Origin of the sequence: Caballeronia sp. LZ016 (assembly GCF_031450805.1) — a bacterium.
In the GTDB taxonomy this organism is placed as follows: domain Bacteria; phylum Pseudomonadota; class Gammaproteobacteria; order Burkholderiales; family Burkholderiaceae; genus Caballeronia.
The window spans coordinates 631,167-736,427 of sequence record NZ_JARTVY010000004.1 but is presented as its reverse complement, the minus strand read 5'-3'; the positions used below and the strand labels follow the sequence as shown (position 1 = coordinate 736,427).

Genomic DNA, 105,261 nt, shown 5'->3' with positions numbered 1-105,261 from the left:
CGCGCGAGATCGCGCACGGCTTCGGCCACGCGGCGTATCGTCTCGGCGTTCGGATAGCGTCCGCCGAGAAAGAACTGCTGCACCTGCTTGTCCTTCAGTTCGAAAAGCAGGATGCACTTCGCAGCCTCGCCGTCGCGGCCTGCGCGGCCTGCTTCCTGATAGTACGCATCGAGGCTGCCCGGCACCTGCGCGTGCAGCACGAAGCGGATATTCGGCTTGTCGATGCCCATGCCGAACGCGTTCGTCGCCACCATCACGCGCACGTCGTCGGCCATGAAGGCGTCTTGCGCTTCGGAACGCGCGCTTGCGGAAAGCTTGCCGTGATAGCGCTCCGCCGACACATCGGCTTCGACGAGCGCGGCATGCAGCGCCTCGCATTCGGCGACCGTCGCGCAATAGATGATGCCGCTGCCCTCCAGAGTGCGAGCCAGTTCTATTGCACGCGCCCGCTTTTCCTCGGGGTTCGTCAACTGTTCGACGGCGAAGTGCAGGTTGTCGCGATACACGCCCGTATGAATCACATTGGCGCGACGCATCTGCAATTCCCGCACGATGTCGTCGATGACGGATGGCGTGGCCGTCGCCGTAAGCGCAAGAACGGGCGGTCTGCCGAGCGTCCTGATCGCGTGAATCAGTTCGACATAGGCGGGGCGGAAATCGTGGCCCCACTGCGAAATGCAATGCGCTTCGTCGATCACCACGAGCGGCACCGCAGGCATGTCCTTGCCCGTCAGCGTCGCGGTGAACTCGGCGTTCACGAGCCGCTCAGGGGTGACGAAAAGAATGCGGATCTCGCCGGCCGTGACCGCTTCCATGGCCTCGCGCTCTTCGGTGGTCGACAGCGTGCTGTTGATGACCGCCGTCGCGACGCCCGCTTCGACGAGCTTCGCCGCCTGATCGCGCATCAGCGAAATAAGCGGCGATACGACGACCGTCATGCCGTCGAGTTGCAATGCCGGCAATTGATAGCACAGCGACTTCCCCGCGCCTGTCGGCATGACGGCGAGCGTGTCGGCGCCGTCGAGCACGCTGTGTATGACCTTGTCCTGGCCGGGCCGCAGGTGAGGGAAACCGAAGACTTTGCGTAGCGCGTTTTCCAGTTCGCGGTCGAGCGGCTTGCGCGCGCGCGAGGTTACGGTGCGTGAGTTGTCGTTCATATGTCGAGTAGGATGAAGCGCGCCGCGCCGTTCGAGTCGTCGTGGACCGCTCGATAAAGGCGATTCTCGCCATCGAAACGGTTCACATTCGGAAGAGACTTCTTGGTGCCGATGCAGGGTATCAAGCAAGGCTCAGTCCCAGCGAAGGCGTGTGCATAATCAACATCCGCGATGAAAAGATTGCGCGTTGCGGGATGCCGTTTCATCGCGAATGCTGCTGGCCGATGCGGTCGCATGAAAAAAATTGAAAACGCGACGGCCCGCCCAGCGTGTCTCACAGCACGAACGTTTCATTCAGATACATCTTTTGCGTGCTGTTGACAGCCAAATGGTATGAGCCTTGCTCTAATGGTCGCTTCTCGAATTTAGCCGGATGAATCACATGAGAAGCATCGATGCAAGCACCGCCAACGAATTCCGACAGCGACGCCCCGCGCAACTGGCCGAGCGCGAGCTCAAACATCTGGAATCGATCCTGGCGTGCTTCGTTGAAGGCAGCGCCGCACCGGGACGTCTGCCGACGAAGTATTGGGACATGCGCGTCGCGCAACTCGATAACGAATACGAGCTCGTCCCTTCGCAAAGCCACCGCGTCGCTTCGCTTCAGCGCAAGCTCGCCCTTCTCGATGCCGCGCTGAACTCCGCGTCGGCCGCCGCCGATCTGCAGGAACGCCAGAACAGGCGCGTCGCTGCCTGAGTCACATCGAGCGCTTATCCGCTCGAGTCTGCCGGATCACCTTACTTTGCGCGCCGTATCGCGGCATGCGCCACGTTCGCGGCAATGTCGGCGCGAAGCTCGGCCCACTTGCCGAGCAGCGATGGATCGTTGGTGAGGAAATAAGGCGTATCGGTCCATGCGGGCGCTTGCGCATCGGCGCCGGCGATTTCGAATACGCGCATGTCTTCGTCGTCGGATTCACCGATGCGTACAAGTTCGCTGAACGACTGCACGTCCTTCAGGGTCACGTCGTAGATCGCCACGCTGTTGAGCACGGCGATGACCGTCCTGCCGATGCGCGATGCCGCCTCGCGGCTGTCGGCCATGACGAACGCGACGCCTTCCACCGGCGTCGCCAGTGTCACGCGAAAAAGCCGCGATTTGCATTCGTCGCTGAGCTGAGTGGTCATGGGGTAGACGCATGTTCTGTCGAAGAGCGAGGACTCTAGCAAATGACGATCCAACGTCGCAGCCAAAGCGTAGCTATTCGCCTTCGTCAGTTATAGCACCACCGCAACGATAGCGCGTTGTCGAGCCCCGCTCTCGAGACGGCTTCGAGATGAAGTCGCGATTCAGTCGCAGCGCACAGTGGCGGTGTCGCTTCGTTCAACCGTGAGATTGACCGAGCGCGCGCCGAGCGGCCGCGTGCGATGGCGTGTGCCGGCCGGCACGGTCAGAACCTGGCCCGGGTGCAGTTCGACGGCGCCGTCGTCGAAATCGATCAGCAGCGTGCCTTCCACGCCGATGAACGTCTCGTCCGAATCCGGATGGATGTGCCATGCGTAGGGCGCGTGCATCACGCTGATGTGGATGTCGTGATCGTTGATGCGGGAGATCACGCGGTTCATGTAGCCGCCACGGGCCGTGGCGGCGATGGCTTCGGGGGTGATGGGATGAATCATCGCTGGCTCCTCTGAGAGCCCCTAGGCTATTCCAGCTTGCCGCAGGCGGGCAAACGAATGCTTTTGACGTCGATGTGAGGCATGTTCACATTGCGTTCGCCGCGCTCGCGCCTTCGGCCTCACGCACCACCGCGTCTATGTTTCCTACCGCGGGCTGCACATAAACAGGCGGCGGCGCATCGAGCGGCAGCGGCGCAGGGCCGGAATCGGTTGCGCGCGGATAGACCGGCAGCGGGGGTGCGCTCTGTCCGCTCGATGCGACCGGAAACACCGGCCCGCCCACGATACCCACGCCGATGAACGGATGCGCCTGCGCCGCCGTCACGCATCCCATGCTGATCGCCAGCGCCGCTGTCATGTACTTGATCGCCTTCATCTCGCGCTCCTTCGAAGTTGGTTTCCGGTCCGTCGATGGAAGCATTCTGCTTCGCGAGAATGAGCAGAAAATGAGGAGACTCAGAACAATTCCGAGTCGAGCGGAAGAAGGCTCGCCCACTTGACCGCGCTGCGGCGCTCGACGCCGTCGTCGTGAATGGAGCGGATCATCACGCGCTCGCCGCGCGCCTCTCCCAATATTTCGACGATGCGGTTACGATAGCGCGCAAGCGTGCCTCTCGGTGGCTTCTGCGCCTTGCTGCGGCGGGTGAAAACTGCGGGCATGGGGTAACGGCGACGAGAGACGATGAGTGGCGGCGATCGATAACGGCGCCATCATATCGACGGCCGCGCCCGCGCTCAAACATTCATTCTCTCTACTGCGACCCGCCACACCATGCGCCGAACCATTGTCCGCAATTCGCCCGTTCATGGCCGGGGCGTGTTCGCCCTCGCCGATCTGCCCGCAGGCGCGCTGCTTTTCGAATACAAGGGGAAGCGCCTTTCGTGGAAGGAAGCGCAGCGGGTGTACGAGCAATCGAATGCCGAAGACGGCCACACCTTTTTCTTCGGACTCGACGATGGCCGCGTCATCGACGGCGCGCGCGGCGGCAACTCGGCGCGCTGGCTCAATCACAGTTGCGCGCCGAACTGCGAGGCGGAGCAGGAAGGCGAGCGCGTGTTCATCCGCGTCATTCGTCCGGTCAGCAAGGGGCAGGAGTTGTTCATCGACTATCAACTGACGGTCGAGGGGCGGCGCACGGCTGCGCTCAAACGGCTCTATGCGTGCCGGTGCTCGGCCAAGGGATGCCGCGGGACGATGCTTTCCGGCTCGCGCTGAGCGTTCGCATGAGTTCGTTGCGGCATCAACGCTGGACCGCCTGCGCCACGAGCGGCGCGACGCCCGCGCGATACATGCTCGCCAGTTCGCGCGCGCGCCGCATCAGCGCATCGCGGTCAGCGCGGAGCGCATCGTGTATTGCGGATGCGAGTTGCTCGATCTCGACGGCATGCGGCATGCCTTCGTCCTCCCACGTCCTTGCATACGCGGCCTGCTTGCCGGTCCGCACTGCATCGTCGGGATGAAGGATGTTCACGCGCGGCAACGCATACGCCATCGCGACGATGCGTCCGTGCAGGCTGCTGCCCGCGAACCCCGCGCTGTTCGCGACGAGCGCGCAGATGTCCCAGATATCGAGCGAATCGAAGATCGTCACTGAGCGATGACGCATGCGTGCAACGAGCCGCCGATACACCGCGATGTCGTCGTGCCACGGCGCCGCGCCCGCCCGGAACAATGCGATGCCGAGACCGCTGCTCGCGCCGATCGCATCGAACTGACGTGCGAGGCGCGCGAGCGTCGCGTCGTCGCCGAAATCCGCACTGAACTGCACCGCGATGTAGCCGTGAGGGAACGCGTGCAGCACGCGCGCCGGGGCACCGTGGCGCGCGTGGGCGCGAATGCGCGCGTCGAACAGCTCCGCGATGATCGATACCGGATCGGGAATCAGCCGGGCCGCGATGCCGGCGGCTTGCAACGTGGCCTGCGTGTGGACGTCGCGCACGCATAGGAAATCGGCGTCGCGCAGCTTCGTCAGCACTTCGGCGCGCAACGGCGCATCGCGCGACTCGAGCGCGACGCCGCCGATGGCGTTGCAGCCGATCGGCGACGCCCGCCCGAATGTCTCCACGCCGATGACATAGGGCGCGAGCGCATCGGTGCCGAGCGTCGAGCGCGCCCACGTGCGGCGGTCGTCGGTGCGCCCGCCGTATCGTGCGATGCACGCTTGCGTGTGTTCGGGCCGCGTCAGCATCACGGCGGCTTCCCAGGCATCGCAAGTCAGCACTTCGCCGCCCGCGTGGATGAGGCTGACGGGCGCGCCGCGCCAAAGCGTCGCGAGCGAGGCAAGCGCGACGACATCGTGACCGCCATAGCCGCGCATGTCGCGCGCCGCGAGTCCGGCAAAGATCGGCTGCGCGTCCGGACGATGCTCTCGCAGCAAGCCGTCGATCACGTGCGCAAAGAGCATGTCGCCGAAGTTGTGGCGGTCGAATGCGCCGAACACGATGATCGGTCTTTCCGTGTGTGCTTTGGGGAGAGCGTCGAGCAAGTCGCCTCCTCGAAGGACCGGGGGAATCCGCAAACGTTTTGTCGACCAAAAAGCGGAAATATCGGCCGCCTGCACGTACGATCGTTGCGAATATCGTTAGTACAACGCTTACATCGTGCGATTCGTATCCTAAGATTCTTTCACCGTAGGCAGCGGCATGGCACGCGCGCGTCGGCTGGGCCGCCGCAGCTTCGGCGAAAGTCGTGTTGTTCGAGAAAAGCTTCCCTAAGTCGTAATAACCGGAGACAACGAATGAACGCAACGCTCAAGCTTTTGCCGTTGGCCGTCGGCGCGATGCTGGCCTGTCTGCCCGCCGCCCGCGCGGCGCAGGACAACCTCAACGCGCTGTCGAACTTTCGGCCGACGGGCACTTCGCAGCCGGCCGATACCGTTCCGCAGACCGGCCAGACTGCCGACGCGCTGCGCGAGAATCTGAAGCAGATCAAGGTCCCGCCCGGCTTCAAGATCGAGTTGTACGCCGTCGTGCCCGAGGCGCGGCACATGGCGGTCGAGCCGTCGACGGGTGTCGTGTTCGTCGGCACGCGGAAGAATCGCGTGTGGCAGGTGACCGACCGGACCAAGCAACGCGTGGCGAGCGATGTGGTGCAGTTCGCGTCGTCGGTGACGTTCAAGGTGCCGAACGGCGTGTGCTTTTCGCCCGATGGCGTGCTGTATGTCGTCGAGCAGAACCGCGTGCTCGGCTTCCCGGCCGCGCAGTTCTTCGGCGAGGGCGGGCCGGACGTGGCGGCGGCCGTCGTGCTCGCGCAGGGCAAGCTGATTCCGACGCAGTTCGAGAGCTTCAATCACGGTGCGCGTGCGTGCCGCGTCGGGCCGGACAAGAAGCTGTATATCGCGCTCGGGCAGCCGTGGAACGTGCCGCCGAAGGACAAGCTCGCGGACCTCGACCGCAGCGGGCTGGCGGGCATCATCCGTGTCGATCAGGACGGCAAGAACCGCGAAGTCTATGCGCATGGCGTGCGCAATTCGGTAGGCCTCGACTTCAATCCGAAGGACAAGACGCTGTGGTTCACGGATAACCAGGTCGACGGCATGGGCGACGACACGCCGCCCGGCGAACTGAATCGCGCGACGAAGGCGGGCGAGAACTTCGGCTTCCCGTGGTACGGCGGCGGCAAGGTGCGTACGGTCGATTACAAGGAACAGAACCCGCCGGCGGGCGTGGTGCCTCCGCAAGTCGAATTTGCCGCGCACGCAGCGGACCTCGGCATGTCGTTCTATACCGGCAAGAGCTTCCCGCAAAAGTACCAGGGCGGCATCTTCGTGGCCGAGCACGGGTCGTGGAATCGGACGAAGCCGATTGGTGCGCGCGTCATGTTCGTCCCGGTCAAGGACGACGGCACTGCCGGCGAAGCGGAAGTCTTCGCGGAAGGCTGGCTCACGCAAAGCGGCGAGTACATGGGCCGCCCGGTCGATGTCCAGATGCTGCAGGACGGCTCGCTTCTCGTCTCGGATGACTATGCGGGCGCGATCTACCGCATCTCGACCTCGGGGGCGAAATGAAGGGCGCGATGTTGGCGGGTGCGCTGGCGGCCATGCTGACGATGCTGTCGCAGGCATCGCTCGCCGCCGGCGATGTCAAGGCGGGCCGCACGAAGGCTGCGCAGTGTCAGGCGTGCCACGGGCTCGACGGCATGTCGAAGTTGCCGGAAGCGCCGAACCTCGCCGGCCAGACGGAAGAGTATCTCGTGAAGGCGCTGAACGATTTCCGCTCGGGCGCGCGCCAGAACGAAATGATGACGATGATGGCGAAGGGCTTGTCCGATGCGGATGTTGCGAATCTGGCGGCCTATTACCACAGCCTGGGCAAGCAGTGAGGGCCCGTTCGGGCTCGCGGTCAGGCGGCTGAGAATTTTTTCGACATTAACGCTCGATTGCGCTTGACTTGGCGGACTAAGGGTTTATACTAGCTCTTGTCTCCTCCATGTCTCAACCGATGTGGATTCAAGCCCGCTCAATGAGCGGGCTTTTTTTTGGCTATCGCTTGTGCGTCGTACTGTTTCCATGCGGCGCGCGCGCGTTGTCCACAGTTTCCGTGGAAGACCCTGTGGATATCCTGCTCGCGAACCCGGTAACGCGTTGATCGCAAACCACAAACGGGCCCCGCTTCCGCAATCACTTGCCCTCGGCCGTACACGACGCAAACATCGCTTGCGCGCGATGAAACTCCGCACCGATCATCGATTGCGGCGCCGTCACCGCGCTCAACTCATCGGCGGCTGAACGCGGCATCGCAAACGCAATCGTGCCGGCCGCGACCAGCGCCACGATCATCGATAAGAACCAGGAAAAGACGTACATCGCCGGCACCTCGCAGGAAACTCGTCATCTGGATTCGGCGCTCGTCAAGCTCGACGCCTGACCTGCAGAGTAGAGTCCCGCGACGGAACAGACAGCCCCACGGAGGGAGGGACTTGAAGGGGGGACGTCAGCGCATATCGGGCGCAGGCACCGGCGACACACCCTGCGCCCGCGCCGCCGTATCCTGAGCGCGCAACGCGCGGATAAAGCCATCGCGTTGCCGCAGCCGCGACCAGTATCGGGCGGTGGGCTCGGCGAATCGATCGCTCAGACCGAGATGCTCGGCCAGCATCAGCGCATAGCCGACGGATATATCCGCTGCCGTGAAGCGGCCCGCGCACAGATACGCCTGCTGATCCAGAAGCGGCGCAAGCGTGCGCAGCCGCGCGTGGAACCACTTCGCGTAATCCTCGGCGACTTGCGGCTGTCTGCGCCCGGGCGGCTCGAAATGCGTATAACGCAGCACGAGCGTCTGCGGGAACGTGAGCGTCGCTTCCCCGAAATGCAGAAAATTGAGATAGCGTCCGAAATCGGCTTCGTGCGAGGCTACATCGAGCACGCCGGGTGAATGGCGCGCCGCCAGATACTGGCAAATCGCCGCGGATTCCGTCATGAAAAGCGCGTCGTCCTCGAACGCGGGAACGGTGCCGAGCGGATTCGTATCGAGAAAGGCGCGCGCCATCATTCGCGGCGGAAACGGCAGCATCTTCAGCTCGTACGGCACGCCGATTTCCTCCAGCGCCCATAGCGGCCGAAACGACCGCGCGCTGACGCAGTGATGCAGCGTAATCATCTCGTCTCCTCCGGCAATCTGCTCAGCCGAGCCACGACGGCTTGCGCTTCTCGAGGAAACTGCGCACGCCCTCACGCCCTTCGTCCGATGCACGGATGCGCGCGATGCGATCGGCGGTGTCGGAGATGAGCACGTCATCGATGGCGCGCTCCGCCATATCCGCGACCAGCCGCTTGCATTCGCGCACCGCGTTCGGGCTGTTCGCCGCGATGCTGGCCGCAATGCCGTCGACGGTCTGATCGAGCGCATCGCTCGCGACGACTCGATGCACGAATCCGATCCGCAACGCCTCCGCCGCGTCGAAGCGCTCGGCGGTCACGAAATAGCGATGCGCGGCGCGCGCGCCCATCGCGCGGATCACGTACGGAGCGATCGTCGCGGGCATCAGGCCGAGCTTCGCTTCGGACAGGCAGAACTGCGCCGTGTCGACGCTCACCGCGATGTCGCACGCCGCGACGAGGCCCATGCCGCCCGCGTAGGCATCGCCCTGCACGCGCGCGATGACCGGCTTCGCGCTCGTGTAGATCGTGTTGAGCATCGTCGCGAGGCCGAGCGCATCGGCGCGATTCTCGGCCTCGGTAAAGCCGGCCATGCGCTTCATGTAGTTCAAGTCCGCGCCCGCGCAGAACGCCGGTCCGTTCGCGGCGAGGACGATCGCCCGCACGCTGGCGTCGTCGTTGAGCGCGCGAAAGGCGGCGGTCAGTTCGACGATGGCCGCGTCGTCGAACGCGTTGCGCACGTCGGGGCGATCGAGCGTCACCCGGGCGATGGAGCCTTCGACCGCGAGCTTCAGACGTTGCAGCTTCATTGCGTCGCTCATCACTGTCTCTCCGTTGGCGCGCGGCTTGAGCGTCGCTCAATTCATTGCGCGTTGCTGTTCGTATATTGCTGCCTAGTCTGTTCGAAAACACAGCGCGTCGTCAACCCAGGCGCATGAGTCCGACTCACACGATGCGCCGGCATCCATCCTTCAGCATCATGTCACGAAGGCGGCGAGCGCGGACGTCGTATAGTCGGCTATATTACGAACCTCACGCACTCTCGCGCCGTTCATACAAGAGGAATCCAGGTGAAGTCACGACTCAAGCGCACGATGCTCCCCGCCGCGCTCCTGCTCGCGTTCGGCTTCGCGTCCGCGACGGCGTTTGCCGGCGAAGTCCAGGTCGCGGTCGCCGCCAATTTCACCGCGCCGGTAAAGGCTATCGCCGCCGGCTTCGAGAAGGACACGGGCAACAAAGTCGTCGCATCGTATGGCGCGACCGGCCAGTTCTATGCGCAGATCAACAACGGCGCGCCCTTCGAAGTGTTCCTCGCCGCCGACGACACCACGCCCGCCCGGCTCGAAAGCGAAGGCATGACCGTGCCAGGCAGCCGATTCACCTATGCGACGGGCACGCTCGCGCTCTGGTCCGCGAAGGACGGTTACGTCGACGCTCACGGCGACGTGCTCAGGAAGAACGCGTTCGCCCATCTTGCAATCGCTAACCCGAAAGCCGCGCCATACGGACTCGCCGCGACGCAGGCGCTCGACAAGCTCGGCCTGACGCAAGCGGTGTCGTCGAAGATCGTGGAAGGGCAGAACATCTCGCAGGCGCAGCAGTTCGTCGCGACGGGCAACGCGGAACTCGGCTTCGTCGCGTTGTCGCAAATCTACAAGAACGGCAAGATCACGAGCGGCTCGGCGTGGATCGTCCCGGCTTCGCTGCACGAGCCGATCAGACAGGACGCGGTCATCCTGCAGAAGGGCAAGGACAACGCCGTCGCGAAGCAGTTCGCCGATTATCTGAAAGGCCCGAAGGCCGCGGCGATCATCAAGTCGTACGGCTATCAGCTCTGATTGGAACATGCCGATCGACAACGCCGATCTTCAGGCCATTGCGCTCACGCTCGAACTCGCGTCGCTGACGACGGCGCTCCTGCTCGTCATCGGCATGCCGATCGCGTGGTGGCTGGCGCATACCGGGTCGCGGCTGAAGGGCGTCGTCGGCGCGGTGGTGGCGCTGCCGCTCGTGCTGCCGCCGACCGTCATCGGCTTCTATCTGCTCGTGCTCGCGGGGCCGCACGGCGTCGTCGGCAAGCTCACCGAGGCGGCGGGCATCGGCCTGCTGCCGTTCACGTTCGCGGGGCTCGTCGTCGGCTCGGTGATCTATTCACTGCCCTTCGTCGTGCAGCCGCTGCAGAATGCGTTCGAAGCCATGGGCCGCCGTCCGCTCGAAGCCGCCGCCACCTTGCGCGCCGGTCCGTGGGACACGTTCTTCACGGTCGCGCTGCCGCTTGCCCGGCCGGGCATCGTGACGGCGGCGACGCTCGGATTCGCGCACACGGTCGGCGAATTCGGCGTCGTGCTGATGATCGGCGGAAACATTCCGGGCCGCACGCGCGTGGTTTCCGTGCAGATTTACGACCACGTCGAGGCGCTCGAATACGCGCAGGCCCACTGGCTCGCGGGCGGCATGGTGCTGTTCTCGTTCGCGGTTCTGCTGCTGTTGTATTCGACGCGTCGAAAGGCGGCGATTCATGCGTAGCCGCACGCCCGGGAATGACATCGAAGCGCGCTTCGTCGTCGAACACGGCGGCTTCACGCTCGACCTCGATCTCGCGCTGCCGGGGCGCGGCGTGACTGCGATTTTCGGCCACTCCGGTTCCGGCAAGACGACACTTCTGCGCTGCCTCGCGGGTCTCGCGCGGCCAACGCAAGGACGGCTCGTCGTGGATGGCGAAGTCTGGCTCGATACCGCGCGCCGCATCCTCGTGCCGACGCACAGGCGCCCGCTCGGCTACGTCTTTCAGGAAGCGAGCCTGTTCCCGCACCTGAGCGTCCTGAAAAACCTGCGCTTCGGCCTCGATCGCGTGCCTGCCGCGATGCGGCGCGTCGATCTGGCGCACGCGGCGGAATTGCTCGGCATCACGCATCTGCTCGACCGCATGCCTGCCGGATTGTCGGGCGGCGAGCGGCAGCGCGTGGGTATCGCGCGGGCGCTGCTGACAAGCCCGCGTCTGCTGCTGCTCGACGAACCACTCGCTTCTCTCGATCAGAAGCGCAAGCTCGAAATCCTGCCGTATCTCGAACGCCTGCACGACGAGCTCGATATCCCCATGCTCTACGTCAGCCATGCGCCCGAGGAAGTCGCGCGGCTCGCCGATCATCTCGTGCTGCTCGATGCCGGGCGCGCGCTCGCGAGCGGTCCGATCACCGAAACGCTCGCGCGTCTCGACTTGCCGATGGCCCTCGCCGACGATGCGTCCGTGGTGCTCGAAGGCGTCGTCGCCGGCTACGACGCGCGCTACGGGCTGCTGACGCTCGCGCTGCCGGGCGGCCAGGCGTCGCTGACCGTGCTGCACGCATCGGCCGCGACGGGCCAAACGATGCGCGTCGCAGTCAAGGCGCGCGACGTGAGCCTCGTGACCGGCGAGCGCCGCGAAACGCAAACCAGCGTGCTGAACGTGCTCGCGGCGTCCGTCGTTGCGATCGCGGCGGATACGCATCCGTCGCAGGCCGTCGTGCGGCTGGACATCGACGGCTCGCCGCTGCTCGCGCGCGTCACGCGCTATTCGCTCGACCGGCTGCGCATCGCAGTCGGCATGCGCGTGTGGGCGCAGGTCAAGGCCGTGTCGCTGCTTGCCTGAGCGCAAGGTGCTGCAAGAGCATGATCGTCTTGCCGTCGACGATCTCGCCGCGCCGGATCGTCGCCATCGCCTCTTCCAGCGGCAGTTCGAGCACCTCGATTTCCTCGCCCTCATCGGCGATGCCGCCGCCGTCTCCGACGCGCATCGAGCCGTCGTACTCGCCGAGATAGAAGTAGGCGCGTTCGGTGACCGCGCCGGGGCTCATGAACGCCTCGAAGACCTTCTCGACGTGTTCCACGCGATACCCCGTCTCCTCCTCGGCTTCGGCGCGGATGCGCGCTTCCGGCGATGCGTCGTCGAGCAGTCCGGCCGCCGTCTCGATCAACATGCCGTCGTGGCCGTTGACGAACGCGGGCATGCGGAACTGGCGGGTCAGCAGCACTTTGCCTTCGCGCGGGTTGTGCAGAAGGATCGTCGCGCCGTTGCCGCGGTCGTAGGTTTCACGGCTCTGACGCTGCCACACGCCGTCGCGGCGGCGGAAATCGAAGATCACTTTTCGAAGCACGTACCAGTCGTCGGACAGCACGACCGTATCGATGACGCGCACGCGATCCTTCGTCGCAATTTCCTCACTCATTCGGCTCTCCTTTGAGCAGCTTTTCTCGCACAGATTATTACCGGGTAACGGGCCGAAAAAATCATCGGCCTCGCTGTAATTGAGTTTTTGCCACAACTGGCATAGCGTTCAAAAATGCGCCGGACGGGGTCCGCGCGGGAATCGAATGACTTCCTGCCAAGAGGCAACGGCGCACGCAACTTCTGGAGAACGTCGTGATTCGCCTTAAGGCTTTGATAGTGGCGTCGGTGATCGCCACGGCGGGCGTCGCTGTTACCGCTCACGCGGGCGGCCGTGTCGGCGTGTGGTTCGGCGCGCCGCTGTATTACCCGGTCGCGCCCGCGCCGTATTACTACTATCCGCCGCCGCCCGTCGTCGCCGTGCCCGCCGCGCCGACCACTTATGTCGAACAGGGGCAGCCCGTCGCGGCGCCCGCGCAGCCCGCCGGCTCGTGGTACTACTGCGACGGCTCTCGCATGTACTACCCGTATGCGAAGGAATGTCCCGGTGGATGGCGCGAAGTGCCCGCCCAGCCGCCTCCGCCTTCGAACTGAAACCGCAGTCATAGCACAGTCACTTTCATGAACTACCGAAGGCTCGTCATTCTTCTTGCGCTCACCGGGCTGGGCGCATGTACCGTGATGCCGACCGGCCCCAGCGTCATGGCGCTGCCCGGCACCGGCAAGACGTTCGATCAGTTCCGTGCCGACGATGCCTCGTGCAGGCAGTACGCGTACCAGCAAGTCGGCGGCGTCACCGCGGATCAGGCGGCGACGAACAGCGCCGTCGGCAGCGCGGTGGTCGGCACCGCGATCGGCGCGGCGGCGGGCGCGGCGTTCGGCGGCGGATCGGGCGCGGCCATCGGCGCGGGCGCGGGGCTGCTGACGGGCAGCGCGTTCGGCGTCGGTGCGGCGCAGACATCGGGTTATGGCGTGCAGCGTCGCTATGACCACGCGTACCTCCAATGCATGTACGCCGCCGGAGACAAGGTGCCGGTGTACGGCCCGCTGCGCACCGCTCCGCCGAACGGCGCGTCTTACGCGCCGCCGCTGCCGCCGCCGGGCGTTCAGCCGCCTCCGCCGCCGTCGAGCTGAGGCGTCGTCAGCGGCGCGCATCGCTGGCGGGACGCGAACGCGGATGCACCGGGGCGACGAGTCCCGGGGCAACGAGCAGCCCCGTCACCCAGCCGATGTAGAACCGCAGATCGCTCCAGAACTCCGCGTTTTCATAGACGCGGAACGTTTCGACGTGCGCGATCCACAGTGCAATCTGCAGCAGCCCCGTCAGCAGCAGCCACGTCAGCGCGATCACGCCGGTCGCGCGTGCGCAGCGGCCGAATGTCGAGACGTCCCACTGTTGCCGCACGATCATGCAGCCCGCGAGCAGAATCAGCATCGCGGGGATGAAACTCGTGACGAGCACGCGCGCTTCCCACTGGAACACCAGGCCGCATAGCAAGCCGGCGAGCACCGCGGCAATTACCGTTGGCCACGCGCTCCATGCCGGTCCGCGCGCCGCGAGCCATGCAATCGTGATGACGAACGGCAGCGCCGCCCATTGCAGCGCCTGCGCGACCGCTTTCGCGAGGTTTTCGCCGGCCTGCTGGTTCGAATGGCTCGCCGCGACATACACGGTGATCGCCTCGTGCACGCACACCGCGACGAACGCGAAGCTCAATGCCTCGCACGCGGCAAACGCCGGCGACTTGGCGGGACGTTCGGACTCCGTGTCCGACGCGAGTGCGCGCAAGCGTTCGAGCACCGGATCGACGAAGAATGCGAGGATCGCGCCGATCAGCAGCGCGGCGGCGGCGTCGGTGAGGGAGAAATGTCCGAAAAGCGAGAACACGCCTTGCCATAGAAACTCCGGCGCGGCGGCGCAGACGGCCACCCATAGCGCAAAAAAGAAGCCGTTCGATGCACGTCTGAGCGGCATGGCCACCTCGATGCGAAAGAGGACTCAGCTTCCCTCGGGCAAAGCCGATCTCGCGACGCGCGCGGCGACCGCATCGCGCACGCGATCGAACAGGTCGGCGGGAATATCGAAGCACTCGTAAGCGAGCGCCTGCGCGACGGTCACGACTTTCATTTCCTCGTAGCGTCGCCCGCTGCCGATCATCGCTTCGAACGCGTTTGCGCGCTCGTTGATCTCGATGGGATCGGCGTTCACGAGGAGGACCGCGTGAGCGAGCACGGCATAGCGCGGGGTGTGGGGATCGTCGGACGGCTCAGGCGCGCGCCGCCAGTACTGCGCGGTGCCCGCGATCTTGCGCGCATCGCCGCCCGGACCCCATGCGAGATTGAATCGCCCGTCGCAGAACGAGCCTTCGACGGCCTGATGATGCGTGAGGACGCCGAGCGTGTTCAGCGCATCGGCAAGCGTGCCGCACAGATGCAGATAGACGGGCTCGGCGAGCGCGCCCATCGTCCCGCGCACCGGATAGGCGAGGCTCAGATTGAGGATGCCGGGGCCTTGCGGCACGAGCCCGCCGCCCGACAGGCGCAGCCACACGGGACAGCCGCGCTGCGCGAAGGCCGCGCGGGCATCGGCGAGCGGCGCGTAACGCTGATAACTGCGCGGCACGATGAGCGATACCGGCGCGGTCCACAAGTGCGCGACGGCATGGCCCGCGCTGGCGCGCGCGAGAAGCGCTTCTTCGGCGTCGAGCGGATCGCCGGGAAGCGAAGCGGGGTCGAGCAGTTCGAAGGGCATGGGATGGATGAGTGGCCGCGCCGCCATCGACGCTATGCGCATGGTAACGAAGAACGGCGGCGGCGGCCAAACACGCGCGACGCCCGGACTCAGGCCTCGGCGTGCGCCACATGCTCCTTCAGCAACTGATTCACCTCATTCGCCTTCTCCATCTGGCTCATGTGCCCGGCGTCATCGAAAACCCGCACGGTCGCGTCCTGCGAAACGCTTTGCGCATGCGCCGCCGGAATGATGCGATCCTGCGCGCCCCAGATCACGAGCAGCGGCTTGCCCGCCGATGCCGCCGCTGCCCCGGGCTGCGCGCTCTGCTTTCCGCCCGCGAACAGCGCGCCGCCGAGCGCCGTCAACGCTTCGCTTACGCCGTCGAGCCGCTTGTACCTGAGCAGATCGTCGAGCATCTGACGGCTCACGAGTTGCGGATCGGCGAACAGCAGCTCGACAACCGGCTTCAGCTCGCGACGCGACTGCGCGCTGACGAAGCCATCGGTGTACGCGTTGTTGACTTCATCGCCGAAACCGACGGGCGATATCAGCGCCAGCGACAACGCGCGCTGCGGCGCATCGACGGCAAGCTGCGCCGCAATGCCGCCGCCCAGCGAATGGCCGACGAGATGCGCGGCGTCGATGCTCACCGCATCCATGAAGCGCGCGACGAACGCGGCAAGCTCCGGCAGCGTGGTGCCGGCGAGGCGCGGCGTCGATTGCCCGTGCGCCGGCAGATCGAGCGCGAACACGCGATTGCGCTCCGCCAGTGCGTCGAGATTGAACAGCCAGTTGTCGAGATCGCCCCCGAAGCCGTGGATGAACAGCACCGCCGGTCGCTTCGTGTCTTCGCCGCCGCGCGCCGCGTAGCGCACGCGAATGCCGTCGACATCGACGAAGCGATACGCCGACGCCGCCTCGTCGCCCTCGCCTTCCTCATCGGCGGGAGTGACGTACGAAGCCACGTACGCGTCGATATCCGCGTCGCTCACTTCGGCCGGCGCGAGCACGCCGAGCAGCGCCTTCACCGGCAGCGTATCGCCGGCGGACGCCACGCGACGGCGCAACAAGCCCGCATCCGGCGCTTCGACGGCGTTGGCGATCTTGTCGGTTTCGACGTCGAGAATCGGCATGCCCACGGTAATCTGCGCGCCCTCTTGCACGAGCCACTCGTTCACCGTGCCTTCCTTCATCGACAAGCCCCATTTGGGCATCACGATCGGTGTGATTGCGGACATCAGTGCTTGCCTCCTTTCATCGTCTTGCGCGCGGCGTCCGCAATCTGCGCGGCGCTCGGGATATACAGGTCTTCGAGCGTCGGCGAAAACGGCACCGGCGTATGCGGCGGGGTCACCATCTCGATGGCCGCCTTCAGCGCGCCGAACGCCTGCTGCGCGACTTGCGCGGAAATATCCGTGGCGATGTTGCAGCGGGGATTCGCTTCATCGACGACGACGAGCCGCCCCGTGTTCTCCACCGTCTCGAGCACCGTGTCGATGTCGAGCGGCGACAGCGTGCGCAAATCGACTACCTCGGCTTCGATGCCCTCCTTCGCGAGCGTCGCAGCCGCTTCGAGCGCGCGATGCACCATCAGCCCATACGTGACGATCGACACGTCGCGGCCGTCCCGCGCGATGTTCGCTTCGCCGAACGGAATCGCGTACGAGTTCTCCGGCACTTCGCCTTCGAAGCCGTACAGGTTCTTGTGCTCGCAGAAAATGACGGGATCGTTGTCGCGGATCGCCTGAATCAACAGGCCTTTTGTGTCATACGGCGTCGACGGGCACACGACCTTGAGGCCGGGAATGTGCGTGAAAATCGGCGTCAGCATCTGGCTGTGCTGAGCCGCCGCGCGAAAGCCCGCGCCCACCATCGCGCGGATGACGACCGGCGTTTCGGCGCGGCCGCCGAACATGTAGCGGAACTTGGCGGCCTGATTGAAGATCTGGTCGAAGCACACGCCCATGAAGTCGATGAACATCAGCTCCGCGATGGGACGCATGCCGCACGCCGCCGCGCCGATCGCCGCGCCCACATAGGCGGACTCCGATAGCGGCGTGTCGAGCAGCCGGTCGCCGTGCTTCGCGTACAGCCCCTTCGTCACGCCGAGCACGCCGCCCCACGCGTCCTTCTCGCCGTCAGCGCCTGCACCGCCGACGATGTCCTCGCCCAGCACGATCACGCTAGGATCGCGGGTCATTTCCTGATCGATGGCTTCGTTGATCGCCATCTTCATGCTTAGTTTGCGGGCCATGATGACTGTCTCCTTGTCGTCGGCGGTTCAGTAGCTCACGTAGACATCGGTGAGAAGATCGGCGGCGGTGGGCAGCGGCGCGTCCTTCGCTTCCTGCACCGCGCGGTCGATGAGCGCGGCGACTTCACGGTCGATCGCATCGAGCTCGCCGGGAGAGATCACGTCGGCGTTCGTCACTGCGTGCGCGAACTTCTTGAGGCAGTCCTTGTTCGAGCGGATGTCGTCCAGTTCGCCCGGCGCGCGATACGTCTGCGCATCGCCTTCGAAGTGGCCGTAGAAGCGGATCATCTTGCATTCGAGCAGCGCCGGGCCGCCGCCTTCACGCGCGCGCCGGATCACTTCGCCCGCCGCTTCGTGGACCGCGAAGAAGTCGGTGCCATCCACCGTCACGCCGGGAATGCCGAAGCCCGCCGCGCGATCCACGTAGCTGTCCACGGCGGTGCCGTATTCGCGCGCCGTCGATTCCGCATAGCCGTTGTTCTCGATCACGAAGATTACCGGCAGGTTCCACACCGCCGCGAGATTCATGCTTTCGAGGAAGGTGCCCTGGTTGGACGCGCCATCGCCCGTGAAGGTGATGCCCACTTCGCCCTTGCCGCGAAACTTCGCCGCGAGCGCCGCGCCGCAGATCAAAGGCGCGCCCGCGCCGAGAATGCCGTTCGCGCCCATCATCCCTCTGGAGAGATCCGCGATGTGCATCGAGCCGCCCTTTCCGTTGCACGAACCGCCCTTCTTGCCGTAGATCTCCTTCATCATCGCGACGGGATCGACGCCCTTCGCGATGCAGTGTCCGTGGCCGCGATGCGTGCTCGCGATGCGGTCGCCGTCGTTCAGGTGATGCATGATGCCGACGCCGGCCGCCTCCTCGCCCGCGTACAGATGCACGAAGCCGGGAATGTCGCCGCGCCCGAAATCGACGTGCAGGCGCTCCTCGAAATCGCGGATCGTCCGCATCTTGCGATAGACCGACAGCAGCTCGTCCTTCGACAAGGGCAAGCCGCCCGCATGCTGTTGCGACGCTGTCATTGCTGTCTCCTTTCGACTGGTTGAACAACGGGGGTGCTTCGACGCATGAGCCCGGCGCGCGCCGCGTACCGCATGCACGCGGCGACATCGATGCTTCGGAACGCGTTCTCGCGCAGGGTGATGGACACTTCGTCGCCGGGGCCGAACGCGAGCTCGCGTTCGCCATCGAGCGCGACGATGCCCGCGCGCTGCGTCACGCGATGCGGCACGCCATCGGTCAGGCGCTGCCAGCCTGCGATCGGCACCGGCTCGGTAAGCCCCGGCGCGATGGGCGCGTGCAGAGTGAATTCGCCATCGCCCGGCGCGGCCAGTTCGACGGCGAGACCGCCCGGCTCGTGACGCCCGAGCGGTTCGAGAAGCCCTGCGATCGCCGACATGCCGATGGCCTGCGGGTCGGCGTAGGACACGTACACGGCGGCGAGCGTGTCGATCTTCCAGAGCGCCCGCGCGCCGATGAAATGCTCGCGCGAAATGACGGCGTCAACGAGCGCGATGTCGTGGCGCACTTCGCCGTTCCGGTCGCGAATGTCGATGTCGAGCCGCTTGTTCGCCACCAGCGCTTCGCTTGCCGGAATGCGGCCGGTCGCGTAGAGGCCCGCCGCGAGGCCCGAGATGGTCGGTTCTCGCATCTCGGGAAAGGCGTTGTTCGTTCCCGTCGACAAACCCGCGAGCGGCACCGCACCGCATTCGCGAACCACCGCGCGATGCGTGCCGTCGCCGCCCAGCACGATGAGCGCATCGGCGCCGGCGTCGCGCATCATGCGTGCGGCGCAAAAGGTATCGTCGACGCGGGCGGTGACGGGCATGTCGAGGAAGTCGACGCGGGGCAGCGTGGCGTCGGGGCCTTGCCGCCGCGCGAGATGCCGCTGGAGCATGACCTTGAGGCCCTCGCGATCCGGCATCATCACGACGCGCGGCACACCGCATGCCGCAAGCGACGACAGAATGCGCAGCACGATATTCACGCGATCCGCGAGTTGCAGACTGTTCGCGTTCGCGATCACGCGGCGAATATCGCGCGCCGATACGGGATTCGCGATGATGCCGACGAGCGGCGGCCCGGCCTTCGCGCTCTCACGCATGCCTGTGTCTCCTGGGTGTTCTTATGTCGTGGCGCGGATCAAGGCAAGGCGTATGCCAATGCGCCGGAGGCCGTTGCCACGCGGCGAAGCCGGAAAAGGCGGTGCGCTCGCGTGACAGGTGTCACAGCGCAGGTGTATCGCAAAGGTGGACAGGCGTATCGGGCGACGTGTGTTATCGCCCGCTCGCGTCGCGCTGATTCGGTGAACGAATGCCGTAGCGCTCCATCCGCCGATAGAGCGTCATCCGGCTCACGCCGATCTGCCGCGCCACCGCGCTCAGGTTCCAGCTCGCGGCGCGCAGGTACTGCATCAGCAGCATGCCCTCGGGCGGCAGGCGGTGCGCGTCGAAGTCGTCGGCGGCTTGCGGCGCACGCGGATTCGTCGCGGGCGTGGACGCGCCGAAGCCTTCGGGCAAGTCGTCGGCATCGATCGATCCGTGCGAGCACACTGCCCGCGCGTATCGCAGCACATTGCACAGCTCGCGCAGATTCCCCGGCCAGTCGTGCCGATGCAGCCGCTCGCGGGCCGCCGCCGACAACGTGACCGCGCCGTGGGCCGTATCCGCATCGAGAAACTTGCGGATCAGCCAGTCGAGATCGGTTCGCTCCCGCAGCGGCGGCAGCGTGAAGCGCGCGCCGTTGAGCCGGTAATACAGGTCTTCGCGGAAGCGGCCTTCGCGCATCAACGTGTCCAGCGAATGGTGCGTCGCGGAGACCACGCGGACGTCGACGGACACGGGCCGCGACGCGCCGATCGCCAGCACTTCGCCTTCGGCCAGCACACGCAGCAAGCGCGATTGCAATTCGCGCGGCATGTCGCCGATTTCATCGAGAAAAAGCGTGCCGCCATCGGCTTCCTGAATCAGCCCGCGCTTGCCCTTGCCACCCGCGCCGGAGAAACTGTTCGGCAGGTGTCCGAACAATTCGCTCTCGATCAGTGTTTCCGGGATCGCCGCGCAGTTCACGGCGATGAAGGGCCCCGCGCGCCGTGCGCTCGCGCGATGCAGCGCCTTCGCGAAGTATTCCTTGCCGCTGCCGGTTTCGCCATTGACGAGCAGGTTGATCGGGGAATCGACGAGCTTCGCTGCGCGTTCGAGCTGGCGCGTGAGCGTTGCATCGCCGCCCGATAGCGCCGCGAGCGGCGCGGGGAGTTGGGCGGTCGGGCTGGCGCTGTTGCTTGCGCTCGCTGTCGGCGTGAAGCATGGCGCGGGCGGCATCACGCTTATATACAGCAACGCGCCGCTTCTCGTGAGCGGCACCGCGCGTAATTCGCTCGGACGCGAATAGACAAAGCGCCCCAGTTCTTCGATACGCGCATCGAACAGTGTGTCGAAGCGCACGCCGATCAGCGATTGTGCCGGTTCCGTGGGCGATATCGGCCGGTCCAGTTCCGCCGCGAGCATCTCGTGCGCGCGCCGGTTGTGCCCGGCGATGCGCCCCGCTGCATCCAGCGCGATCAGATATTCCGGATCGACATCGACGAATTCGGGCGACGTATGCAGCTTGAGCAACCAGTCCTGCCGATGCGCGCGCAGGAAGTTGGCGTTCTCGATGTGCCTCGCGTAAAGGCGCACGAGGTGCAGCGCAAGGTTCTGGCTGTCGCGCGGCTGCGGCGACGACAGCGCCGAGATGTCGAGGATCGCGGCGAGCGTGCCGCGCGAATCGAAGAGCGGCGCGGCGGTGCAGGTCAGCGGAATATGCGTGGCGTCGAAATGATCGACCTGATGGACGGTCAGCGCCTGGCCCGTCGCGAGCGCGGTGCCGACCGCGCACGTGCCCGCGCCGGTCTCGCTCCACTCCGCGCCGAGATAGAGCCCCGCGCGGCGCAACGCGGCATCGGTATTGGCGTCGCCGATGTAGTCGACCGTGACGCCGAGGGCATCGGTGAGCAGCACGACGTAGCCCATGCCCGCCACCTGCTCGTACAAGGTCTGCAGACCGTGACGCGCGATGCGCGCGAAATCGTCGATGCGCTGTTGATGCTCGCGCAGCCGCGTCTGCGGCAGAATCCGCGCCTCCTGCATCCGCGACGGATCGAGCCCGTACTGATGCACGCAACGCCGCCACGAACTCTGGATGATGCCCTCGTGCGTGCGCGCCGGCGCAAGAACCTGCGCCCGCGTGGTCGCCGCGACGACCGCCTCGATGTGCTCGCGTTGCCGCATGTCCATCGCGCTCTCCTTGAGTGTCTCCTTTCGACGCGCTTTGTGTTTTTCGGATGCGTCGTCATGGCCGCTCGATGTCGGGAAAACACGGGGCCAGCCCGTCCGCGCGCGGCGTCGTTCAGGCCATATGATGCTCGAATCGGCACGAAGCGTCATGCACCGGACTTGCTGCGCTGCGGCACGGCCGTGACGACGATCACGCGATGACACGACAAGGAGACGACCGATGACGAAGATCGCCTATGAAGATTTCGAGCGCCAGGTAGTGCAGCATCACCTCATCAAGGGCAACGTGTACGAGAACGGCGCGGCGCTCGTCGAACGCGCGAACCGGTGGATCGCGGAGCAGCGCATCGACGTGCTGAACGTGGAGAGTCTGTCGACATTCGGCGCCGGCGACGATACCAGTGTCAGCCATTGGTACTCCGGCATTCGCGTCTGGTATCGCACCGAATAGGACGGGCAGCCGGAGAGCGGAAACGCGAAATGCCTAGCCGCGTCCGACGAACGGCATTTTGGTGGCCATCACGGTGTGGAACAGCACGTTCGCTTCGAGCGGCAGATTCGCCATGTAGAGCACCGACTGGCCGACGATCCTGACGTCCATCATCGGCTCGATGGCGATCTCGCCGTTGGCCTGCGGCACGCCGCGTGACATGCGCTCGGACAACTCGGTGAGCGCATTGCCGATGTCGATCTGACCGACCGCGATGTCGTGCTTGCGGCCATCGAGCGAAGCGGACTTCGTCAGGCCGGCGACCGCGTGCTTCGTCGCGGTATAGGCCGCCGAGTTCGGGCGCGGCGCGCTCGCTGAAATCGATCCGTTGTTGATGATGCGCCCGCCCTTCGGCGTCTGCGCGCGCATCGTGCGGAACGCTTGTTGAAGGCAGTAGAACATCCCGTTCAGATTGACGTTGACGACGCCTTGCCATTGCTCCGGCGTCCAGTCTTCGAACGGTCCCGGCGGATTGCTCACGCCCGCGTTGTTGAACAGCAAATCCACGCGGCCGAAGCGCTCGACCGCCGCCGCGAAAAGCCGCTCGACGGATTGCGGATCGGCGACGTCGGTCGGCACGGCGAATCCGCGCTCGCCTGCATCCGCTTCCGCAACCACCGCTTCGAGCGGCGCGGAACGCCGGCCCGCGAGCACGACGGACCAGCCGTCCGCCAGCAGCGCGAGCGCCGCCGCCCGGCCGATGCCGCTACCGGCTCCCGTGACGATTGCGATGCGTGAAGATGTGTTGGTTGCCTCGGGCATGTCTCCGTTCTCCTGTTGGTGTCCGCGCGACTGTGCACGCGGTCGTTATCGCGATCGGGAGAACATTATCGGCGAAATCCCTTGCAACACCGTTTCAGTGACTGCTCGACGCATCCGCCTGAACGGTGCCGGCCGTGTTGCGCAGCGTGCTGCCGTCGCAAAAGACGGCGGTCATCAACATCGGAAGAACTTCATGGACGACGGCCGTGCTGCCCGCCTCACGCACGCGCGCTTCGACCGTGTCCTTCGAGCCGAGCACGACGACGCCGTAAGCGGAATCGTTGATGGGCTGGCCAGCGCCCTGTTTGAACATCGCGTCGCCGTGTTCGTAGCCGAGCACCGCGTAGACGCGAAAGCCATAGGCGGTGAGGTCGCTGCCGTGCGTCGGCTTGAAGGCGTTGACCGAGTTGGCTTCGACGCGCATCGGCGTGGCGTCGATGTATTGCTCGTCGCGCAGCGGCGCGATGAACCGGTGTGCGCTCGACCGGCAGTCGAGCTGGCTTTCGAGCGGGTAAGCGCGGCAAACGCTCGGGATCGCACTACCGAGACCGCCAGCCACGGCAGCCAGCGCGATGAACCTTGCAAGAGGAACGTTTTTCATGGCAGCGGCAACATACGGTTGTCAGGTTTCGGTCGTCAGAGAGGCGGTCATCGACCGGCTCGTAGGCAAAGCACCGCGCACGATGCAATTCGCGAGCCAGCCGCATGCTTGCGCCGGGTGATGAGCCGCTTCGGCACGTTGCGCGGTTCGCCATGTGCGACGGGCACCGTCATTCCTACAAACCGCGTGTCGGCAGGCAAGGCCTTGCTCGGCGGTCCAGCCCCGAAGTGGTTATATTGAGCGATCCATTCAGACAGGATCGACCATGCCCACGCTTTCCGATTTCCCGATCACGCGCAAATGGCCCGCGCAGCATCCCGATCGCATCCAGTTGTATTCGCTGCCGACGCCCAACGGCGTGAAGGCGTCGATCATGCTGGAAGAGACCGGCTTGCCCTACGAGCCGCATCTCGTGCGCTTCGATCAGAACGATCAGACGTCGCCTGAGTTTCTATCGCTCAATCCGAACAACAAGATTCCGGCGCTCATCGATCCGAACGGGCCCGGCGGCGAACCGCTCGGGCTTTTCGAATCGGGCGCGATATTGATCTACCTCGCGGATAAGAGCGGTCAGTTTCTGCCACGCGATCCGGCGCGCCGGTACGAAGCGATTCAGTGGCTGATGTTCCAAATGGGCGGCATCGGCCCGATGTTCGGGCAACTCGGGTTCTTCCACAAGTTCGCGGGCAAGGACTACGAGGACAAACGCCCGCGCGATCGCTACGTCGCGGAATCGAAACGTCTGCTCGGCGTACTCGACGGACGCCTCGGCGGGCGCGAGTGGATCATGGGCGATGAATACGGAATCGCGGACATCGCGGTGTTTCCGTGGGTGCGCAATCTCGTCGGGTTTTATGAAGCGCGCGAGTTGGTCGAGTTCGATCAGTTTGCAAACGTCAAGCGGGTGCTCGATGCGTTCGTCGCGCGCCCGGCCGTGCAGCGTGGGCTGGAGATTCCTCAGCGGGTTTGACGCTGCCAAGGGGTGCGTCTTCGCGATGCCTGATTCATTTCGCATGCGAGCTGAAATGCGTTCTGCTTCAAGGCGTTGCGGTCGCGATGCTCAGGATATCCACATGCTTGTCCAAGATTTCTGTGGACAACGATGCGTTGAAGCTCGCTTCCGCGCGCCGCTTTTCGGCCGGCGCGCCTGGCGCGCCCGAAAGGTTCACAATGTGCGAACGCGCGCGTAAATCGCACGGCGGGTGAAACGCGTTTCGCATCAACGTGTTGGCCCGGCGATGCTCAGGATATCCACATGCTTGTCCAAGATTTCTGTGGACAACGCGATGCCCGAGCGACCTCACAAGCGATGCGGTAACGGACACCGACGCCATGATCGCCCTTCCCTCTTCTCGTCTATCGGCTGCCTTCACGCTGCTCGCGATCGGCGTTTGCGCGCATGCGGAATGTCCGGGCTATGTCGAAACCGATGCCGGCAGTGCGTTCGACATCGCCGCGATCATCAAGGACAGCGGTTCGCCGCAAACGGCGCTCGACAAGGTGCGCGGCGCCGTATCGAAGATCAACGCGGGCGGCGGATGCGCGATCTTCGCAAACAAGCGCGCGTGCGAAGAGACGCTGGCGCTCGCGCGAAAAGCGATCGTCGCGTTGCAGGCGTGCTCGTCGACGGCCTCGCCCAAGGGCGCTGCACGCGGGTGAGCGTTGTCGCGCGCAAAAAAAAGCGTGCCGCCCCGAAGGACGGCACGCTGTTCGATGCGTCAGAAAGCGTCGAGAATTAGCGATCCAGGAACGGACGCAGCTTGTCCGCGCGGCTCGGGTGCATCAGCTTGCGCATCGCCTTGCTTTCGATCTGACGGATACGCTCGCGCGTCACGTCGAACTGCTTGCCCAATTCTTCGAGCGTGTAGTCCGAAGCCGTATCGATACCGAAGCGCATACGCAGAACCTTCGCTTCGCGCGGCGACAGCGCGTTGAGCGCATCGTCGATTGCGGCGCGCATGTTCGCGTGCACGGCGGCATCGGCAGGCGAAGCCGCGCCCTGATCTTCGATCATGTCGCCGAGCGTGGCGTCGGCATCTTCGCCGACCGGCGTTTCCAGCGACACCGGCTGCTTCGCGATCTTCAGAATGCCGCGAATTTTTTCTTCGGGCATTTCCATACGCTCGGCGAGCACCGACGGATGCGCTTCCATGCCGGTCTGCTGCAGGATCTCGCGCGAGATGCGGTTCAGCTTGTTGATCGTCTCGATCATGTGCACCGGCACGCGGATCGTGCGAGCCTGATCGGCCAGCGAGCGCGTCACGGCCTGGCGAACCCACCACGTCGCATACGTCGAGAACTTCCAGCCGCGGCGATATTCGAACTTGTCCACCGCCTTCATCAGACCGATGTTGCCTTCCTGAATCAGGTCGAGGAACTGCATGCCGCGATTGACGTACTTCTTCGCGATCGAGATGACGAGACGCAGGTTCGCTTCGATCATTTCACGCTTCGCCTGGCGCATCTTCAGCTCAGCAGCCGTCATCTGACGATTGATTTGCTTCAGCTGCTGCAGCGGCAACGCAACGACGCCTTCGATGTCGATCAGCTTCTGCTGTTCGGCCTGAATGGCGGGCAAGCTGCGCTCGAGGGACGCACCGTACTGACGCGAAGCCGCCGCGGTCCGTGCCGTCCATTCGAGATCCGTCTCGTGACCCGGGAACGCCTCGACGAACTTGTCGCGCGGCATGCCGCAACGATCCACCGCGATCTGCAGAATGCGACGTTCGATTTCGCGGACGCGAGCGACTTGCTGCTGCACGTCGGCGCACAAGCGGTCGATGGTCTTCGCCGTGAAGCGAATCGAGCCGAGTTCGCGCTGAATTTCGCTGCGCGCACGCTCGACAGCCTTGGTCGCGGTCGAGCCCGTTCCCTTAGGATTGCTTGCTTGTTCCGCCAGCTCGCGCACGCGGGCGAAAATCTCAAGACAGTCGGCCTTCAACTGCTTCAAACGCGCTTCGTTCGATGCACCGGAATCGCCGCCTTCGAGATCGCTGTCTTCCTCGTCGTCGCCGTCGGATTCTTCGGTATCCGCATCAATTTCAGCCGATTCCGTTGTTTCGGGGGCCGAAATTTCTTCCTCTACTGCGTCGTCTTCCTTGAGGCCGTCGACGAGCTCGTCGATCTTGAGTTCACCAGACTCGACGAGCGCGGCGTCTGCCAGAATGGTGCCGACCGTCGACGGGCACGCGGCGATCGCCTGGATCATCTCGTGCAAACCGTCTTCGATGCGCTTCGCAATCGCGATTTCGCCGGCGCGCGTCAGCAGTTCCGTTGCGCCCATTTCGCGCATATACATGCGCACGGGATCGGTCGTGCGGCCGAATTCCGAATCGACGGTTGAAAGCGCGTTTTCCGCTTCCTCTTCCGATTGCTCGTCCGCTACCACGGCCGGGGCGTTATCGCTCAGCAGCAGCGTTTCGGCGTCGGGCGCCTGCTCGTACACCGCCACGCCCATGTCGTTGAACGTGCTGACGATGGTTTCCATCGCCGCGGTCTGTGCGAAGTTGTCCGGCAGGTGATCGTTGATTTCGGCGTGCGTGAGATAGCCACGCTCCTTGCCGAGTTGAATCAACGCGCGCATCTGACGCTGACGCTCTTCGTCCTGCTCCGCCGTCATGACGACATCGGGCTGCATCGTGCCGGCCTGGCCCTTGCTCTTACCCGCCTTGCGTCCCGCTGACCTGCGCGCCGGCGCGACGATATCCAGCTCCGAATCTTCCCGATCAAAACTTGCCATACTTTCTCCTCGACAGGTTTGCTCGGCGATGACAGGTCCCCGGAAGCGAGCGTGAGGCCCGCGTGATATCGACAACAGCTTCGACCACGGACGGCTTGCTGAGAATCGCATCGAGCAAAGCGCGCGAATCCACGCTTCAGGCGTGAATCGCGTAATTACAAGGCGCCATCAAAGACGCAACCTTAGAGTATATCAGCGTTTGCTGCGACGCAGCAGGTTTATTTTCCTGTCGTGCCTACGGGACTCTGCGTGTTGTTCGCACGCTGCATCGCGCGCCTTGCTGCATACCTTTCCCCCACGGCTGTAACGGATGTTGTGACGACGCCCGCTCGTTTCAACCGCAGGAAGTGCCTCAATGCATCCAAGTTGCGCGAGGCATTGTTCTTAGGATTCGACTGTGCTGCAGCGCGGTCAGGCGTTGAAATCGTCGGTGGCGCACGGAAATGAGACGTTTCGCCGGCCTCCCGGACAACGATACGTCCCGTACGCAAAGCTGCGAGAAAGTCGGTAGCCCAAGCGCCTGCATGGACACGAGGGCGAGCCTCGTCGCGGTGTTTAACCGTGACCGAACGCGCATCGTCCGCGACGACGTATTGGCGAAGATGATCGTGGCTGACGAAGGCGCGTCCGGCGAGAGCGTGAATTTCTCGCTCGGTTTGCGCTTGCACGGCGCATACCGTCGCCCGTTCGACAGCTTCCTGTCGTTTCGACCGAACGCGGTGCGCAAAATCGACTGGCGCGCGCAGCAGAGTCCGCAGGTAGCTTATGGGGCGCTTCGCTTGTCGAAGATGATCCCAGGTCGCCTCGACGACGTCCGAAAGGCGCTTCCCGTGGGAGCGCGCTTCGCGCATGAGTTTGAAGACCAGGAAGTCACGAAATCCCAGTTTGCCAAGGCGCTCAAGATCTGGGGGCAGGCGTCCTGGTTGTCTCTTTTGAGTAGAAGGGATTAGATCCTTATATATAGCACCGTCTGCCACGCTGACAGACGGTGTGCTCAAAATGACAGCCGGTGCGGGCTGCACCGCATCCTCCTGCGTCGGCGGGTAGGTTTCTTCCGGCTCGGATTGGATCTCTACCAAGCCGAGCAGTGCGGCTGCCTTGTGTGTGAGATGCAGGTACGCACGGCCGAAGAGCCCACCTCCACCGTATCGACTTTGGGGCGGTCGTGTGATGAATCCGGACGACTCGAGGTCGTCGAGGCTGCGATAGAACGTGCGCATCGATTGGAGCGCGCGCCCGGTCAGCAATTCACGCCGCGCGAAGATGGCGGCAAAGGGGCGCCCCGCGTCCACCGTTCGGGCTAACGCGGCCAGCACTGCGCGAGCGCGGGCGGGAAGGGCGGACAAATGGTTCGCCCTATGCGCGGCTCTGAATATGATCCACGGAAGATTCGAGCGGTCGCAAGCGTACTCATCGAGCGCTTTCTGATCCCCCTGCTCGGGGCGATCGGGTGAGATTTGCGGGCGAAGAACGGCCTCGCCTGCAACGGAAAGTTGCGCGATATGCATGTCAAGTGCATCCATTTCGAAAAATGGAGGACAAACGCTTGACTGCCGATCGCTATCCGCTAAACTTCGAGTTGCGTAGCTCGTGACCCGATTGGCGTCGGGAAGCGGACGGGCAAGCAGCAGTGAAGCCCGAATTCAAAAGCCTTCGGTTGGCGCCGAAGGCTTTTGTCTTTCAAGACCAGTTCGCTACATGACGACCTCGTTGACCTTATTTGGTTAAACCTTGATTTGAAACGAATTTCTAATAGAGCCGACTTCCTAGGTTGTCTTGAAAATCGTTAAACCATTGATTTCAAAGAAAACTCTAGTAGGCATCAATCTGGAGTCGACTCTTCCAACGATTTGTTGATGAAATCAGCAATTCGCTGCCCCCATGCCTCGGCCTCGGCTGCATCTTTCTCGTAGAAGCGAATGCCGACCACGCCGCTTCTGGTCGAAACCTCGCACACCTTTCTTCTTCCTGATCGCACGACTGTCATGCTTGGTGCGGCTGCTCTCGGTTTCTCGGCGGCCAGCGCGACGGCCTTGTCCTGCGTGAAATTGTCGTCATCGATCAATCGACGAATCGCTTCGACTACTTTGTCTGCCTTGCCGGCTTCTGTAAGAGCCGCGAGCTTTTGTGCCGCATTACTTCCTAGACGTTCAGGTTTTAGCGCTAAGGCTTGCTTCGCAGCGTCCGGCAGGGCGTCGAATGAAAAGATCCGCGTTACGTGGCTCTTACTCAGTCCCGCGCTCTCGGATATCTCCGTACGGGACAATCCGCTCAGTTCCTGTAGCCGTTTGAAGTTCCAGTACTTTTCGAAGTCGGTGAGCGACGGCGATAGCAGATTCGAAAAGAACGCTGCGAATTCGATCTCGCCTTCTTCGATTGACGCAACGTTCGCCCGAATCGTTGTGCGACCCAAGTCCCGATAGGCAGCGACACGATTGTGTCCCGCCACAATTTCGTATCGACCTTCAGAGACTGGACGAACGAGAATAGGCGTCGCTAGGGCGTGTTGGGCCAGATTCGACTTGAGCTCCTGGAACTGCTCTGCAGTGAGCTTCCGTCGCCTTCCCTCGACTTCGACGAGCGCATCCAGCGGCACTTCAAACGCCGCTCTTTCTTCGAGCTGCGTCTCCAGTTCCTTGATTCGCGCCTGGGCCGTGTTGATTCGATGCTGCGCATCCATCAACCTGCCCGGTGACGTACGCGGTTCCGAACTGGTTACACGCTGCGTCGGCTCGGTCGGTTTGTTCCCGACATTCGCGGTCTTCGCAAGAAGCCTGTCCCCGATACCCATTTACGCCTCCGCCTGATTCCACGCGCGGACGAACTGCGCGTCGAGATGTTCTGCAAGCCGGTCTAGCGGCTCCTTGAAACGGTTGTAAGCCGCTGTACTGCCGTCCGGCTTCGACAGATCGTAGACCGTGGACAGCTGGGCCGATGCACCCTTAGGCACCGTCGATTCCGGTATTTCGAACGGCAGCACGCGATCGCCGTAAGCCTTTTGTAGCCAACCACGCACCACGCGCGACACGTCGTCCGACTTCGCCTTCGTCAGAATGACGTTGACGAAATCGAATCGTTTCTGCTCCAGCACGCCGGGCAGCTTCTTTGCGATGTCCGCAAACAGATGCCAGAACTGAGTGGAACTGGCAAAGTCGAGCGCTTCAGGCGGGCACGGCAACAGGATGGCGTCCGACGCGAGGAGCGCGTTGATGGTCAGGTAACTGAGCGCGGGCGGGGTATCGATGACAACGGCATCGTATTCGTCGGTCAGGGGCATGAGTCCCTTGCGGACGATCTCCCAAAACTCGAAGGTGCTGTCGTTCAGCACCTTGGCCGGAATTTCAAACTCCGCGTCAAACAGCGACGACGAGGCCGGAATCAAATCAAGGTTGTGCCAGTAGGTTTCTTGTACCGCGTAATGCAATGACGTTTGGTCGCCGTAAATCAACGGCAGCAGCGTTTGATCGTCCGAAATTTCGGCGTCCGGCGCCCATCCGCACAGTTGCGTCGTGGTGCCTTGCGGGTCGCAATCGATGACGAGCACGCGCCGTCCCAGCAGTGTCAGCGCTTGGGCAGCGGATACAGCCGTCGTCGTTTTTGCGACGCCGCCTTTGAAGTTCGCAACGGTCACGATGCGCCCGCGCTTGCCCTCAGGTCGCCGGACGCGCTCCCTGGTCGCGCGAATCCACGTCAGCGCTTCTTCCAGGGTGAATTCCTTGCTTCGGCCCGCGCCCTTCGACGTCCCCGCTGGTAATTCGCCCTTTGTGGTCAGGTACTGAAACCGCTGCTTGTCGATTCCGCAAAGCGATGCGACTTGCGCGCTCGTAAACGTCGGCGCGCTCTTGCGTGGATAGGGCTCCAGCATTGCATCGCGGATCTGGTTGAGGATGTCAGTGGCTTGGGCGGCCACCCCCAAGAGCGTTTCGATCGAAACGGATTGGTCGACTTCGGGAAGCCGAGCGCTGAGCATGGAATTCGCGGTCACTGGCGGGCCTGGGTAAGCAAATAATTCTTCGGTTTGTGGAAAACATACTGCAAACCGAAGAATAAACGGCCAACCGGTAAACCTCAAGTAAACTCTGAAGTCTCTTTGACGCGAGCCCGGGCGATATTACAACGCCACCGCCGAGTAAACGTTGAGATTAAGGCGATTCCGATTCGCTCTCTGACTTGAATGTGCGCCGGATGAACCGTTCTACGCCAAGTAAACGGCTTGCGTCCTCGTGGTCGAGGTACAGCGCGGTCGTCGACACCTGCGCGTGGCCAAGCCCTTTGCTTATGTCGTCGACAGTTGCGCCGTGGGCGAGCGCGTGAACCGAGTGGCTGTGACGAAGCCAATGCGTGCTCGCCCGCGTAAGCCGTTGGCCGGTCCCGGCTGTGCTTGCTTCCAGATCGGCCGCCGCGTTGACGAAGCAATTTTTGATGATACGACCGATGCTATCGGGCGTGACGGCACGCCCCCCGCGGCTCTGAGCCAGTATCGGCGTGCCTTCGGGGCAATCGAGCGGGGACGGAAGTCCACGAAGCGCGAGGTTTTCGACCAGCACGTCGACCACTGCGGGCGGTAAAAGCACCGTTCTGCCCGGGCGGTTGCCGGCGGCCGGCGCGACGCTCAATTGCCACACCGGTACGCTGACACCGCGCAGGCGCCGGACGGAAAGCGAATCGGTCGTGGCGGCAGCGAGTTCGGCTCGTCGCAAGCCGGTCGAATAGGCGAGAAGAAGGGCGAGGCGATCCCGATGTTCGGCGAATGTATATTCTTGTCGCGTCGCGGAGCGGAGTACCGCTTGCCATTGATCGGCATCCAAGGTCCGCGACTTCGCATCGAAAGCCGGCGGAGCGGCCACGCGCTCATGGCCGAGCATCGGGTTCGTCGACAGATAAGCGCTCTCGACGAGCCATTCAAACATTGCGTTGAGAATCGCACGCGCTGTTTCACGGCTGCGGTCGGACAGCGGGCCGGCGAAGGGCTTCCATCCTGGCAGACAGCGTTCGATGGGCTGGCGGGAAACCCATCGCTCAACCGGTTGCGGATCTGTCAGAAAGTCAGCCAGAAACTCGGCGCAGTCGTGCCGTTCGAGAGAAGAGAGCGGTTTTCCTTTCTCGATCAACGCCCAGAGCAAGAGCCTTTCTGCCTCCCGCCGATATGCCCGCCGCGTATGGTCGCTCCCGGAGCGCGCATCGAGCCAGCCGTTGATCGCGGCGATATCGGTGTCGAACCGTGCGCCGGCACTCGTGTTCACCGCTCGGTTCGTACCGCTCGATCCGTCCAGCGGGCGCGGCACACGCAGGGATTCCAGGGGCGCAACGGCGACGGCATCCGACGCAACCGACTGAACAGCTCGATGCTCAGTCCGCCACTGTCGACGCGGCACGAGGGCAAACCCCGAAAGGCTGTGCTGGAGCGGCTCGGCGTGCAGAACGAGCCAATCGACGATACGTTGCGCGCCCTTCGGTCCGAGGCGCGGCACGCACGCATACCAGCGATGCCGCCGACGCTCGATCAGCGCGATGAGGTCTGCGATCGTCGTAATCCCGGCGGCGGCCAGCCGCGCGGTGACGACCGGCTCGAACCATCCGTCGATCGGATGTTCCTGGCTCGGCTCCTGAACAAGGTTTGCCTCCATCCGGGCAAGAGCATTTGCCTGCCGCCGACGCATCCGCGCGTTGCGGGCCGCGCGCCGCTTCGAGGCATCGGACTCGCTGTCCCCGTACTCTTCCTTATAGAGCGCGACAAGTTCGGACTCACCGTAGACGCCGTCAGGATCGACACGCTCCCGATACGCTTCGAGCGTCGGCGCCTCGAGAGAGGGGCTGTCGGAAGAGGATGGAATACTGCCGGGCCGCAACCGGAGCAGATGCGCTGCTTCGACGTCGTGCGCTCGCCGCGCCAACACCGAAAGCGTGTCGCGTAATGCGGCGATGAGTCGCCGGGTGCCGCGAACATCCGAGCCGGCTTCGCCGTAAGAGGCGTGGAGTTGGGCTTCCGAAACGCCGTCCAGGTATCCGCGATAAAGCGCGAAATGCTGGCGCGTGAGTCGCCGTGGCGCGTTCGTTTGCGCCGGACGGTTCTCTTCGATCAAGCTTTTGCCTTATGTATCAATCATTTGGCGCGAGATTATCAAGTACCGGTCCAAATGACAAGGCAAATCGCTATGTCTGATAAGACGGATTATCAGCGTTGACGATGCGACTCTGTAGCCGAATCGCCTGCTTGAATGTTCGTCTCGTCCGGAGCATATTCGATCAACTCATAGGAGCACTCTTAAGGAGGCACGTGCCGATGCGCGACCCCCGACGCCCCGCGTACAAAGAGCCGGGCAACGACGAATTTCGCCCGAGTCTGCCGGAGGTGTACGCGTCGGTGAAGGTGCCCGTCGGCGTCGGATGGCTCCGCCGCTTTCTCGCGTTCGCCGGTCCGGGCTACATGATCTCGGTCGGCTACATGGACCCGGGCAACTGGGCGACCGACATCGCCGGCGGATCCAGATTCGGCTATACGCTGCTCGCCGTCATCCTCTTGTCGAATCTAATGGCGATTCTTCTTCAGGCGCTGGCCGTGAGGCTCGGCGTCGCGACCGGGCGAGACCTCGCGCAGGCGTGCCGCGATCACTACTCGAAGCCAGTCAACTTCGCTCTGTGGATGGCATGCGAGGCGGCCATCGTCGCGTGCGATCTGGCCGAAGTAATCGGCACCGCCATCGCCCTGCAACTGCTCTTTGGTATTCCGCTGATCGCCGGCGCGTTGCTGACCGCGCTCGACGCGTTTCTTCTTCTGCTTCTGGTCAACAAAGGCTTTCGCCTGTTGGAGGCGTTCGTCATTTCCCTACTGATCGTCATCGCGGTGTGCTTCACGCTGCAGATCATCGCGGCGTCGCCGCCGATCGCGCAGGTGCTGCGCGGCTTCGTGCCATCGCCGCAGATCGTCATGAACCGGGAGATGCTCTATGTCGCGATCGGCATTCTCGGCGCGACGGTCATGCCGCACAACCTGTATCTGCACTCGTCGGTTGTCCAGACGCGTGCCTATGGACAGTCGGTCGAGGCGCGGCGCGATGCGATCCGCTGGGCGACGATCGACAGCACCATCGCCCTGACGCTCGCGCTATTCATCAACGCGGCGATTTTGATCGTGGCCGCAGCCGTGTTCCATGCGAGCGGCCACAACGAAGTGGCCGAGATCGGCGATGCGTTCAATTTGCTCTCGCCCTTGCTCGGCCTCGGCATTGCGTCGACGCTCTTCGCCGTCGCGCTGCTCGCGTCGGGCCTGAATTCCACCGTTACCGCTACGCTCGCCGGGCAAATCGTCATGGAAGGCTTTCTGCGACTGCGCTTGCCGAGCTGGGCGCGCCGGCTCATCACGCGAGGCATCGCGATCGTTCCGGTCGTCATCGTCACGGCGATCTACGGCGAGAAGGGCACCGGCCAACTGCTGGTCCTGAGTCAGGTCATCCTGTCGATGCAACTGCCCTTCGCCGTCATCCCGCTGGTGCGCTTCGTGTCGGACCGCCGCAAGATGGGCGTTTTCACGATCAACCGATGGATCGCCGCACTCGCATGGCTCGTGGCGGCTGTGATCGTCGTATTGAACGTGAAGCTGCTTGCCGATACGCTGCTCTCCTGATCCACGATAACGGAGACGCGCGCAATGACCGGCAATTTCATCGACATCGTGCCCCGCGAAGGCGGTGTGGTTCGCGCCTACGTGGCGCGCCCCGCCCAAGGCTCGGGGCCGGGCCTGCTGCTTTTGCATGATGCGTCCGGCTTGGACGCGTTCGTTCGGTCGACGGCCGACCACTTCGCGGAAGAAGGCTATGTCGTGCTTGCGCCCGATCTCGCCGGCCGCGCGCCGAGGCCAGGCGCTGGTTCGATTGAAAACTTCGCCGCCATCGCCGATGCGCTGCGCGCGTTGCCTGAGCAGGCCGGCAAAATCGGCGTGGTCGGCTTCGGCGCGGGCGGGCGCTTCGCGGTGCATGTCGCGGCCAACACGGACATCGATTGCGCCGCCGCCTATTATCCCGACGACGTCGACGGCTGCCTCGCCGATCTCCCGACGATTCGCTGCCCGATGGTTATCCACTTCGCCGACGCGCAGCAGAGCGAAGGCTTCGCGAAGAAGCCGAACATCGAGCGCCACGTTTATCCGGGCTGCCGCGCGGGCTTCGCCGTGCCGGAGAACCCGCAGCACGACAAGCCCGCCGCGCTGATGGCCTACTCGCGCACGCTCGCGTTGCTGCGCAAAGTGCTCGGCCCTGTCTTCGACCTTAACCACCTGTGGGAGCAGCATTGCTACTTCGAGTTCGCCACGCGCGACGTCGATTCCGTGATGCCGACGATGGTCGCCGAGCCGTACGTCAATCACGTGCCGACGATGACCGGCGGCGTCGGCCACGACCAGCTCAAGCGCTTCTACAAATATCACTTCGTCGACTCGAACCCGAGCGACACGAAGCTGATTCCGGTGTCGCGAACGATCGGCGCGGATCGTATCGTCGACGAATTCGTCTTCTGCGCGACGCACGATCGCGAGATCGACTGGCTGCTGCCGGGACTCGCGCCGACGGGCCGCTACTTCGAAGTGCCGATGCTCGCCGTCGTCCGCTTTCGGGGCGACAAGCTCTACAACGAGCATATCTATTGGGATCAGGCGTCGGTGCTGGTGCAGATCGGCGTGCTCGATCCAGCCGGGCTGCCGGTTGCGGGGCGGCAAACGGCGCGCAAGCTCATCGACGAGACTTTGCCCAGCAACGAATTGATGCCGAACTGGGCGTCGAGCGAAGAAAAGCCGATCTGACGCACCCATCTATACATATAAGAGGAGACATGGAATGACCGACGCGGCCCAGTGCCCCTTCCACGCGAGCGCGCCGACCGAAACCGCGGCGCCGAACGGCTGCCCGGTGAGCGCGCGCGCCGCCGGCTTCGACCCGTTCAGCGACGGCTATCAGCAAGACCCGCCCGAATACGTGCGCTGGGCGCGCGAGGAGGAGCCGGTGTTCTACAGTCCGAAGCTCGGCTACTGGGTCGTCACGCGTTACGACGACATCAAGGCTATCTTTCGCGACAACATCACGTTCAGTCCGTCGATCGCGCTCGAGAAGATCACGCCGACCGGTCCGGAGGCGAACGCGGTGCTGGCGTCGTATGGATTTGCGCTGAATCGCACGCTCGTCAACGAGGACGAGCCCGCGCACATGCCGCGCCGCCGCGCGCTGATGGACCCGTTCGCGCCCGAGGCGCTCGCGCATCACGAGCCGATGGTTCGCGCGCTCACGCGCGAATACGTCGATCGCTTCATCGACGATGGCCGCGCGGACCTCGTCGACCAGATGCTGTGGGAAGTGCCGCTGACGGTGGCGCTGCATTTTCTGGGCGTGCCTGAAGAGGACATGGACACGTTGCGTGAATATTCGATCGCGCATACGGTGAACACATGGGGCCGCCCGAAACCCGAAGAGCAGGTGCAGGTGGCGCATGCCGTCGGCAAGTTCTGGCAGTACGCGGGCAAGGTGCTCGACAAGATGCGCGAAGACCCTTCCGGCGACGGCTGGATGCAGTACGGCATCCGCAAGCAGAAGGAACTGCCCGATGTCGTGACCGACTCGTACCTTCATTCGATGATGATGGCCGGCATCGTCGCCGCGCACGAAACGACGGCGAACGCGTCGGCGAATGCAATCAAGCTGCTGCTTCAGCATCCCGACGCGTGGCGCGATATCTGCGACGACCCGGCGTTGATTCCGAACGCGGTCGAAGAATGCCTGCGGCACAACGGATCGGTGGCGGCGTGGCGGCGGCTCGCGACGAAGGACGTGACGATCGGCGGCATCGACATTCCGGCGGGCGCGAAGCTGCTGATCGTGACGTCATCGGCGAATCACGATCAGCATCGATTCGTGGACGCGGACCTCTTCGACATCCGCCGCGAAAACGCCAGCGATCAACTGACTTTCGGCTACGGCGCGCATCAGTGCATGGGGAAGAATCTCGCGCGCATGGAGATGCAGGTTTTCCTCGACGAGCTCACGCGCCGCCTGCCGCACATGCGGCTTGCGGATCAGCGCTTTACGTACGTGCCGAACACATCGTTTCGGGGTCCGGAGCATCTTTACGTCGAGTGGGACCCGGCGATGAATCCGGAGCGCACCGACCGGACGGTGCGGGAACCGCGCGCGGTGGTTCGCATCGGCGAGCCGTCGTCGCATGCGGTGAGCCGCGCGGTGATCGTGGAATCGGTGTCGGCGTGCGCGGATCGCATCGTGCGCGTGCGGCTGGTTGCCGCGGATGGCCGGCCGTTGCCGCGCTGGACGCCCGGCTCGCATATCGACGTGCTCTGCGGCGACAGCGGATTGTCGCGTCAATATTCGCTCTGCGGCGATCCCGCCGACGCCCGCGCTTTCGAGATCGCCGTGCTGCGTGAAACGGCGAGCCGCGGCGGCTCGGCTTGGGTCCATGACAACGTGAAGCCCGGCGCGCACTGGCGCATACGCGGGCCGCGCAATCACTTCCGGCTCGATGAAACCGCACGCAAGCTGGTGCTGATCGCGGGCGGAATCGGCATCACGCCGATCAGCGCGATGGCGCGCCGCGCGAAGGAGCTGGGCATCGATTATGAAGTCCATTACAGCGGACGCTCGCGCGCCGCGATGGCGCTCCTCGACGAGATGCGTGCCCTTCATGGCGACCGTCTGCGCACATTCGTATCGGAAGAGGGCGCGCGCAACGATTTCACCGCCTTGCACGTCGACGATGACACGCTCGTTTATGCATGCGGCCCCGCGCGGATGCTGGACGCGCTCATCGCCGCGAGCGCGGCCTGGCCCGACGATGCCCTGAAGATCGAGCACTTCGAAGCGAAGGCGGGCACGCTCGACCCCGCGCACGAACACGCGTTCGAAGTCGAACTGAAGGATTCGGGATTCACTGTCACCGTCCCCGCCGGCGAAACTCTGCTTGCGACTCTTCGTCGCGCCAACGTCGACGTCCAGAGCGATTGCGAGGAAGGGCTGTGCGGATCGTGCGAGGTTCGCGTGATCGACGGAGAGATCGATCATCGCGATCTCGTTCTAACGAAAGCCGAGCGTCAAACGAATCAGCGAATGATGTCGTGTTGTTCTCGCGCCAAAGGTTCCAGACTGGTATTAGCGCTTTAACGCGCCGCGGCGTTATTGGCTTCGCGGGGATGAAACGACTATGGAACCGATTCATCCCTGCGTCATAAGCACGCATTAAACCCTGTTTAAAGATTTTCGCGCTTTGGGAAGCGCTAAGCGTGTATTGAGGCGGGAGCGCTATTGCCGGAATAGAACGCAGATGTTTCCGCTTGCCTCTATTCGCACAACGCACGTATTCTTCATATCAGCCGCGCAATTTTCACTGCGTTTTGCCAAGCTTATTGAACGCACGTTCGATCATCGGCAAGGTTTATCGCATCAATGCGCCGGCAATTTGTACCGCATATAGGGTTATTACCTAGAAATATGCAAATTTTTGTCGATGGTTTACGTTTAGAATGGCTTTCAGTTGGTGCGACGCACAAGCCTTCGCAGCCAATAACTTCTTCAGAGCCATGCTGATCGAACGGATGAAGCGCATCCGCTGCGATTATGCATAGACGCTATTCGCAATTGGCATGGCTCAAGAAGGGCTAGTGACTGACCTGAGAGTTTTTATTATAGGCCCATATAAATGGACCACGTAGTTCGCTTCAAATCCGCGGATAACGGCATTGCAGGATCGCTGATTATCCGAATCGGCTGGCTGTTCCCGCCGATCCCAATAGCGCGCTTTGAAAAAAGGCGCGGCGCCGTCCGAGCAGGCAACTCCGGCCTGCTCCAGCCGTGCGCCCTCTCACGCCCCGCCTAGTGCGGGACTCCATTCTTGGGGCGCACCGTTCCGGCTGTCAGCATTGGCCGGACGAGGCTTCGGGATTTTCTTGGTTGTTCGACGAGGATCAAACATGTCTGACGTAGTGATCGTATCGGCCGCGCGTACGGCGGTTGGCAAGTTCGGCGGTTCGCTCGCGAAGATCGCGGCGCCGGATCTCGGTGCAACGGTGATTCGCGCGGTGCTGGAGCGCGCGGGCGTGAAGCCGGAGCAGGTGAGCGAAGTCATCATGGGGCAGGTGTTGACGGCGGGTTCGGGCCAGAACCCGGCGCGTCAGTCGGTGATCAAGGCCGGTCTGCCGGACATGGTTCCCGGCATGACGATCAACAAGGTGTGCGGCTCGGGCCTGAAGGCGGTGATGCTTGCGGCCAACGCGATCATCGCGGGCGATGCGGAAATCGTCGTGGCGGGCGGCCAGGAGAACATGAGCGCCGCGCCGCACGTGTTGCCGGGCTCGCGCGACGGGTTTCGCATGGGCGATGCGAAGCTGATCGACTCGATGATCGTCGATGGCCTCTGGGACGTGTACAACAACTACCACATGGGCACGACGGCGGAGAACGTCGCGCGCGAGTACGGCATCACGCGCGAAGCGCAGGATCAGTTCGCGGCGCTGTCGCAGAACAAGGCGGAGGCTGCGCAGAAGGCGGGCCGTTTCAACGATGAAATCGTGCCGATCTCGATTCCGCAGCGCAAGGGCGACCCGCTGCAGTTCAACACGGACGAGTTCGTGCGTCACGGCGTCACCGCCGAAGCGCTTTCGGGCCTGAAGCCGGCGTTCTCGAAAGAAGGCACGGTGACGGCGGCGAACGCATCGGGCATCAACGATGGCGCGGCGGCGGTGGTGGTGATGTCGGCGAAGAAGGCCGAGGCGCTGGGCCTCACGCCGCTGGCGCGCATCAAGGCGTATGCGAACGCGGGCGTCGATCCGAAGGTGATGGGCATGGGTCCGGTGCCGGCCTCGAAGCGCTGTCTGGAGCGCGCCGGCTGGGGCGTGAACGATCTGGACCTGATGGAGATCAACGAGGCGTTTGCGGCGCAGGCGCTGGCGGTGCACAAGCAGATGGGCTGGGATCAGTCGAAGATCAACGTGAACGGCGGGGCGATTGCGATCGGTCATCCGATCGGCGCATCGGGCTGCCGCATTCTGGTCACGCTGCTGCACGAGATGCAGAAGCGCGATGCGAAGAAGGGCCTGGCGTCGCTGTGCATCGGCGGCGGCATGGGCGTCGCGCTGGCGGTCGAGCGTCCCTGATACGGGGCGTAAGGCAAGGGCGGCATGAGTCGCCATTCTCCCGGCGTCGCAGCATAAAAAATAATCGATGCACGCCGGGATCAATTCGAGTGTCAAGTACCTGAGAGGACTATTAGCATGACTAAGCGAATCGCAGTGGTAACCGGTGGCATGGGCGGTCTGGGCGAAGCAATCAGCATCAAGCTGAACGACGCGGGTTTCGCCGTCGTCGTCACGCATTCGCCGGGCAACACGATCGTGTCGGAATGGCTCGCGCAGATGGATCGTCAGGGCCGCAACTTCCGCGCGTATCCGGTCGATGTCGCCGACTACGAGGCCAGCCAGCACTGCATCGCCAAGATTCAGCGCGAAGTCGGACCGATCGACATCCTCGTCAACAACGCGGGCATCACGCAGGACACCACGTTCAAGAAGATGACGAAGGTGAACTGGGATGCCGTGTTGCGCACGAATCTCGACTCCGTGTTCAACATGACGAAGCCGGTGTGCGAAGAGATGGTCGCGCGCGGCTGGGGCCGCATCATCAATATCTCGTCGGTGAACGGGTCGAAAGGGCAGATCGGCCAGACGAACTATGCGGCTGCGAAGGCCGGCATGCACGGCTTCACGAAGTCGCTCGCGCTCGAAGTGGCGCGCAAGGGCGTGACCGTGAACACGATCTCGCCGGGCTATCTCGCAACCAAGATGGTGACGGCCATCCCGCAAGAGATCCTCGATTCGAAGATTCTTCCGCAGATTCCCGCAGGCCGGCTCGGCAAGCCGGAAGAGGTCGCCGCGCTCGTCGCGTTCCTGTGTTCGGATGACGCGGGCTTCGTGACCGGCTCGAACATCGCGATCAACGGCGGGCAGCACATGCACTGATGCATCGATGGCCGCGCGAAGCGATGGCTTCGCGCGGCCATCGCCTTTTCTTCAAACGAATATCGCCGGCTGCGCGCGCAACGGCGCGTTCCGGCATCGCTTTCATGGACGATTCCTGCACGGGCGCACGTCCCTACAACGTGAACCAACTCGACTCGGCCATCGCGCATCTCGAACAGGTGCTCAACTTCGATGGTGCGAATTCGCTGTTCTCCAAAACCTACTGGCGCGTTCGCGTCGAACAGGCGTTATCGACGCCGGGGCTCATGCCGTGTCAGCATGCGCGATTGCAGCGGCTGCTGGATCGCATCGAGACATCCTGAGCGAACGAAAGCGGCCGGCGCGCACCATGCACGCCGGCCGCCCTCCCGGCGATTCGTGAAGAAACTCGAAGACGGCTGTACCATGCAGCCCTTTCGAATTGTCGCTTCACGAACGTATGACTCACCTCTTCTCACGCCGCACCGTCGCGGCATCGCTGCTGCTGCTCACGCTCGCTGCATGCGGCACGGCGAGCGACATCACCGCCGGCCCGCAACCCGATGTGTACAGCGTCACCGGGAAGGCGACCGGCACGCGCATGTCGTGGGTCACCGCGCGCAACCGCGCGATGGACGCTGCCAGCGACTACTGCCGGCAACGCCAGCAGCAGATGCTCTTGCGCTCCGGATCCACGAGCGGCGTGCGTTCGCTGCAAGAGCAAACGTCGACGGTCAACTTCACGTGCGTATCGCCGTCGGCGAGCGGCTGAGTTCAGATATTCAACGCCCGCTTCCCCACCGCGAGCGCCGCCTCGCGCATCACTTCCGACAACGACGGATGCGGATGCGAAATGATGCCGATGTCCTCCGACGCAGCCTTGAACTCCATCGCGACGACCGCTTCCGCAATCAGATCCGACGCATTCGCCGAAATGATGTGGACGCCGAGAATCTCGTCGGTCTTCGCATCGGCGATCACCTTGATGAAGCCGTCCGTCTCGCCGATGCCGAGCGCCCGGCCGTTGGCCATCATCGGGAACTGGCCGCTTCTGAACTCGCGCCCTTCGGCTTTCAGAGCCTGCTCCGTCTGCCCGACCCAGGCGATTTCCGGGTGCGTGTAGATCACCCACGGAATGCAGTTGTAGTCGATGTGCGGCTTCTGCCCGTCGATGATTTCCGCCACCAGCACGCCCTCGTCTTCGGCCTTGTGCGCGAGCATCGGGCCGCGCACGACATCGCCGATCGCGTAGACGTTCGGGACTTTCGTCGCGCAATGGCCATCGACCGGAATGAAGCCGCGCTCGTCCGCCGACAGGCCGATCGAATCGAGGCCGAGATTGTCGGTGTTCGGCACGCGGCCGATCGACACGATCAGCCGGTCTGCTTCGAGCGTTTGCGAAGCGCCGTCCTTGTCGGTGTAGGAAACGGTCACGCCCGCATCCGATGACTCGACCTTCCCGATCTTCACGCCCAGATGAATGTTCAAGCCCTGCTTCTTGAAGAGCTTGGCGGCTTCCTTTTGCAGCGACGTATCGGTGGTGCCGAGAAAGTCGGGCAGCGCTTCGAGGATCGTCACCTCCGCGCCGAGCCTTCGCCACACCGAGCCGAGTTCGAGTCCGATCACGCCCGCGCCGATGACCGCCAGCTTCTTCGGCGCGGAGTCGAATGCGAGCGCGCCTTCGTTATCCGAGACGATGCGGTTGTCCACCGGCACATTGGGCAGATGCCGCGCTTTCGAACCCGTCGCGATAATGACGTGTTTCGCGGTATGGCTTCCGGTCGTATCGCCGCCGCTCACTTCGATGCGGAAGTTGCCGCCATCCTTGCCCGCGAGTTTGCCGTGGCCCTTGAGCCACGTGATCTTGTTCTTGCGAAAGAGAAACTCGACGCCGCCCGTTATCTTCTCGACGATCGCTTCCTTGCGGCCGATCATCTTGCCGAGATCGAGCGTCACGTTGTCGACGTTGACGCCGTGATCGCCCAGATGCAGACGTGCGTTCTCGAATTGCTCGGATGATGCGAGCAGCGCCTTCGACGGAATACAGCCCACATTGAGACACGTGCCGCCGAGCTTCGGCTTGCCGGCGGGGTTGATCCACTCTTCGACGCACGCGACGGACATGCCGAGTTGCGCCGCGCGGATCGCGGCGATGTATCCACCGGGGCCGGCGCCGATCACGATGACATCGAAGTCGGCCTTGCCGGCCTCGGGTTCGGGCGAGGGCGCCTGCTTCTGTGCGGGCTTTTCAGGCGCGGCCGGCTTCTCGGGCGCAGCGGGAGCCTTTCCTTCAGTGTCGATGGCCGCGAGCAGTTCGTCGGCGTGAACGATATCGCCTTGCTGCTTCAGCACTTCCGCGAGCACGCCCGACGATGGCGCGGGCACTTCGAGCACGACCTTGTCGGTTTCGAGCTCGACGAGGATCTCGTCTTGCGTCACGGGATCGCCCGCCTTCTTTTTCCACGGCAGCATCGTTGCTTCCGTGACCGATTCGGAAAGCTGCGGAACCTTGACTTCGACCCTGGCCATTCAGTTTCTCCTGTGAGCGATACTGCGCAATCGACTAAGGGGACGGCGAGAAGCCACAGGATACGCCGTGTGCGCGGCGGGCGTGCGAACGCCACGCCCGCCGCGCACGCAGCGGTGAACAGCCGGTCAGTGCGGCGACGACCAGCCCTTGTAATTGCCGACGTTCTCGCGCGTGACGAGCGTCGACGGCATCAGGATCATCGTGCTGCTCGGCTTCTGGCCGTTCATCAGCCCGTAGCCCACGCTCACCGCCTGTTGCGCCATCGACCACGGGTCCTGGCTCGCGGATGCCTGAACCAGCGTATCGGACTTCAGCGCGGTCTCGATATCGGGCGCGCCGTCCACCGACGTGATCACGATGTTCTTGCGCTGCAGCTGCTTGGCCGCGAGATCGCTGCCGATCGCTTGAGGATCGTTGATCGCGAAGAGGCCATCCAGTTTGGGGAAGCGCGTGAGATAGCCCTGCATCGCGTTCATGCCGCCTTCGCGCGAGCCTTTCGCATCCTGATCGTCGGACAGCACCTTGATGCCGGGATTCTTCGCGAGCACGGCCTTGCAGCCGTTCACGCGGTCGATCACCGCCGACACCTGCGGCCCGTTTTCGATCACCACGTTGCCCTTGCCGTTGAGCTTCTTCGCGAGGAAGTCGCACGCGAGTTCGCCCGCCTGCACGTTGTTGGTCTGCACGGTGGCGTCCGCGCCCGCCGCCGCGACATCGACCGCGACCACGACGATGCCCGCCGCCTTCGCCTTCCTGATGGCCGGCTCGATCGCCTTCGGATCGACGGCGTTGATGAGGATCATGTCGACGTGCGCGGAGATGAAGTTGTCGATCTGCGTGAACTGCTTGTTCATGTCGTAATCGGACGATACGGCCGTCACGCGGACGTTCGGATTGATCGTCTTGGCCTTCGCTTCCGCGCCCTTCGAAATGGTCACGAAGTACGGGTTGCCGAGGGAGCCGACCGTGATGCCGATGGCTTTCAGCGGCTTGTCGGCGGCGTGGGCGGTGAGCGTCATCGTGAATCCGAGCGCGAGTGCGACGCTCGCGAACAGCTTGTTGTGCTTGCACATGCTTGTTGTCTCCGGTTGCTTCGTTGGTATTGGAATGCTTCGACTTGCCAAGGATATGTCAGGTCCGCGCCGATCCGCGCTGACGGTAACGGTCGAGCGCCACCGCGCCGATGATCACGAGCCCCTTGATGATGTACTGCCATATATCCGATACGCCCAGCAGCACGAGCCCGTTCGACAGCACCGCGATGATGAGCGCGCCCACCAGCGTCCCGACGATGGACCCGACGCCGCCGACGAAGCTCGTGCCGCCAAGAATGACCGCGGCGATTGCATCGAGTTCATACGACTGGCCGAGCTGCAGGCCGTTGGCCGCATAAAGCCGCGCCGCCGACATCACCGCGCCGAGTCCGGCGAGCAGGCCGGAGATGGCGTAGACGAACATCTGGATGCCCCACACCTTGATGCCCGACAGGCGCGCCGCTTCCGGATTGCCGCCGACCGAGTAAATGCGCAGGCCGAGCACGGTGCGCCGCAGAATGAACCACGAGATGACGACCACCGCAAGCGCGATGATGACGAGCCACGGCACGCCCAGTACCGTTTCGTTGCCGATGAACGCGAACGGCAGTTGCGGATTGAAGATCGTCGTGTCGTGACCGATCAGCCGCGCGATGCCGCGCACGGCCGTCAGCGAGCCGAGCGTCACGATGAACGGCGGCAGCTTGAGAAGCGCGATCAGCGCGCCGTTGATGACGCCGAAGCCGAGCCCGACCGCGAGTGCCGCCGGTATGCCGAGCCATCCCATGCCCTGCAGGTTCGATGCGAGCAGCGCCGTCACCGCCGCGGCCGACAACACCGAGCCCACCGACAGATCGATGCCGCCCGTCAGAATCACGAAGGTCATGCCCGCCGCGAGCACGATGTTGATCGACGCCTGCTGCGTGACGATCGACATGTTCTGCAGGCTGAAGAAGCCGTCGGTGACGACGCCGAAGCCGATGCACAGCAAGATCAGCACCGGCAGCATGCCGGCGGTACGCATCAGCACCTGCATGCGTTCGCGATGCTCGATGCGTGTCTGCCGCTCCGCCACGCCCGGCGCGGCGACCTTGTCGTGCTGCTTGGTCATGTTGCTCATGTCTGTCTCCGATGTGTCCTACGCCGCCTGGTCGAGCGCGGCCCGCGAGCCGGTCGCCAGTTCGATGATTCCTTCCTGCGAGATCGGCTTGCCCGAATGGCCGCCCAGCTCGCCCGCAATCTCGCCTTCGCGCATCACGAGCACGCGATCCGCCACTCCGATCACTTCGGGCAGCTCGCTCGATATCACGATCACGCCGACGCCCGACCGCGCGAGATCGTTGATGATTCGATAAATCTCCGACTTCGCGCCGATATCGACGCCACGCGTCGGCTCGTCGAGGATCAGCACTTCGGGCTTCGTCTCGAGCAGGCGCGAAAGCAGCACCTTCTGCTGGTTGCCGCCCGACAGCGCGCCCACGTTCACGCGCATGTTCGGCACGCGGATCGTCAGCGCGGCGATCGCATCCTTCGCACGCGTGTTGCCCCGCGCGATGTCCATCACGCCGGCCTTCGCGTCGCGTCCGGCAATCGTGATGTTGATGTTGTCGCGCACGCTCATGTCGAGGAACAGGCCCTGGCCCTTGCGGTCTTCGGTGAGATAGACGAGGCCCGCGTCGATGGCGTCGCGCGGCGTGCGCAGCTTCAGCGGCTTGCCGTGCATCGATACGTCGCCGCGCGTGCGCTCCTCCGCGCCGAAGATCAGGCGCGCGAGTTCCGTGCGGCCCGCGCCGACCAGTCCCGCGATGCCGAGCACTTCGCCCGCGTGCAGATCGAGACTGCAGCCGCGCACGCGGTTGTCATCGGCGATATCGCGCACGGACAGCACGACGTTGCCAGGGTCGTACGGCGCGTGTTCTTTCTTGTAGAAGCCGGAGATGTCGCGGCCGACCATCATGCGCACGAGGCTTTCGGCGGACAGCTCGTCGCGCATCAGCGTGCCGACGTAGGCGCCGTCGCGCAGCACCGAGACGCGGTCCGACAGCTCGTAGATCTCGGCCATCCGGTGACTGATATAGATGATCGCGATGCCTTCCGCGCGCAGCTGCCGCACGAGCTCGAACAGGCGATCGGTTTCACGCGATGAGAGCGGCGTCGTCGGTTCGTCCATCACGAGGATGCGTGCGTTCGCATGCACGGCGCGCGCGATTTCGACGAGTTGCCGCTCGGCTATCGACAGATCGCCGACGAGCGTATGCGGCCGAAAGGCCGCGCCCAGACGCTTGAGCACATCGGTGCAGCCACGCTCCATGCCTGCGCGATCGACGAGCCGCCCGCGCCGCAGTTCGCGCCCGGCGTAGATGTTTTCCGCCACCGACAGATTCGGCGCGAGGCTCAGTTCCTGATAGATGACGGCGACGCCGAGCGAGCGGGCGGCGAGCGGGCCGTCGATGGTCACCGTCTGACCGTCAATCAGAATCTGCCCGCCGGCGTCGGCCTGATACGCGCCCGACAGAATCTTCATCAGCGTGGACTTGCCCGCGCCGTTTTCGCCCATCAGCGAATGCACTTCGCCGGGATAGACGGACAGGCGCACGTCGTTCAGTGCGCGCACGCCGGGGAACGTCTTGCTGATGCCGCGCATTTCGAGCAGCGGCGTGCCGGATGGCGGCGATCCGGGGGATTCATGCGGCATGGTTGACCTCCTGCGGTTTGACGCCCGCGCCGCGATGCAGCCCCACGCGCGGCGAGAAGTTGAAGAACATGGGCAGCGTGGCTGCGCCGATCGCACCCGCGTCCGGGCCGAAACTGCCGCGCACGATGGCCGGCGTGCCGCGCGCTTCGGGCGCGTTGGCGGTCATCGTCGCGAGGAGACGTCCGATGATGCGGTCGAGCAGGCCGCCGTCGATATCGGCGTCGAGCACGACCATCGGCACGTCGAGCACGCAGAGCGTCGTGCGCAGCGCCGGTGCGAGCGCTTCGATGCAGTCGTCGATCCATTCGTCGACGGCGGGCAGACGCCGCTCGATGCACGCCTGCAAGTCGATGCGGTTGTCCACCGCAGCGCCGCAATGGCGCAGATGCCGCGCGAGCGCATTGAGCGAGGCGCGCGACAGCAGAATGTCCCACTGGCGCGGCGGCTGCGGCGCGGAGGGCAGGCGGCTCGGCGGCACGGGAATGACGCCGATATCGCCCGCGTTGCCGGTCGCGCCGCGCAGGCAGTCGCCGTCGATCGCGATGCCGCCGCCGATCGCGGAGCCGAGGAAGAGATACACGAAGTCGTCGCAGCGGCGTCCGTGGCCGTAGAAGAGTTCGGCGGTCGCGGCGGCGTTGCCGTCGTTTTCGCCGAAGACCGGCAGGCCGATCGCGCGCGACAGCGCGGCCGGAAAGTCGGTTTCGTCCCAGGCGCGGAAGGTGTCGGCGCTGACCGTATCGGCGCTGACGCCCAGTTCGCGCAGCCACGCGCCGAGGTTATAGGGCTGCGCGACGCCGACGCCCGTCAGCCGTTCGCGCTCCGCCGCGCTCAGCAGTCCGAGCATGCTCTCGATATCGCGCTGAACGATGCCGAGCACGTCGGACGGATGCGGCAACACGGTATCGAGCGCGCTGCGCGCCAGGACATCGCCCGCGAAGTTGACGAGCACCGTCTCGATGCTCGTGCGATCCAGCCGCACGCCGATGCCGAACGCGCCGCGCGGATCGAGCCGCAACATCGAAGCGGGCTGGCCGCGCTGGCCGTCGAGCCGCCGTCCGGTGTATTCGATGAGGCCGGCTTGCGCCAGCGAATCGACGATGCCGCCGACCGCCGTGCTCGTCAAATTCGCATGACGCGCGAGTTCGGCTTTCGAGGCCGGCTCGGTGCGCCGCAAGGTCTGCAGCAGCAGACGCTCGTTGTACCGGCGCACGGTTGCGGAGTTGCTGCCTCTGCCGCTCGGGGATTTCACGCGGTGTCTCCGGTGACTGACCGTCGCTGTGAGTCAGCGCGGCCATTAATTAAATCAAGTTGATTTATTTAAAAACGATCGGCACGCGATGTAAACGAGGGAATTCCCGAAGCGTCCCGCGTCGACGGCGCGGGCTTGCCGCCGAAATACAGTAGGCGTCGAGGCTTGCAGGCGGCTTGCAATGTGTGCTGTGCTATCTTCGTCGACACTTCGGGAGGCCGCCATGTACACGCTTTCGCAGACCGCTCATGCGACCAGGTCCGCGCAATACGACGACCTGTTGCGGCAGGCGCGCTCGCTGATCGGCGATGAAACGGACTTCGTCGCGAACGCGGCGAACTTCGCGTCGCTCGTTTATCACACGTTGCCGGACCTCAACTGGGCGGGCTTCTATCTGTTCGACGGCGACGAGCTCGTCGTCGGTCCGTTTCAGGGCAAGCCGGCGTGTGTGCGTATTGCGCTCGGACGCGGCGTGTGCGGCGCGGCGGCGCGTGAGCGCAAGACGCAGGTCGTTCCTGACGTCGATGCGTTTCCCGGCCACATCGCGTGCGATTCGGCGTCGCGCTCGGAGATCGTCGTGCCGCTCGTCGGGAGCGATGGGACGCTGATCGGCGTGTGGGACGTGGACAGCCCGCTGCCCGGCCGCTTCGATGACGAGGACGCGGCGGGCATGGAGGCGCTCTGTGCGGCGTTTGTCGCGCTGGCGTGGGAAGAGCGCGAGGAGCCGTGAGCCTCGTCCGTCTACAATGAGGCGACCGCCGCCCCCGTCCTGCCTCCATGAGAAGCCCTGCCCGCCGCCGACTGCTTGCCGCGTGCGCCCTGAGCGCGTGCGGGATGTCGGCCATCCGCGATGCGGCCGCGCTCGCCGATACGAAGGCCACCGTCGCGCTCGTGATGAAGTCGCTCGGCGATCCCTTCGTCGCATCGATGATCGACGGCGCGAAGAACTACCAGCGCCACTACGCATCGCAACTCGACCTGACGACGCACGGCACGCTCACCGACAACGACGTCGCGGGGCAGACGCGCATCATCGAGTCGCTGGTCGATGCGAAGGTGAACGCCATCGTCATTGCGCCGACCGATTCGAAGGCGCTGGTGCCGGTCGTCGCGAAGGCGATCGGGGCGGGGACCATCGTGATCGCCATCGACAATCCGTTCGACGACGACGCGCAGAACGCCGCGCATGTGACGATTCCTTTCGTCGGCCCCGACAGTCAGCGCGGCGCGCGGCTCGTCGGTGCGTATCTGGCTTCGAAGCTGAAGGCGGGGGATGAGGTCGGCATCATCGAAGGGCCGTCCAACGATCGCAATGCGCAGCAGCGGACCATCGGCTTTCGTGAAGCGATGACGGCGGCGCAGGCGCGCGTGACGGCGCTCGACACCGGCGACTGGACGTTCGAGAGCGGCAAGTCGATCGCGCTGCGGATGCTGTACGCGCATCCGGGCTTGCGCGGCATGCTGTGCGCGAACGACAACATCGCGATGGGCGCAATCGATGCGATCCGCGTCGCGGGAAAGAAGGGGCAAGTGCTGGTGACGGGCTACAACAATATCGACGCCGTCCAGCCTATGCTCGATGACGGTCGCATGCTCGCGACGGTCGAACAGTTCGGCGCGCGGCAGGCGGTGTTCGGGCTGGATGTGGCGGTGAAGGCGCTCGTCGAACGGCGGCGTCAGCGGGATTTGTCGCCGTTCATGGAAACGCCGGTGCAGGTGGTGACGAAGGGGAAGGGGCGGGGGTTTCGGTTTGGGGGGAAGTGAGGGCGGCTTCATGCGCGCACCGTTTTCCCCCGATCGACGCTTTACTCCCCCGTCAACACCCCCCGCTCCACCAAACTCCGATACAACGCCCGCACGCCGAACGTCCACGGCTCGATCTCCGTCGACAGCCGCACGGTGTTGACGAGCGCGCCGAGCGTCGGCGTCGAGATGGTCACGACATCGCCGAGATGATGCGTGAACCCGCCGCCCGCGCTGTCGCGATCCTTGATCGGCGAGAACATCGTGCCGAGGAACAGCATGAAGCCGTCCGGATACTGATGATGCGCACCGTGCGTCTGCGCAACGAGATCCGCGGGATCGCGGCTGATCTCGCTCATGTGACTCACGCCCTCCAGCACGAAGCCGTCATCGTCGCCCTCGATGCGCAGCGCCACGCTCGTGCCGCGCACCGTGTCGAGCGTGAAGCGGTCGTCGAAAAGGCGCACGAACGGGCCGATCGCGCACGATGCGTTGTTGTCCTTCGCCTTGCCGAGCAACAGCGCGCTGCGGCCTTCGATATCACGCAGGTTGACGTCGTTGCCAAGCGTCGCGCCGACGATCTCGCCGCGCGCATTCACCGCCAGCACGATTTCCGGCTCCGGATTGTTCCATTGCGACGTCGGATACAGCCCGACATCCGCGCCGAAACCCACCGACGACATCGGCTGCGACTTCGAAAACACCTCCGCATCCGGCCCGATGCCGACTTCCATGTACTGAGACCACGCGCCGCGCCGCTCCAGCTCCGCCTTCAGCTTCGCCGCGCTTTCCGAACCGGGCTCGATCTTCGACAAATCCGCGCCAATCAGCTTGTTGATCGTGTCGCGCACTTCCTGCGCCTTGGTCGCATCGCCGCCTGCCTGCTCCTCGATCACGCGCTCAAGCAGGCTCACCGCGAACGTGACGCCGCACGCCTTGACCGCCTGCACGTCACAGGGCGCAAGCAGACGCAGCCCGCCAGGCGCCGCATCCAGCGTCGCCTGCAGCACGTCCTGCACCGGTCCTAGCGATTCGCCCGGCGCATTGCGCGCGATATCGACGGCGTCGGGACGGTCGAAAAGATCGGCGGTCGTCGGGGCGGCACGCGTGATGTCGAAGACTTCGCCGTGACGCACGGCAACGACAGCGGGGCCATCCACCGGCGCGGGACGCCATACGCGGCCGATCAGCACGGCATCGGCCAGGTCTTCGGGCAAGCAGGAAGCAATGGAAACGGGCTGCATGAGTGAATCACCGTGCGTCGAAAAGGGAGAATCGATCGTAGCCCGCGTGTTCATCGCTGTCCATCAGGTTGCATGTTTGTCCAATATATTGGAGTATCGTCGATACATCGGACGACGACGCTCATGGAAAAAGCCTACGAAGTGCCCGCGCTGCGCCGCGCCAGCGACATCCTGGAAACGCTTGCCGCCGCCGCGAAGCCGGTGCGCGCCGCGACGCTCGCCGAGCAGACGGGGCTGTCGCGCAGCACGCTGTATCTGATGCTCGAAACGCTTGCGCGCATGCAGTGGATCGAGAGGCGCGACGATGGCTATGTGATCGGCGTCGGCCTGTTCGAGCTCGGCAACGCGTATGTGCGTCACGACAAGCTGCAGGCGGCGTTTCGCGAGGGCGCCGGCGCGTTCATCAACAAGCATAACGAGGTCGTGCAACTGGCCGTGCTGGACGGCGTGCACGTGGTGTATGTCGCGCGGGAGGACGCGCATCGGCCGGTGCGGCTCGTCTCCGATCTCGGCTCGCGGCTGCCCGCGCATTGCTGCGCGCTCGGCAAGGCGCTGCTCGCGGGGATGTCCGACGACGCGGTGATCGAGCGGCTGCCCGAACGCCTCGAAGCGGTGACGCCGCGCACCATCACGCGGCGCGCCGCGCTGCTGCGCGAACTCGCCGCAATACGCGCGAGCGGTCTCGCCGTCGAGCGCGAGGAAGTCGCGGAAGGACTCACGTGTTTCGCCGCGTATGTCGGCACGACGCCGGCGGGCAAGCGCGTCGCCGTATCGACGAGCATGCCGGTCGGCCGGCTCGATGCGCGGCGCGAAAAGCAGATATCGATCGGCATCGTGCAGCTTGCCGCGCAGTTGCGGGGCGCGTTGTGACATCGCCCCGGTGCGTATTCACGCCCGCGCGTCCGCCGTCTCGCGCGTGACTTTCGCGTGCCCGTCCCTCATGCGATGCGCCGCGATCAGCACATCGCATCGCGTTTGCTTGCAGACGACATCGCGCAGACGCTCGCGGCCGTGTCCCCAGCCCGAATCCGTTTCGCCGCCGAGCACGATGAGATCCGCGCCCGCTTCATTCGCCGCCTTCGCAATGGCCTCGCCGACGGTCACGCCCGGCGGCAAGCTCACGCTCACTCCGGTTCCGTCGATGCCCGCGCTTTCGATCTGCCGCATGCTGTAACGGGTGAGGGCGCGCGCGTGGTCGTCGATGAGGGCGGCCGTATCGCGCGTATTGCAGTCGCCGGTGACGACCGCCCACCAGGGCGTGCGATCGACCACATGCAGCGCGGTCAGGCGCGCGTCGCACTCGCGGGCGCGGGCAATCGCGGTGGCGAGGGCGCTCTGGCTAAGACTCGTGCCGACCGCGACGAGAATGTGCTTGTACATGATGACCTCCGGTTCATAGCGCCGCTTCGGTGCGATGCGGCATGGGAGGCATGATCCGCTGCGAGAGTTAGGCGTGAATGAGCGAAAAGCGGCGGACCTCGTCGCCTAACGCCGCCGCTTCTTCCAGTCGTAGTCGGCGGGCGGATCGGCGACGCCCGGCTTGCCGACCGACTGCGGATTCTCGCTGCACAGCGTGACGAACCCGATCGCATCGCCCTGCGCCTGGCGCTTGCGCAGTTCTTCGGCGAAGCGCAAGGCTTCGGCGAGCGCGGCCGGATCGAATTTTTGATGACGTGCGTTGGCTTCCGTTTCCGGATCGCCATCGAGCCAATAGACGACGAACATCGTTTGCCTCTCGAATGGGACGACGCTGGGCGCCCGCCAGTATTCCGCCGATGCTGCAAAACCTGCGCGATCCGGCCCGCCAGATAACGCTACACAAGCACCGGGTATTCCCGAGGTGCGCATCGGGCAACCCGCGCGCGGCCTGACGCTCACAGAAGGATGGTGCGGCGCGGTACACCGGTTGCTTAGGCACACGGTCACTCCGAGGCTAGAACATGCAAACCATGCACCGACAGGCACACGTGCCCGAAGAAGCCGTCTGGCAGATTCCCGAGCGCGCCCTTCACCACGACGAGCCGCGCGTCCTCGTCGCGGACGACGATCTCGACGCCGCGCGCGCGCTGTGTCTCGCGCTCGAAGACGCCGACTTCACGGTGCGCGCCGTGCATACCGGCCTCGATGCCGTCACGATTGCGCGCAAGTGGCGCCCCGGCGTGGTGCTGCTCGATCTGATGATGCCGCTCGGCGACGGCTGGGAAGCGGCCGAGGCCATCCGCGCGCTCGACCTGTCGATGCTGCTCATCGCGCATACCGGCCGCACGTCGCCGGACGACCGGGCGCGTGCGCAGCGCACCGGCTTCAACGGCTATTTCATCAAGCCGACGCAACTGGACCGCATGATCCACGTGATGCGGGCGTATTACTCGACGCACGAAGCGCGGCAGCGCGTGCGGGAGTGCTGAAGCGCGCGAAGTATGTCCCGGCGGTGCAGTCAGGCGTTGACGCGCCTTGCCGGAACTTCGTCCATCGCGACAGCGGGCTGTTCGGTCTCGCGCTCGACGTGCTGCTTGAGCACGTCGTCCCAATACCGGCAGTAGCCGGCCCAGAAAGGCATCTGCGTTCGCGAGCAGGCGTCGGCTGGCAACGGATGCGGCAGCATCCTGCTCAGGCGGGCGATCTCCTTGCGCTTCCACTGCAGCAGCGTGCGGCGCGGTCCACGTATCGCCGGGCAAAGCTCGTTCATCTGCGCGACGGCTTGCCAGAAACCTTCGGCGGGGCGCGACGCCATTTGCGTGAGGATCGTCGTGTCGGGACGCGGCCCGCGCTCGTGACAGATGACCGCGCCGATCTGGCCGAGGAGGTACATCGTTCGTTCGATAGAGTGGTCGGCGGGCGGCTGCATGGCGTCCTTTATTTTGATGGTTGTCTCGTGGCGCGGGCTGTCTCGTGCGCGTCGGGAACGGCCGGAACCTCGCTCCCGTCGTTCTCGATATTGATACGTTGTTGCGCGAGACTATAAAGATACCGTACCGAAAATCCTTCGCATCGCCTGTCGACAAAAAATAACTAATTTTGAGATGCGCGATTTCGGAAAAACCGCGCAAGAGAATCACGCTCCGCCGATACCCAGCACATGCTGTTCGAACAACGCGCGCGCGTGTTTGGCGGCATCGTCGTTGTCCGACGTCACCGCGGCGACGATGCGCTCCTCGGGCGCCACGATGATGAACTGCTCGCCGAATCCGGCCGCGAAGAAGTAATGCGGCGCGATCCACCACAGGTAGCCGTAGCGCGCGTCGTGCATCGGCGGGCCGCCTTCACTGTGCACTGAGGTGGCGTCGTCGATGAACGATGCATCGACGAGTTGCGCGCCGCGCCACTTCCCGCGGTCGAGCATCAACGTGCCGAGCTTCGCCATGTCCCGTGCGCGCAGCATCAGGCCGCGCCCGGCGAAGGTGTGGCCGTCTTCATCGGCGATCCATTCGTCCTTATCGATGCCGAGCGGCGCGAACAGTCTCTCGCGCACGTATTGCGCAAGCGTCCGGCCGGCCACGGCCTCGACCGCGATCGACAACAGCTGCACCGAATGCGAGTCATAGACGAACTGAGCGCCGGGCGCATGAACGATGGCCCGCGACAGCACGAACGTCAGCCGGTCCTCGTCGCCGGCGAACCGCTCGCACGGGCCGAGCACGCAGTCGTCGATATCGCTCTGTTCCCATTCGAAGCCCGCTTTCATCGTCAGCAGGTGCCGCAGCGTGATGCTTCGGACGCGCTCGTCGAGCGACGGATTGCGGGCTGCATCGATGAAGTCGCAGATGGGCGCATCGAGGCTCGGCAGCAGTCTTTCCCCGAGCGCGATGCCGACCGCGAGGCCCACGACGCTCTTCGTGACCGAGTTGATGTTCTCGAGCGTATCGGGTGATGCGTCGCCGCGATAATGTTCGAACGCGATCCGTCCGTCGCGCAGGACGACGAACGTACGAACACCGCTGCCGTCCGCTTCGAGTGCTTCTTTCAAGGCAATCAGGCGATGGTTCTGATGCCGACCGCTCGACCCGCTTTCGTGGTTGCTTCGCATGATGAGAGTGATGTGTGAGCCGAAGAAGCGAGAAGCCGCTTCACTCTAACGCGCGGGGGAATCGGGCGTCAATGATTCGGAATGCGTAGGATGGCGAATCAAAACGCGTGGACCGCGCAATCGCGCCGGCAACGACAGGACCGAATCCTGCTGCATAATCAAGCAAACGCGATGCCGCGCCCGTCCACTCAGTTTCTCTCAGGAACCCGACCGTGCCCGTTCGACGACTCGCGACGCTGTGGCGTCTTGGCAGGGCGTTCGTCCGCGAAAGCCATGCGACGCACGGCGGCGCGTCGATGCAGCAGATCGCGCGTTTCTTCGCGCTGCATGGTGCACGCGCCGCGCCACTGAGCGCGGGCATGCCGGCGCTCAGGCAGTTGCCGCGCGTGCTGACTGTCGCGTCGGGCGTGCTCACGCGTCATCCCGCGCTCGCTGAGACGGCAGTGCGCGTGGCGCTCACGGAAATGAACGGGCTTTTTGCAACGTACGATGCGGCGCAGTTCCGCGCCGCCTGTGCGCTGGCGCTGGCCACCGCGCCCCGCGCCGATATCGACGGCATCGGGCTCGTGCCGCTGCGCTCGGGCATCGCGGAGCAGACGCACGCCGCGCGTATCGACGGCGTTCCGGTGCGCATCACGCTGCTGCGCGCCGATGCACGTCAGGAACTCATCGACGATCTCGACCTCGCACTCGCCGCCGCGCGTTACGCCGAGCGGCGTTCCGCCTCGGCGCGCGAGCTGCATGCCGCGGACTGCGTGCGCCTTCTCCGCGAAAATGTTCATTCGATGATCGACCTGCGCCAGCGCGCCGCCGATCAGAGCTATTTGCGCTATCGCCTGCGCGACGACGACCGCATCGCCGTGCCGGAAGTGCTCTGGGATTTTTGCAACGCGGCGGTACTGACTACGCGCGCGATCGAAACCGTGCCGCTCGCCGATGCGCACGCGCTGGCGTCGCACGGCCTGCAACAGGCGGATCTCGTCGCGACGCTCATCGAAGCGTTCTTCGAGATGGCGCTCGGGCAGGGTTTCTATCACGCCGGGCTGGACGCGGCGGGCGCGCGCGTGAGCATCGAGCGGGCAACGCTCGGTCAGATCGTGCTCGAAGCCGACAACCCGATGACTTTCTTCGCGGCGCATGAACGCGAGTTCATGGTCGGCGTATCGAATGCGCTGCTGGAAGGCGACCACAAGGCGGCGGCGCGCACGCACCTCGAACACGGCCGGCCGGATCGGCACGCGGCGCACCATGAAGTGCGCGTGGAATCGACGTATCGGCGGGAGGCGGAGCGCTTCGCGTCGCCGCAAGCGTGCAAGGGCACGGACGTTTCCCATCTGTTCGACGCCCTGGGCGCCGCGCCCGCCGAGCACATGTTCAGCGCGGCGCACGGCCGGATCGCATCGCGGGCGGTGCTGCTGTCGCGGTCGATGGAGACGATCGAGCGAATGGCGCACGCCGTCGCACCGGATGTGGATGTCTGGCTGATTGCGCGCCGCGTGATTGCGCGGCTCGCGGCGGACCAGTTCGGCTGCCACGGTCTCGTCGCGCACCTCGCGCATGAAGCGGCGCACTGGCCGCAGATGCTGCCGCGCCTGCCGACGCTCATCGCGAAACGGGCGGGCGCGGCGCAGCGAGGCTAGGCGCGCGCGCCAGGGCTCATGCGCTCGGCGATCGCGCGGCACGCGTCGCGCAGCGGCGTGACATAGGTTTCCATCGGCGTCGCGCTTTTGCGAAAGAGCGGAATGCTGACGCTCACGCAACCGAGCGTCGCGCCGTTCGCCCCGACGATCGCGCTGCCGTAGCAGAAGATTTGCGCTTCGTTTTCCTCGCGATCTTCCGCATAACCGCGCGCCCGGCAGGCATCGAGTTCGGCGTCGAGCGCGCTGCGCTCGACGATCGTATTCGGCGTGAAGCGTTCGAACGGGATGCCGTGCAAGAGCGCATCCCGTTCGGTGCGCGGAAGCGTCGACAGATACGCCTTGCCCACGGAACTCGAATAGAGCGTCACGCGCGTGCCGATGCGTGAGGCCATGCGCACCGCATGGGGACTCTCGAGCTTCTCGACGTACACCATCTCCGCGCCGCTGCGCACGGCGAGGTGCACGGTTTCCTGCGTGGCGTCGCGCAAGGTCTGCAGCGCGTCGGCGGCGGCGATGCGTAAATCCGAGCGCTCCCAGCTTCGGCTCGCGAGCGACATCAGACGCGGCCCGAGCGCATAGCAGCCGCCGCGCGCGCCTTCCGTGACGAGCCCTTCCGCCATCAGCGCGCCGACGATGCGATACACCGTCGGACGCGGATAGCCGCTCAGCGTGACGAGGCGCGCGATGGTCGGCGGCTCGGCGGCATCGGCGATCAACTGAAGCACCGCCATGAACTTCGAGAATGCGGCGGTGCCGGTTGCCTTGGCGGCGTCGAGGGAGGCGGGATCGGTGGACATAACGGACGATGTGAGAAGCGACGTCCGAATTTACGCGACCAGATAGCCGCCGTCGACCGGGACGATCGCGCCCGTCATGAACGACGCAGCCGGCGACGCCAGGAAGGCCACGACGCGCGCGACGTCTTCCGGCAGGCCCCAGCGCTTCATCGGCGTGCGATCGAGGATGGCTTGGGAGCGGCCGCCATCGTCCTGAAGCGCCTGTGTGAGGGGCGTCGCGATCCAGCCGGGCGCGACCGCGTTCACGCGGATGCCGTCGGCCGCGTAGGCGATGGCGAGCGACTTCGTCAATTGCGCGACGCCGCCCTTGCTGGCGCTGTAGGCAGGCACGAGGCCGCCGCCGAAGAACGTCAGCATCGACGCCGTGTTGACGATCGTGCCGCCGCTTTTCGCGAGCAGCGCACGCGAGGCGGCGCACATGCGCATCGTGCCGTTCAGATTGACGGCGATCACGCGCTCGAAGGTCTCGATGTCATGCTCGTCGCCGCGCTTGATCATGCCCGCGCAGTTGACGAGCACGTCGAGCGAGTCGAGGCGCGCGAAGAGATCGGCGGTGCTGCCGGCATCGGCGACATCGAGCGCGGCTACTTCGATGCCGGCGAGCGCGTCGCGTTGCGCGTCTGTCGGCGCGATGCCGGCGGCGATCACGCGCGCGCCGAGCGCCGCGAACTGCTGCGCGATGCCCGCGCCGATGCCCTGCGTGCCGCCGGTCACGACGACGGTCTTGCCCTTGAAGAGGTCAGCTTGAAAAGTCATGTTTGCAAGGTTTAAACGACGGGAACGGGCGACGCCGGTTGCTCGCTGTCCTGAATCGGCGAGCGGACGACGAACATGTAGACGAGCGCAGCGGCGAAGGCAACGCCCGCGCTGATCAGGAACGCGTTCACGAACGAATGCGTCTTGTCGACCACGAGTCCGGTGATGAACGGCGCGAACGAGCCGCCGAAATAGCCGCCGAAGTTCTGAATGCTGCCGAGCGATGCGACCATGTGGCGCGGTGCGGCCACCGACACGAGCGCCCATGCCGCGCCGCTCGCCATGTTGACGAAGAACATCGCCGCCGACAGGTAGACGATCGCGAGCGTCAGATTCGGCGTGAACGCGGCCGGCACGGTGAAGAGCGCGGCGCCGATGAGGCCCGAGCAGATCGGCCACTTGCGGCTGCGGATCGGCGCGACGCCGCGAGCCATCAGGCCATCCGCGATAAAGCCCGATGACAGCATGCCGAGCGTGCCCGCGAGATAGGGGATCGACACGATCCAGCCCGTCTTCGCAATGGTCAGATGCCGCTCATGCTCCAGATACGCCGGCAGCCACGTCAGATAGAGCCACACCATGTAGATGACGCCCATGAAGCCGAAGATCATGCCCCACGTGGTCGCCTTGCCGAACAGGCCGCGCCATTCGGCGAAACTCATGTTGCGTTCGCTGCGCTGCGCCGGCTCGCCCTCGGTCAGATGCGCGACTTCCTGCGGCTCGAGCGCGACATCCTTGCGATTGCGATAAACGATGTACCAGCCGATCGACACCGCAATGCCCAGCACGCCCATGATCACGAACATGTTGCGCCAGCCGAAGTTGAGCAGCAGCACGGTGAGGATCGGCGGCGCGAGCGCCGGTCCGATCGTCGACGAGGTGACGAAGATGCCCGTCGGCTTGCCGCGCTCGCGTTGCGCGAACCATTCCGAGACCACTTTCGCGCCGGCTGGAAACTGCGGCGCCTCGCCGATGCCGAGCGCGATGCGCGCAAACAGGAACTGCTGCAGGTTCGTGACGAGCCCGCCGAACAACTGCGCGACCGACCACACGAACATGCCGAGGCCGAGCATGATGCGCGCGCCGAAGCGGTCGAGCATCACGCCGATCGGCAATTGCGAGAACGCGTACGCGAACGAGAACGCGGACAGCAGCAAGCCCATTTGCGAAGCCGAGAGGCCGAGTTCCTGCGTGACCGAGTGATTGGCGATGGACAGCGTGCTGCGGTCCAGATAGTTCACGATTCCCGCGAGCGTCAGGAACGTGAGCGCGACCCATTGAATGCGCTTGAGGCGCGGCGATTTGCTCTGCATGTTGTCTCCTCCGAAGGCGCTTCTGTGAGGCTTCGGGTAGCTGTGGCCGATAGGCGAAGGTTTAGCGGATGAACTGATCGACGAAATCCGCGCCCAGTCCGACGGACTCGTAGTGCTTGCGGCACATGTCGACCTTGGTGAATACGTCTTCGTAACCGGTGTAGTCGCCGTACGGATCGCAATAGAACATCACGCCGTTCACCTGGAAGTACGTGATCATCTCTTCGACGTCTTCGGGCACGTAAAGCGTGTGCGTCTCGCCGGGCGGCTCGAACACATAGCTGCCTTCGGTCGCTTCCCAGTCGTGCTCGAGATAGCGCCAGCGGCCCTTCAGCACCATGCCATGCACGGCTTGCGGATGGCGATGCCGCGACAGTACGCCGGACTTGCGCACGCGCAGCAGGTTCATCCAGTAGCCGGTGGACACGTTCAGGCACAGCGGGCGGAACCAGACGTTTTCGGCTTGCGGGACCCACTCGCGCTCGTCGGTCGGAATCGCGTGTCCGACGACGATTTCCTTCTGCGCTTCCTTGGGATTGGGGTACTGATACGGCGTCATTGCGTCCGCCGTGGGTTTGGGCGCGGGCATCGCGTCTCCTCTGTCCATAATGTGGATCAATAAACCAAATTATGGACAGATGTTGTCGCTCAGCAGCCTTATTGTCAAGATTTGTAGTGGTCAGGGAAAACGCGGATATAAAAAAAGCGGGCCCGAATTCGGACCCGCTTGTCTCCGCCAATGAACGGCTGAGCTGCGCGCTTTTCTTATCGCGCCATCATCAGCATGTGGACGTTATGCATGACCCACACGGTTCCGACAATGATCACGAGCGACATGGTGATCGTATAAACGAACGACATGGCGTTCCAGCGCTGGCCCTTCGACGTGTTCACGTGCAGGAAGAACACCACGTGCACGACGACCTGGACCGCTGCCAGCACCGCCAGCCACACGAGCCCTTGCTCGCCGGACAGCTTGCCTGCCGTCGCGAGCCAGAACGATGCCACCGTCAGCACGACAGCCAGCACGAAGCCGATCAGGTAACCGCCGACGGTGACGTGCGGCATGTCGCTATGCGTTGTATGCGAATGGGCCATTAGACGATGCTCCCGAGGTAGACGAAGGAGAACACGCAAATCCAGACGATGTCGAGAAAGTGCCAGAAGAGGCTCAGGCAAGCGAGGCGGCGCAGTTCGCGTTCGCCCATCGCCGGCTTCTTCAAGATTTGCACCGCCAGCACGACGAGCCAGACGAGACCGAGCGTGACGTGCAGGCCGTGCGTGCCGACCAGCGTGAAGAACGCCGACCAGAACGCGCTGCGTTGCGGACCCGCGCCTTCAGCCACCAGATGCGAGAACTCCTGCAGTTCCAGGCACAGGAAGCCCGCGCCCAGGAGCGCCGTGACGAACAACCACAGCAGCACGCCGCTCTTCTTCTGACGAACCGCGGAAATCATCGCGAAGCCGAACGTCAGGCTGCTCGTGAGCAGCAGGCCGGTTTCGATCGCGACGTCCTTCAGGTTGAACAGGTCCTTCGCCGTCGGGCCGCCTGCATACTGATTCGCGAACATCGCGAAGGTCGCGAAGAGCGACGCGAACAGCAGGCAGTCGGTCATCAGGTACGACCAGAAGCCGAACACCGAATGCGACGGCTGGTGTTCGTGCTCGTGCGCGTGATGCGCGGAAAGTGTCGATTGCGACATTTACAGAACCTCCAGTTCCATTTCGCGGCCCGCGCCTGCCTTGGACGGCGCCTTCGGACGGTTCCGCTCCTCGGTTGCCTTCACGGTAGCGGCGGGGATGATGTAGCCCGCGTTTTCCGCGAAGCTGTAGCCGATCGCAACCGCGGCGACACCGATCAGACCGACGATAGCCAGCCACCAGATGTGCCAGATCGCCGCGAAGCCGAAGACCAGCGCGAACACGCCGATCAGGAAGCCCGCGCTCGTATTCGACGGCATATGGATGTCGCGCAGCGGACGCGTTTCGATGCGGCCCCTTTCCTTCGCGCGGGCGAAGTCGTCGAGCTCACGCACGTCGGGAACGTGTGCGAAGTTGTAGACCGGCGGCGGCGAACTGATCGACCATTCGAGCGTGCGGCCATCCCACGGATCACCCGTGACATCGCGATAAGCCGGCTGATTGCGGCGAATCACGCTGACCACGATCTGTGCGACCTGGAACACGACGCCCAGCGCGATGATGCCGACGCCGCAAGCCGCGACGATCAGGTACGGCTGCCATGCGGGGTTGTCATAGTGCTGCAGACGGCGCGTCATGCCCATGAAGCCGAGGATGTAGATCGGCACGAATGCGACGAAGAAACCCACGAACCAGCAGATGAACGCGTTGCGGCCGAGTTTTTCGTCGAGCTTGAAGCCGAACACCTTCGGCCACCAGTACTGCACGCCCGCGAAATAGCCGAACACCACGCCGCCGATGATCGCGTTGTGGAAGTGCGCGATCAGGAACAGGCTGTTGTGCAGCACGAAGTCCGCGCCCGGAATGGCGAGCATCACGCCCGTCATGCCGCCCAGCGTGAACGTGATGATGAAACCGATGGTCCAGAGAACCGGCGTGGTCATCTGCACGCGGCCACGGAACATCGTGAACAGCCAGTTGAAGATCTTCACGCCCGTCGGGATCGAGATGATCATCGTCATGATGCCGAAGAAGGCATTGACGTTCGCGCCCGAACCCATCGTGAAGAAGTGGTGCGCCCACACGAGGAACGACAGCACCATGATGCAGCACGTGGCCCACACCATCGTCTTGTAGCCGAAGAGCGGCTTCTTGGAGAACGTCGAGACGACTTCCGAGTAGATGCCGAATGCCGGCAGAACCAGGATGTAGACCTCGGGGTGACCCCAGGCCCAGATCAGGTTCAGATACACCATCGGGTTGCCGCCGCCGTCATTCGTGAAGAAGTGCATGCCCATGTAGCGGTCGAGGCCGAGCAGCGCAAGCGCGACGGTCAGGATCGGGAACGTGGCCATGATCAGCACGTTCGAGCAGAACGCCGTCCACGTGAAGACGGGCAGCTTCATCCACGTCATGCCGGGCGCGCGCATCTTCACGATCGTCACGAAGAAGTTCACGCCGGTCAGGAGCGTGCCGACACCGGACAGCTGCAACGCCCAGATGTAGTAGTCGACGCCGACGCCCGGACTGAACTGCGTCTCGGAGAGCGGCGGATACGCGAGCCAGCCGGTCGTCGAGAACTCGCCGATGAAGAGCGACAGGTTGATCAGGACGGCGGCCATGGCCGTCATCCAGAACGAGAGCGAGTTGATGAACGGGAATGCAACGTCGCGTGCGCCGATCTGCAGAGGCACCACGAGGTTGAAGAACGCCACGAGCAGGGCCATCGCCATGAAGAAAATCATGATGGTGCCGTGCGCCGTGAAGATCTGGTCGAAGTGATGCGGCGGCAGATAGCCGGGCGAATCCATCGCGAGCGCTTGCTGCGCACGCATCATGACCGCGTCGGCGAAACCGCGCACGAGCATCAGGCCGGCCACGACCAGATACATCACGCCGATGCGCTTGTGATCGGTCGACGTCAGGTACTCGCGCCAGAGCCAGCCCCATTTTCCGAACTTGGTGAGAGCGGCGACCGTACCGAGCGCGAGGATCGCCATGAGGACGGTCGCCCCCATGATGATCGGCTCGTGGTACGGGATCGCCTCAAGCGTTAATTTGCCGAACATGGCTTACCCCTTGGTTACACAATTCGCACCAACGGCGACATTCCCGTTGTTGTACTTGCCGACGATGTTGTTGAAGAGCTTCGGATCGACGGTGGAGAAGTAGCGCACCGCTACCTTCTGGCTCGGCCGCGAGACGCCGGCATAGACGTTCATGTCGAGGCCTTCGGGCGCGGTCTTGACCTTCTGCACCCACGCGTCGAAGTCGGCTTGCGACATGGCGAGCGCGCGGAACTTCATGTCGGAGAAGCCTGCGCCGCTGTAGTTCGCCGAGATGCCGGCGTAGTCGCCCGCGTGATCGGCCAGCAGATGCAGCTTCGTCTGCATGCCTGCCATCGCGTAGATCTGGCCGCCGAGTTGCGGGATGAAGAACGAGTTCATCACCGAGTCCGACGTGATGCGGAAGTTGACCGGCGTGCCGACCGGGAACGCGAGCTGATTGACGGACGCAACGCCGAGATCGGGATAGATGAAGAGCCACTTCCAGTCCAGCGCGACGACTTCGACGTTGATCGGCTTCACGTTCTCGACCTTGATCTCCTTGTACGGGTCGAGCTCGTGCGAGGTCTTCCACGTCAGGATGCCGAGATAAAGAATGATGATCGCGGGAATGGTCCAGACGACGACCTCGATGGCCGTGGAGTGCACCCATTTCGGAGCGTAGGTCGCGTTCTTGTTGGATGCGCGATAGCGCCAGGCGAAGATCAGGGTGAGCAGGATCACCGGAACGACGACGAGGAGCATCGTGAACGTCGCGGTCCCGATGAGCGCGCTTTCCGCTGCGCCGATGGGACCTTTCGAATCGAGCACCTCGAGTTTGCATCCCGAGAGACAGACACTGGCCAACAAACCCGATAACAATGGCGCTGCTAAACGGTGAGTATTTTCATTCATTGCATTCGCTGGTTTTTTTGGATCGAAGCGTCCTCTGGAGAACGCCGTTTCACGGCGTTTCGCCGCGCCGCGATCATGCCACGCGAGATTTATCGCGATGTTGCGAATGTATGGAATTTGGTCTCAAAGCGGGCGATTGCGACGCTGTGTCGCGCGCATTTTTAGCCCTAATGAGTCGTGCAGGAAGATGGTCGGCGTTGCTAACTCATTATTGTGACTGGCACGCACGCGCTTGACGAGTACGTGCAACGCACTCTCGTTGCGAAGCATCAAAATTTTGCATTGTTGGTTGATTGAGTTTTTTACCTGTCAAATCATGTTGCGCCGGTTTATCGAGTGAGTGAGAGGCTGCAGAATGCGAACCCCGGCTGACTCAAGTTAATGAGTCGCCGGGAGTCAAAGGCTTGATACCGAACAACATGAAAATGAAAATGCTTATTGCGGCCGCCAGTTTGTTGGCGCCGATGCTCGCTCATGCCGATTGCAAAGACATGATGTCGGCGTGGGCCGAAGAACTGCATCCTGGCCGCGTGCTCGATTCGCAGCGCAGCGAGTGCCAGACATGGCCGGCGAATCCGCAATTGACACTCGCGGCGCTGAGCCTGGCTCACGATGCGGACAATGACGACGCCGGCGCCACTGATCTCGAAGTGCTCGTTGCCGATACTGCGTCCGGGGCGATCGTCGCTCACCTGTTTCAGCGGAACGCGATTAACCACGATGCCGAACGCTTCTCCGACATCGCGCTCGATACGGCGCGCTATCAACTCACGCCGACGAGTCGCGCGTTCGGTGTACGCGTGAGTCATGAAGGAACGGAGCGAATGATTCCGAAGGGCGCGACCTCGCTCAGCCTCTATGTGCTCGAAGGCGCGAACGTGCGTCCTGTGCTGGACTCGTTGATCGTCGAAGAAGCAACCGGCGCATGGGACCTGCGATGCACGGGCGCCTACGACGTGACGAAGCGAACCATCGCGATCGGCCCCGCTGGCCACGATGGCTATGCGTCGCTGAAAATCACGGAAAAGAGGGTACACACCGTCACGCGCATGGCGAAGAACGAATGCGTGAAGAAGGACGGCCGCCCGAAGCAAAGCGCCTACACGCTTGAATACCGCAACGGCCAGTACAGCGTGCCGGAGGGCATGCAGCGTCCCGGCTGACGCAACCGTGCAACCGCGAACGCGGTATTCCGGAGATGGAACTCATCGGCTGGGCCGAGCGCCCGCACTATGACGCAGCGAGGCGCCAACTCGTCTGGTCGATGTCTTCGCGCTCGAAGGGAGAGCCCGCCGATGCGCCGCACGGCATCAACTACAACACGTATGCGCTGGGCCGCGACGGGTATGTGAGTCTGAACCTCATCACGGAGCAGCCGCAACTCGAGAAGGACAAGAAGGCAGTTCAGGCGCTGCTGGCCGGCCTGGAATTCGACAGCGGAAAGCGCTATGCCGACTTCAACGCGAGTACCGACAAAGTCGCCGAATACGGCCTCGCCGCTCTGGTCGGCGGGATCGCGCTCAAGAAGCTCGGCTTGCTCGCCATCATGGGAGCGTTCTTTGCAAAGTCGTTCAAGCTGATCGCGATTGGTGTGGTTGCGCTGGGCGTCGCCGTCAAGAAGATTTTCACGCGCAAGAACCCGGGAGCGTGAACGTCGCGCGTTAGAACGCGGCGGCGGGTTGGCTGCGTGCCTCGTCCGCCTACTCCTTCCTGCCTAGCGACCAACCGCCGCGCCCCTCCACCCGGCGGATACCGTCACCGCATCCCAATCCCTATTCTCGCGATGAAGTCTTTCATCACGAGGATAGGACGATGAGCGTCGTCAACCCACCTGCCGCGTCTTCGGCCGCGACCGATACCACTGCCTGGCGCGTGCTCTGCGCGAGCACGTTCGCCTTCACCATCTGCTTCGCCGTCTGGATGATGTTCGCCATCCTCGGCATTCCGCTGAAGCAGCAACTTCATCTCACCGACACCGAATTCGGCCTCATCGCCGCGACGCCCGTGCTGACCGGCTCGCTCGCCCGCGTGCCGCTCGGCATCTGGACCGATCGCCACGGCGGACGCATCGTGTTCTTCTGCACGATGGCCGTCACCATCGTGCCGATCTGGCTCATCGCATACGCCACCGAGTTGTGGCAGTTCCTCGTGCTCGGCCTGTTCGTCGGCGTCGAACCCGGCGCATCGCAGTGCGAACGCACAGCGCTTCGCCGCGCAGATGGCCGTGCTGAAGGATCGCCGCGTGTTGCGCTATGCGCAGTTCTACTCCGTCGTGTTCGGCGGCTATGTCGGCCTCTCGCTGTGGATGCCGCAGTACTACGTGAACCAGTATGGCTTCCGTATCGAACAGGCGGCGTTTCTGGCCGCGTGTTTCTCGCTGCCCGGCGGCGTGCTGCGCGCGCTCGGCGGCTGGATGTCGGACCGTTTCGGCGCGCAGCGCACGACATGGCTCGTGATGTGGGTCACGCTGGCGTGCTTCTTCTTCCTGAGCTATCCCGTCACGGATTTCACCGTTCACACGAGCAGCGGCCCGCGCACCTTCCATATCGCGATGGGGCCGACCGCCTACACGGTGCTCATGTTCGTCGTGGGCGTCGCGATGGCCGTCGGCAAGGCGTCGGTGTTCAAGTTCATCTCCGACGATTTCTCGTCGAATATCGGCGCGGTATCCGGTGTCGTCGGACTGGCGGGCGGGCTCGCCGGCTTCCTGCTGCCGATCCTGTTCGGCATCCTGATGGATGTCACCGGCATACGCACGACCTGTTTCATGCTGATGTTCGGCGCGACCGCCGTCAGCCTCATTTCCATGCATTTCACATTCAAGTCGGACCGCATCGGGCGCGTTGCCTGACGCAAGCCAGGGCGCGGCCAACGAAAGCCGCGCCGTCATCATCGAGCACTTCTCATGTCACGCTATCTACTCACTCAATGGGAGCCCGAAAACAAGGGCTTCTGGCAAGAAACCGGCGAAACCATCGCGCGCCGCAATCTGTGGATCTCCATTCCGGCGCTGATGCTGGCCTTCGCGGTGTGGTCCCTGTGGAGCGTCGTGGCCGTCAATCTCGACAAGGGCGGCTTTCACTTCTCGAAGGATCAGTTGTTCTGGCTGACCGCGTTGCCCGCGTTATCCGGCGCGACGCTGCGCATCTTCTACTCGTTCCTCCTGCCGATCTTCGGCGGCCGGCGCTTCACCGCGTTCTCCACGGCGAGTCTGCTGATTCCCGCACTCGGCATGGGCTTCGCGCTGCGCGATCCGTCGACCGGCTATCCGACGCTGCTCGTGCTTGCCTTGCTCTGCGGACTGGGCGGCGCAAACTTCAGTTCGTCGATGGCCAATATCAGCTTCTTCTTCCCGAAAGCGAAGAAGGGCTTCGCCACCGGCATGAACGCGGGCATCGGCAATCTCGGGGTGTCGGCGGTGCAGTTCGTCGCGCCGCTCGTGATCGCGGCGTCCGTGTTCGGCGCGCTCGGCGGCGGCGGGCAGACGTACGCGGTCAATGGCGTCGAGCGCAGCATCTGGCTGCAGAACGCGGGTTTCGTCTGGGTGCCGTTCATCGTCGTATCGGCGCTCGCCGCATGGTTCGGCATGAACGATATCGCCGATGCGAAAGCATCGTTTGCGGAGCAGGCGGTCATCTTCAAGCGCAAGCACAACTGGCTGATGTGCCTGCTGTATATCGGCACGTTCGGATCGTTCATCGGCTTCTCGGCGGGGCTCGCGTTGCTGACGAAAGCCGAGTTCCCTTCCGTGAATCCGACCGCTTACGCGTTCCTCGGACCGCTCGCGGGCGCGCTCACGCGGCCGTTGGGCGGCTGGATTTCCGACCGCATCGGCGGCGCGCGCGTGACGTTGTACACGTTCATCGCGATGATCGCGGCGGTCATCGGCGTGATCTTCTCGCTGCCGCACGACGGCGCGGGCGGCAGCTTTGCCGGCTTCCTCGCGATGTTCATCGTGCTCTTCGCGCTGACGGGCATCGGCAATGGGTCGACGTTCCGCATGATCCCGGTCATCTTCCTCACCCAGAAGCAACGGGAATCGGCGCGCGGCGGGGAAGCCGCGAAGAAGCAGGCGCTGCAGGAAGCCGGCAAGGAGTCGGCGGCGGTGCTCGGCTTTGCGGGCGCGATCGGCGCTTACGGCGGATTCTTCATTCCGCGCAGCTTCGGCACGTCGATCAGCGCGACGGGATCGCCCGACATGGCGCTCTATTGCTTCATCGCGTTCTATGCGGTCTGCGCCGTGGTGACGTGGTGGTGCTACGCGCGCCGCAACGCGCCGATGCCCTGCTGAAACGCGGACTACTACCAAAGGCGTAGCCGACCGATACGGCGGCTACGTCTCATGACGAACGTCAACTGCTCCCTTCGATGAATGGGCGGGCAAGCGCCGCGCCCCTACACTCGGACCCATACTTTCAATTGCCACGCGCTGTATGGAAAGCCGCGCGTGGCCGCAAAGCCCGGAGAATCGGATGAGTCACTTTCTGGACCGGCTGAAGTTCATGTCGCGCGTCAAGTCCACGTTTGCCGATGGACACGGCGCGGTCGTCGACGAAGACCGCAAGTGGGAAAACGGCTACCGCAGCCGCTGGCAGCACGACAAGATCGTGCGCTCGACGCATGGCGTCAATTGCACGGGTTCGTGCTCGTGGAAGGTGTATGTCAAGAACGGCCTGATCACCTGGGAAACGCAGCAGACGGACTATCCGCGCACGCGCCCGGACTTGCCGAATCACGAGCCGCGCGGCTGTCCGCGTGGCGCGTCGTATAGCTGGTATGTGTATTCGGCGCAGCGCGTGAAGTATCCGCTCATTCGCGGCAGGCTCGTCGAGATGTGGCGCGAAGCGCGCAAGACGCTCGATCCCGTCGCGGCGTGGGCATCCATCTGCGAAGACCCGGTGAAGGCGAAGCGGTACAAGAGCGTGCGCGGGCTCGGCGGCTTCGTGCGTGCCGACTGGGACACGGCGACCGAGATCATCGCGGCGGCGAATGCCCATACCATCGCCAAGTACGGGCCGGATCGCGTGATCGGCTTCTCGCCGATTCCCGCGATGTCGATGGTCTCCTACGCTGCCGGCGCGCGCTATCTGAGCCTGATCGGCGGCGCGTGCCTGTCGTTCTACGACTGGTATTGCGACTTGCCGCCGGCATCGCCGCAAATCTGGGGCGAGCAGACGGACGTGCCGGAATCGGCGGACTGGTACAACTCGACCTATCTGATGGTCTGGGGCTCGAACGTGCCGCAGACGCGCACGCCCGACGCGCACTTCTACACCGAAGTGCGCTACAAGGGCACGAAGACGGTGGCGGTGTCGTCGGATTACGGCGAAATGGTGAAGTTCGGCGACATCTGGCTCGCGCCGAAGCAGGGCACCGATGCCGCGCTCGCCATGGCGATGGGCCACGTCGTGCTCAAGGAATTCCACGCGAACGGCAAGTCCGCCTACTTCCGCGCTTACGTGAAGCAGTACACGGACATGCCGATGCTCGTCCTGCTGCGCGAGCACGAAGGCACGCTCGTCCCCGATCAGTTCCTGCGCGCGTCGCAACTGCAAGGCAATCTCGACGAGGCGAACAATCCGCAGTGGAAGACGCTCGTCATCGATGAAAAGAGCGGCGATATCGTCGCGCCCAACGGCACGATCGGTTTCCGCTGGGGTGAGCAGGCGAAGGCCGGCCGCTGGAATCTCGAGCAGAACGATGCCGGTTCGGGCCGCGAGATCGATCCGCGCCTGTCGATGATCGGCGCACACGACGACGTCGTCGACGTGAGCTTCCCGTACTTCTGCGGCGAACATGACGCCTTGCTCGCGCGGCGCGTGCCGGTGAAGCGCGTCACGCTCGCGGATGGATCGCCTGCGATGATCGCGACCGTCTACGATTTGCAGATGGCGAACTACGGCGTCGATCAGGGTCTCGGCGGGCCGAACGTCGCTGCATCGTTCGATGACGACGTGCCCTACACGCCCGCATGGCAGGAGAAGCACACCACGGTGCCGCGCCATCTCGTGATTCAGGTGGCGCGCGAGTTCGCCGACAACGCGGACCGCACGCAGGGCAAGAGCATGGTGATCGTCGGCGCTGCGCTGAATCACTGGTATCACAACGACATGATCTATCGCGGCATCATCAACCTGTTGATGATGTGCGGCTGCGTCGGCAAGAGCGGCGGGGGCTGGGCACATTACGTCGGCCAGGAAAAGCTGCGGCCGCAGTTCGGCTGGGCGCCGCTCGCATTCGCGCTCGACTGGTCGCGCCCGCCGCGCCAGATGAACGGCACGTCGTTCTTCTATAACCACACGAGCCAGTGGCGGCACGAGAAGGTGAACGTCGGCGAGATACTCGGTCCGGGCGCGGACAAGTCGCGCTATTCGAATCTCTCGATGATCGACCTCAACGCGAAGTCCGAGCGCATGGGCTGGCTGCCGTCCGCGCCGCAGCTCGGCGCGAATCCGCTCGATATCGCCGATGCCGCGAAGCGCGCGGGCCGCGATCCGATCGAATACACGGTCGAGCAACTGAAGTCCGGCGCGCTGGACTTCGCGTGTGACGATCCCGACAATCCCGCCAATTTCCCGCGCAACATGTTCGTGTGGCGCTCGAACATTCTCGGCAGCTCAGGCAAGGGGCACGAGTATTTCCTGAAGTATCTGCTCGGCACGCAGAACGCCCTGTTCGACGATGAATCCACCGCGATCAAGCCGAGCGAGGTGAAGCTGCGCGCCGCCGCCGAGGGCAAGCTCGACCTCTTGACCGTGCTCGATTTCCGCATGAGCACGACGTGTCTCTATGGCGACATCGTGCTGCCGAGCGCCACGTTCTACGAGAAGGACGACCTCAACACGTCGGACATGCATCCGTTCATCCATCCGTTATCCGAAGCGGTCCAGCCGTTGTGGGAGAGCAGGACGGACTGGGAAATCTACAAGGGCATCGCCAAGAAGTTCGCGGAAATCGGCGGCAAGCATCTCGGCACGCGCACCGATATCGTGACCACGCCGCTGATGCACGACACCCCCGGCGAACTCGGCCAGGCGTTCGAGCCGAAAGACTGGCGCGCGGGCGAATGCGATCTGATTCCGGGCAAAACCGCGCCGTCGATGACGCTCGTCGAACGCGACTACACCGCGATCTACGACAAGTTCACATCGGTCGGACCGTTGCTGGAAAAGCTCGGGAACGGCGGCAAGGGCATCAACTGGAACACGGCGCATGAAGTGCGCGAGCTCGCCACGCTGTCCGGCGAGAAGCAGGGCCGGCCGCGTCTCGATACAGCCGTCGATGCCGCCGAGATGATCCTCACGTTCGCGCCCGAAACCAACGGCCACGTGGCGGTCAAGGCGTGGCAAGCGCTCTCGAAGATCACGGGCCGCGATCACACGCATCTCGCAGCGGGCCGCGAGCACGACAAGATCCGTTTCCGCGACGTGCAGGCGCAACCGCGCAAGATCATCTCCGCGCCGACGTGGTCGGGCCTCGAGTCCGAGGAAGTCAGCTACAACGCGGGCTATACCAACGTGCACGAGCTGATTCCCTGGCGCACGCTGACGGGCCGGCAGCAGTTCTATCAGGATCATCGCTGGATGCTGGATTTCGGCGAAGGCTCATGTGTCTACAAGCCCGCAATCGATACGAAGACCATCGCGCCGATGCTCGGCGCGAAGCCGAACGGCGAGCACGAACTGGTGCTGAACTGGATCACGCCGCATCAGAAGTGGGGCATCCATTCGACGTACACGGACAACCTGCGGATGCTCACGCTGTCGCGCGGCGGGCCGCACGTATGGGTGTCGGAGGCGGAAGCGAAGGAAGCCGGGCTCGCCGACAACGACTGGGTCGAAGTGTTCAACACGAATGGCACGCTGACGGCGCGCGTCGTGGTGAGCCAGCGCGTGCCGCGCGGCATGTGCCTCATGTATCACGCGCAGGAAAAGATCATCAACGTGCCGGGTGCGGAGACGAGCGGCATGCGCGGCGGCATCCATAACTCGGTGACGCGCACGGTGCTGAAGCCGACGCACATGATCGGCGGATACGCGCAGCAGGCGTATGGTTTCAACTATTACGGCACCGTGGGCAGCAATCGCGATGAATACGTGATCGTGCGCAAGATGAAGAAAGTGGACTGGCTCGAAGGCCCGCTCAAGGAAGGAGCAGCATCATGAAGATCCGCGCCCAGGTGGCGATGGTCCTGAATCTGGACAAGTGCATCGGCTGTCATACCTGCTCGGTGACGTGCAAGAACGTGTGGACGTCGCGCGATGGCGTCGAATACGCGTGGTTCAACAACGTCGAGACGAAGCCGGGCATCGGGTATCCGAAGGAATGGGAAGACCAGGAGAAGTGGAACGGCGGCTGGGTGCGCAAGAGCGATGGCCGCATCGATCCGCGTCAGGGCGGCAAGCTGAAAGTGCTGGCCAACATGTTCGCGAATCCGAACCTGCCCGCCATCGACGATTACTACGAGCCGTTCACCTACGACTACGAGCATCTTCAGAAAGCGCCGCTGTCGCAGACACCGCCGACGGCGCGCCCGGTATCGGCCATCACCGGCAAGAAGATGGACAAGATCCACTGGGGGCCGAACTGGGAAGACGACCTCGGCGGCGAGTTCGATTCGCGCAGCCGCGACAAGCTCTTCGACAACGTGCAGAAGGAGATGTACTCAAGCTTCGAGAACACCTTCATGATGTATCTGCCGCGCCTTTGCGAGCATTGCCTGAACCCGGCCTGCGTGGCGTCGTGTCCTTCCGGTTCCGTCTACAAGCGTGAAGACGACGGCATCGTGCTCGTCGATCAGGACAGGTGCCGCGGCTGGCGCATGTGCGTGTCCGGTTGCCCGTACAAGAAGATGTACTTCAACTGGAAGTCGGGCAAGGCGGAGAAATGCGTGTTCTGCTATCCGCGCATCGAGGCGGGGCAGCCTACCGTGTGTTCGGAGACGTGCGTCGGGCGCATCCGTTATCTCGGCGTGATGCTGTATGACGCGGATCGCATCGAGCAGGCGGCATCGGTCGAACGGACGACGGACCTGTACCAGTCGCAACTGGATGTCTTTCTCGACCCGAACGACCCGCACGTGCAAGCACAAGCGCTGCGTCAGGGCATATCGCAGAGCTGGCTCGACGCCGCCGTGCGTTCGCCGGTGTATCGGATGGCGGTGGAGTGGAAGATCGCGTTCCCGCTGCATCCGGAATACCGCACGCTGCCGATGGTCTGGTACGTGCCGCCGCTCTCGCCGATCCAGTCCGCCGCCGACGCCGGCCATATGGGCATGAACGGCATGATTCCCGATGTGCCAAGCCTGCGCATCCCGATGCGTTATCTCGCCAACCTCCTGACGGCGGGCGACGAAGCGCCGGTCGTCGATGCGCTCAGCCGCATGCTGGCGATGCGCGCCTACAAGCGCGCGCAGACGGTGCACGGCGTGGCGGACGATGCGATCCTGCGCGATGCGGGCCTTACGGCGTCGCAAGTCGAGGCGATGTATCAGTTGATGGCGATCGCCAATTACGAAGATCGCTTCGTCGTGCCGTCGTCGCACAAGGAAATGGCCGAGGACAGCTTCGACGAGAAAGGCAGTTGCGGCTTCTCGTTCGGTAACGGCTGTTCGTCGGGTGTATCGAATGGATCGCTGTTCGGCTCGCGGGCGCAGGGCGAATTCGCTTACGCGGACTTGCCTAAGTCGCGCAAGAAGGCCGTCTGACGAAGGAAATACGATGTCGCTCTATCCCATGCTTTCCGCTTTGCTGGACTATCCGGAGCACGCGCTCATCGATGCGCTGCCGGAAATCGAAGGCGCGCTCGCCGCGTGGCCGCGTGCGCAGGCCGATCTCTCGCCGCTCGTGGATGCGTTGAAGTCGCGCTCGCTGATCGAATCGCAGGAGACGTACGTCGCGACGTTCGATCGCACGCCGTCGCACTCGCTGCATATGTTCGAGCACGTTCACGGCGAAAGCCGCGACCGTGGCCCCGCGATGGTCGATCTGCTCGATGAATATCGTGCGCTCGGGTTCGAAGTGACGAGCAACGAACTGCCGGACTACGTGCCGCTGTTTCTCGAGGTGCTCGGCCTGATCGATCCGGCGAAAGCACAGTCCCTGCTCGACGACGCCATTCACGTGCTGAACGCCATCGGCGAGCGGCTCGCAAAGAACGAAAGTCCGTACGCGGGCGCATTCCACGTGTTGCGCGATCTCGCATCCGTCGAACCTCGCCCGCTGACGCAGCCGCCCGTGCGCGACATGGACGAGGCGCTCGAAATGTTCGGCCCCGGCCACGATGGCGTCGAGCCGCTGCTCGTGCCGTCGCGTGCTTCTTCAACGCAGACCATTCGTTTTCATCCGACCGCAAAGGAGGCCCGATGAACACTTTCCTGTTCGGCATCTACCCGTATATCGCGGCGTGCATCTTCTTGTTCGGCAGCCTCATGCGCTTCGAGCGTGAGCAATACACCTGGAAAGCCGACAGCACGCAATTGATCGAGCGCGGCAACCTGAGGCTCGGGAACATCCTCTTTCACGTCGGCATTCTCGGCCTGTTCTTCGGGCATCTGTTTGGCTTGCTCACGCCCGTCGCGGTATGGGACCGGCTCGGCGTCGAGCATAGCGTGAAGCAGGCCGTCGCGATGATCGCCGGCGGCGTGATGGGAACGATGTGTCTCGCGGGCCTCGCGATCCTGCTGCATCGCCGCCTGACGAGCGCGCGGCTGTCCGCCGTCACGAAGACCGGCGATCGCGTCTTGCTGCTGTGGATTCTCGTGACGCTGCTGCTCGGCTTGTCGACCATCGGCGAATCGGCTGGTCACATGGACGGCGCGATGATGGTCAGCCTGATGACCTGGGCGCAGCATATCTTCACCTTCCAGGGCGATGCGGCGAGCCATGTCGCGAATGCGCCGCTGCTGTTCCGCGTGCACCTCTTCATGGGCATGACGCTCTTCGTGATCTTCCCGTTCACGCGCCTCGTGCATGTGTGGAGCGGCTTCGCGTCGCTGACCTACCTGGCGCGCGCGTGGCAGCTCGTGCGCAGCCGCTGAACATGGAAACGCCCGCGGTTGATCCACCGATGCGCGAGCGGCTCGCGACCCGCATCGTCATGTTGTCGGCGGTGGCGCTCGTGCTCGTGCTGACGATGATCGGCGGCACGCTGTGGCTCTCGTGGCAACTGCAGGGCGCGGGCGCGGCCATCAACGATGCCGGAAGCCTGCGGATGCGCGCGAACGCCGTGGGGATCGCGCTGCTGGCCGCGCAACGCGATGGCGGCGCATCGGCGGCATCGGCGGCAGACGAGCACATCGCCATGATGAACGCCACGCTCGATCGTCTGCGGCGCGGCGATGCGGCGCGTCCGCTGTTCCTTCCCGACGATGCGCGCATTCGCAGTCAATTCGACAGCGTCGCCGATGCCTGGCATGCGCGTCTCGAACCGCAAGCGCGCGATACGGCGGATGCATCGCGCTATCTGGAGGCGCTGCCTTCGTTCGTCGCGGGCGCGGATACGCTCGTCCGGCTCATCGAACAGGAGAACGCGCGCAAGACCGCGTGGCTGCGCATGTCGCAGATGGCGCTTGCGGCGCTGTCGTGCCTCGGCACCGTGGCCATCGTGTATCTGCTTTATCTGTGGTTCGTCGCGCCCGTGCAGCGCTTGCAGGAAGGACTTGCGCGCATTCAGCGGTGCGAATTCGACGTGCGCCTGCCGGTCGAATCGCGCGACGAGTTCGGCAATCTGGCCGAGGGCTTCAACCGGATGGCCGCCGAATTGCAGGCGCTCTATGGCGATCTGGCCGGGCGCGTCGAAGCCAAAACAGCGGAACTGGCGGCGCAGAATCGCGAACTGACCGCGCTGTATGAAATGACCGCGTTCCTCAACTTGCCCAACGACGTGCCCGCCTTGTGCGAGGGGTTCATCGCGCGTCTCACGCATCAGTTCGACGCGTCGGGCGCGACCGTCCGCCTTATTTCCGACGAAGACGATCGCCTGCATCTCGTCGCATCCGATGGCGTGCCGCCCGAACTGCTCGATGCCGAACGCTGCATGCCCGTCGACGGTTGCCTCTGCGGCGATGCCGCGACGCAGGGCGCGGCCGTCGTCCACGATGCGCGGCGCATGAGCCAGCGGCCTTGCCTGACCGACGAATCGGCGGGCGTGGCGGCGTTCGGCATCGTGTCGCAGGGCGAGAAGCTCGGGTCGTTCTCATTGCACTTCGACAGAAAACGCCCGATCCCCGCGTCCGAAATGAAACTGCTCGAAACGCTCGGCAAGCACTTCGGCACTGCGCTCAAGAATCGCCGGCTCGCGGCGCTCGAACGGCAGTTCGCGGTATCGGAGGAAAGGAACCTCGTCGCGCAGGGCTTGCATGACAGCATCGCGCAGAGCCTCAATTTCCTGAAGATGCAGGTGCATCTGCTCGATGCCGCCGCCCGCGAATCCCGCATGGACGAGATACGCGAGATCGTGCCGCTGCTCGAAGGCGGTGTCGCGGAAAGTTACGACGACGTGCGCGAGCTGCTGAACAACTTCCGCTCGAAGCTCGGCAGCGGCAAGTTCCGCTACGCGGTGGAAAGCACCATCGAGCGCTTTCGTTCGCAAGCGGGCATACCTGTCGCGCTCGATTATCGGGAGGCGGGCGGGCCTCCGCTTGCGGCGGATCATCAGTTGCAGGTCATCTTCATCCTGCAGGAAGCGCTGTCGAACGTGCGCAAGCATGCGGAAGCAAGTCACGTTCATGTGACGATCGTCAACGAGAGTGAATTCCGGCTCTTGGTCGAAGACGACGGCCAGGGCTACGATCCCGACGATATGCGTTTTCTCGACGAAAGGCACGTGGGTTTTCACATCATGCGCGAGCGTGCGGAACGGTTGTCGGCCAGGCTTCAACTGACCGGGTCGCCCGGGCGCGGTGCGCGCGTCGAACTCGTTTTGCCCACTCATGCGCGTCAGGCGGTCTGACGCTTCTCATCATGGCCATCCGCATCCTGCTTATCGACGATCACACGCTGTTCCGCTCGGGCGTGCGTGCGCTGCTGCAGCGCACGCCGGATTTCGAGGTCGTCGGTGAAGCGGCGGACGGGCACGAAGGCATCAAGCGGGCGATGCAGTTCTGCCCGGACGTCATCCTGCTCGACATCAACATGCCGGGGCTTTCGGGTCTCGAAACGCTGCGGCTGCTCGTGCAAGACCTGCCGCAAGCGGCGGTCGTCATGCTGACGGTCTCCGAAGACGTCGATGAACTCACGGTCGCGCTGCGCGACGGCGCGTGCGGCTATCTGCTCAAGAACATCGAAGCGGACACGCTTGCGGCGGCCATCCGCAAGGCGGCGGCGGGCCAGCCCGTCATTGCCGACGACATGACCGTCAAGCTCGTCGCAAGCATGCGCCGGCCAGCGTCCACGATGCAAGGCGACACCGCGCCCGTGCCCACGGCATCGGCGGCGGCCGATCCGCTTACCTCGCGCGAACGCGACATCATCCGTGAATTGTCGCGCGGTGCGAGCAACAAGGAAATCGCGCGCACGCTGTCGCTCGCCGAGAGCACCGTCAAGATCCACGTGCGCAACATCCTTCGCAAACTGAATTTCACGAGCCGCGTTCAGGTCGCGCTCTATGCAGCCGGGCGCGACGCCGCGTCCGTGCTTTCCGAATCCAATTGAACGCCTCATGCGTCGAGCATGTCATGAGCGCGTCGTCAGGCAGTCACATCATGAATCGAAATCAAGCTGAAACTTCGTCTCCTTCGATATCCGCGTACCACGGCTTCAGGCCGCTCACGATTCGCGGACGCAGCGTGCTGCCCATCGTGCAGGGCGGCATGGGCGTCGGCATCTCGGCGCATCGGCTGGCGGGGAGCGTCGCGCGGGAAGGGGCCGTCGGGACCATCGCGAGCATCGACTTGCGTCATCATCACGCCGATCTGACCGCAGCGTGCAAGGCAGATCCATCGCGCGAGACGCTGGAACAGGCCAATCTCACCGCGCTGGCACGTGAAATTCGCAGTGGGCGAGCGTTGTCCGAGGGGCGCGGCATGATCGCCGTGAACGTGATGAAGGCGGTCAGCGCACATGCCGATTACGTGCGCGTGGCCTGCGAGGAAGGCGCAGACGCCATCGTGATGGGCGCGGGCCTGCCGCTCGACCTGCCCGACCTCACGGACGGGTACCACATCGCGCTGATCCCGATTCTTTCCGACAGCCGCGGCGTCAATCTCGTCCTCAAGAAGTGGATGAAAAAGGGGCGCTTGCCGGATGCGATCGTGATCGAACATCCCGCGCATGCGGGCGGGCATCTCGGCGTGACGGACGTCGCCGACATGAACAACGAGCGCTTCGGCTTCGCTCGCGTGCTGGAAGAACTGGAGACGGTGTTCGCCACGCTCGGCATCGCGCGCGCGGACGTCCCGGTAATCGTCGCGGGAGGCATCAACAGTCATGAGGCGGTGCGCGGGTGGCTGTCGGCGGGCGCGGATGGCGTGCAGATCGGCACGCCGTTCGCCGTCACGGAGGAGGGCGACGCGCATCCCGAGTTCAAGCGCGTGCTGGCCGAAGCGACGCCGGAGGATATCGTCGAGTTCGTCAGCGTGACGGGATTGCCGGCGCGCGCGGTCAAGACGCCCTGGCTCATGCGCTACCTGCGCAACGAGGATCGCATCCGCACGAAAATCGGCGCACGCAAGCAGACGTGTCCGACCGCGCTCGAATGCCTGAGTGCGTGCGGTCTGCGCGACGGCATCGAGAAGTTCGGCCATTTCTGTATCGATACGCGCCTCGCGGCGGCGCTGCGCGGCGATGTCGGCAATGGACTTTTCTTCCGTGGACGCGAGACGCTCCCTTTTGGCGCGGCGATTCGCAGCGTGCGCGAACTGATCGAACTGCTGCTCACGGGTACGACGAAGACGGCGGGCGCGGGCTGCTGATGTGTCGTCCGGAAATGTCGCGTTTCACATGCGGGCGCGTTGAATCGAACTCGTCTTATGGCTCGACGGTTTGCTGCGCCCTAGGCTAAGAACAGTTCAACGAAAGGCGTTACGTCATGGCCAAGCGATTTCCCCTTCATCCCAAGCATCCCGAGCGCAATTGCTGGGGCTGCGACCACTACTGCGCCGCGGACGCCATGCGCTGCGGCAACGGCTCGAATCGCACGCAGCATCCGGCCGAACTGATGGGCGAAGACTGGTACGAGTTCGGCGACTGGGGACTCGATGTCGCGGACGACGCGACATCGATCGTGCCGTCCGCAAGCAAGGCTTGAAACGGAGTGAACCCGAACGCGCGCCAGGTATTCGTCCTGTTCCTACACGCCGGCGAATAGCGCCTGCCTAGAATTCCGGGCAATCCAACTCACCGCGTTGCCCGCCATGCACACCAAGCTCGAATTCGAAACACCGGAAGGCCGTCTGTCACTGCATATCGACGATGTCCAGTTCATGGCTTACGACGCCGCCGAAACCGCGATGAAGTCGATGTACACGTTCGTCGAGCGCATGCGCGACATGGGGCTGGGCGCTCTTGCCGAAACGCATGCGCGGGTGTTCGCGCAAAACCGCGTCAATGTGATGGAACTGCGCGAAGCCCACGACGACGCGCAAACGCTGCTCGCATGCGGCGCAATCGGCGATGCAATGGCCGACACCATCCAGCCCCGGCTCGAGATATTGCGCGAGAACATTGCTCAGACGCATCGGCAGATGCGCACGAGCGTCGACCGGCTGGCGGCTTTATCGGCGGCGTGCCATGAAGCGTTGAGCCAGATTCCGGGCTACACGCCGCCGAAGCGCGCGCGAGGCTGACGCGCTGCAACGCTCATCCGCCGGAATATTTTCTCAACAGCGCATTCACGTCGATGCGCTGTCCCTGCAGCAAGAGCAGCCGCGCGTGCAACACGAGATTCTCGATCAGAAGCAGCGCGGTCGTGAGCATGTAAGTGAGATTGACATCGCTCGCGTTGAGCCCGCTCGCCTGCAGGTTGCGATGTTTCTCCAATAGCGACGTCAACACGAGACTGCGAAGTTCGGGCTCACCGAACGGCAGGTCGCCGTAATCGACGGGATCTTCCTGTTCCAGTTCCGCGAGCAGGCCTGTCAATTCGCTGATGGTCACTTCCATGACGTCTCCGCCGTGAGCATGCGTGAAGGGTGAAGAGCGCCTTCATGATGCCACGTATCGGTCGACGGCATCATCGCGCGACGGCGGGTACACTGAATCATCGATTCCTATCTGCAAACGACTAGCCCGATGCCCAGGCGCGCGCCCGAACCGTGGTATCAACCGCCGCAGGAAGAGACTTGCGCGTTGTGCGGCCGTCCGGTGCCGCCGTCGGAGCGCGACCTGCATCATCTCGTGCCGAAGTCGCAGGGCGGCAAGAAGACGGCGGTGTTTCATCGCATCTGTCATCGGCAACTGCATGCGCTCTTCACCGAGAAGCAGCTCGCGCAGCAGTTTTCCACCGTCGAGGCGCTGCTCGCCGATGACCAGGTGCGCGGCTTCGTCGAGTGGGTCAGGACGAAGCCGAACGGTTTCTATCAGCGCACGCGGCGCTCGTCGCGCAAGTCGTAACCGCGCAGTGCAGGCGTGGTCCACGGCGCGCACGCGGCTTCCTTGTTCAGCGCGGACATGCCGAAGCGCTGCATGATGAAGCTCTCCAGCACGAGGTAGAGATCCGCTTCCCGTGGCCGCGTCCCCCAGCGGCTGTTGCCTGCCACCGACGCCACCGTGAACCAGGAGTGCGGTGGAAAAAGTTCGACGCGCAGCATGTCGCGTTCGAGAATCCTCAGCCGCCCGGTATCTGCGTGAAACTCGGCGCTGACGGCGCCGCCCGGTAGATCGATGCTCACCCTCGTTGCATTCGCCCGCATGGTCTCGCCCTCTTTGTGGTTCCGATACGGTGCCCGCACGTTCGTGACAACGTTATGACGTCCGTTCGCTCTCGAATAGTCCCGCTTAAGGAGGGGCGCACGCGCGCCGCCCGCCGTTCAAGCAGAGATATTCCGATAGGCATACAGTAATGAGGTTGCCTGCTGACGCCGAAGTATCGGCAGCATCGGCAACGGAGCAGCAACGGATGCATAGCGTGGTGGCGAAGGTTCGCTCCCGCACATAAAATGCCGCGCGACAGGCGCGGACCCACCTGATCTGGCCGCGTCTTCGCAACGGGCGAAGGCGCGAGTCTCATGTCGATAGATTCAAGTCAATAGAGGAAATTCGTCCATGTTCAAAGCGTATTCGTATGCAGCATCGGCAGCCGACAAGCCGCTCGGCCCGCTGGAGATTCAGCGCCGCGACGTCGGCCCGAACGACGTGCGTATCGACATCCTGTTTTGCGGCGTGTGCCACTCCGACCTGCACATGGCGCGCAACGAGTGGGGCGGCACGAACTATCCGGTCGTGCCGGGTCACGAGATCGTGGGGCGCGTGGCGGAAGTCGGATCCGAGGTGACGAAGTTCAAGGCGGGCGATCTGGCCGGTGTCGGCTGTATGGTCGATTCGTGTCGCGTCTGCGATGCCTGCAACGAAGGTCTCGAACAGTATTGCGAAGGTCCGGACAGCTTCATTCAGACGTATAACTCACCGGACAAGAAGTCGGGCGGCGTGACGTATGGCGGATATTCGACGTCGATCGTCGTCGATGAAGCCTTCACGCTGCGCGTTCCGGAGAATCTCGAGCTGGCTGCGGTTGCGCCGTTGCTGTGCGCGGGCATCACGACGTATTCGCCGTTGCGTCACTGGAACGTGAAGCCGGGCGACAAGGTTGGCATCGTGGGTCTGGGCGGGCTCGGGCACATGGGCGTGAAGATCGCCGCGGCGATGGGCGCGCATGTCGTGCTCTTCACCACGTCTCCGAACAAGACCGAGGATGCGAAGCGCCTGGGCGCGCATGAGGTCGTGGTGTCGAAGGACCCTGACCAGATGGCCGCGCACGCGAACAGTTTCGACTTCATTCTGAACACGGTGGCGGCATCGCATAATCTGGATCAGTTCATTGCGCTGCTCAAGCGTGACGGCACCATGACGCTCGTCGGCGCGCCGGAGCATCCGCACCCGTCGCCGTCGGTGATGAACATGATCTTCAAACGCCGGTCGCTGGCGGGCTCGCTGATCGGTGGTATCGCCCAGACGCAGGAAATGCTCGATTTCTGCGGCAAGCACGGGATTACTTCGGACATCGAAATGATCCGCATGGACGAGATCGATACGGCTTATGAGCGCATGCTGAAAAGCGATGTGAAGTATCGGTTTGTTATCGATATGGCGACGATGGAGAAGTAAGAGTGCTCGGACGAGGCTCTCTCGCGGGCCTCGTCCGGCACCATCTATCTTCCCTCGCGCACGCGCCGTTCCAGCCTGAAGATGCCGGGCGGCTCGAAGTAGGTGCCGAAGCGCACGAGGCCCGCTTTCTTAAGGTGGCAGGTCATCTCGAAGCTGACCTGCAGCCCCGGCTCCGGCGTGTCGACGATGGCCACATCGATTGAACGGATGCGCGGCTCGTATTTGAGCAGCGTCAGTTCCATCTGCTTCTTGAGCGCGTGCGACGACGCCTCGCACGTTTTGCTGCACGCTCAGGGCTTCGAGCGTGCGGTCGTCGAAATAGTGGATCGGCTCGCCGTCGATTTGACCGAGCAGAATGTCGTAGAGCGATGGATTTTCACGTTCGCGAACGAGCATCAACGCAAGCAGGCCATCCCCCATGCATTCGCGCGACTCGCACGCGTCGCCATCGCGATGCCGCTAGCAACGAACCTCTCGCTTGCCGCACCGCATGAAACAATGTGTCCTTCGTCTTGCTTACGACCGCCCAGGGGACGCAGAATCAAGACCTCCCCTGCGATTCCTCCGCGCCTCACATGACGACGAAGCTGATCAGTTTCTTTGCGACCCGCGACGCCAACGCGTCGCTGGAAAATCATCGGCGATACTGCGCGAGCCGCGCGTACACGCACGAATTCGTCGATGCAAGCAGCATCGGCTGGGCGCATCTGCGTGTCTTGCTCAAGTACCAGACGCTGTTGCGCGCCATGCGGGCCATGCCCGACGGCGATCTCATCCTGCTGCTCACGCAGGACTGCCTGATCGTGCGCGACATTGCCTGCGAAGCGTTGATGGAGGCGGCTCGCGACCATATCACCGTGTCGATGGGCGACGCCGGGCACGACACGGTCATCGCCGCGTTTCAACTGTGGCGCAACACGGCCGCATCGCGCGAAATGGTGGAACGCCTGTGCGCGCGTGCCCGGTTCGGAAGCACCGCCGTGAGTGAATCGGAGTTGCTTCGCTCGACTTCTCCATTCGCCTATATCACGCGCTTCGACGACGTTCATCCCGCAGTCCCCGCAGCATGGCATATCGATCCCATCTGGACGCAGTGGCGCGCATTCACCATCGCGCTTGCCGATATCCCCGATGCCCCGCCGAACCAGCCCGTCCATGCCGACCTGCGCGACCTCTTCGCCGAGCACATCAACGCGTGTCAGGCGAACGGCCAGCCCTATCTGACGCTGCCGCCGCAGCCGGAACCGCAAGCCGTCGATACGGCATACGAGGCCCTGAATCCCGACGCGCCGATCGCGCTCGTCATGCTCTATACGCCCAACATCCGGGCCTACGGGGAGATTGCCGAGCGCAATCTGCGCCGCTATTGCACGCGTCACGGCTACGCATTGCACGTGTATCGCGACCTGCCGCAAGAGGCCGGACAGAGCGCGAGCGGCAACTGGCTGAAGCCGTGGGTGCTGCGCCGCCATCTGCCATCGCACGAGTGGGTCATGTGGATCGATGCGGACGTGCTCGTCATCGATCAGTCGACGCCGCTCGACGCGCTCTTCACGAATCGCGATCGTCTTATCGCGATGGACATGAGCTGGCAGTTCAACTCGGGCATCATGGGCTTTCGCCGCACGCCGCAAAACCTCGACGTGCTGGCGGAAGTCGAGGAGACGATCGGCGGCGTCGCGGACAAGTCATCGACGTACGCAAGCGGCGGCGATCAGGACGCCTTCATCAAAGTCCTCATGCGGCACGGCATGGCGAGCGACGCCGAACTGGTCGACTGCATCACGCTGAACACGCCATATCAGCTGCAAAAGCCCGATAGCTTCATGGTCCACTACATGCACATGTGGCTGTCGCTGCGCGCCCTCGCGATGCATCGCGGCGACCTGGCGAGCCGACACATGACGGACGGCGCGACCACATAAAGAAAGTCTTTCGAAAGAAACGCTCGCTTGTTGCAACGCAAAACGCTGAAAACCTTTAGAAACCTACTCGTTACTCCGCCGGCGCCCGGCCGCCCGTGCAGTAAAATGCGGACCTCATTTCACGACACGACGACGCATGTTGCGCAAGGCCTGGCGCGGGGAAGAACGCTTCTGGAAAGTCTGGTGGCTGCTCGGCCTGCCGTTGCATCTCGCATGGTGGGCCGTCTATCTGTACCTTTGGGGTACCGGGGTCGCTCCCGAACCGTTCCTGCTTATCACCATCTGGTTCTGGCCCGGCATGCTCGGCCTGTTCGCCGCGTGCGCGGCGCTCTATCTCGCGTGGTGCACGGCGGCCTGGCGATGCTCGGCCAATGTCGATCGCCGCGTATGGACGTATGTCGCACGCGTGCTCATCGGCGTGGGGCTCGGGTCGTTCCTGACCGAATGCGCGCTCATACTGACCGCGCCGTTCGTGTCCGGATAAGCGCATCCAATTAAGCGTTCTCGCAAAAACCCCAAGCGACGACACTGCTCCGCAACGCTACCATCGTCCCCATCGAAGTGGAGACGCTGCGCGCGAGGAGACACCGCTTGGCCTACGATCCGACCATCCGCAAGAAGCCAGAGGAATTACGGAGCCATCGCTGGTATGGCGCCAACGATCTGCGTTCGTTCGGCCACCGCTCGCGCACGGCGCAGATGGGCTATCACCCGTCCGACTACATGGGCAAGCCGGTGATCGCCGTTGTGAATACGTGGAGCGAAATCAACTCCTGCCACACGCACTTCAGGCAGCGCGTCGAGGAAGTCAAGCGCGGCGTCTGGCAGGCGGGCGGCTTTCCGGTGGAAATGCCCGTGATGACGCTCGCGGAGCCGTTCCAGAAGCCGACGACGATGCTCTATCGCAATTTCCTCGCGATGGAGGTCGAGGAACTGCTGCGCTCGTATCCGTTCGACGGCTGCGTGCTGATGGGCGGCTGCGACAAAACCACGCCCGGCCTGCTGATGGGCGCGATCAGCATGAACCTGCCCGCGATCTTCCTGCCCGCCGGTCCGATGCTGCGCGGCGACTGGAACGGCCGCACGCTCGGCAGCGGCTCCGACACGTGGAAATACTGGGCCGAACTGCGCGCGGGCAAAATCACCGAGGAGGAGTGGAAGGGCGTCGAGAGCGGCATCGCGCGCTCGCCGGGTCATTGCATGACGATGGGCACCGCCTCCACGATGACGAGCGCCGCCGAGGCGCTCGGCCTCACGCTGCCGGGCTTCGCGTCGATTCCAGCGGTCGATTCGCGCCATGCGCAGTTCGCGTCGCTGACGGGGCAGCGCATCGTCGAGATGGTCTGGACGGATCTGAAGCCGTCCGACATCCTCACGGCGAAGTCGTTCGACAACGCCGTTACCACCGTGCTGGCCCTGTCCGGCTCGACCAACGCGATCGTGCATCTGGTGGCGGTCGCGCGGCGCGCGGGCGTGCCGCTCACGACCGCGCGCTTCGACGAGCTGTCGCGCGTGACGCCCGTCATCGGCAACGTGCGCCCGGCGGGCAAGTATCTGATGGAGGACTTCTTCTACGCGGGCGGCCTGCGCGCGCTGCTCGCGGAACTGGGGAATCTCATCGATGGCGCCCAGCTCACGGTCAATGGCGCGACGCTCGGCGAGAACATCGCGGGCGCGGAGATTTTCGACGACGACGTCATCCGCAGGCGCAGCAATCCGCTCGTGCCGAACGATGCCCTTGCCGTGCTGACCGGCAACCTCGCGCCCGACGGCGCCGTCATCAAGCCGGCGGCGATGGAAGCGCATCTGCTTAAGCATCGCGGCCCGGCGGTCGTGTTCAGGGACTACGCGGACCTGGCCGCGCGCATCGACGATGAAGCGCTCGACGTGACCGCCGATTCCGTGATCGTGCTGCAACATGCGGGACCGGTCGGCGCGCCCGGCATGCCGGAGTGGGGCCAGTTGCCGATTCCGCAGAAGCTGTTGAAGCAGGGCGTGCGCGACATGGTCCGCATCTCCGATGCGCGCATGAGCGGCACGAGCTACGGCGCGTGCGTGCTGCATGTCGCGCCGGAATCGTTCGTGGGCGGGCCGCTTGCGCTCGTGCGCGACGGCGACATCGTCGAACTCGACGTACCCGCGCGCAGGCTGCATCTCGAAGTCGGCGACGATGAACTCGCCGCCCGCCGCGCCGCGTGGGTGCGCCCGAAGCGGCCGTTCGAACGCGGCTTCGGCGTGATGCATCAGCTGCACGTCACGCAGGCGAACAAGGGCTGCGACTTCGACTTCCTCGAAGAGAAATTCGTCGCTGATGGCGGCGAGCCTGAAATCCACTGAACGACGAGCATCGACATGACGACTCACGACATCGCCGTCTCCGGCGAGACCCTCGAACTGCTGCGCCACGTCAGCACCGCGACGCTCACGACGCAACTCTTCAAGCGCGGCTTGCGCAATGTGTTCCTGCAAGGCGTCGCGCCGCTCGTCAAGCCGGCGAATGGCGCACCGAATCTCGTCGGGCCGGCGTTCACGCTGCGCAACATTCCGGCGCGCGAGGATATCGATCATCTCGGCGTGTTTCAGAACCCGGATCACCCGCAACGCAAGGCGGTCGAGACCGCTCCGCCGGGCAGCGTGCTCGTGCAGGATTGCCGTGGCGATCGCACGGTCGCATCGAGCGGCTCGATTCTGACGACGCGTCTCCAGGTGCGGGGCGTCGCGGGCATGGTGTCGGATGGTTGCGTGCGCGATAGCGGGACCATCGGCGATATCGGCTTGCCGATCTTCTGCGCGGGCCCGAGCGCGCCGCTGAACCTCGCGAAGCATCACGCGGTGGACATGAACGTGCCGATCGCGTGCGGCGGCGTGGCGGTGTATCCGGGCGATATCGTCGTCGGCGATGTCGATGGCGTCGTCATCGTTCCGCGTCATATGGCCGAGCAGGTGGCGAAAGATGCGGCGGAGCAGGAACTGCTGGAAGCGTTCATCACGATGCGCGTGGAACGCGGCGCCGCGTTGCGCGGGACGTATCCGCCGGATGAGGCGACGCTTGCGGAGTATGCGGAGTGGCGCAAGGGGCAGGTGTAGAGGACAACGCCGGACGTGGAATCGTCTCGTCAGGCGACCAACAGCTCGGCCGCCTGGGAATCCACCCTGCGCAACTAGCGCCCGCCCTCTGCGAAGCCCCGCAACAAATGATGCGCGATAGCAAACGGCTTCGGCGCGGACAGTCCGTCCGCGTGCGAGCCGTCGAGCATCGCCGCGACTTCGGCGCGCGTGAACCAGCGCGCGTCTTCGAGCTCGTTCTTGTCGATGACGATGTCCGTATCGACTGCCTGCGCGAAACAGCCGATCATCAGCGACGAAGGAAACGGCCACGGCTGCGACGCGAAGTAACGCACGTCCTTGCAGCGGATGCCGGCTTCCTCCAGCACCTCGCGATAGACCGCATGCTCGAACGTCTCGCCCGGCTCCACGAAGCCCGCCAGCGCCGAGTACATCCCCGGCGCGAATTGCGGCTGACGGCCGAGCAGGCAACGCTCGCCGTCGGTGACGAGCATGATGACCACCGGATCGACGCGCGGAAAATGCTGCGCGCGGCAGTTGCCGCAGATGCGCCGCCAGCCCGCGCCTGCGTCGTCGGTCGGATGGCCGCAATTCGCGCAGAAGCGATGCCGCCGGTGCCAGTCGAGCATCGATCGCGCTTCGCCGAGCGCGCTGACGATCGGCGCATCGACGAGTCCCTGCATCGCGACGGGCCGCAGTTCCATCGTTTCGACTGGCACGCCCTCGAGCGCGCTCGCCGCGGCTTCCGCGCTCGCGTCGACGGCGCAGGCAAAGAGCGCGCGCCCATCGGCGTCGCGGCCCAGCAGCACCGTCTGCAGCGGCGCGCCGAACGTCGCGGCTTCATGCGCGGCGAACAGCGCATCGAGGCGCCCGTCGCGGCCGTCGATGCGCTTGAACAGCGGCACGTCCTTTACAAAGAGCAGAAAGCGCGTGGCGGCATCGTCGCGGAGGCGGGCGACGAACGCTTCGTCATCGCGTTTGTCGGACATGCGGTCGAGCGGATCGAGCGTGAAACCGATGGCATGAGGCGGCGTGGGCATGATTGAGTTCGTCGAAGCGGCGGCGCGCGCCTGAGGAAAAGGGTCAGCGAGCATCCTAGCGAAGTTGGCGCATCCTTGCTGGCGAAGCAAGGCGTCGCGGCTATGCGATAAGTCCGCCTGTATCGGATACCGGTGTAAGCATCATGGAAGTCAACGAATTCTCACGCGAGGCCAATGGCGGGACGGAGCTGATGCTGCGCCGGTTGCATCGCTCACTCGACGCGGGCCTGCTCGCGAAGTTTCAGATCATCCCGTCGCGTATCCGCGAGATCGACCCGCACAGAAAAACCGTGCTCTGGCTTCACGACGTGCCGACCGAAGAAACGGTGGCGCTGAAAGACGCCGCTTACCGCAAGCAGTTCGCCAGAATCGTGATGGTGTCCGACTGGCAAATGCAGATGTTCCACATCTTCTACGGCATGCCGTACTCCGAATGCATCGTCATTCGGAACGGCATCGAACCGATACCGCCGCTGCCCAAGCCGGACCTGCACGAGGTCATCAACGTCATCTACCACACGACGCCGCAGCGCGGTCTTCAACTCCTCGTGCCGGCTTTCGAGCATGTGCTCGCCAGATTCGGGCGGCTGCACCTGCACGTGTATTCATCGTTCGATGCCTACGGCCAACCGGAGCTCGACGCGCCTTACGCGCCGCTTTTCGAACATTGCAGGCATCACCCGAACATCACGTATCACGGCTTTCAACCGTACGATGCCGTGCGGCGCGCGCTTCAGCAAAGCCACGTGTTCGCTTATCCGTCGATATGGCCCGAGACCTCCTGCCTCGCCGCCATCGAAGCGATGTCCGCAGGCAATCTGGTCGTCGCGCCGAACTACGGCGGACTTTTCGATACCTGTAATCGATGCGCGCTCGGCTATCAATGGACGGAAAAGCCGGCCGATCACGTGGCGGTCTTCGCCGATGCGTTATCGGACGCGGTCGTCAGACTGCGAAACGATCCCGCGGGCTGTCAGAGCCATCTCGACGCGCAGAAGGGCTTTCACCGATCGTTTCTATGACTGGAATGCGCTCGCGCCCGTCTGGGACCGCATGTTGAGAGCACTGCTGACCTGATGCGCGACCGTTGCGATCTGCAACGACAAGTCCTATCTTGTCGGCACGCAGCACTGATCGCATAGGACTCACGGAAGTTGACGGCTTCGCGCTCCAAGCCAGCAGAGCCGCACTGCCGCACTGCCGCGACGATCGAACGGCGGTCGCATCGCGTTCCCGCAACGCACAACGACAGGATGATCGTTCCATGCCGAAGCGTGTCGATTCTCAGCCGCGCCGATCGTCGTCATGGAGCCGGCCATGAAGCCGCCGACCATCATGGAGATCGTCCGATGAGCCTGAGCCTGTACGCCCATCCGTTTTCGTCGTATTGCCAGAAGGTGCTGGTCGCGCTCTACGAAAACGCCACGCCGTTCGAATGGCGGCCTCTCACGCCCGAAACGCCGCAGTCCATGCGCGAACTGGCGGAACTCTGGCCCATCAGGCGCTTTCCCGTCCTCGTCGACGATGGCCGGGCGGTGATCGAAGCGACGATCATCATCGAGTATCTGGACCTCTTTCATCCCGGACCGGTGCGCCTGATTTCGTCCGATCCGCGCGCCGCGCTCGACGTGCGCTGGATGGACCGCTTCTTCGACAACTACGTGTCTACGCCGCAGCAAAAGATCGTCTTCGATTGCATGCGGCCCGATCACGAGCGCGATCCACGCGGCGTCGCCGATGCCCGCGCGATGCTCGACACGTCGTACGGCATCCTCGACCGCCTGATGTCGGCGCGCGAATGGGCCGCCGGCGATGCCTTCACTCTCGCCGACTGCGCCGCCGCGCCGTTCCTGTTTTATGCCGACTGGACGCATCGCATCGGGGATGCTTATCCGAACGTGATCGCGTATCGCAAGCGGCTGCTGGCGCGGCCTTCGTTTGCGCGCGCGGTGGACGAGGCGCGGCCGTATCGGCGATTGTTTCCGCCGGGCGCGCCGGATCGCGACTGACCCCCGTCGAGTTCGTCAACACAGGAGAACACGCATGACATCCACGCCTTCACGCCTTCCCGCAGCCGAACTGGCGGCGCGGGCCACGATGACCTTCCCGAATGAAAGCGCCGACTATCGGCGGGCGCGCATTGCGCTGCTGGCCGAAGAAATCGAGTTGCGGCGGCATATCGAGCGCGTTGCGCAGATGCGGCGCGCACTGCCGCCCGGCGGCGAAGTCACGGGCGATTATCGCTTCGAAGGCGAGCGCGGTTCCGTCGATTTCGCCGGCCTGTTCGGCGACAAGGACACGCTCGTCACCTATAGCTACATGTTCGGACCGCAGCGCGAGCGGCCCTGCCCGATGTGCACGTCGCTGCTGTCGGCGTGGGAAGGCGAGGCGCGCGATATCGAACAACGCGTGGCGCTCGCGGTCATTGCGCGCTCGCCGCTCGCCAGGCTCGTCGCGTTCAAGAAAGAGCGCGGCTGGCGCGACCTGAAGCTGTATGCCGACACCAACGGCAACTTCAGCCGCGACTATCACGCGATTTCGAAAGAAGGCGGCGATGAACCCGCTCTCAACGTGTTCACGCGGCGCGACGGCGTGATCCGCCACTTCTGGGGCGGCGAAATGGACTTCGCGACCGCCGATCCGGGCGAGGACCCGCGCGGCGCGCCCGATCCGATGCCGCTCTGGACCGTGCTCGACATGACGCCGGAAGGACGCGGTACGGACTGGTATCCGAAACTGAACTATTCCTAGGCGGCGCGTGGCTTGTGTGACGTTCAGTCAAATCTGGGCGCGCGTGGTCAACTTCGGTCGCGGGCCGGCGTTATGGGCGAACCGTTTCACGGTGAATCGGTATTACCGGGAGAAGTTCGCTCATGGTTGCAAACGCATTCATCCGGCGCGCGCGCGTCGTCAGTCTCGCATCCGTCGGCGCGCTCGTCGTGGTCAGCGGATGCGCCGCGCATCGGCCGGTGAGCGCGGCTGCGGCGCCGGAGCCGTCGCAGGACGAGCCGCGGGACGTGCGCGAAACGCCGGCGGCCGAGGCATCATCGGTCGATGCGCCCGCCGCGATCGCACCCGACAACGCAGTGTCGCAACCCTTGCAGGTCGGCGAGGCGTCGTTCTATAGCAGCAAGTTTCAGGGACGTCGCACCGCAAGCGGCGAGCGCTACGACATGAACGCGCTGACCGCCGCGCATCGCACGTTGCCGCTCGGATCGTATGTGCGCGTGAGCAATGTTTCGAGGACGCGGTCGGTGGTGGTGCGTATCAACGATCGGGGCCCGTTCGTCAAAGGGCGGATGATCGACCTGTCGTTCGCCGCCGCGAGCCTGCTCGGCCTGCGCAATGCCGGGCACGCGCGCGTCCTGCTCGAACCGGTCGAGCCGATCAGGCTGCAGATCGCGCAGCCGGTCGCGGCGTCGAACAAGGCGCGCGTGTATCACGCCAAAGCGCCGAAGAGGCCGATGAAGCTGCGCCTCGCGCATCCGCGGCGTCACGGCGCGCGAGCGCGGGCCCAGGCTTCGGCCTGACGGCCATCGGACGGATACAATGCGGCGGCACAAGACCTGCGCCCTGCCGAGTCATCCGATCCGACACATGAACCAATCGCCCCGGGCCTTTCTTCTCGGCCCGCTTCTCAAAAGCGTTTCGCGGTCTTTCTATCTGACGCTGCGCATCTTGCCGCCCGCGATGCGCGATCCCATCGGGCTCGCCTATCTGCTCGCGCGCGCGGCGGACACCATCGCGGATACGTCGCTCGTCACGCCGGCGCGCCGGCTCGACTTGCTGCTGTCGCTGCGCGCGCAAGTGAACGGCGCGCCGGACGACGGCGCGCTCGCCCGCATCGCCGATGAAGTCGCGGGGCAGCAAACACAGCCCGACGAACGCGTGCTGCTCGAATCGCTCGGACCCGCGCTATCGATTCTGAGCGACCTCGGCCCAGCCGATGCCGCCGCCGTGCGCGATATCGTGACCACGCTCAGCACCGGCATGGAGTTCGACCTGCGCACGTTCCCGGACGAAACATCCGGACAGATCGCGGCGCTCGATGCATTCGCCCAACTCGACCGCTACACGTATCTGGTCGCGGGATGCGTCGGCGAGTTCTGGACCAAGATGACCTTCGCGCACATGCCCGGCCTCATCCGGACGGCGCCCGACGTGATGCTCGCGCGCGGCGTGCGCTTCGGCAAGGCGCTGCAGATGACCAACGTGCTGCGCGATTGCGCACGCGATCTGCGCATCGGCCGATGCTATCTGCCCGCCGACCTGCTCGCGCGTCATGGTCTCGCGCCGCAAGACCTGCTGGCAGCGGATGCTTCGTCGCGTGCGCGGCCCGTCCTGGCGGAGCTGCTGCGCGCGAGCTTGCCGCTCTTTCAGGACGCGCTCGAATACACGCTCGCGATTCCGCCGCACGCCGTGCGACTTCGGCTCGCGTGCCTGTGGCCGATCATGATCGGGCTCGACACGCTCGTGCTTCTCGCCGGCAACGACGCGTGGCTCGATCCAGCGCGCATCTCCAAGGTCCGGCGCAACGACGTGTATCGCATCATGGCGACGTCGATGCCGCTCGTCGCATCGAACCGCATGTTGCGCGCGTGGGTGTCGCGCCGAATGAACGCGATCGAACTCGCGCTCTAGCGGCGCAATTCCGCGATGATCCGCTCGGCCAGAAAATCGCAAGGCGGCCGTTGCGATGCGGCGCTGCGCGCGAGCACCACTTCCAGCGCGGCGATTTCCGGCAGTCCCTGCGCTTGCCCGAGCAGCGTGAAATGCGCGGGCACGGCGCATTTGGCGAGCGGCGTGACGGCGAGCCCGGCTTCGGCCATCGTCAGGAGACCGAGCAGGCTGGGACTTTCATACGACGTGCGATAGCCGATGCGCGCCCGCTCCAGGCTTCGAATGGCGTTCTCTCGCGCGACGCTGCCCGGCAGGAACACGGCGATCGGCAGCGGCCGTTCGCGCCAGATGTCGGTCGCGCCGGGGGCGGCGGCCCAGACCATCGGCTCGTGGCGCAGGAACTCGCCGGAGATGCCTTTCACGCGCGTGGCGCAGACGAGATCGACGGCGCCGTCCTTCAGCATCGGCGCGAGCGCGGCGCTCGGCAAGCCGACCACCTGAATCTCGACCTTCGGATACGTCGCTGAGAACTTCTTCAGGATCGGCGGAAAGAGCGACGAGGCGTAATCGTCCGGCACGCCGATCACCACGCGCCCGGTTACGTCGGGGCGGACGACCGCCGCCCACGCTTCGTCGCGCAGCGCGATCATGCGGCGCGCGTAGGTCAGCAGCACTTCGCCGTCCTGCGTGGGCGTGACGCTGCGCGGCTTGCGCACGAAGAGCGCCTTGCCGAGCGCCGTTTCGAGCGTCTTGATCTGCATGCTCACCGCCGATTGCGACCGGTGCACGAGCCCCGCCGCGCGGCTGATGCTGCCGGTATCTGCGACAGCGATGATCATCGAGAGAACGTCCAGGTCGAGCGCTTTCATGAAGAGTCGGTGCGAGGCTTTGGTATCAGAAAATCTGAACGAATCTATCAATATTATGCGATTTTCTTTTAGCTTGCCGGGCGGCATAGTGCAGGAGAGGAGCCTACCGATGAACGCGCGTACCGATCCCGCTGTCCTCGCCGCCGTGCAAGCCATGCCCGAACCGTCGTTCGCGACGACCGCGTCGGGCCTATCCGTGCCTTACGTCGAATGCGGCGAAGGGGAGCCGCTCGTGTTCGTGCACGGCTCGCTGTGCGATTACCGCTACTGGTGCGCGCAACTTGCGCCGCTCGGCAAGCACTTCCGCGCGATCGCGCCGAGCCTGAGCCACTACTGGCCGGCCGTCGATGCCTTCGTGCAGGGCGAGTTCGGCTGGCGCGCGCACGTCGACGAGATCGCCGAGTTCATCGTCGCGATGGACCTGGCGCCCGTGCATCTCGTCGGGCATTCGCGCGGCGGCTGCATCGCGTTCCATCTGGCGCGCGAATATCCGCGGCTTGTCAAGACGCTGACGCTCGCGGATCCGGGCGGTCCGCTGCAGACATCGGCGCAGGCGTCCGCTGCCCTCGCCACCCTCCCGCCCGCAACGAACGCGCTGCGTGCGCGCGTCGCGGAGTTGATCGAACAGGGCGATTTCGACACCGGTCTCGAAATGTTCGTCGATTCGGTGAGCATGCCCGGCTTCTGGCAGAAGAGCACGGAGAGCTTCCGCCGCATGGCGCTCGATAACGCGCTCACGCTGCCGAAGCAGTTCCGCGATCCGCTTCCCGCCTACACCCGCGAGGCGGCGCGCGACATCAAGTGCCGCACGTTGCTGATCGACGGCCAGAGAAGCCCGCGCATGTTCCGCAACAACGTCGACAAGCTCGTCGAATGGATCGAATTCGCCGAACGGCAGACGATGGCGGGGGCGTCGCACGGAATGAACGTGGCGAGTCCCGCCGCGTTCAATCGCGCGGTGCTGGGCTTCGCGGGCGCGTGGTAATCGCCGGCGGACGAACGGTCGGGCTTTCCGTCATACATTTTCGTTGCGTGTTGTGACAACGCAACCGTGAGCGCGCGGCTGCCGGGCTAAGATCGTTGCCACCTCATTGCCTTCGCGAGGCGCATGTGAGCACCGGGCACGACGATCTCGACGCATGGAAGCGCCAGCGCACCGTCACGCTGGCGTTCGAACTGGCCGATAGCGGCCGCTGCGAGCACTTCGGCGATATCGCCTACACGCTGCAGTTCGAGCGCGGCTTGTCGATATCGCTCATCGACGATCCCGCCGTGCGCCGCCAGCTCAACGAGCGATGCGCCGATGCCCGCGAGGCGCTCGCGCCCGAACCGGAACCGCCCGAAGCGCCCGAAACCGTGACGACGCGAGCGCAAACGCCTTCGCTGCTGCGCCGCGCCGCATCCGCGCTGCGGCGATCCGGCACGCTCGCCAGCGGCCTCCGGTCCGCCGCGTCCTGACCATCAATTGCGCCTTTTCTAGCCAAATCGCCGGGCAAATGGCGGATTTGCACGAGAGTTGCGCGTCTCAAAACCTGTAAACTCAAGAAAGTAGAACCAGAAGCCCGGACACGCACCGCGCGTGCGGTCCGGCGTTTGAACTTTGAGGAGGAAATGCTCGTGGCTAACGAAAAGATGCTGGCGCAGATGGCGGAGAAGCAGGGTTTCATCGCCGCTCTGGATCAAAGCGGCGGTTCGACACCCGGCGCGCTGCGCCAATACGGCATTGCGGACGACGCCTACAACGGCGATGCCGAGATGTTCAAGCTCATGCACGAAATGCGCGTGCGCATCATGACCGCGCCGGCCTTCACGGGCGAGAAGGTCATCGGCGCGATTCTGTTCGAGCACACGATGGACGGCGAAGCGGAAGGCAAGCCGGTGCCCACGTTCCTGTGGGAAGACCGTGGCGTCGTGCCGTTCCTGAAGGTCGACAAGGGTCTCGAAGCCGAAGCCGACGGCGTGCAGATCATGAAGCCGATCCCTGGCCTCGATGAACTGCTTCAGCGCGCGGCGAAGCTCGGCGTGTTCGGCACGAAGATGCGCTCGGTGATCCATCAGGCGTCGGAGAAGGGCATCGCGGCGGTCGTGAAGCAGCAGATCGAAGTGGGCGAGCAGATCATCGCGCAAGGTCTCGTGCCGATCCTGGAACCGGAAGTTTCGATCAAGAGCCCCGACAAGAAGGGCGCGGAAAAGATTCTTCGCGATGAACTGCTGAAGGGCCTCGACGCGCTGCCGGAATCGAGCCGCGTGATGATCAAGCTGACCATTCCGGACGAAGCAGATTTCTATCGCCCGTTGATCGAACATCCGCGCGTCGTGCGCGTCGTGGCGCTGTCGGGCGGCTACACGCGCACCGATGCGTGCAAGCGTCTCGCCGAAAACCACGGCATGATCGCGAGCTTCTCGCGTGCGCTGATCAACGAACTGAAGCAGTCCATGAGCGACGACGAATTCAACGCGACGCTCGCGGAATCCATCGACGAGATTTACGAGGCATCGGTCGAAAAGGTCTGAAGCTCACCATTCGATGTCAGAAAACGCGCCCGTTTGCGGCGCGTTTTTTCATGGTCGAGCGCAATCCTTCCGATCATTAACTGGGGTTTGTCAGCCCTTCTGCACTCTCGTTCGCTTCCTATACTTCCTGCATGGGACGCGAACCGCGATCGCATAGAGCGTGTTCCGCAGGCTCGCGGCCGTCCCGGGTCACGGCACGCGTGCCGGAATCATCGTCGACGACCACCATGAAAGACCTCGCCTGGAACATCTTCATTTCGGTATCCTTTATAACGGCGATCGCGATGCTCTCGTGCACCGTCATCACCTATCTCGATCTATGGCAGTTTCACGGCGACGCGCGTCGCCATGACGAGCCGTTGCGTTTCCGCTTGCTTCGCTCCACCTGGTTCTTCTACTTCAACGCCTGTACGTGCCTCACGTCGGTAGCGGCGCTGCTTTATGTCACGTGACCGATAGCGGGAAGCCGCCTGCAAAGGCCTCGCGCAAGTATCCGATGAAGAGCGCGACCGCTCGCGGGACATGGGGCGCGTAGGGGCGCACGACATAGAGCTGATCCGCGAAAGCGCCTACCGGACGCCAGTCCGGCAGCAGGACCACGAGCTTGCCGGCCTGCACGGCGGCCTGCGCGGTGAAATCGGGCAACAGCGCGATGCCGAGATCGTCCAGCGCCGCGTCGCGCAGCAATTCGCTGTTGTTCGCCGAAAACGCGCCGTTGACCGCGAGCGTGTACGGCCCCGATGCCGTCTTGCGCGCGCCCTTGCGCACGAACGACCAGATGCTTGCCGCCTGCGTGCGCGGGTAGAACAGGCAGTCGTGTACGGCCAGATCGGCGGGCGTCGCGGGCGTGCCGCGCCGTTTCAGGTACGCGCGCGTCGCGACGATGACCGAGTGCGTATCGCACAGCTTCCATGCGACGTGCGTCTCCGGCGCGTGCGCGCTGTGGCGGATGGCGAGGTCGAAGCCTTCGGTGGCGATCGACGTCAGCCGGTCCGACGCCTCAAGCTGCACGCGCACTTCAGGATGCGCGTGCAGAAAGCCCGCGAGCTTCGGCGTCAATTGCTGCCGTGCAAAAGCGACCGGCGCGGTCACGCGAATCAATCCCCGCGCGATGCCCGCCATTTCCCTCACGCCCGAAAAGCTCGCGGCGATATGTTCATACTGCACGCGCGTTTCATCGACGAGACGCCGGCCTGCTTCCGTGAAGCGCACGCTGCGCGTGGTGCGTGTGACGAGCGGCACGCCCGCCGCGCGTTCCAGTTCGGCGATGCGCTGGCTCATGGCTGCCTTGCTGACGCCGAGCCGCGCCGCCGCCGCCGTATAGCTGCCTTGTTCGGCGAGCACGGTGAGCCAGTGCAGATGCGTCCAGAGCGCCTCGATCTTTTCGTCTTCCATGCGCCGATTGTTTGCGAGCGTGAACAATGAGTTCAATCATAGCGTCTTTGCAGCGCCCGCAACGCTTCTTACACTTATCACATTGCCAAAACCATTCCGCAGACGGGAGACGAGATGCAAGCCTTCAACGATACCGCCGATGTCGTCCACTACATTCACGGCGAGCGCGTGAACGGCTCGGGCGCGCGCTCGCAGCCGATCTTCAACCCGGCGACGGGCGAACGTCCCCGCAAGCTCGTGCTCGGCGAAGCCGCGGATGTCGAAGCCGCCGTCGCGAGCGCGAAGGCCGCGTTTCCCGCCTGGCGCGACATGCCGCCGATCCGTCGCGCGCGCGTCATGCAGCGCTTCCTGGAGCTGATGAACCAGAATCGCGATGCACTCGCCGCGATCATCACCGCCGAGCATGGCAAGGTCTTTTCGGATGCGCAGGGCGAAGTGACGCGCGGCATCGAAGTGATCGAATTCGCGTGCGGCATTCCGCAACTGCTGAAGGGCGATTACACCGAACAGGTTTCCACGGGCATCGACAACTGGACGACGCGCCAGCCGCTCGGCATCGTCGCGGGCATCACGCCGTTCAACTTCCCGTGCATGGTGCCGTGCTGGATGTTCCCGGTTGCCATCGCAACGGGCAATGCGTTCATCCTGAAGCCGAGCGAGCGCGATCCGTCGGCATCGCTTTTCATGGCGGATTTGCTGAAGAAAGCGGGCCTGCCCGACGGCATCTTCAACGTCGTGCAGGGCGACAAGGTCGTCGTCGATGCGCTGCTCGAACATCCCGATGTCCGCGCGATCAGCTTCGTCGGCTCGACGCCGATCGCCAATTACATCTATGAAACGGGCGCGAAGCACGGCAAGCGCGTGCAGGCGCTCGGCGGCGCGAAGAATCATATGGTTGTGATGCCGGACGCCGATATCGACCAGACCATCGATGCGCTGATCGGCGCGGGCTACGGCTCGGCCGGCGAGCGCTGCATGGCGATATCGGTGGCCGTGCTCGTAGGCGACGTCGCCGACAAGATCGTGCCGCGTCTCGCGGAACGCGCGCGTCAGCTCGTCGTGAAGAACGGCATGGAGCCGGATGCGGAAATGGGCCCGATCGTCACGCGAGCCGCGCTGGATCGCATCGAAGGCTACATTGCGATGGGTGTCGACGAAGGCGCGCAACTCGTTGTCGACGGACGCGGCCTGAAGGTCGAAGGTCACGAAGACGGCTTCTTCACTGGGGGCACGTTGTTCGATCACGTGACGCCTAACATGCGCATCTACAAGGAAGAGATTTTCGGGCCGGTGCTCGCATGCGTGCGCGTAAAGGACTTCGCGGAAGCCGTCGATCTCGTGAACGCTCACGAGTTCGGCAACGGCGTCGCCTGCTATACGCGCGATGGGCACGTCGCCCGCGAGTTCGGCCGGCGCATCGAAGTGGGCATGGTCGGCATCAACGTGCCGATTCCGGTGCCGATGGCATGGCATGGCTTCGGCGGGTGGAAGCGCTCGCTTTTCGGCGACATGCACGCGTACGGCGAAGAAGGCGTGCGCTTCTACACGAAGCAGAAGTCGATCATGCAGCGCTGGCCGGAAAGCACGGAGAAGGGCGCGGAATTCGTGATGCCGACTTCGAAGTAACTCCGTAACGCATGAACATGACGCCCGCTTCTCCGCAAAGGACAAGCGGGCGTTATGCTTTGCGGATGACAGCACTCACGAGGGACCTTTCCATGACCAATGCATTGCTGCAAAGGCTCGGCATTACGAAGCCCATCATTCAGGCGCCAATGGCGGGCGTCAGCACGCCCGCGCTCGCGGCGGCGGTGTCGAATGCGGGCGGGCTCGGCTCGCTCGGCGTCGGCGCGATGAATGCCGACGCCGCGCGCAAGACGATTCGCGAAACACGCGCGCTCACCGACAGGCCGTTCAACATCAACGTGTTCTGTCATCGTCCGGCGAAGGCGAACGAAGCCATCGAGAAGGCATGGATCGACTGGCTTGCGCCGCGCTTCGCGCAATACGATGCAAAGCCGCCGCAAACCCTCGGCGAAATCTATACGAGCTTCGTCGTCGACAAGGACATGCTCCATGTCTTCCTCGAAGAGAAACCGGCCGTCGTCAGTTTTCATTTCGGACTGCCACCGACCGGGACGATTGATGCCTTGCGCGATGCGGGCGTCACGCTGATCGCATCGGCAACGAACGTGCGGGAAGCGCAAAGCCTGGCCGATGCCGGCATGGATGCGATCGTCTCGCAGGGCATCGAAGCGGGCGGCCATCGCGGTCTCTTCGACGTGAACAGCGACGACGACCATCTCGGGACCTTTGCGCTCACGCGTCTGCTCGCCAGCAAGTTCGACGTGCCTGTGATCGCGGCAGGCGGGATCATGGACGGCGCAGGCATCGCGGCGGCGCTTGCGCTCGGCGCGCAGGCCGCGCAATTGGGCACAGCGTTCGTGCCGTGCACGGAGACATCGATCGATGCGGGTTATCGCCGCGCCATTCTCAGCGATGCCGCGTATCGCACGACCTTCACAGCGGCAATCTCCGGACGCGCGGCGCGCGGGCTCGTCAACAAGTTCACCGACCTGGGGCGCAACGCCGATGCACCGCAGAACCCGGACTATCCCATCGCGTATGACGCCGGCAAGGCACTGCATGCCGCCGCCAAAGCGAAGGGCGACTTCGGCTACGGCGCGCAATGGGCGGGGCAAGCGGCGGCGCTCGCACGCGAATTGCCCGCCGCCGAACTGATGGCGCGGCTCGTCGCGGAGCTGGATGAAAGCATCGCAGGACTGCAGCGTTATTCGAGCGCGCGCTAAAGTATTCGTGCTATTTGCATCACGTTGACGCTGTAAAGCTAAGTCGAAACGCTTCGTTGGTCAGTTGTGCAGGGAATGCTTCAATGTCTTCTCCCCGCCGCACACCATAACCACGGAGCCTTCGATGTCCGATACCGCCTCGCTCGTCAACGCATCTTCCACGGATGCCGCCCGCCAGCCCGCTGCATCGCATGAGCCGTTTCAGGTCCGCCCGATAGGCGGGCGCATCGGCGCCGAGGTGCGCGGCGTCGCGCTGTCCGCCGATCTGGACGATGCCGCCATCGGCGCGATCAACAGCGCGCTGCTCGAGCATAAGGTGCTGTTCTTTCGCGGCCAGTCGCATCTCGACGACGACGCACAGGAAGCCTTCGCCGCGCGCTTCGGCGAGACTGTCGCGCATCCGACGGTGCCTTCGCTATCGAGCGGAAGCCGTCTGCTCGAACTCGATTCGAAGCACGGCGCACGCGCGAATTCGTGGCATACGGATGTGACTTTCGTCGATGCCTACCCGAAGATTTCGATTCTTCGCGGCGTCGTGATTCCGCCCGCTGGCGGCGATACCGTGTGGGCCAACACAGCCGCCGCCTACGCGAACCTGCCGGCGGCATTGCGCGACCTCGCGGACGGCTTGTGGGCGCTGCATACGAACGCCTACGACTATGCGGCCTCGCGCAATACCCCGGATAGCGACGCCGACCGCGAATACCGCAAGCAATTCACTTCGACGCTGTACGAGACGGAGCATCCCGTGGTGCGCGTGCACCCGGAAACCGGAGAGCGGACGCTCGTGCTGGGTCACTTCGTCCAGCGCTTCCTGGGCTTGTCGCAGCGCGATTCCGACCGGCTCGCCGCCATCTTCCACGATCACGTGACGCGCCTCGAAAACACCGTGCGCTGGCGCTGGACGCAGGGCGACGTGGCCATCTGGGACAACCGCGCTACGCAGCACTATGCCGTCGCCGATTATGGCGATGCGCATCGCGTGGTGCGGCGCGCGACCGTGCATGGCGATGTCCCCGTCGGCATCGATGGACGCACAAGCCGCAGCGTCCGACAAGAGACGCGTACTCATTAATCCAGCAAGCGATCATGCCGATGACACTCATCAAACGCAGTATCGTTGCATTGCTGGGCGTCGCGCTGATCGGCGCGGCGCAGGCGGCCGAACCCGAAGTGGTCCGCATCGGCGTGGCGCAGCAAGGCTCGGGCGATCCGCCGACCTTCGGCGGTTCCCCCGCCGCGACCGCGCAATTGCAGCATCGCGTGGAAGATGCGCTGCAGACCGAGCACGTCAAGGTGCAGTGGATCTTTTTCAAGGGCGCCGGGCCGGCGGTCAATGAAGCGCTCGCCAACAAGCAGGTCGACTTCGCGTATCAGGGCGATCTGCCTTCGGTGCTCGGACGCGCGAACGGGCTCAAGACGCACGTCCTGCTGGCATCGAACGTGCGCTCGGGCGTGTATCTCGCGGTGCCGCCCGACTCGGACATCAAGGGCGTCAAGGACCTGAAGGGCAAGCGCGTCGGAATATTTCGGGGAACGAATCTACAGCTCGTCGCGGATAACGTGCTGAAAGAGAACGGCCTCACCGAGCGCGATCTGCGCGTGATCAATCTCGATACCGCGGCGGCGCAGGCCGCGCTGGCATCGAAGGGTGTGGATGCCGTTTTTCTCGATTATTCGCTTTTCAAGCTGCAGCGTCAGGGGCTTGCGAAGATCGTCTATGCATCGCGCGATGGCGGCTTGCAGCTGACGCGGCAGGCCCACTTGCTCGTGCTCGACGACTTCGAGCGCGCGCATCCCGAGACGGTGCAGAAAGTGGTGACGTCGGTGGTGCAGGCGGCGCAATGGTCGTCGGATGAAGCGAACCGCAACGCGCTGTTCGCGCTGTGGGCCAAAGCCGGCGTGCCGGCTGAATCGTGGCAGTCCGAGTATTCGAATCAGCCGATGAAGGACCGCATGTCGCCGCTGATCGATCCGTTTCTCGTCGCGCGATACCAGGCCGTCGCCGACGATGCGCTGCGCCTCAACCTCATTCGTCAGCCAGTCAGCGTGAACGGATGGTTCGAGCCCAAGTATCTGGAGCAGGCCATCAAGACGCTGAAGCTCGATGGCTACTGGCCGCGCTTCGACGCAAGCGGAAAGCCGCTCGCGTAGGACAAGGAGATTCGAATCATGGCGAACACGCTTTCGCGCGCCCTTCCTTCAACGCATCGCGCGAAGTCGGTCGGCGCGGGGCCCTGGCGCATTATCGGCTGGACGGCGCTGCCCTGGCTCCTGCCGCTCGCATGTGCTCTGCTGTGGGTGCTCGGCTCGCGCAATGGCTGGATCTCCGCGCAAGTGCTGCCGCCCCCCGCTCTCGTGTTCGATACGCTGGCATCGCTCGCAAGAAGCGGTGAGCTGTGGATGCATCTCGCGGCCAGCATGTCGCGCGTCGCCGTGGGATTCTTCGGCGGCGTGGCGCTGGGCGTCGTGCTCGGCGCGATGATCGGACTATCGCGCTCGCTCGAAGCCTACGTGTTGCCGAGCTTCAATGCGATCGTGCAGGTGCCCGTGCTCGGCTGGCTGCCGTTCCTGATGATCGTCGTCGGCATCGGCGAGCCGCTCAAGTACCTGCTGATCGGTCACGCTGCGCTCGTGCCTGTCACGCTCGGCACGCTGCAAGGATTTCGCAGCACGCCGTCGGCGTGGCGCGAAGTTGCGTCGGTGTATCGCTATTCGCGCTGGCAAACGGTCCTTCACGTGATCCTGCCTTCCGCCATTCCGATGATCGGCACCAGCGTGCGGCTCGCGTTCACGAAGGCGTGGCTGACGCTCGTCGTGGTGGAACTCGTTGCGTCGTCGGAAGGGCTCGGCTATCTGATCGTGTACGGGCGCCAGCTCTTTCAACTGGACCTCGTGCTGGCGGCGGTGCTTATCGTCGGCACGATCGGCTATCTTGCGGATCGTTCGCTGACTGCGCTCGAACGCAAGCTCGATCGCGCAGGCGCTCGTTAAAGGAGTCGCAATGTCGACATTGGATCTCGAAGCAGCCCGGTTAGACGATCCGCTAGTAAGGAAGCCGAATCGATGGCGCGGCGCCGTTTTGCCGCTCGCCGCGCTCGCGTTGTGGTGGTTCGTATCGCGTCATGCACAGCCGGGGCATGGCGTGATGGTCTCGCCCGCGCAAGTGCTGCACACCGCGATCGAACAGGCGAGAAGCGGCTCATTGCTTCGCGCGATGTCGGCATCGCTTGCGCGAGAACTGACAGGCTTCGCCATCGGCGCGGCGCTCGGTCTTGCACTCGGCGCGCTGCTCGGCATGTCGAAGATCGCCAACCGTGCGATCGGGCCGAGCTTCAACACCTTCAAGCAGGTCTCGTTGTTCGCATGGATCCCACTCATCTCCGTGTGGTTCGGCTTGGGCGATGTCGCGAAAGTCGTGTTCCTGTCGCTGGCCGCGCTGGTGCCGGTCGTCGTGCATACCAGCGATGGATTTCGCGCGGCGCCGCCGCAGTGGATCGAAGTGGGGCGCACGTTCGGCTATGGCCGCGTGCAGACGCTGCTGCACATCGTGCTGCCGGCCGCGGTGCCGTCGATCTTCACGGGCGTCTATCTCGCGCTCATCTACTCGTGGCTCGCGACGCTCGGTGCGGAGTATCTGCTCGTCGCGGGCAGCGGCATCGGCAATACGTTAGTGGATGGCAGCGAGCAATTCCGCATGGATCTGGTGATGTTCGGCGTGATCGTGGTCGGCCTGACGGGCTGGGCGCTGAATGCGCTTGCACGCGCGGTGCAGC

Annotated in this window: 105 protein-coding genes and 2 pseudogenes (1 of these 107 cut by a window edge); 58 read left to right on the top strand and 49 right to left on the bottom strand. The window is 64.1% G+C overall.

The window, feature by feature from the left end:
• Positions 1-1,157, bottom strand: a 1,157-nt coding sequence (locus tag P9220_RS23885) for an ATP-dependent DNA helicase RecQ (protein ID WP_309768202.1), incomplete at its 3' end; no start/stop codon positions are given.
• Between the two features lie 382 nt (positions 1,158-1,539).
• On the opposite strand from P9220_RS23885, the gene P9220_RS23880 reads away from it, so the two are divergent.
• Entirely contained in the window at positions 1,540-1,854 is a 315-nt protein-coding gene (locus P9220_RS23880) for a hypothetical protein (protein WP_309768200.1), read from the top strand.
• A 41-nt stretch (positions 1,855-1,895) separates the two neighbouring features.
• Here P9220_RS23880 and P9220_RS23875 read toward each other — a convergent pair whose 3' ends face one another.
• The 4 genes from P9220_RS23875 to P9220_RS23860 all read right to left on the bottom strand — a co-directional run bounded on the left by P9220_RS23875 (position 1,896) and on the right by P9220_RS23860 (position 3,437).
• Positions 1,896-2,285, bottom strand: a complete 390-nt coding sequence (locus tag P9220_RS23875; RefSeq protein ID WP_309768198.1) for a hypothetical protein — start codon at positions 2,283-2,285, stop codon at positions 1,896-1,898.
• 162 nt (positions 2,286-2,447) lie between these two features.
• A complete protein-coding gene (locus P9220_RS23870) occupies positions 2,448-2,777 on the bottom strand; it encodes a cupin domain-containing protein (protein WP_309768196.1) in 330 nt (109 codons plus the stop codon).
• 85 nt (positions 2,778-2,862) lie between these two features.
• A complete protein-coding gene (locus tag P9220_RS23865; protein ID WP_309768194.1) occupies positions 2,863-3,153 on the bottom strand; it encodes a hypothetical protein in 291 nt (96 codons plus the stop codon).
• A gap of 80 nt (positions 3,154-3,233) precedes the next feature.
• Positions 3,234-3,437 (bottom strand): hypothetical protein, encoded by a 204-nt coding sequence (locus tag P9220_RS23860; protein WP_309768191.1) that lies wholly within the window; start codon positions 3,435-3,437, stop codon positions 3,234-3,236.
• Between the two features lie 112 nt (positions 3,438-3,549).
• Between P9220_RS23860 and P9220_RS23855 the strand changes: the two genes are divergently transcribed.
• Positions 3,550-3,993 (top strand): SET domain-containing protein, encoded by a 444-nt coding sequence (locus P9220_RS23855; protein ID WP_309768189.1) that lies wholly within the window; start codon positions 3,550-3,552, stop codon positions 3,991-3,993.
• A 25-nt stretch (positions 3,994-4,018) separates the two neighbouring features.
• On the opposite strand, the gene P9220_RS23850 is transcribed toward P9220_RS23855, so the two are convergent.
• Positions 4,019-5,263, bottom strand: a complete 1,245-nt coding sequence (locus tag P9220_RS23850) for a polysaccharide pyruvyl transferase family protein (protein WP_309768187.1) — start codon at positions 5,261-5,263, stop codon at positions 4,019-4,021.
• Positions 5,264-5,515: 252 nt separating this feature from the next.
• Here P9220_RS23850 and P9220_RS23845 point away from each other — a divergent pair, with 252 nt between their 5' ends.
• Together P9220_RS23845 and P9220_RS23840 are read left to right on the top strand one after the other, a co-directional pair.
• On the top strand, positions 5,516-6,784 hold the full coding sequence (locus P9220_RS23845; protein WP_309768184.1) for a PQQ-dependent sugar dehydrogenase: 1,269 nt from the start codon (positions 5,516-5,518) through the stop codon (positions 6,782-6,784).
• Positions 6,785-6,792: 8 nt separating this feature from the next.
• Positions 6,793-7,098, top strand: coding sequence for a c-type cytochrome (locus tag P9220_RS23840; RefSeq protein ID WP_404980300.1), 306 nt, complete (start codon positions 6,793-6,795; stop codon positions 7,096-7,098).
• Positions 7,099-7,396: 298 nt separating this feature from the next.
• Here the strand turns inward: P9220_RS23840 and P9220_RS23835 are convergent, their stop codons facing one another.
• From P9220_RS23835 to P9220_RS23825, 3 genes are all read right to left on the bottom strand, one after another.
• Complete coding sequence (locus P9220_RS23835; RefSeq protein WP_309768182.1) at positions 7,397-7,582, bottom strand: hypothetical protein; 186 nt, start codon at positions 7,580-7,582, stop codon at positions 7,397-7,399.
• Positions 7,583-7,709: 127 nt separating this feature from the next.
• Positions 7,710-8,375: a glutathione S-transferase family protein gene (locus P9220_RS23830; protein ID WP_309768180.1), complete on the bottom strand. Its 666-nt coding sequence runs from the start codon at positions 8,373-8,375 to the stop codon at positions 7,710-7,712.
• Positions 8,376-8,397: 22 nt separating this feature from the next.
• On the bottom strand, positions 8,398-9,195 hold the full coding sequence (locus P9220_RS23825; protein ID WP_309768178.1) for an enoyl-CoA hydratase/isomerase family protein: 798 nt from the start codon (positions 9,193-9,195) through the stop codon (positions 8,398-8,400).
• Positions 9,196-9,468: 273 nt separating this feature from the next.
• On the opposite strand from P9220_RS23825, the gene modA reads away from it, so the two are divergent.
• Genes modA through modC form a run of 3 tightly spaced genes read left to right on the top strand, consistent with a single transcriptional unit; the run spans position 9,469 to position 12,002 of the window.
• A complete protein-coding gene (gene modA, locus P9220_RS23820; protein ID WP_309768260.1) occupies positions 9,469-10,212 on the top strand; it encodes a molybdate ABC transporter substrate-binding protein in 744 nt (247 codons plus the stop codon).
• Between the two features lie 7 nt (positions 10,213-10,219).
• A complete protein-coding gene (modB, locus tag P9220_RS23815) occupies positions 10,220-10,900 on the top strand; it encodes a molybdate ABC transporter permease subunit (RefSeq protein ID WP_309768176.1) in 681 nt (226 codons plus the stop codon).
• The gene (gene modC / locus P9220_RS23810; protein ID WP_309768174.1) at positions 10,893-12,002 is read left to right on the top strand and encodes a molybdenum ABC transporter ATP-binding protein; all 1,110 of its coding nucleotides are present in this window, start codon (positions 10,893-10,895) and stop codon (positions 12,000-12,002) included. The genes modB and modC overlap by 8 nt, the downstream gene beginning before the upstream one ends.
• On the opposite strand, the gene P9220_RS23805 is transcribed toward modC, so the two are convergent.
• A complete protein-coding gene (locus P9220_RS23805) occupies positions 11,977-12,579 on the bottom strand; it encodes an NUDIX domain-containing protein (protein ID WP_309768172.1) in 603 nt (200 codons plus the stop codon). The genes modC and P9220_RS23805 overlap by 26 nt on opposite strands.
• Positions 12,580-12,773: 194 nt before the next feature.
• On the opposite strand from P9220_RS23805, the gene P9220_RS23800 reads away from it, so the two are divergent.
• On the top strand, positions 12,774-13,112 hold the full coding sequence (locus tag P9220_RS23800) for a hypothetical protein (RefSeq protein ID WP_404980301.1): 339 nt from the start codon (positions 12,774-12,776) through the stop codon (positions 13,110-13,112).
• A gap of 27 nt (positions 13,113-13,139) precedes the next feature.
• Positions 13,140-13,652 (top strand): glycine zipper family protein, encoded by a 513-nt coding sequence (locus tag P9220_RS23795; RefSeq protein WP_309768170.1) that lies wholly within the window; start codon positions 13,140-13,142, stop codon positions 13,650-13,652.
• 7 nt (positions 13,653-13,659) lie between these two features.
• Here P9220_RS23795 and P9220_RS23790 read toward each other — a convergent pair whose 3' ends face one another.
• From P9220_RS23790 to P9220_RS23760, 7 genes are all read right to left on the bottom strand, one after another.
• Positions 13,660-14,493, bottom strand: a complete 834-nt coding sequence (locus P9220_RS23790; RefSeq protein WP_309768167.1) for a hypothetical protein — start codon at positions 14,491-14,493, stop codon at positions 13,660-13,662.
• A gap of 24 nt (positions 14,494-14,517) precedes the next feature.
• A complete protein-coding gene (locus tag P9220_RS23785; RefSeq protein WP_309768166.1) occupies positions 14,518-15,270 on the bottom strand; it encodes a lipoyl protein ligase domain-containing protein in 753 nt (250 codons plus the stop codon).
• A gap of 89 nt (positions 15,271-15,359) precedes the next feature.
• Positions 15,360-16,490: an acetoin dehydrogenase dihydrolipoyllysine-residue acetyltransferase subunit gene (locus tag P9220_RS23780; protein ID WP_309768164.1), complete on the bottom strand. Its 1,131-nt coding sequence runs from the start codon at positions 16,488-16,490 to the stop codon at positions 15,360-15,362.
• On the bottom strand, positions 16,490-17,506 hold the full coding sequence (locus P9220_RS23775) for an alpha-ketoacid dehydrogenase subunit beta (protein ID WP_309768162.1): 1,017 nt from the start codon (positions 17,504-17,506) through the stop codon (positions 16,490-16,492). Before P9220_RS23775 ends, P9220_RS23780 begins: the two co-directional genes overlap by 1 nt.
• 27 nt (positions 17,507-17,533) lie before the next feature.
• On the bottom strand, positions 17,534-18,532 hold the full coding sequence (locus P9220_RS23770) for a thiamine pyrophosphate-dependent dehydrogenase E1 component subunit alpha (protein WP_309768160.1): 999 nt from the start codon (positions 18,530-18,532) through the stop codon (positions 17,534-17,536).
• Positions 18,529-19,614: an NAD(+)/NADH kinase gene (locus P9220_RS23765; RefSeq protein ID WP_309768158.1), complete on the bottom strand. Its 1,086-nt coding sequence runs from the start codon at positions 19,612-19,614 to the stop codon at positions 18,529-18,531. The genes P9220_RS23770 and P9220_RS23765 overlap by 4 nt, the downstream gene beginning before the upstream one ends.
• Positions 19,615-19,786: 172 nt before the next feature.
• Entirely contained in the window at positions 19,787-21,784 is a 1,998-nt protein-coding gene (locus tag P9220_RS23760) for a sigma-54-dependent Fis family transcriptional regulator (RefSeq protein WP_309768157.1), read from the bottom strand.
• Positions 21,785-22,004: 220 nt separating this feature from the next.
• On the opposite strand from P9220_RS23760, the gene P9220_RS23755 reads away from it, so the two are divergent.
• Positions 22,005-22,235: a hypothetical protein gene (locus tag P9220_RS23755; protein ID WP_309768154.1), complete on the top strand. Its 231-nt coding sequence runs from the start codon at positions 22,005-22,007 to the stop codon at positions 22,233-22,235.
• Between the two features lie 33 nt (positions 22,236-22,268).
• Here the strand turns inward: P9220_RS23755 and P9220_RS23750 are convergent, their stop codons facing one another.
• Entirely contained in the window at positions 22,269-23,036 is a 768-nt protein-coding gene (locus P9220_RS23750; protein ID WP_309768153.1) for an SDR family oxidoreductase, read from the bottom strand.
• 94 nt (positions 23,037-23,130) lie between these two features.
• Positions 23,131-23,637, bottom strand: coding sequence for a hypothetical protein (locus tag P9220_RS23745; protein WP_309768150.1), 507 nt, complete (start codon positions 23,635-23,637; stop codon positions 23,131-23,133).
• 265 nt (positions 23,638-23,902) lie between these two features.
• On the opposite strand from P9220_RS23745, the gene P9220_RS23740 reads away from it, so the two are divergent.
• On the top strand, positions 23,903-24,607 hold the full coding sequence (locus P9220_RS23740; RefSeq protein WP_309768148.1) for a glutathione S-transferase N-terminal domain-containing protein: 705 nt from the start codon (positions 23,903-23,905) through the stop codon (positions 24,605-24,607).
• A 362-nt stretch (positions 24,608-24,969) separates the two neighbouring features.
• Entirely contained in the window at positions 24,970-25,296 is a 327-nt protein-coding gene (locus P9220_RS23735; protein ID WP_309768147.1) for a hypothetical protein, read from the top strand.
• Positions 25,297-25,372: 76 nt separating this feature from the next.
• On the opposite strand, the gene rpoD is transcribed toward P9220_RS23735, so the two are convergent.
• The 5 genes from rpoD to P9220_RS23710 form a co-directional block, all read right to left on the bottom strand.
• Entirely contained in the window at positions 25,373-27,376 is a 2,004-nt protein-coding gene (gene rpoD / locus P9220_RS23730) for an RNA polymerase sigma factor RpoD (protein WP_309768145.1), read from the bottom strand.
• Between the two features lie 218 nt (positions 27,377-27,594).
• Positions 27,595-28,884, bottom strand: a complete 1,290-nt coding sequence (locus tag P9220_RS23725) for a replication protein O (RefSeq protein WP_309768143.1) — start codon at positions 28,882-28,884, stop codon at positions 27,595-27,597.
• Positions 28,885-29,198: 314 nt separating this feature from the next.
• Complete coding sequence (locus P9220_RS23720; RefSeq protein WP_309768140.1) at positions 29,199-30,167, bottom strand: ParB/RepB/Spo0J family partition protein; 969 nt, start codon at positions 30,165-30,167, stop codon at positions 29,199-29,201.
• A complete protein-coding gene (locus tag P9220_RS23715; RefSeq protein ID WP_309768258.1) occupies positions 30,168-31,346 on the bottom strand; it encodes an AAA family ATPase in 1,179 nt (392 codons plus the stop codon). It abuts the gene before it with no gap.
• 172 nt (positions 31,347-31,518) lie between these two features.
• The gene (locus P9220_RS23710; protein WP_309768139.1) at positions 31,519-33,459 is read right to left on the bottom strand and encodes a site-specific integrase; all 1,941 of its coding nucleotides are present in this window, start codon (positions 33,457-33,459) and stop codon (positions 31,519-31,521) included.
• A 200-nt stretch (positions 33,460-33,659) separates the two neighbouring features.
• Here P9220_RS23710 and P9220_RS23705 point away from each other — a divergent pair, with 200 nt between their 5' ends.
• From P9220_RS23705 to P9220_RS23675, 7 genes are all read left to right on the top strand, one after another.
• Complete coding sequence (locus P9220_RS23705) at positions 33,660-35,000, top strand: Nramp family divalent metal transporter (protein WP_309768138.1); 1,341 nt, start codon at positions 33,660-33,662, stop codon at positions 34,998-35,000.
• A gap of 24 nt (positions 35,001-35,024) precedes the next feature.
• On the top strand, positions 35,025-36,170 hold the full coding sequence (locus P9220_RS23700) for a dienelactone hydrolase family protein (protein ID WP_309768137.1): 1,146 nt from the start codon (positions 35,025-35,027) through the stop codon (positions 36,168-36,170).
• A 34-nt stretch (positions 36,171-36,204) separates the two neighbouring features.
• Positions 36,205-38,529: a cytochrome P450/oxidoreductase gene (locus P9220_RS23695; protein ID WP_309768136.1), complete on the top strand. Its 2,325-nt coding sequence runs from the start codon at positions 36,205-36,207 to the stop codon at positions 38,527-38,529.
• Between the two features lie 806 nt (positions 38,530-39,335).
• Positions 39,336-40,517 (top strand): acetyl-CoA C-acetyltransferase, encoded by a 1,182-nt coding sequence (locus tag P9220_RS23690; protein ID WP_309768134.1) that lies wholly within the window; start codon positions 39,336-39,338, stop codon positions 40,515-40,517.
• Positions 40,518-40,634: 117 nt separating this feature from the next.
• On the top strand, positions 40,635-41,378 hold the full coding sequence (gene phbB / locus P9220_RS23685) for an acetoacetyl-CoA reductase (protein ID WP_309768132.1): 744 nt from the start codon (positions 40,635-40,637) through the stop codon (positions 41,376-41,378).
• A 104-nt stretch (positions 41,379-41,482) separates the two neighbouring features.
• The gene (locus tag P9220_RS23680) at positions 41,483-41,701 is read left to right on the top strand and encodes a hypothetical protein (protein ID WP_309768130.1); all 219 of its coding nucleotides are present in this window, start codon (positions 41,483-41,485) and stop codon (positions 41,699-41,701) included.
• Positions 41,702-41,817: 116 nt separating this feature from the next.
• Positions 41,818-42,129, top strand: a complete 312-nt coding sequence (locus P9220_RS23675) for a hypothetical protein (protein WP_309768129.1) — start codon at positions 41,818-41,820, stop codon at positions 42,127-42,129.
• Between the two features lie 2 nt (positions 42,130-42,131).
• On the opposite strand, the gene lpdA is transcribed toward P9220_RS23675, so the two are convergent.
• The 5 genes from lpdA to P9220_RS23650 form a co-directional block, all read right to left on the bottom strand.
• Positions 42,132-43,886, bottom strand: coding sequence for a dihydrolipoyl dehydrogenase (gene lpdA / locus P9220_RS23670; protein WP_309768128.1), 1,755 nt, complete (start codon positions 43,884-43,886; stop codon positions 42,132-42,134).
• Between the two features lie 126 nt (positions 43,887-44,012).
• Positions 44,013-44,906: an ABC transporter substrate-binding protein gene (locus tag P9220_RS23665; protein WP_309768257.1), complete on the bottom strand. Its 894-nt coding sequence runs from the start codon at positions 44,904-44,906 to the stop codon at positions 44,013-44,015.
• Between the two features lie 112 nt (positions 44,907-45,018).
• Positions 45,019-46,041, bottom strand: a complete 1,023-nt coding sequence (locus P9220_RS23660; RefSeq protein WP_309768127.1) for an ABC transporter permease subunit — start codon at positions 46,039-46,041, stop codon at positions 45,019-45,021.
• Positions 46,042-46,059: 18 nt separating this feature from the next.
• Positions 46,060-47,616 (bottom strand): sugar ABC transporter ATP-binding protein, encoded by a 1,557-nt coding sequence (locus tag P9220_RS23655; RefSeq protein ID WP_309768126.1) that lies wholly within the window; start codon positions 47,614-47,616, stop codon positions 46,060-46,062.
• Entirely contained in the window at positions 47,606-48,865 is a 1,260-nt protein-coding gene (locus P9220_RS23650) for an ROK family transcriptional regulator (protein WP_309768125.1), read from the bottom strand. Before P9220_RS23650 ends, P9220_RS23655 begins: the two co-directional genes overlap by 11 nt.
• 223 nt (positions 48,866-49,088) lie before the next feature.
• Here P9220_RS23650 and P9220_RS23645 point away from each other — a divergent pair, with 223 nt between their 5' ends.
• Both P9220_RS23645 and P9220_RS23640 read left to right on the top strand, forming a co-directional pair.
• Positions 49,089-49,595: a GAF domain-containing protein gene (locus P9220_RS23645; protein WP_309768124.1), complete on the top strand. Its 507-nt coding sequence runs from the start codon at positions 49,089-49,091 to the stop codon at positions 49,593-49,595.
• Between the two features lie 47 nt (positions 49,596-49,642).
• Positions 49,643-50,629, top strand: coding sequence for a substrate-binding domain-containing protein (locus tag P9220_RS23640; protein WP_404980302.1), 987 nt, complete (start codon positions 49,643-49,645; stop codon positions 50,627-50,629).
• A 41-nt stretch (positions 50,630-50,670) separates the two neighbouring features.
• Here P9220_RS23640 and P9220_RS23635 read toward each other — a convergent pair whose 3' ends face one another.
• Entirely contained in the window at positions 50,671-51,852 is a 1,182-nt protein-coding gene (locus P9220_RS23635) for a fumarylacetoacetate hydrolase family protein (protein WP_309768120.1), read from the bottom strand.
• Between the two features lie 123 nt (positions 51,853-51,975).
• On the opposite strand from P9220_RS23635, the gene P9220_RS23630 reads away from it, so the two are divergent.
• On the top strand, positions 51,976-52,722 hold the full coding sequence (locus P9220_RS23630) for an IclR family transcriptional regulator (RefSeq protein ID WP_309768118.1): 747 nt from the start codon (positions 51,976-51,978) through the stop codon (positions 52,720-52,722).
• An 18-nt stretch (positions 52,723-52,740) separates the two neighbouring features.
• Here the strand turns inward: P9220_RS23630 and P9220_RS23625 are convergent, their stop codons facing one another.
• Positions 52,741-53,232: a universal stress protein gene (locus P9220_RS23625; RefSeq protein WP_309768116.1), complete on the bottom strand. Its 492-nt coding sequence runs from the start codon at positions 53,230-53,232 to the stop codon at positions 52,741-52,743.
• 105 nt (positions 53,233-53,337) lie between these two features.
• Positions 53,338-53,577 (bottom strand): hypothetical protein, encoded by a 240-nt coding sequence (locus P9220_RS23620; protein ID WP_309768114.1) that lies wholly within the window; start codon positions 53,575-53,577, stop codon positions 53,338-53,340.
• Between the two features lie 215 nt (positions 53,578-53,792).
• Here P9220_RS23620 and P9220_RS23615 point away from each other — a divergent pair, with 215 nt between their 5' ends.
• On the top strand, positions 53,793-54,260 hold the full coding sequence (locus P9220_RS23615) for a response regulator (protein ID WP_309768113.1): 468 nt from the start codon (positions 53,793-53,795) through the stop codon (positions 54,258-54,260).
• Positions 54,261-54,289: 29 nt separating this feature from the next.
• On the opposite strand, the gene P9220_RS23610 is transcribed toward P9220_RS23615, so the two are convergent.
• Both P9220_RS23610 and P9220_RS23605 read right to left on the bottom strand, forming a co-directional pair.
• On the bottom strand, positions 54,290-54,664 hold the full coding sequence (locus P9220_RS23610) for a hypothetical protein (RefSeq protein WP_309768112.1): 375 nt from the start codon (positions 54,662-54,664) through the stop codon (positions 54,290-54,292).
• Positions 54,665-54,907: 243 nt separating this feature from the next.
• A complete protein-coding gene (locus P9220_RS23605) occupies positions 54,908-55,819 on the bottom strand; it encodes a serine hydrolase (RefSeq protein WP_309768110.1) in 912 nt (303 codons plus the stop codon).
• Between the two features lie 272 nt (positions 55,820-56,091).
• Here P9220_RS23605 and P9220_RS23600 point away from each other — a divergent pair, with 272 nt between their 5' ends.
• Entirely contained in the window at positions 56,092-57,519 is a 1,428-nt protein-coding gene (locus P9220_RS23600) for an AarF/UbiB family protein (RefSeq protein ID WP_309768109.1), read from the top strand.
• On the opposite strand, the gene P9220_RS23595 is transcribed toward P9220_RS23600, so the two are convergent.
• The 8 genes from P9220_RS23595 to cyoA all read right to left on the bottom strand — a co-directional run bounded on the left by P9220_RS23595 (position 57,516) and on the right by cyoA (position 64,986).
• Positions 57,516-58,316 carry an IclR family transcriptional regulator gene (locus P9220_RS23595; RefSeq protein WP_309768107.1) on the bottom strand — a complete coding sequence of 267 codons (801 nt, stop codon included), beginning with the start codon at positions 58,314-58,316 and terminating at the stop codon, positions 57,516-57,518. The two genes, P9220_RS23600 and P9220_RS23595, sit on opposite strands and share 4 nt — an antisense overlap.
• 30 nt (positions 58,317-58,346) lie before the next feature.
• Positions 58,347-59,072: an SDR family oxidoreductase gene (locus P9220_RS23590; protein ID WP_309768106.1), complete on the bottom strand. Its 726-nt coding sequence runs from the start codon at positions 59,070-59,072 to the stop codon at positions 58,347-58,349.
• Positions 59,073-59,083: 11 nt separating this feature from the next.
• Positions 59,084-60,385 carry an MFS transporter gene (locus P9220_RS23585; protein WP_309768104.1) on the bottom strand — a complete coding sequence of 434 codons (1,302 nt, stop codon included), beginning with the start codon at positions 60,383-60,385 and terminating at the stop codon, positions 59,084-59,086.
• Positions 60,386-60,446: 61 nt separating this feature from the next.
• Complete coding sequence (locus tag P9220_RS23580) at positions 60,447-60,974, bottom strand: 2,4'-dihydroxyacetophenone dioxygenase family protein (RefSeq protein ID WP_309768103.1); 528 nt, start codon at positions 60,972-60,974, stop codon at positions 60,447-60,449.
• 176 nt (positions 60,975-61,150) lie between these two features.
• Positions 61,151-61,483, bottom strand: a complete 333-nt coding sequence (cyoD, locus tag P9220_RS23575) for a cytochrome o ubiquinol oxidase subunit IV (protein ID WP_309768101.1) — start codon at positions 61,481-61,483, stop codon at positions 61,151-61,153.
• Positions 61,483-62,088, bottom strand: a complete 606-nt coding sequence (cyoC, locus tag P9220_RS23570) for a cytochrome o ubiquinol oxidase subunit III (protein WP_309768100.1) — start codon at positions 62,086-62,088, stop codon at positions 61,483-61,485. The genes cyoD and cyoC overlap by 1 nt, the downstream gene beginning before the upstream one ends.
• On the bottom strand, positions 62,089-64,095 hold the full coding sequence (cyoB, locus tag P9220_RS23565; protein ID WP_309768098.1) for a cytochrome o ubiquinol oxidase subunit I: 2,007 nt from the start codon (positions 64,093-64,095) through the stop codon (positions 62,089-62,091). It lies immediately after the preceding gene.
• 3 nt (positions 64,096-64,098) lie between these two features.
• Positions 64,099-64,986 (bottom strand): ubiquinol oxidase subunit II, encoded by an 888-nt coding sequence (gene cyoA, locus P9220_RS23560; RefSeq protein WP_309768095.1) that lies wholly within the window; start codon positions 64,984-64,986, stop codon positions 64,099-64,101.
• A gap of 425 nt (positions 64,987-65,411) precedes the next feature.
• On the opposite strand from cyoA, the gene P9220_RS23555 reads away from it, so the two are divergent.
• Both P9220_RS23555 and P9220_RS23550 read left to right on the top strand, forming a co-directional pair.
• Positions 65,412-66,149, top strand: a complete 738-nt coding sequence (locus P9220_RS23555) for a hypothetical protein (RefSeq protein ID WP_309768094.1) — start codon at positions 65,412-65,414, stop codon at positions 66,147-66,149.
• Entirely contained in the window at positions 66,098-66,637 is a 540-nt protein-coding gene (locus tag P9220_RS23550; RefSeq protein ID WP_404989572.1) for a DUF2167 domain-containing protein, read from the top strand. Before P9220_RS23555 ends, P9220_RS23550 begins: the two co-directional genes overlap by 52 nt.
• Before the next feature lie 145 nt (positions 66,638-66,782).
• On the opposite strand, the gene P9220_RS23545 is transcribed toward P9220_RS23550, so the two are convergent.
• Positions 66,783-66,920 (bottom strand): hypothetical protein, encoded by a 138-nt coding sequence (locus P9220_RS23545; protein WP_309768264.1) that lies wholly within the window; start codon positions 66,918-66,920, stop codon positions 66,783-66,785.
• On the opposite strand from P9220_RS23545, the pseudogene P9220_RS23540 reads away from it, so the two are divergent.
• The 11 genes and pseudogenes from P9220_RS23540 to P9220_RS23490 all read left to right on the top strand — a co-directional run bounded on the left by P9220_RS23540 (position 66,859) and on the right by P9220_RS23490 (position 80,770).
• Positions 66,859-67,837 (top strand): annotated as a pseudogene (locus tag P9220_RS23540) (nitrate/nitrite transporter). The gene P9220_RS23545 and the pseudogene P9220_RS23540 overlap by 62 nt on opposite strands.
• Positions 67,838-67,891: 54 nt before the next feature.
• Positions 67,892-69,277 carry a NarK family nitrate/nitrite MFS transporter gene (locus tag P9220_RS23535; RefSeq protein WP_309768093.1) on the top strand — a complete coding sequence of 462 codons (1,386 nt, stop codon included), beginning with the start codon at positions 67,892-67,894 and terminating at the stop codon, positions 69,275-69,277.
• 181 nt (positions 69,278-69,458) lie between these two features.
• A complete protein-coding gene (locus P9220_RS23530) occupies positions 69,459-73,151 on the top strand; it encodes a nitrate reductase subunit alpha (RefSeq protein WP_309768092.1) in 3,693 nt (1,230 codons plus the stop codon).
• Complete coding sequence (gene narH / locus P9220_RS23525) at positions 73,148-74,692, top strand: nitrate reductase subunit beta (protein WP_309768090.1); 1,545 nt, start codon at positions 73,148-73,150, stop codon at positions 74,690-74,692. The genes P9220_RS23530 and narH overlap by 4 nt, the downstream gene beginning before the upstream one ends.
• A gap of 13 nt (positions 74,693-74,705) precedes the next feature.
• A complete protein-coding gene (gene narJ, locus P9220_RS23520) occupies positions 74,706-75,353 on the top strand; it encodes a nitrate reductase molybdenum cofactor assembly chaperone (RefSeq protein WP_309768089.1) in 648 nt (215 codons plus the stop codon).
• Positions 75,350-76,024, top strand: a complete 675-nt coding sequence (narI, locus tag P9220_RS23515) for a respiratory nitrate reductase subunit gamma (RefSeq protein WP_309768088.1) — start codon at positions 75,350-75,352, stop codon at positions 76,022-76,024. Before narJ ends, narI begins: the two co-directional genes overlap by 4 nt.
• A 2-nt stretch (positions 76,025-76,026) precedes the next feature.
• Positions 76,027-77,937 (top strand): type IV pili methyl-accepting chemotaxis transducer N-terminal domain-containing protein, encoded by a 1,911-nt coding sequence (locus P9220_RS23510; RefSeq protein WP_309768256.1) that lies wholly within the window; start codon positions 76,027-76,029, stop codon positions 77,935-77,937.
• 11 nt (positions 77,938-77,948) lie between these two features.
• Positions 77,949-78,638, top strand: coding sequence for a response regulator (locus P9220_RS23505; protein ID WP_309768087.1), 690 nt, complete (start codon positions 77,949-77,951; stop codon positions 78,636-78,638).
• 50 nt (positions 78,639-78,688) lie between these two features.
• Complete coding sequence (locus P9220_RS23500; RefSeq protein ID WP_309768086.1) at positions 78,689-79,897, top strand: nitronate monooxygenase family protein; 1,209 nt, start codon at positions 78,689-78,691, stop codon at positions 79,895-79,897.
• A 116-nt stretch (positions 79,898-80,013) separates the two neighbouring features.
• Positions 80,014-80,232 carry a DUF3079 domain-containing protein gene (locus P9220_RS23495; RefSeq protein ID WP_309768085.1) on the top strand — a complete coding sequence of 73 codons (219 nt, stop codon included), beginning with the start codon at positions 80,014-80,016 and terminating at the stop codon, positions 80,230-80,232.
• Between the two features lie 106 nt (positions 80,233-80,338).
• The gene (locus P9220_RS23490; protein WP_309768084.1) at positions 80,339-80,770 is read left to right on the top strand and encodes a hypothetical protein; all 432 of its coding nucleotides are present in this window, start codon (positions 80,339-80,341) and stop codon (positions 80,768-80,770) included.
• Between the two features lie 13 nt (positions 80,771-80,783).
• On the opposite strand, the gene P9220_RS23485 is transcribed toward P9220_RS23490, so the two are convergent.
• Positions 80,784-81,086, bottom strand: coding sequence for a hypothetical protein (locus tag P9220_RS23485; protein WP_309768083.1), 303 nt, complete (start codon positions 81,084-81,086; stop codon positions 80,784-80,786).
• A 129-nt stretch (positions 81,087-81,215) separates the two neighbouring features.
• Between P9220_RS23485 and P9220_RS23480 the strand changes: the two genes are divergently transcribed.
• On the top strand, positions 81,216-81,536 hold the full coding sequence (locus tag P9220_RS23480) for an HNH endonuclease (RefSeq protein ID WP_309768082.1): 321 nt from the start codon (positions 81,216-81,218) through the stop codon (positions 81,534-81,536).
• On the opposite strand, the gene P9220_RS23475 is transcribed toward P9220_RS23480, so the two are convergent.
• Entirely contained in the window at positions 81,503-81,814 is a 312-nt protein-coding gene (locus P9220_RS23475) for a hypothetical protein (RefSeq protein WP_309768081.1), read from the bottom strand. The two genes, P9220_RS23480 and P9220_RS23475, sit on opposite strands and share 34 nt — an antisense overlap.
• A gap of 373 nt (positions 81,815-82,187) precedes the next feature.
• Between P9220_RS23475 and P9220_RS23470 the strand changes: the two genes are divergently transcribed.
• Positions 82,188-83,246, top strand: coding sequence for an NAD(P)-dependent alcohol dehydrogenase (locus tag P9220_RS23470; RefSeq protein WP_309768080.1), 1,059 nt, complete (start codon positions 82,188-82,190; stop codon positions 83,244-83,246).
• Positions 83,247-83,290: 44 nt separating this feature from the next.
• Here the strand turns inward: P9220_RS23470 and P9220_RS23465 are convergent.
• Positions 83,291-83,642: pseudogene (locus tag P9220_RS23465) on the bottom strand (type VI secretion system baseplate subunit TssE).
• A gap of 179 nt (positions 83,643-83,821) precedes the next feature.
• On the opposite strand from P9220_RS23465, the gene P9220_RS23460 reads away from it, so the two are divergent.
• The 4 genes from P9220_RS23460 to P9220_RS23445 all read left to right on the top strand — a co-directional run bounded on the left by P9220_RS23460 (position 83,822) and on the right by P9220_RS23445 (position 88,258).
• Positions 83,822-85,171 (top strand): hypothetical protein, encoded by a 1,350-nt coding sequence (locus P9220_RS23460; protein WP_309768078.1) that lies wholly within the window; start codon positions 83,822-83,824, stop codon positions 85,169-85,171.
• 136 nt (positions 85,172-85,307) lie between these two features.
• Complete coding sequence (locus P9220_RS23455) at positions 85,308-85,655, top strand: hypothetical protein (RefSeq protein WP_309768077.1); 348 nt, start codon at positions 85,308-85,310, stop codon at positions 85,653-85,655.
• A gap of 107 nt (positions 85,656-85,762) precedes the next feature.
• A complete protein-coding gene (gene araD / locus P9220_RS23450; RefSeq protein WP_309768076.1) occupies positions 85,763-87,508 on the top strand; it encodes an L-arabinonate dehydratase in 1,746 nt (581 codons plus the stop codon).
• Positions 87,509-87,523: 15 nt separating this feature from the next.
• Positions 87,524-88,258, top strand: coding sequence for a ribonuclease activity regulator RraA (locus P9220_RS23445; RefSeq protein ID WP_309768075.1), 735 nt, complete (start codon positions 87,524-87,526; stop codon positions 88,256-88,258).
• 74 nt (positions 88,259-88,332) lie between these two features.
• Here P9220_RS23445 and nudC read toward each other — a convergent pair whose 3' ends face one another.
• On the bottom strand, positions 88,333-89,277 hold the full coding sequence (gene nudC / locus P9220_RS23440) for an NAD(+) diphosphatase (protein WP_309768074.1): 945 nt from the start codon (positions 89,275-89,277) through the stop codon (positions 88,333-88,335).
• A gap of 143 nt (positions 89,278-89,420) precedes the next feature.
• Between nudC and P9220_RS23435 the strand changes: the two genes are divergently transcribed.
• From P9220_RS23435 to P9220_RS23415, 5 genes are all read left to right on the top strand, one after another.
• Positions 89,421-90,299 (top strand): glycosyltransferase family 4 protein, encoded by an 879-nt coding sequence (locus tag P9220_RS23435; protein ID WP_309768072.1) that lies wholly within the window; start codon positions 89,421-89,423, stop codon positions 90,297-90,299.
• Between the two features lie 327 nt (positions 90,300-90,626).
• Positions 90,627-91,286, top strand: a complete 660-nt coding sequence (locus tag P9220_RS23430; protein WP_309768071.1) for a glutathione S-transferase family protein — start codon at positions 90,627-90,629, stop codon at positions 91,284-91,286.
• A 34-nt stretch (positions 91,287-91,320) separates the two neighbouring features.
• On the top strand, positions 91,321-92,028 hold the full coding sequence (locus P9220_RS23425) for a DUF899 family protein (protein ID WP_309768070.1): 708 nt from the start codon (positions 91,321-91,323) through the stop codon (positions 92,026-92,028).
• A gap of 122 nt (positions 92,029-92,150) precedes the next feature.
• Positions 92,151-92,807: a septal ring lytic transglycosylase RlpA family protein gene (locus tag P9220_RS23420; RefSeq protein ID WP_309768069.1), complete on the top strand. Its 657-nt coding sequence runs from the start codon at positions 92,151-92,153 to the stop codon at positions 92,805-92,807.
• Positions 92,808-92,874: 67 nt separating this feature from the next.
• Positions 92,875-93,918, top strand: coding sequence for a phytoene/squalene synthase family protein (locus P9220_RS23415; protein WP_309768068.1), 1,044 nt, complete (start codon positions 92,875-92,877; stop codon positions 93,916-93,918).
• Here P9220_RS23415 and P9220_RS23410 read toward each other — a convergent pair.
• Positions 93,915-94,766: a LysR substrate-binding domain-containing protein gene (locus P9220_RS23410; protein WP_309768066.1), complete on the bottom strand. Its 852-nt coding sequence runs from the start codon at positions 94,764-94,766 to the stop codon at positions 93,915-93,917. The genes P9220_RS23415 and P9220_RS23410 overlap by 4 nt on opposite strands.
• 109 nt (positions 94,767-94,875) lie before the next feature.
• Here P9220_RS23410 and P9220_RS23405 point away from each other — a divergent pair, with 109 nt between their 5' ends.
• The 4 genes from P9220_RS23405 (at position 94,876) to P9220_RS23390 (ending at position 97,732) form a co-directional block, all read left to right on the top strand.
• On the top strand, positions 94,876-95,751 hold the full coding sequence (locus P9220_RS23405; RefSeq protein WP_309768065.1) for an alpha/beta hydrolase: 876 nt from the start codon (positions 94,876-94,878) through the stop codon (positions 95,749-95,751).
• Positions 95,752-95,876: 125 nt separating this feature from the next.
• Complete coding sequence (locus tag P9220_RS23400) at positions 95,877-96,224, top strand: hypothetical protein (protein WP_309768063.1); 348 nt, start codon at positions 95,877-95,879, stop codon at positions 96,222-96,224.
• 153 nt (positions 96,225-96,377) lie between these two features.
• A complete protein-coding gene (locus P9220_RS23395) occupies positions 96,378-97,280 on the top strand; it encodes a fructose bisphosphate aldolase (RefSeq protein ID WP_404989569.1) in 903 nt (300 codons plus the stop codon).
• A 227-nt stretch (positions 97,281-97,507) separates the two neighbouring features.
• Positions 97,508-97,732 (top strand): hypothetical protein, encoded by a 225-nt coding sequence (locus tag P9220_RS23390; protein ID WP_309768060.1) that lies wholly within the window; start codon positions 97,508-97,510, stop codon positions 97,730-97,732.
• Here P9220_RS23390 and P9220_RS23385 read toward each other — a convergent pair.
• Complete coding sequence (locus P9220_RS23385) at positions 97,725-98,675, bottom strand: LysR family transcriptional regulator (RefSeq protein WP_309768059.1); 951 nt, start codon at positions 98,673-98,675, stop codon at positions 97,725-97,727. The two genes, P9220_RS23390 and P9220_RS23385, sit on opposite strands and share 8 nt — an antisense overlap.
• A gap of 114 nt (positions 98,676-98,789) precedes the next feature.
• Between P9220_RS23385 and P9220_RS23380 the strand changes: the two genes are divergently transcribed.
• The 6 genes from P9220_RS23380 to P9220_RS23355 all read left to right on the top strand — a co-directional run.
• Positions 98,790-100,301 carry a CoA-acylating methylmalonate-semialdehyde dehydrogenase gene (locus P9220_RS23380; RefSeq protein WP_309768058.1) on the top strand — a complete coding sequence of 504 codons (1,512 nt, stop codon included), beginning with the start codon at positions 98,790-98,792 and terminating at the stop codon, positions 100,299-100,301.
• 92 nt (positions 100,302-100,393) lie between these two features.
• Entirely contained in the window at positions 100,394-101,485 is a 1,092-nt protein-coding gene (locus tag P9220_RS23375; protein ID WP_309768056.1) for a nitronate monooxygenase, read from the top strand.
• Positions 101,486-101,609: 124 nt separating this feature from the next.
• Positions 101,610-102,560: a TauD/TfdA family dioxygenase gene (locus P9220_RS23370; RefSeq protein WP_309768054.1), complete on the top strand. Its 951-nt coding sequence runs from the start codon at positions 101,610-101,612 to the stop codon at positions 102,558-102,560.
• A gap of 20 nt (positions 102,561-102,580) precedes the next feature.
• Positions 102,581-103,639, top strand: coding sequence for an ABC transporter substrate-binding protein (locus P9220_RS23365; RefSeq protein ID WP_404989568.1), 1,059 nt, complete (start codon positions 102,581-102,583; stop codon positions 103,637-103,639).
• Positions 103,640-103,657: 18 nt separating this feature from the next.
• Positions 103,658-104,479 (top strand): ABC transporter permease, encoded by an 822-nt coding sequence (locus P9220_RS23360; RefSeq protein ID WP_309768053.1) that lies wholly within the window; start codon positions 103,658-103,660, stop codon positions 104,477-104,479.
• Positions 104,480-104,489: 10 nt separating this feature from the next.
• A protein-coding gene (locus P9220_RS23355; protein ID WP_309768051.1) for an ABC transporter permease crosses the window boundary here: on the top strand, positions 104,490-105,261 show its 5' portion. It continues 32 nt past the right edge of the window; 772 of the gene's 804 nt are visible here — the first part of the coding sequence; it begins with the start codon at positions 104,490-104,492; the stop codon falls past the right edge of the window.

What these genes read in the sequence shown, in the direction of transcription:
- P9220_RS23630 (WP_309768118.1), top strand. Translation starts at nt 51,976, where the DNA reads ATGGAAAAAGCCTACGAAGTGCCCGCGCTGCGCCGCGCCAGCGACATC.
- nudC (WP_309768074.1), bottom strand. Translation starts at nt 89,277, where the DNA reads ATGCCCACGCCGCCTCATGCCATCGGTTTCACGCTCGATCCGCTCGAC.
- P9220_RS23805 (WP_309768172.1), bottom strand. Translation starts at nt 12,579, where the DNA reads ATGAGTGAGGAAATTGCGACGAAGGATCGCGTGCGCGTCATCGATACG.
- P9220_RS23485 (WP_309768083.1), bottom strand. Translation starts at nt 81,086, where the DNA reads ATGGAAGTGACCATCAGCGAATTGACAGGCCTGCTCGCGGAACTGGAA.
- modA (WP_309768260.1), top strand. Translation starts at nt 9,469, where the DNA reads ATGCTCCCCGCCGCGCTCCTGCTCGCGTTCGGCTTCGCGTCCGCGACG.
- P9220_RS23640 (WP_404980302.1), top strand. Translation starts at nt 49,643, where the DNA reads ATGAGAAGCCCTGCCCGCCGCCGACTGCTTGCCGCGTGCGCCCTGAGC.
- P9220_RS23705 (WP_309768138.1), top strand. Translation starts at nt 33,660, where the DNA reads ATGCGCGACCCCCGACGCCCCGCGTACAAAGAGCCGGGCAACGACGAA.
- P9220_RS23380 (WP_309768058.1), top strand. Translation starts at nt 98,790, where the DNA reads ATGCAAGCCTTCAACGATACCGCCGATGTCGTCCACTACATTCACGGC.
- modC (WP_309768174.1), top strand. Translation starts at nt 10,893, where the DNA reads ATGCGTAGCCGCACGCCCGGGAATGACATCGAAGCGCGCTTCGTCGTC.
- cyoD (WP_309768101.1), bottom strand. Translation starts at nt 61,483, where the DNA reads ATGGCCCATTCGCATACAACGCATAGCGACATGCCGCACGTCACCGTC.
- P9220_RS23435 (WP_309768072.1), top strand. Translation starts at nt 89,421, where the DNA reads ATGGAAGTCAACGAATTCTCACGCGAGGCCAATGGCGGGACGGAGCTG.
- P9220_RS23445 (WP_309768075.1), top strand. Translation starts at nt 87,524, where the DNA reads ATGACGACTCACGACATCGCCGTCTCCGGCGAGACCCTCGAACTGCTG.
- modB (WP_309768176.1), top strand. Translation starts at nt 10,220, where the DNA reads ATGCCGATCGACAACGCCGATCTTCAGGCCATTGCGCTCACGCTCGAA.
- P9220_RS23860 (WP_309768191.1), bottom strand. Translation starts at nt 3,437, where the DNA reads ATGCCCGCAGTTTTCACCCGCCGCAGCAAGGCGCAGAAGCCACCGAGA.
- P9220_RS23835 (WP_309768182.1), bottom strand. Translation starts at nt 7,582, where the DNA reads ATGTACGTCTTTTCCTGGTTCTTATCGATGATCGTGGCGCTGGTCGCG.
- P9220_RS23535 (WP_309768093.1), top strand. Translation starts at nt 67,892, where the DNA reads ATGTCACGCTATCTACTCACTCAATGGGAGCCCGAAAACAAGGGCTTC.
- P9220_RS23645 (WP_309768124.1), top strand. Translation starts at nt 49,089, where the DNA reads ATGTACACGCTTTCGCAGACCGCTCATGCGACCAGGTCCGCGCAATAC.
- P9220_RS23735 (WP_309768147.1), top strand. Translation starts at nt 24,970, where the DNA reads ATGATCGCCCTTCCCTCTTCTCGTCTATCGGCTGCCTTCACGCTGCTC.
- P9220_RS23490 (WP_309768084.1), top strand. Translation starts at nt 80,339, where the DNA reads ATGCACACCAAGCTCGAATTCGAAACACCGGAAGGCCGTCTGTCACTG.
- P9220_RS23745 (WP_309768150.1), bottom strand. Translation starts at nt 23,637, where the DNA reads ATGAAAAACGTTCCTCTTGCAAGGTTCATCGCGCTGGCTGCCGTGGCT.
- P9220_RS23625 (WP_309768116.1), bottom strand. Translation starts at nt 53,232, where the DNA reads ATGTACAAGCACATTCTCGTCGCGGTCGGCACGAGTCTTAGCCAGAGC.
- cyoB (WP_309768098.1), bottom strand. Translation starts at nt 64,095, where the DNA reads ATGTTCGGCAAATTAACGCTTGAGGCGATCCCGTACCACGAGCCGATC.
- P9220_RS23695 (WP_309768136.1), top strand. Translation starts at nt 36,205, where the DNA reads ATGACCGACGCGGCCCAGTGCCCCTTCCACGCGAGCGCGCCGACCGAA.
- P9220_RS23775 (WP_309768162.1), bottom strand. Translation starts at nt 17,506, where the DNA reads ATGGCCCGCAAACTAAGCATGAAGATGGCGATCAACGAAGCCATCGAT.
- P9220_RS23500 (WP_309768086.1), top strand. Translation starts at nt 78,689, where the DNA reads ATGAATCGAAATCAAGCTGAAACTTCGTCTCCTTCGATATCCGCGTAC.
- P9220_RS23690 (WP_309768134.1), top strand. Translation starts at nt 39,336, where the DNA reads ATGTCTGACGTAGTGATCGTATCGGCCGCGCGTACGGCGGTTGGCAAG.
- P9220_RS23390 (WP_309768060.1), top strand. Translation starts at nt 97,508, where the DNA reads ATGAAAGACCTCGCCTGGAACATCTTCATTTCGGTATCCTTTATAACG.
- P9220_RS23865 (WP_309768194.1), bottom strand. Translation starts at nt 3,153, where the DNA reads ATGAAGGCGATCAAGTACATGACAGCGGCGCTGGCGATCAGCATGGGA.
- P9220_RS23665 (WP_309768257.1), bottom strand. Translation starts at nt 44,906, where the DNA reads ATGACGCTCACCGCCCACGCCGCCGACAAGCCGCTGAAAGCCATCGGC.
- narH (WP_309768090.1), top strand. Translation starts at nt 73,148, where the DNA reads ATGAAGATCCGCGCCCAGGTGGCGATGGTCCTGAATCTGGACAAGTGC.
- P9220_RS23770 (WP_309768160.1), bottom strand. Translation starts at nt 18,532, where the DNA reads ATGACAGCGTCGCAACAGCATGCGGGCGGCTTGCCCTTGTCGAAGGAC.
- lpdA (WP_309768128.1), bottom strand. Translation starts at nt 43,886, where the DNA reads ATGGCCAGGGTCGAAGTCAAGGTTCCGCAGCTTTCCGAATCGGTCACG.
- P9220_RS23420 (WP_309768069.1), top strand. Translation starts at nt 92,151, where the DNA reads ATGGTTGCAAACGCATTCATCCGGCGCGCGCGCGTCGTCAGTCTCGCA.
- P9220_RS23595 (WP_309768107.1), bottom strand. Translation starts at nt 58,316, where the DNA reads ATGTCCACCGATCCCGCCTCCCTCGACGCCGCCAAGGCAACCGGCACC.
- P9220_RS23555 (WP_309768094.1), top strand. Translation starts at nt 65,412, where the DNA reads ATGAAAATGCTTATTGCGGCCGCCAGTTTGTTGGCGCCGATGCTCGCT.
- P9220_RS23760 (WP_309768157.1), bottom strand. Translation starts at nt 21,784, where the DNA reads ATGGACATGCGGCAACGCGAGCACATCGAGGCGGTCGTCGCGGCGACC.
- P9220_RS23655 (WP_309768126.1), bottom strand. Translation starts at nt 47,616, where the DNA reads ATGCCGCATGAATCCCCCGGATCGCCGCCATCCGGCACGCCGCTGCTC.
- P9220_RS23785 (WP_309768166.1), bottom strand. Translation starts at nt 15,270, where the DNA reads ATGCCCTTCGAACTGCTCGACCCCGCTTCGCTTCCCGGCGATCCGCTC.
- phbB (WP_309768132.1), top strand. Translation starts at nt 40,635, where the DNA reads ATGACTAAGCGAATCGCAGTGGTAACCGGTGGCATGGGCGGTCTGGGC.
- P9220_RS23585 (WP_309768104.1), bottom strand. Translation starts at nt 60,385, where the DNA reads ATGCAGAGCAAATCGCCGCGCCTCAAGCGCATTCAATGGGTCGCGCTC.
- P9220_RS23855 (WP_309768189.1), top strand. Translation starts at nt 3,550, where the DNA reads ATGCGCCGAACCATTGTCCGCAATTCGCCCGTTCATGGCCGGGGCGTG.
- P9220_RS23715 (WP_309768258.1), bottom strand. Translation starts at nt 31,346, where the DNA reads ATGCTCAGCGCTCGGCTTCCCGAAGTCGACCAATCCGTTTCGATCGAA.
- P9220_RS23635 (WP_309768120.1), bottom strand. Translation starts at nt 51,852, where the DNA reads ATGCAGCCCGTTTCCATTGCTTCCTGCTTGCCCGAAGACCTGGCCGAT.
- P9220_RS23530 (WP_309768092.1), top strand. Translation starts at nt 69,459, where the DNA reads ATGAGTCACTTTCTGGACCGGCTGAAGTTCATGTCGCGCGTCAAGTCC.
- P9220_RS23610 (WP_309768112.1), bottom strand. Translation starts at nt 54,664, where the DNA reads ATGTACCTCCTCGGCCAGATCGGCGCGGTCATCTGTCACGAGCGCGGG.
- P9220_RS23615 (WP_309768113.1), top strand. Translation starts at nt 53,793, where the DNA reads ATGCAAACCATGCACCGACAGGCACACGTGCCCGAAGAAGCCGTCTGG.
- P9220_RS23680 (WP_309768130.1), top strand. Translation starts at nt 41,483, where the DNA reads ATGGACGATTCCTGCACGGGCGCACGTCCCTACAACGTGAACCAACTC.
- P9220_RS23875 (WP_309768198.1), bottom strand. Translation starts at nt 2,285, where the DNA reads ATGACCACTCAGCTCAGCGACGAATGCAAATCGCGGCTTTTTCGCGTG.
- P9220_RS23385 (WP_309768059.1), bottom strand. Translation starts at nt 98,675, where the DNA reads ATGGAAGACGAAAAGATCGAGGCGCTCTGGACGCATCTGCACTGGCTC.
- P9220_RS23725 (WP_309768143.1), bottom strand. Translation starts at nt 28,884, where the DNA reads ATGCATATCGCGCAACTTTCCGTTGCAGGCGAGGCCGTTCTTCGCCCG.
- P9220_RS23405 (WP_309768065.1), top strand. Translation starts at nt 94,876, where the DNA reads ATGAACGCGCGTACCGATCCCGCTGTCCTCGCCGCCGTGCAAGCCATG.
- P9220_RS23700 (WP_309768137.1), top strand. Translation starts at nt 35,025, where the DNA reads ATGACCGGCAATTTCATCGACATCGTGCCCCGCGAAGGCGGTGTGGTT.
- P9220_RS23470 (WP_309768080.1), top strand. Translation starts at nt 82,188, where the DNA reads ATGTTCAAAGCGTATTCGTATGCAGCATCGGCAGCCGACAAGCCGCTC.
- P9220_RS23795 (WP_309768170.1), top strand. Translation starts at nt 13,140, where the DNA reads ATGAACTACCGAAGGCTCGTCATTCTTCTTGCGCTCACCGGGCTGGGC.
- P9220_RS23880 (WP_309768200.1), top strand. Translation starts at nt 1,540, where the DNA reads ATGAGAAGCATCGATGCAAGCACCGCCAACGAATTCCGACAGCGACGC.
- rpoD (WP_309768145.1), bottom strand. Translation starts at nt 27,376, where the DNA reads ATGGCAAGTTTTGATCGGGAAGATTCGGAGCTGGATATCGTCGCGCCG.
- P9220_RS23365 (WP_404989568.1), top strand. Translation starts at nt 102,581, where the DNA reads ATGACACTCATCAAACGCAGTATCGTTGCATTGCTGGGCGTCGCGCTG.
- P9220_RS23580 (WP_309768103.1), bottom strand. Translation starts at nt 60,974, where the DNA reads ATGCCCGCGCCCAAACCCACGGCGGACGCAATGACGCCGTATCAGTAC.
- P9220_RS23740 (WP_309768148.1), top strand. Translation starts at nt 23,903, where the DNA reads ATGCCCACGCTTTCCGATTTCCCGATCACGCGCAAATGGCCCGCGCAG.
- P9220_RS23545 (WP_309768264.1), bottom strand. Translation starts at nt 66,920, where the DNA reads ATGGCGAACATCATCCAGACGGCGAAGCAGATGGTGAAGGCGAACGTG.
- P9220_RS23495 (WP_309768085.1), top strand. Translation starts at nt 80,014, where the DNA reads ATGGCCAAGCGATTTCCCCTTCATCCCAAGCATCCCGAGCGCAATTGC.
- P9220_RS23845 (WP_309768184.1), top strand. Translation starts at nt 5,516, where the DNA reads ATGAACGCAACGCTCAAGCTTTTGCCGTTGGCCGTCGGCGCGATGCTG.
- P9220_RS23430 (WP_309768071.1), top strand. Translation starts at nt 90,627, where the DNA reads ATGAGCCTGAGCCTGTACGCCCATCCGTTTTCGTCGTATTGCCAGAAG.
- P9220_RS23375 (WP_309768056.1), top strand. Translation starts at nt 100,394, where the DNA reads ATGACCAATGCATTGCTGCAAAGGCTCGGCATTACGAAGCCCATCATT.
- P9220_RS23830 (WP_309768180.1), bottom strand. Translation starts at nt 8,375, where the DNA reads ATGATTACGCTGCATCACTGCGTCAGCGCGCGGTCGTTTCGGCCGCTA.
- P9220_RS23415 (WP_309768068.1), top strand. Translation starts at nt 92,875, where the DNA reads ATGAACCAATCGCCCCGGGCCTTTCTTCTCGGCCCGCTTCTCAAAAGC.
- P9220_RS23480 (WP_309768082.1), top strand. Translation starts at nt 81,216, where the DNA reads ATGCCCAGGCGCGCGCCCGAACCGTGGTATCAACCGCCGCAGGAAGAG.
- P9220_RS23510 (WP_309768256.1), top strand. Translation starts at nt 76,027, where the DNA reads ATGGAAACGCCCGCGGTTGATCCACCGATGCGCGAGCGGCTCGCGACC.
- P9220_RS23660 (WP_309768127.1), bottom strand. Translation starts at nt 46,041, where the DNA reads ATGAGCAACATGACCAAGCAGCACGACAAGGTCGCCGCGCCGGGCGTG.
- cyoC (WP_309768100.1), bottom strand. Translation starts at nt 62,088, where the DNA reads ATGTCGCAATCGACACTTTCCGCGCATCACGCGCACGAGCACGAACAC.
- P9220_RS23460 (WP_309768078.1), top strand. Translation starts at nt 83,822, where the DNA reads ATGACGACGAAGCTGATCAGTTTCTTTGCGACCCGCGACGCCAACGCG.
- narI (WP_309768088.1), top strand. Translation starts at nt 75,350, where the DNA reads ATGAACACTTTCCTGTTCGGCATCTACCCGTATATCGCGGCGTGCATC.
- P9220_RS23505 (WP_309768087.1), top strand. Translation starts at nt 77,949, where the DNA reads ATGGCCATCCGCATCCTGCTTATCGACGATCACACGCTGTTCCGCTCG.
- P9220_RS23750 (WP_309768153.1), bottom strand. Translation starts at nt 23,036, where the DNA reads ATGCCCGAGGCAACCAACACATCTTCACGCATCGCAATCGTCACGGGA.
- P9220_RS23765 (WP_309768158.1), bottom strand. Translation starts at nt 19,614, where the DNA reads ATGCGTGAGAGCGCGAAGGCCGGGCCGCCGCTCGTCGGCATCATCGCG.
- P9220_RS23410 (WP_309768066.1), bottom strand. Translation starts at nt 94,766, where the DNA reads ATGAAAGCGCTCGACCTGGACGTTCTCTCGATGATCATCGCTGTCGCA.
- P9220_RS23840 (WP_404980300.1), top strand. Translation starts at nt 6,793, where the DNA reads ATGTTGGCGGGTGCGCTGGCGGCCATGCTGACGATGCTGTCGCAGGCA.
- P9220_RS23755 (WP_309768154.1), top strand. Translation starts at nt 22,005, where the DNA reads ATGACGAAGATCGCCTATGAAGATTTCGAGCGCCAGGTAGTGCAGCAT.
- P9220_RS23720 (WP_309768140.1), bottom strand. Translation starts at nt 30,167, where the DNA reads ATGGGTATCGGGGACAGGCTTCTTGCGAAGACCGCGAATGTCGGGAAC.
- cyoA (WP_309768095.1), bottom strand. Translation starts at nt 64,986, where the DNA reads ATGAATGAAAATACTCACCGTTTAGCAGCGCCATTGTTATCGGGTTTG.
- P9220_RS23395 (WP_404989569.1), top strand. Translation starts at nt 96,378, where the DNA reads ATGCTCGTGGCTAACGAAAAGATGCTGGCGCAGATGGCGGAGAAGCAG.
- P9220_RS23620 (WP_309768114.1), bottom strand. Translation starts at nt 53,577, where the DNA reads ATGTTCGTCGTCTATTGGCTCGATGGCGATCCGGAAACGGAAGCCAAC.
- P9220_RS23825 (WP_309768178.1), bottom strand. Translation starts at nt 9,195, where the DNA reads ATGAGCGACGCAATGAAGCTGCAACGTCTGAAGCTCGCGGTCGAAGGC.
- P9220_RS23590 (WP_309768106.1), bottom strand. Translation starts at nt 59,072, where the DNA reads ATGACTTTTCAAGCTGACCTCTTCAAGGGCAAGACCGTCGTCGTGACC.
- narJ (WP_309768089.1), top strand. Translation starts at nt 74,706, where the DNA reads ATGTCGCTCTATCCCATGCTTTCCGCTTTGCTGGACTATCCGGAGCAC.
- P9220_RS23780 (WP_309768164.1), bottom strand. Translation starts at nt 16,490, where the DNA reads ATGTCCGCAATCACACCGATCGTGATGCCCAAATGGGGCTTGTCGATG.
- P9220_RS23455 (WP_309768077.1), top strand. Translation starts at nt 85,308, where the DNA reads ATGTTGCGCAAGGCCTGGCGCGGGGAAGAACGCTTCTGGAAAGTCTGG.
- P9220_RS23360 (WP_309768053.1), top strand. Translation starts at nt 103,658, where the DNA reads ATGGCGAACACGCTTTCGCGCGCCCTTCCTTCAACGCATCGCGCGAAG.
- P9220_RS23675 (WP_309768129.1), top strand. Translation starts at nt 41,818, where the DNA reads ATGACTCACCTCTTCTCACGCCGCACCGTCGCGGCATCGCTGCTGCTG.
- P9220_RS23370 (WP_309768054.1), top strand. Translation starts at nt 101,610, where the DNA reads ATGTCCGATACCGCCTCGCTCGTCAACGCATCTTCCACGGATGCCGCC.
- P9220_RS23425 (WP_309768070.1), top strand. Translation starts at nt 91,321, where the DNA reads ATGACATCCACGCCTTCACGCCTTCCCGCAGCCGAACTGGCGGCGCGG.
- P9220_RS23870 (WP_309768196.1), bottom strand. Translation starts at nt 2,777, where the DNA reads ATGATTCATCCCATCACCCCCGAAGCCATCGCCGCCACGGCCCGTGGC.
- P9220_RS23790 (WP_309768167.1), bottom strand. Translation starts at nt 14,493, where the DNA reads ATGCCGCTCAGACGTGCATCGAACGGCTTCTTTTTTGCGCTATGGGTG.